Source organism: Mycetocola saprophilus (assembly GCF_000718085.1).
In the GTDB taxonomy this organism is placed as follows: Bacteria; Actinomycetota; Actinomycetes; order Actinomycetales; family Microbacteriaceae; genus Mycetocola; species Mycetocola saprophilus.
Map to the genome: position 1 here is coordinate 285161 of NZ_JOEC01000001.1, position 115343 is coordinate 400503.

The following is a 115343-nucleotide window of genomic DNA, read 5'->3' on the forward strand; positions in this document are numbered from 1 at the left end:
TGATTCGCGACGTCGGTATCCCCGGACACCTGCGCGTGAGCGCCGGAACCGAGTCCGAAACCACCGCCTTCCTCGAGGCCCTGAGCGCGCTAAGCTCAAAGGCATGACCAGCGCACCTCGGACCGCGAAGATTACGCGGGCAACCAGTGAATCCTCGATCGAGCTCGAAATCAACCTCGACGGCACCGGCCGCAGCGAGATTGAAACCTCCGTGCCCTTCTACGACCACATGCTCACCGCCTTCGCCAAGCACTCGCTGACCGATCTGCGGGTCAAGGCCACCGGCGACACCCACATCGACGTTCACCACACGGTGGAGGACATCGGCATTGCCCTGGGCCTGGCGATTCGCGAAGCCCTCGGTGACAAGGCCGGAATCGCCCGCTACGGCGATGCCCTGTGCCCGCTGGATGAGGCCCTGGCTCAGGCCGTGGTCGACATCTCGGGTCGCCCGTTCCTGGTGCACACCGGTGAGCCGGCCGGGTTTGAGTTCCACCTCATCGGTGGACACTTCACCGGATCGATGATCCGTCACGTCTTCGAGGCCATCACCTTCAACGCCGGACTCACCGTCCACATCGACGTGCGCTCGGGCCGCGATCCGCACCACATCGCCGAGGCCGAGTTCAAGGCGTTCGCCCGCGCGTTCCGCCAGGCCAAGGCCTTCGATCCGCTGGTTGAGGGCATCCCGTCCACGAAGGGCAAGCTGTGAGCGATACCAACCCGACAAGCGATACCACCCCGGCAGCACGCCGCCCCCGCGTGGTGGTCTTTGACTACGGATCGGGCAACGTCCACTCGGCGGTCAAGGCCCTGGAAAAGGCCGGTGCCGACGTCACCCTGAGCGGAGACTTCACCGAGGCGATGGCTGCCGACGGGCTGTTTGTCCCCGGTGTGGGTGCGTTTGACGCGGTCATGGCCGCACTGGAATCCTCCGGCGGTGCCCGCATCATCGATAAGCGCATCACCGGTGGCAAGCCGGTGCTCGGCGTGTGCGTGGGACTGCAGGTCATGTTTGACCGGGGGACCGAGCGCGGGGTGGAAACCGAGGGTCTGGGTCAGTGGCCCGGATCGATCACCGAGCTGCCCGCCGAGGTTGTGCCGCACATGGGCTGGAATACGGTTCGGGTTCCCAAGAACTCCCGCCTGTTCCGCGGTCTCGAGGACGAGCGCTTCTACTTTGTTCACTCCTATGCGGCGCAGGAATGGCTGCTGGATGTGATTCCTCCCTTCACGGAACCGGCCCTCACCTGGGCCGACCACGGTGTTCCCTTCCTGGCTGCGATCGAAAACGGACCGCTCACGGCCACCCAGTTCCACCCCGAAAAGTCGGGGGAGGCGGGGATCACCCTGCTGCGGAACTGGCTGGACACCCTACCCCTCCCGGAGTAGCCGCACCCCGGCGCGCGGTCGCCGAGCGGACATCCACCCGGCGCACCAACCACCTCCACCCTCGCGGGCCGAACACGACCGACACCGAACGTGTTCATCTCGCACCCTCGCGGGCCGAACACCGCCGACACCGGCATCGTTCACCCACCACCCAGCGAATCCCGTCAATCCCGGCGTGGATTCGCCCCTAGGACACAAGGACAACATGAGCGAGTTCAACAACACCCCGGCACTCGAACTGCTGCCGGCCGTGGACGTGGCCGACGGTAAGGCCGTTCGCCTGACCCAGGGCGAAGCCGGATCCGAAACCAACTACGGCGACCCCGTCGATGCGGCCCTGGACTGGGCCAAGCAGGGGGCCGAGTGGATCCACCTGGTCGACCTGGATGCAGCCTTTGGTCGCGGCAACAACCAGGCCGTCATTCGTCGGGTGATCAAGGCCGTGCACGGCGTCAAGATCGAACTCTCCGGTGGTATCCGCGATGACGAGAGCCTGGAAGCGGCCCTGGAAAGCGGCGTCACCCGGATCAACCTGGGCACCGCCGCCCTGGAAAACCCCGAGTGGGCCGCCAACGTCATCGGTCGCTACGGTGACGCGATCGCCGTGGGCCTCGACGTGCGCGGCACGACCCTCGCCGCCCGCGGCTGGACCCGCGATGGTGGCGACCTGTGGACCGTGCTGGAGCGCCTCGAAGAGGCCGGCTGCACCCGCTACGTGCTGACCGACGTGACCAAGGACGGCACCCTGCAGGGCCCGAACATCCAGCTGCTCAAGGACGTCATGGAGCGCACTAACCGTCCGGTGGTCGCCTCCGGTGGCATTTCCAGCCTCGACGACATCGCCGCCCTGCGCGAGCTGGTGCCCCTGGGCCTGGAGGGCGCGATCGTCGGCAAGGCACTGTACAACGGCAACTTCACCCTGCCCGAGGCCCTGGACGTGGCCTCCAACTAGTTCATCTGCATGGGCCCGGTACCTCGCTGAGGGGTGCCGGGCCCGTTGCATGTGCGCGCCGAATCGGAAGGCCCGATAGGCTGGATGTGGCCAATTGCGCGACCACCCGTTTGCGATGTGGCCCGCCCACCCCGGCGGCTCGTCCCCGCCGCTGCGCACCACCCATCCGGCGGCTGATCCGGCCGCACCGCACCGTCCATCCGATGGTTTCGTTCCCGCGAGGAGACAGCATGACCGAGCCCACCCCGGCCGACCCACACGCACACGGTGCCGGCTGCGATCACGGCACCCCCGGTGATCCCACCGGGATTCGTGCCCGCATTGCCGCCCTCGCCGGCAACACCGCCGACAGCGCGGACCAGTCCTGGGAGGGACGCACCTTCCAGGCCCACGACAACGCCTACGCCGAGGATGATGGCAGCGCGCCCGCCGAGCTCGCCGAGGCCCAGCGCCGGTTCACCGCGGGGGAGGGGAGCGCCGAGGCCGTCGTGGATGCGTTCCGTACCGCACGACTGCTGATTCCGCTGGTTGCCCATGCCGGGGACGTGGGACTCAACGCCCACGGTCAGGAGGTCGACAAGACCCAGGAGCTCTCGATCATCACCGTCGCCGGACCCGACGGTCGCAACGTCCTGCCGGTGTTCTCCTCGGTGGATGCGATGCGGGCGTGGAACCCCAAGGCCCGGCCCGTGCCCGCCGACGGCATCCGGGTAGCCCTGGCCGCCGCCGAGGAAAACACCGACCTGGTGGTGCTGGATGCCACCACCCCGCTGGAATTTGTGATCCGCCGTCCTGCGCTCTGGGCCGTGGCCCGCGAGGAATCCTGGATTCCCAGCTTCCAGGATCCCGAGGTGTTCGCGGCATTTGTGTCCTCGATCGGGACCGAACTCTCGGTGCTGGATGTGGCACTGTCCACCGCCGACCCGCTCTCGCGCCTGCACGGTCCCGAGCTCGTGGTGACCCTGACCCTGGTGCAGGGTCTCGACCGCGAGATGCTTGACGCCGTGCTGCAGCGCCTCGCTCAGCGCTGGGCGCAGGACGACGTGATCGCTACGCGGGCCGACTCCCTGACCGTTCGTCTCCGATCCTCGGAGTAGCAGGCCAGAATAGAACACCCCGCCGTGCACGAGCACGGCGGGGTGTTCTGTTGGACGGTCCTAGTGGTGGCGGTAGGGTGCGCCATCGGCATCCACCGGGAGGCGCTCGCCCGCGAGTACCCGCAGCGGCAGGCGGTTATCCGGCGCGGGCAGCGGGCACACGTAGTGGTCGCTGAAACCGCAGGGCGGGACAAACGCACGGTTGAAGTCGATCACCGTGTGGCCCTCGGCATCGGCGGCGGGGACCGTGAGGAAGCGGAACCTATAGGTTTCGTCCTCGGCGTCGCGGTCGGTCCCGGTCTGATCGGCGAACACCACCGAGTAGGCGTTCCCCGCGGCGGTGGCCACCAGCGCGGCCCAGTGTCCGTTGATGTTGACGTGCAGGCGGCCCGAGAGCGGCTTGTCCTGCACGAACCCGTCCACCAGTTCGATCGCCAGGGTCTCGTCCGCCGCGGCCTCGAATCGGGCCGGGAATACCCAGGCGGGATCGGGGGTGAACGCTGCAATCTCGGTGATCGCCCGGCGGGTTTCGCTGCGCGGGGTGAGGACCCGCAGCGCCAGGTCCTCGCCGCGGCCAAACGCCCGCAGGAGGACGTCGCCGTACTCGACATCGGTGCCGGGCTCGACCCGCAGCGTGGTGGCCGGGACCTCGACATTGGTGGGGAGCAGCCCCACGATCGCCTCGCCTTCACGCTGCCACGTTCCCGGAAGGCCGGGAACCTCCTGAGCCTGCTCGGTGAGCCAGTGGGTGCCCACCAGCGAGGCGATGCCGTACGGCGAGAGGGTGGTGTCGAGGCGCGCCTCATGCCAGGCCGCCCAGTCGGCGGCGAAGGCGGCGGGATCGGTCGCGGAGTCGGCGGGGGTAGTGCTGGTCTCAGACATGGGTGGAGATCCTTTCCTGTGTGGTGGGGAGTGCGGAATCGGCGGCATCCGGGGCGGAGGCCGCCGGATGCGCGGGGGCGAGCGCGGCAGCCGCGTCCGCCGAGGGTGCCGCGGCCGAGGCATCCGTGGTACCCGCAAGCACCGTGCCCGAACGCTCGTGGGCGAAGCGCTCCTGCTCGGCACGAATCTGCTCGGGGGTCAGCGGACGGATCGCCTGGGCCAGCGCCGCCTCGCGCTGCGCCGCCCAGCCCGCCTGGATCAGCGGGTAGGCCTCCTCGAGCAGGATCCGCGCCTTCTCCACCGTCTCCTCGAGCGTGTGCAGGGCCGGATGGATGCCGAGGATCAGCTCGTCGGTCAGCGCGATGGTGGGGTCGGCCAGCAGGTCGGCGGCGAGTTCCTCGGGGGTGCCCCAGATGAAGTTGTCCGAGAGTAGCTGGTCGGGGATCGAGGCGGTGAGATCCACCCGGCCGATCTTCGCGGCGAACTCGTTCCAGCGCCCCGCGCGCTCGCCGGCCTCGGCGAGTGCCGCGGCATTGGTGACGCCCGGATAGGCGGTCCGCGAGGTCACCACATAAGGCGTGCGGGTGTCGCCCCAGGTTTCGTGGAATACCCGACGGTACTCGCGTACCGAGTACGCCTGACGCTGCTGGAATCCGGCGCGCGCCTCGGCGGTGCGCTCGCCGCCGTTGCCGAATCGCTCGAGGATGAAGCCATCCCCGCGCACCGCCGCGGCCCGGATCGTGTTGATATTGGAGCTGCCGTGGACCACGCGTCCGGTCAGTCCGGCGTTTGCCGGCCAGATGTGGGCGCTGCCCTCGGGTACCTGCGATCCTTCAAGCGCCCAGTGCAGCGAGTCGATCTTGTGCTCGAAGTTGGCATCGCGATCCTTCTCCCAGGCATTGAACACGTGGAAGGAGTCCGAGGGGACCCCCTTGCCCACGCCGAGGATCAGGCGACCGCCGGAGAGGTGGTCGATGACCGCCACGTCCTCGGCGACCCGGATCGGGTCGTCCAGCACGATCGGTAGCACCGCGGTGCCCAGCCCGATCCTCGAGGTTGCCACCGCCGCGGCCCCCAGGAACGCATACGGGCTCGGCAGCGCCGCCCAGCCCGAGTGGAAGTGCCGGGTCGCGATCCACGCGCTGTCGTAGCCGAGCTTTTCCAGCTCCTGGAACAGCAGGATGTTTTCGCGGTAGATGGTCGAGGTGTCGGTGTTCTGGTCCAGGTGGGTGATGAACCCCACCCGCAGGCGCTCGCCGATCACCGTGGATCCCAGCGGCGCGGTGGTCCCGAGCCCCGCAATCTCATTGGGTTCGGGACGACGGCTGACGGGGAAATCTGCGGTGCTCATGCGGTTACCTCCACGGGGTGTTGGGATGTGCGGGCGGACTCGGCGCTTATGCTCCGGCCTCCACGGCGGACCTGGACGGACTCGGTGCTCATACCCCGACCTCCACGGCGCTCTGATACGGTGCCAGGTTCTCGCCGCTGGGGCGGAATGGGATGGGCCGTTCGACGTAGGGGACCGCGGTGGTCGGGGTGGATCCGCGCAGCCCCGGCAGCTGGGTCGCAAACAGTTCGATGGATTCGAGGATGTGTGCGGGCTTGACGTGAGGTCCCTGGAACTGGATCGCGGTCTGCTCGGTACCGTCGAACTGGTCGGTCCAGCGCCAGATCGAGTCGGCCACCTCCTCGGCCGTGCCCACCGCGAAGGAGAGCTTCTCGGCGATATCGTCGAAGTCGGCGCTGTCCGGGCCGCCGCGCCAGTCGACCTTCAGATAGATCGCCGCGTACTCGCGCAGGAACTCGACGGCGCGCTCGCGGGCGAGCTCCCGGGTGGGCGCCACCAGGCCCGAGCGCAGGTGAATGACCTCGCCCCCGGGCACCTTCTCGCGATACTCGGCGTTGAGGGCCAGGCGTGCCTCGAGCGGCATCGGGCGCGGGATCATCAGCCGGTAGCCGTGGGCGGAGGCCAGCTCGATCGCGTTGCGTCCGGCGGCGGTCCAGATCACGTCGCGGGCGGGGCGTCCGGCGGGCGGGGAGATTTCCACGTCGTCAAAGCTGTAGAAATCCCCGTGGAAGTCGACGCGTCCGTGATCGATCGCCTGGCGCAGGATCTCGTGCACCTCGCGTGAGCGGGCCGATCCCTCGCCGGGAATCAGACCGTACACCCCCAGCAGATGGTCGGTGCCGGCACCGCTGCCGACACCGAGATCGAGGCGGCCGCCGGAGAGGGCGTCCAACAGCAGGGCCGATTCGGCGAGCCGGATCGGGTGATAGAACGGCGCGCACACCACCGAGGTACCCAGCCGGATGTTGGTGGTTATGGCGCTCAGTCGGGCGAGGAACAGCAGCGGGTCGGGAACCTCGCCGCGGGCGTTCTGGTGGTGTTCGGTGACCCAGACGCCGTTGTAGCCGAGCTTGTCGCCGAGGACGACCTGCTCCTCGATATCGCGATAGAGGGCAGCGGGGTTTTGGCCGTTGGTGACGTCACCGTAGTAGAAGAGGTCGATGCGGGGCATGATTGAGTCCTTTCGGCCGGTGGGCAGCCGCGCGGCGAATGCCCACCGGAAGGGGATGGGTTACTTGGCGAGCCAGACGTCGTAGAACGCGTCGGTGTAACCCACCGCGTCAAACTTCCAGCCGTGCACCTTGGCGGTGGTACCGACGATCTTCTTCGGCACGTACAGCGGAATCGCGAAGCCCTCATCGAGGATGCGCGCCTGGACCTTCTGGGCCTCGGCGATGCGCACCTTGGGATCGGAGTTAGCGCTGATGATCTTGCCCGCCTCGTCGATCTGCGGGTCGGAGACCAGCCCGTAGTTGATGCCCGAGCCGCCGCCCTCCTTGGGAATGGCGTTGGTCTGGAAGGGCTGAATCGTGGTGCCCACATCGGCGTAGCCGCGCGAGGAGTCGGCGAGGTTGTGTTCGTTCTTGGCCAGCTGGGCGGAGAATGCGGCGGTGTCGTACGGGGTGCGGATGACCTCGAAGCCCGCCTTCTTCAGCGAGGAGGCGATGGCCTCCCCGAGCTGCTGACGCTGGTCGGTCTGCACGTAGAGCGAGTCGACGGCCCAGTTGATGGTGAGGCGCTTGCCCTCCTTGGTGCGGTAGCCGTCCTTGTCGGTTTCGGTGTAACCCGCCTGATCGAGCAGCTTGGCCGAGGCCTTGGGATCGAAGTTCCAGCTCTTCTCGAGCGACTTATCGTAGGAGCCCAGCGGCGGGGTGTCGGGCAGCGTGGTGGTCCAGGCCTTCTTATACTCGCCGGCGTAGACGCTCTTGAGGAGGCCGTCCACATCGATCGCGTCCCGGAAGGCGAGACGCACGTTCTTATCGTCGAACGGGGCGATGTTGGGGTTCAGCGCCAGGTAGTAGGGGGTTCCGGTGTTGTCCTTTTCCAGGATCTGGGCGCCGGCGGCCTTGACCTCGGGGATGTTCAGCGGCGGAACCTGATCGATGGCATCGGCCTGCTTGGAGCCGAGTGCACCGATGCGCGCCTGGGGTTCGGGCACAAACTGGATGGTGACCTCATCGAGGTAGGCGGGACCGGTGTGTCCCCAGGTGCTGGGTGCCCAGGCATAGTCGGGGTTCTTTTCCAGCACGATCTTGGAGCCCTTGACGTAGTCCTTGACCCTGAACGGTCCCGATCCCACCGACAGCTTGGGATTCGCCGACAGCTCGGCGGGGGTGTGCTCGGTGAGGACCTTGCCCGAGTAGATCGGCCAGTGCGGGGTCGAGAGCGCGTGGATGAAGGAGGCGTTGGGGCGGGAGAGGGTGACCTTCAGGGTGCTGTCATCCAGCACCTCGTTGGACACGATGCCGCTGGACACGGTGGCCAGGCCGGTCTCGTTGAGCGGCCGGTCGAAGTTCTGCTTGAGTACCCCGGCGTTGAACGGACTGCCGTCCTGGAACTTCACGTCGGTGCGCAGGGTGAAGGTGTAGGTCAGTCCGTCCTCGCTGACCTCCCACTTGGTGGCCAGGCCCGGCTTATAGGTGCCGTCCTCGGCCTGCACGGTGACCGTGTCGAAGATCGAGGAGTTGATCGAGTTGAGGTTGAGGCTCGGGACGCGCTGCCCATCCCAGGTGGGTGGTTCGGTATTGGCCAGGTAGCGCAGGGTGCCGCCGCTGACCGGGCTGGCCGAGGCACCGGCATCGCCGGAGGGCCCGGATCCCGGGGAGGCGGACGCCGAGCAGGCGCTCAGGGCGAGGGCGGTGAGCAGGGCGGTGGCGCCGAGCAGGGCCGCGTTGCGGGTGCGATTTCGCATGGAGGGTGCCTTTCGGGGGTGATTGCGGGGAACGGGGTAGTGTCGGCGATCAGATCGCGGGCAATGGGGCACTAATGGTGGGGATAGCGGCGATCAGATCGCGGGTATAGGGGTGCCGCGGATGATCGAACACTTCGCCGGTCTCGCCGAATTCGACGATCCGGCCGTGCTGCATGACCGCCACATCGTGAGCGACGTGGCGGACCACCCCCAGATCGTGGGAGATAAAGAGGAGCGAGACGTGCAGCTGATCCTGAAGGTCGCGCAGCAGGTCGAGCACCTGGGCCTGGATCGAGACGTCGAGGGCGGAGACGGGTTCGTCACACACGATGATCTCGGGGTTGGTGGCGAGGGCCTGGGCGATCGCGATGCGCTGGCGCTGCCCGCCGGAGAGCTCCAGCGGATGCCGGCCCAGGTGGATCGCCGAGAGTCCCACCTGTTCCAGCAGCGCGGTCGCGGCGTCGTCGCGCGCGCCGCGGGGAACCCCCACGGTGGACAGGGCCTCGCCGAGCAGCGTGCGCACGTTGGAGCGCGGGTCGAAGGAGCCCAGCGGATCCTGGGAGATGGTCTGGATACGGTGACGCCGCGCACGACGCTCCCTCTCTCGGAGGCTCGACCACGCCTCGCCATCCAGCAGCACCTCGCCGGAGTCGGCGGGGGTGAGACCCAGCGCGATCGCCGCGGCGGTGGACTTTCCCGAGCCGGATTCGCCCACGATGCCCAGGGTCTTGCCGCGTTCGAGGGTGAAGGACACATCGTGCAGCACGGTGGTGCGGCGTCCGCGCGAGGCCGGGTAGCTCTTCACCAGGTTGCGCGCCTCGAGGATCGGGGCGGTGGGGGCCACGGTCAACCCGGACTCGGAGGACCCGGACTCGGTTAGCTCCGATCGGGCGGGCACGGTGCCGAGTCGTGCCGAGTCTCCCACCCGCGCCGCCTCGTCCTGCCCCGCGACCCGGGGCCGGGTGAACACCGCTGGCGGCAGCGGGGAGAGGCGCTCGCCGCGGGTGTGGGCCGAGGGCACCGCATCCAGCAGCTGCCGGGTGTAGTCGGCCCGCGGATTGTGCAGGATCTGCGCGGGGGTGCCGCGTTCAATCACCGCCCCGGCGCGCAGCACGATGATCTCATCGGCCAACTCGGACACCACGGCCAGGTCGTGGCTGACCAGCAGCAGCGCGGTGCCCTCGCGCTTGAGTTCGGCGAGGAGTTCCAGCACCTGCGCCTGGACGGTGACATCCAGGGCGGTAGTGGGCTCATCGGCGATCAGCACCCGCGGCCCGGCGGCCACGGCACTGGCGATCAGCGCCCGCTGGCGCAGTCCACCGGAGAGCTGGTGGGGATACTGCGCCGCGCGCTCCTCGGGATCGCGGATACCGACGCGGCGCAGCAGGGCGTGCACGATCTCGGCGGCGGGTTTTTTCGCCAGGCCGGTGTGCAGCCGCAGCGATTCGGCCACCTCGGATCCGATGGTGTTGAGCGGATCCAGGGACACCAGCGCATCCTGCAACACCAGGCCCACCTCGCGTCCGCGCACCCCGCGCCACTGGGCGGGGGTGAGCGTGCGCAGGTCGTGGGTGCCCAGGCGCAGCTCGGAGGCCTCGACCCGGGATCCCGGACCCACCAGCCCGAGCAGTGCCCGCGCCGACACGCTCTTGCCGGATCCGGATTCGCCCACCAGGGCGACGCAGCGTCCGGGGGCCAGGTCAAAGGACAACCCGGTCACCGCGGTGTGCGGGCCAAAATTTATGGTCAGATCACGGACCGAGACCAGGGCCTCGGGATTCTCGACGGTCACAGGGAGCTCCTCTTGCTGATGAAACGCTGCTGCAGCCAGCGGCCGGTTACGGTCACGCTGATCACGGTCAGGGTGATGAAGACCCCCGGCCAGATCGCGATCCACGGGGCGATGCTCAGGTACTGTCGAGCCTCGGAGAGCATGAGGCCCCACTCGGGGGTGGGCGGCACGGCGCCGAGACCGAGGAAGCTGAGCGCCGCACCAAAGATGATGCAGACACCCACGCCGATGACCGCGTGCACAAGCACCGGGCCCAGGCTGTTGGGCACCACGTGGCGCAGCACCAGGCGGGCGGGGGAGAGCCCCAGCGCGATGCCCGAGCGGATGAATCCCGAGCCGCGGATCTGCAGCACCTGGGTGCGCACGAGCCGGGCGGCTCCGGGGATCCGGCCGAGGCCCACGGCCCAGAGCAGACTCCACTGGCCGGGGCCGAGAATCGTGATGGTCAGCAGCGCCACCAGCACCTCGGGGAACGCCAGGAGGACATCGAGGGCGCGGGTGATGACCCGATCCCAGATGCCGCGGGAGTAGCCGGCGAGAACGCCCAGGATGATGCCACCGATCAGGCCGATCAGCGAGGCCCCTACACCCAGCGAGAGCGAGTAGATGGTGCCGTGGATGATGCGGGAGAACAGGTCGCGGCCGAGCTGATCGGTGCCCAGGATGTGGGCGGCACTCGATCCGGCAAACGCGTCGGCGGGGTTGCCCTCGATCGGATCCTGACCGGTGAAGATGCCCGGCCAGATGGCGGCCACCAACAGGAGCAGCACCACGAGGGCCGAAAGGGCGACACCCGGATGCAGCGCGTGGGCCGAGCGCACCCGTTCGGAGCGGGGAAGCCGCGGGGGTCCGTCGGGGCGGGCACGCAACAGGCTCATGCGTGGCCTCCTCTCGGGTGGGGGTTCGGCGCGGGGGCGCGGAATCGGTCGGATCGGTGAGGGTTTCGGGGGTCGAGAGGCTCGCTCATGTGTGACCTCCTCGCAGGCGCGGGTCCAGGAGTGGATACAGCAGGTCCACGATGGTGTTGATCAGAATGAAGATCAGCGCGGCGAACACCACGAAGCCGAGCACCACCGGATAGTCCCGATCCTGGATCGCCACCACGGCGACCCGGCCGAGTCCGGGGCGGGCAAACAGCGTCTCGATGATCGCGGTGCCGCTCAGCAGCGATCCGAAGATCACGCTGGTGAGGGTCAGCGCGGGCAGGCTCGCGTGACGCAGCACGTGGCGCGAGCGCAGCCGGTTTTCGCCGAGTCCGCGGGCGCGGATCGTGGTGACAAACGGCTCGTGCAGCACGTGTTCCATGCGCTCGCGCAGTACCTGGGTGATCACGCCGATCAGCGGCAGGGCGAGGGTGATGACCGGCAGGACCAGCGAACCGGGTCCGTCGGTCCCGAAAGCCGGGACCCACTGCAGCGAGAAGGAAAAGACGGTCATCAGGATGATGCCGAGCCAGAACGAGGGTACCGAAACGGCAACCAGTTCAAACCCCTGGGCAAATGCGCGAGCCCCGCGGCGGCGGCCCGAGGTGGCAAGCGCCAGCAGCACGGACACGATAATCGCCACCAGGATAGCCCAACCGGTGAGCTCGGCGGTCGGCCCGATCTCGCTGAGGATAACCTCGGTGACCGGGGAGGCGCGCTGATAGCTGATCCCGAAGTCCCCGCGCAGCACCCCGGCCAGATAGGTGAAGTACTGCACAATAACCGGCTGATCGAGCCCGTAGTGAGCGGCGATCTGCGCGCGGATTTCGGGGGTGGCCTCCTGCATGCCCGAGAGCATCTTGTCCAGCGGGTTTCCGGGGATCAGTTGGAGTGCCACAAACGAGAGGGTGGCCGCGGCCCAGAGCACCAGGACGATATCGAGGATGCGGTGACCCACATAGGAGGCGATCCCGCGGATGCGTCCGAGCCGACCGATCTCCTCGGCGTGTGATGCATCGGCGAGCAGCGAGGCGACCGTTGGGACGGCGTCCTCGCGGGGCTCCGGCTCGGGAGCGGACGCCTCGGCAACACGCCCAGATGTTGCGTCGGGAGCGGACGCCTCGGCAACGGGCCCGGATGACGCCTCGGGCTCGGACGCCGCGGCAACGCGCCCGGATGATGAGCCGGAAGCAGATACGGTCGGAGCCGCCACCGGGCCGACCGCCGCCACCGCGCCGACCGCCTCCGCGGGCGGCACCGTCTGATCGAGCGTGCTCACGCTAGTCCTCCCAGCGCACGCGTCCGCCGCGCGCCACAAACTCGTCGGCCACGGCCTGGCGCAGGTCGGCATCCACCAGGTAGTCGGCGGCGGCCGAGCCCAGCGCGGTGGCGGCGTCCACGAGCGCGTTGAGCGCATCGGGCAGGATCGAGATGTCGGCAAATCCGGCGTTGTGCGGCACGATGGTGCCGTCCCCGCCGAGGCCCAGGGCCGGGTGGATCGCCGGAATGTACTGGCTCACGTTGCCCATATCGGTGGAGGGTCCACCCTGGCGCACAACCTTCGGCTTGAGCGGCACGGTACGCCCCCGGCCCGTGAGGTGGCGCGCCCAGTGCTTGGTCAGCGCGATGTTGTTGGCCAGCGGCAGGTAGGCGGGTTCGGCATCGAGGTCGATCTCGGCCCGGGTTCCCGTGGCCAGGGCGGCGGCCTCGAGGATGTCCACCACGCGCTGGGTGAGGATCTTCAGTGTGTCGATCTCGCTCGAACGCACCAGAATGTGCGCCTCGGTCAGCTCGGGCACCACGTTGGCCGCACTCCCGCCGTTGGTGATGACCCCGTGAATGCGATCGATCGGCAGGATGTGCTGGCGCAGCTGGGCGATGCCCTGGTAGGCGGTGACCACCGCATCGAGCGCGTTGAGCCCGAGGTAGGGGGTGCCGGCGGCGTGCGCGGCGCGGCCGTGATAGGCGACCCGAATCCGGCGCACCCCGGTGGTTCCCGAACCATAGATGGGGGAGACCTCGTGGCCGACGCTCGGGTGGACCATGCCCGCGGCATCCACCTCGTCAAAGCCGCCGGCGCGGATGATGAGCTCCTTGCCGCCGCCACCCTCCTCTGCCGGGGTGCCGATCAGCGAGACGCGGCCGCCGGTTTCGGCCACCACGTCGCGCAGCGCCAGGAACGCTCCGATCGCGACGCCGGCGATCACGTTGTGCCCGCAGGCGTGGCCCACACCGGGCAGCGCGTCGTATTCGGCGATGACCGCGAAGTGCGGTCCGTCGCCCGCCTCGGAACCCGCGTGCGCCACAAACGCGGTGGGTAGTCCGAACACGCCCACCTCGGTGTCCACCCCCTCCTCGGTCAGCAGCTCGGCGATCTTCTGTACGCTGCGGTGCTCCTCAAACCCCAGCTCCGGGTGGTGGTAGAGGTCCACGGCAAACGCGTGCAGCCGCGGTCGCAGGCCCTCGATTCGGGCAGCGATCCGGGTGTGGATGTCTGCCGGGGCACCGGCGAAGGCGGACTCTGCCTCCCCAATCGGGGCGGGGGTGAGCGAGCGCTGTCCGTAGGCGAGGTAGGTGTCGAGCGGATCGGTGGTCATGAGTGGGGTCCTTTGCGAGGGTGCCCGAGTGCGCGCCCTGCGGCGGATCGGAGGGGTGCGGAACTCGGACGGAGACGGAGCGGGTGGGATGGGGATGAAGCGGTGGGTCCCGGGAGCCGGTCGAGGCTCGGGCCCCGGCCGCTAGGCGGAGTGCGGGCTGTACCGGGGATTGAACACAAAGCCGTCGAGGGCCTCGGTGACCGCGGCGGAGATCGCCCCAATCTCCTCGGCACTCAGCGTGATCTCGGTGGCCGCCAGGTTGTCGCGGAGGTGTGCCGGGTTGCGGCTGCCCACTACGGCGAGGCCGTCGGGCACCGTGTGGAAGATCCAGGCGAGGGCGATGGACTGCACGCTGGTCTGATGCGCGCGGGCGGTGGGTTCGAGCGCCGCGAATACCCGGGCGTGGGTGTCGGCGGGCAGCCCGCGGCCGATCAGCGGCCAGTAGGCGATAAACGGGATGTTCCGTTCGGCCAGGCGCTCGATCACCGGGGTATTCTCCCGCGCCGCCACGTTATAGAGGCTCTGCACGGCGGCGAGGGGCTCAATCGCGAGCGCGGCATCCAGCTGATCCCGCGTGGGTTCGCTCAGCCCGATGTGGCCGATCTTGCCCTGATCGCGCAGCTCGGCCAGGGCACCCAGCTGATCGGCGAGCGGGACGTCCGGGTCGATCCGGTGCAGAAAGAGCAGGTCGATGCGCTCGCGCCTGAGCCGGTGCAGCGAGGCGTGGACGGCGTGACGCAGATAGTCGGGCCGGCCGAGAATACCCCAGCGATCCTGCGCCGGACGCAGCATCCCCACCTTGGTCGAGACCAGGATGTCGTCCCGGTTGCCGATCACGTCGCCGATGATGCCCTCGCTCACACCGGGCCCGAGTGCATCCGCGGTGTCCACGTAGCGGATCCCCGCATCCAGGGCCGCACGCAGCAGCGCCCGCGGAACCTCGGGATCGGTGGGGACACCCCACCCATCACCCGCGGTCAGCCGCGCGGCCCCGAGGCCCACCCGGGGCACCCGGTGTCCGGCCAGCAGGGTCTCTTCGGTGGAGGGCGTGGCCGTGCCGGATGCCGAAGCCCCGGGCACGGTGGCGGTGAGCACGGTGTCGGTGGGCGCGACGGCGGCGGTCTCGGTGCGGCTGGCGGCGATGGTCACGGCGAATCCCTCGAATCAAAAACACGGCTGATGGTTCGAGAAAACTAGCAATGCGCCCGGGGGAGGACCAACGGTCACGGGGACACGGGGTAACCCAGTGTCACGTGGCGAAACAGTAGGTGCGCGCATCGCGTGTCTAGGCCATAATTGCGCGCAAAAAAGCACCGACACTCCGAGGAGTGCCGGTGCCGTTAAGGGGTGGGGCGTTAGTTCACCGGACCGGTGAACTTCTCGCCCGGGCCCTTACCAATCGGGTCCTCGATGGCCGAGGCCTCGCGGAATGCGAGCTGGAGCGAACGCAGACCGTCGCGCAGGCTGCGGGCGTGCATGTCGCTCACATCCGGGGCGGCGGCGGTGATCAGGCCCGCCAGGGCGTTGATCAGCTTGCGTGCCTCATCCAGGTCGGTCTGGGTTTCCGGGTCGTCGGCAAGGCCCACCTTGACCGCCGCCGCGCTGAGCAGGTGTACGCACGCGGTCGTGATTACCTCGACCGCGGGAACCTCCGCAATATCCCGCGTGGCCTCGGCAACCGCTTCGTTTTCTTCCGGGCTGGGGGACTGGTTTTCCGTCACTGTGTTCCTCTGCTAGACTGATACGCGGCTACGGAACATCTGTTCCGTTACGAAAGAGGATATTCTCCCACCCGCGTTTGACCGTAGTACTAGGTTACCGGGTAGTTACACTCCGCCAAGACCCTCCTCGGAGGGTCTGGTAGTCAGGGTGTTGGCCGGGTAGTGACCTTTGGTCACACGTATCCGGTGTGTAATTTCTCTCTCGCCTCGGTATGAATCATTTCGGACTGAGTGGCCTCGAGTATCAATCAGAGGAGTTACGCATTAGCGATCCCCGTACCAATGACCGAATCCGGGTCCCTGAAGTTCGCCTTGTTGGCCCCGCAGGCGAGCAGGTTGGTGTTGTCAAAATTGAGGTAGCGCTGCGCCTGGCGCAGGAGGCAGATCTTGACCTGGTCGAGGTTGCCCCCAATTCGAAGCCGCCGGTTGCGAAGATCATGGACTACGGCAAGTTCAAGTACGAGGCTGCGCAGAAGGCGAAGGAAGCACGCCGTAACCAGGCGAACACCGTCCTCAAAGAGGTGCGCTTCCGTCTGAAGATTGATGACCACGACTACGAGACCAAGCGCAAGCGCGCCGAGGGCTTCCTGAAGTCCGGGGACAAGGTGAAGGCAATGATCCTTTTCCGCGGCCGCGAGCAGTCTCGTCCCGACCAGGGTGTGCGTCTGCTGCATCGTTTTGCAGAAGATGTCGCCGAGTTCGGCGTGATCGAGTCCAACCCCACCATCGATGGCCGCAACATGGTCATGGTGATTGGGCCTCTCAAGAATAAGTCCGAGGCGAAAGCCGAGGCCAATGCAAATCGGGCCGCCAATAAGAGAGCGGCAAAGCAGGAGGAAAGTAATGCCTAAGCAGAAGACCCACTCGGGCGCTAAGAAGCGCTTCAAGCTCACGGGCTCCGGCAAGATCAAGAAGCAGCAGTCGGGTATGCGACACAACCTTGAGGTGAAGTCCAGCCACCGCAAGCGTCGTCTGAACCAGGACCAGCTCGTGTCCAAGGCCGACACCAAGAACATCAAGAAGCTTCTCGGTAAGTAAGCTCGACGGACATAGAGAGATAGAAGTAGAGAAATGGCAAGAGTAAAGCGGGCCGTCAACGCCCACAAGAAGCGTCGCGTAATCCTCGAGCGTGCCTCGGGTTACCGCGGACAGCGTTCGCGTCTGTACCGTAAGGCCAAGGAGCAGGTTACCCACTCCTTCGTTTACAACTACAACGACCGTAAGAAGCGTAAGAACGACTTCCGTCGCCTGTGGATCCAGCGTATCAACGCCGCATCCCGTGCAAACGGCCTCACCTACAACCGTCTGATCCAGGGTCTGGGTCTGGCCGGTATCGAGGTTGACCGTCGTATCCTCGCCGAGCTGGCAGTCAACGAGCCGGCAACCTTCGCCGCTCTGGTTGAGTCGGCCAAGAAGGCCCTCCCGGCCGACACCTCGGCTCCCAAGGCTGCGTAAGCTTTAGCTTCATTTACATTCGGCCCCATCGCCTCGGCGGTGGGGCCGTTTGTTTTTCCGGCCGCGGAACCTTCGTCGGGCTTCGGCGGTCGGGCCGTTTGTTGTTTCCGGGTCTGTTGTCCAGCGGTCGGGGTGGGTTTTCCGCTGCGCCGCCCACGCGGGTAGAATGGCCGGGTGCTAGATAATCCCCGTGCCCCCCGTATCCGTGCCGTCGCAAGGCTTGGCCGTCGTGCCGTGCGTGAAGAGACCGGCCTCTTCCTGCTCGAGGGCCCGCAGGCGGTTGTCGAAGCGCTGACCTACCGCCCCGAGGTCATGCTTGAGCTGTACGTGACCCCCACCGCGCTGGAGCGCTACACCGATCTCGGTGAGGCCGCGGTTGCCGCCGGGATGGACGTCGAGTTTGTGAGCGAAGAGGTCATCAACGCGATGGCCGACACCGTGACCCCGCAGGGCGTCATCGCTGTCGCCCGCCAGTTCCCGACCTCCGCCAAGGACATCTTCCGCGACGAGCCCAAGCTCATCGCGATCCTCGAGGAGGTCCGCGACCCGGGCAACCTCGGGACCATCATCCGTGCCGCCGACGCCGCCGGCGCCGACGGCGTGATCCTCACCGGACGCAGCGTCGACCTCTACAACCCCAAGGTGGTGCGCTCCACCACCGGATCGCTGTTCCACCTGCCCGTCGCCGTGGGCCTGGAACTCCCCGACGTCCTGCTGCTGGCCCGCGAGGCCGGCGTGTCCGTGATTGCCGCGGACATCAAGGGTGACTCGCTCCTCGACGTCCGCAACAGCGGTGTCCTCGCAGAGCCGACCGCCTGGCTGTTTGGCAACGAGGCACGCGGCCTCACCGATGAAAACCTTGCCCGCGCCGAGCGCGCGGTGAGCGTGCCGATCTTTGGTGCCGCCGAGTCGATGAACCTGGCCACCGCGGCCTCGGTCTGCCTCTACGAGAGTGCCTTCGCGCAGCGCTCCTAGGCCTCCGCACCCTCGCGAGCCACCCCGCAGTTTTGCGGGGTGGCTCGCGGCGTTTGTGGATCCGATCAAAGGCGGACGCATGATATGCGACACGCTCTATTCCCAGTGGTGACAGGCTCGGGTACTGCCCGTACTCCGACGTAACGTGAGCGTATGGAGTCGATGTCGATACCGAGGTTTACCCGTGTCTCACGCAGTGGGTGTGAGGCGCCGCTGCTTGCGCTCTCCGCGGTCACCACGCACACCGCCGAACGTCGAGTGCTCAACGGCGTCAATCTGACCATTTCGCGTGGCGAAGCCGTTGCGGTGTTGGGCCTGGATGCGGCCGATGGATCGCAGCTGTGCCGGATCGTCAACGGCAGCGAGCACTGCGATTCCGGGCAGGTTTTGGTCGATGGCCGACCGATCCCCGGCGGGCGACATGAACGGGAGCTGCTGCGCGCAGACCTGGGTCTTATTTCTCCCCGACACGACCCGAATCCCCGGATGAGTGTGATCGAGAGTGTCACCCGCGGGCAGATTCGGACTCGGGGGATCTCGCCGATTCGTGCCTTCGAACGAGCGCGGGCACTCCTGGCCCGGGCTGGTGTCTTGGGCCATGACCGGGAGGATGTCGCTGAACTGTCGGTATCGGGGCGTCGCCGGGTGCAGCTTGCCCGCGCCCTGGCCCTCGAACCGCGCCTCCTGCTGCTAGACGATGTCACTCGGGGGCTTGATGCATACACGTATCGAGACGTAATCGATCTGGTCGACGGGGCTCGAACCGAGGGGATCGCACTCCTGGTCGTGACCGATGACCTGCGTTTTGTGCGTGCGACCGCCACGCGGATCGTGGTGCTGTGCGGGGGACTGGTTGTCGAAGACCAGGCCGCGGACGATTTTTTCCTCCATCCGGTGTCCGTCTCGGCACGAGAAATTGTGGCCGGTTTTGCCGCCCCGGGGGCGTAACGCAGTTGGCAGAAGCCCGCGAATTCCCGGGAATCTGAGCGTGTTCGGCGCACAAAACTTTTCGGACAAATGCATGCCAAAAACAGTATATATATCGGATTTCACCTCAAATATGGAAGAAGTCCGAACAAAATAAGCATCTGATCAGCCCGTTGTATAACGGTCACAAATAGGTAACAAGCGTGTTTATTCGTGTCGTTTGAGTGGGCACACTGACTAGCGTGAGGGCATGGAACCAACGTTGATACCCCAAACCACCAGCGTTCCGATCGTCGGCCGCGGAGAACCCCTCGTGGTGCTCTCCGATGTCAACAAGCACTATGGCGATCTGCACGTTCTCAAAAACATCTCCACGTCGGTTGCACGCGGTGAGGTCGTGGTCGTGATCGGGCCCTCGGGGTCCGGGAAGTCCACGTTCTGCCGGGCGATCAACCGTCTGGAAACCATCGACAGTGGCACGATCACGATCGACGGCAAGCAGTTGCCCGAGGAGGGGGCGGGGCTCGCCAAGCTCCGCGCCGATGTGGGCATGGTGTTCCAGTCCTTCAATCTCTTCGCCCATAAAACCGTGCTGGAAAACGTGACCCTGGGCCCCATCCGGGTGAAAAAGATGTCGACCAAACAGGCGAACGAGCGGGCAATGACGCTGCTGGAACGCGTGGGTGTGGCCAATCAGGCCAATAAGCTGCCCGCCCAGCTCTCCGGCGGTCAGCAGCAGCGCGTCGCGATCGCCCGATCGTTGGCGATGAGTCCGAAGCTGATCCTGATGGACGAGCCCACCTCGGCGCTCGACCCGGAAATGATCAACGAGGTCCTCGATGTCATGGTGGAGCTCGCCAAGGAGGGCATGACGATGATCGTGGTGACCCACGAGATGGGCTTTGCCCGCAAGGCTGCCGACCGCGTGCTGTTCATGGCGGACGGCGAAATCGTCGAGGACGAAACCCCGGAAACCTTCTTCACCAACCCCTCATCCGAGCGTGCGCGCGACTTCCTCGCCAAGATTCTCGACCGGTAACACCACAGCAAAGGAGCCACTCATGAAGCGTTCGAAAGTATCTCTTGTAGCCCTCGCCGCGGCCTCGGCCCTCCTCTTCACAGCCTGTTCCACCTCCGACGGCGGCAACGCCGGCGGCAGCGGGGGAGGCTCCGGGGACAACCCCACCGTGGTAGAAAACCCCACCTTCGAGGCGGGAACCACGATGGAGAAGCTCGCTAAGGCCGGCAAAATCACCGTCGGGGTGAAGTTTGATCAGCCGCTGTTCGGTGAGAAGGGCCTCAACGGGGCCGAGGGTTTCGATGTTGAAATCGCTAAGATCATCGCCGGCCAGCTGGGTATTCCCGCCGACAAGATCGAATGGAAGGAAGCGGTTTCGATCAACCGCGAGCCGTTTATCCAAAAGGGCGAGGTTGACATGGTGGTCGCCACGTACACGATCAACGACAAGCGCAAGGAAGTTATCGACTTTGCCGGTCCGTACTATATTGCCGGACAGTCGCTGCTGGTTAAGGCAGATAACAACGACATCAAGTCCGAAAAGGACATCGTGGGTAAGCCCGTGTGCTCGGTGACCGGATCCACCCCGGCCGAAAACCTCGCCAAGCTCGGCGCCGACCCGGTCCTCACCGACGCCTACAGTAACTGCCTTGAGCCGCTGCGTTCGGGGAAGGTCGTGGCGGTCTCGACCGACAACGTGATCCTCGCCGGCCTCGCGGCCAAGAACGAAGGCGAGTTCAAGCTTGCCGGTGACCTCTTCACCAAGGAGCCCTACGGCATTGGCTTGAAGAAGGGCGATACCGCGTTCAAGGACTTCATCAATAAGGCCCTGGAGGAGTCGTATAAGGACGGCGCCTATAAGAAGGCCTGGGAATCGACCGCGGGCAAGATCCTGCCGTTTGTTGAGGGACCCAAGATCACCGAATAGCCCCACAACAGCTGTTCTGCGGGGCGAACACCCCGCAGAACAGCTGTTTCCCCCTCGAAAGGAGGCGGTGAATGAACGTTATTATTGACAACCTCGATCGATACTTTTCGGGCTTTGTACTCACCCTGCAGCTGTTTGTGGTCGCGGGGATCGCGGCGTTGATTATCGGCACGGTCGTTGCGATCATGCGGATCTCGCCGGTGGGAGCGCTGCGCACCTTCGCGACGGTATACACCGAGGTGGTGCGAAACACCCCGCTGACCCTGATCCTGTTTTTCTTCGCGTTTGTGGCCCCGCAGCTGGGGCTCGGCCTGGACTATAAGTTCCTGGCGATGATCGGCCTGAGTCTCTACACCTCCCCGTTTGTGGCCGAGGCGCTGCGCTCGGGGGTCAACGGCGTGCCGATCGGGCAGGCCGAGGCTGCCCGGAGTATTGGGCTGGGATTTGGCCAGACCGTGACCCAGGTGGTGCTGCCCCAGGCGGTGCGGATGACCATTCCGCCACTGATCAACGTGATGATCGCGCTGGTCAAGAACACCTCGGTGGCCGGTGGATTCTTTGTGGCCGAGCTGGTCACCATCGGTAAGGAACTGGCCAACGCCAACGGGAACGCGGTGATCCCGGTTCTGCTGGGTGTGGCCACGTTCTACCTGTTGATTACGATTCCGCTGGGCATCCTGGCCGGATACTTGGAGAAGAAGTGGGCGGTGTCGCGATGAGTGGATCCTCTGTTCTGTTTGATGCGCCCGGTCCCAAGGCTCGGCGTCGCTCGCGCATCACCTCGGTGATCGTGACGCTCGTGGTCATCGGCGGGCTCGCCGCCATCGGGATTGTGCTTGGACAGCCTCGCGAAGCAGCCGGTGGGATTACCCTGCCCGGAGTCTGGGATGCCTCACGCTGGGATGTTGTCACGAACCCTGCCCTCTGGTCACAAATCGGCGGCGGTGTGCTGAACACGCTCAAGGCGGCGCTCGTCGCGGCAGCGCTTGCGTTGGTTCTGGGTGTCGTTTTCGCGCTGCTGCGCACGGCGCGCACTCGATGGGTGCGTGTCCCGGCGACCATTGTGCTGGAGTTCCTTCGAGGCATGCCCGTGCTGTTGATGATGCTTTTCATCTTGCTGGCATTCTCCAGTGGTTCCTATCTGGCCGTGGTTCTCGGGCTGGGTCTCTATAACGGCGCGATCATCGGGGAGGCGCTGCGCGCCGGCATCGCCTCGCTGCCCAAGGGACAGCGAGAGGCCGGGCTGAGCATCGGGCTGACACCCTTTGCTACCCGGATGCGAATCGAGTTTCCGCAGGCATTTAGGCAGATGCTCCCGATCGTCGTGGCCCAACTTGTGGTGCTGCTCAAGGACACCTCGCTGGGATTCATCGTCGGTTACCCGGAGCTGATCCGCACCACGATGAACAACCTCGGAAGCGCCCTGGGCAATAAGTACCTGTTCACGCTGTTCATCATCACCCTGGTCATCTACCTGGTAATGAACCTGCTGCTCTCGGCCTTTGCACGCTGGCTGGCCCGGCGCTCGGACCGTGCGCAGCGCGGCGGTGCCGAACCCGAAAAGCCCGGTGGCGGAGACGCCCCGGGCGCGGAGCCCGGTCCCGCGGCCGCCGTACAGGCGAGGTAGGTACAGAAGTAACTGCACATGACACGGTAAATTAGCGCCGCCAAGGTTGATTTCTTGGCGGCGCTAATGGATCTAGCTAGTAGGTTGTCCCAATCATGTAACGACCAGTGAATCGAAGCCTAAACAAATCAACCAGTCTTGTTTGATTCGACTGTCTGCGTTCACATCTCGATCCCAGACTGAGCGAGTAGCGTCCACGCCAACGTCAACGCTAATCGATCTGACCACGTCAATTCGATTTTCTCCCCAACGTGAATGTGACGATTCAAAGCTCTAAGGCCCCCTCCTTAGGCTAACTTCACAGATACAAGGAGAAGTCTGATGCATTTTGTCAAAAGACCAGGACTCGTTTTATCACTGAGTTCCGTCATCGTTATGGGGGTCATATTGGCTTCCGCAACTCCCTCGCTCGCATCTTCGCCGGAAAGCGAGGCCGTGTCCGAGTTGAAAAATATTCCCGCAGAGCTCAAACTTTCGAGCTCCGCACAGGCCTCGTTAGATTTCGCTTCCAGTGATGGGAACACGACTCTCTCATCTAGAGGTTTTGAAGGTTCTACCACCAGAGTGACAATTTCTACTGGGACGGAAAGTCAGGGCAGGGTCGTAGTTCTCGAAGGTAAAAAGACCGCAGAACACCAGGTGGAAGGCTATGAGGTTTTGAAACGAGAAGATACCGGCGTCTCGACCTTTGCTAAAGCAATTGATGGTGGAGCTCAGATTATCTTCTCGGGTAAAAACAAAGCGGCTACTGAGAAATTCACGTTGCAATTCGAGCAGCAAATTACGTCAATTGATTCGCTTGGGGAAGGCTTCCAAAGTGTGGTTTTCTCGGATGGGACTGCGCTCGTTATTCAACCGGCGTGGGCCTTTGATGCATCGGGCCGGGCACTCGAGACCAAGTACGAGTATTCGGGACAGAGCCTGCGTCAGCGCGTTGAAGTAAACGCAGACACCAAGTTTCCGGTTTCGGCAGACCCTGCCTGGAGCTATCAGCATGAGGCTGGAGTTGGAGGAACCACTCCTACTCAAGCTCGTGATGCGCTCAATCAGCCCGGGCGCTTCAACCAAATATTCCCCGTAGATGGTGCCCCTGCAAGCATCCCCTCTTCGGGACAGCTGCTGCCCCTGACAGTCACTCTTGTGGGGCCGATTACTGCAAACTTCAACTGCACATTTGGCTCTCAGTCTTATAGCAACGAAGGCAGCGACGAATTTTGGTCATTTGGACTGAACGCGACGCAAGACCATGTGGATGGTGCTGGCTCGACCATTCGCTTTTCTGTATCGAAGTCGCATGGGGACGGATCTAAGCGGCTACTCGTGTATGCGAAGATAATTCGTTCTGACCCTCTGGGCATCGGACGACAGGCATACAAAGACGGCGCGGTGCAAAAATGGAATCAGTTTGCCTCGAACCTCAGTGCAATTTAGCTACTTTCAGTAGCCACTTGCACTGGTGAGAGCCGACCGAAATTATCACTTTGCCGCCTGGCACGAGATGAAGCCCAGGAATCACATCGTGACGAACGCGAACGGCCCGCCCGGATGGATCCCCTCCGCGCGGGCCGTTCCGGAGTTCTGGCCCCCGGCGGGCGGGAGAACCCGGGTAGAATGTGTTTTTGTGTCTGACCCTCAACTGATTACCGAAGAAAGCGTCGCCGCCGCGGTCGATGCGGCGCTCGCCGCCATTGCCGCCGCCGCCGACTCCACCGCACTCAAGCAGGCGCGTTCGGCCCACATGGCCGAGGGCTCGCCGCTGGCGAACCTCAACGCCGCCCTGCGCTCTGTGCCCAACGACCAGAAGGCCGCCTTTGGCAAGCTCGTGGGCCAGGCCCGCGGGCGTGTGAACGGTGCCTATGCCGCCGCCGAGGAGCGCATCGTCGCCGCCGAGGATGCCGCCCGCCTGGCCGCCGAGACCGTGGATGTCACCGCGCTGCCCAGCCGCTACCGTGCCGGTGCCCGTCACCCGCTGGAGCTGCTGCGCGAGCGCGTGGAGGACATCTTCACCGGTATGGGGTGGGAGATCGCCGAGGGGCCCGAGGTCGAGAGCGAGTGGTTCAACTTTGACGCGCTGAACTTCGACGCCGATCACCCCGCCCGCGCGATGCAGGACACCTTCTTTGTGGAGCCTCCCGAGGCTCACCTGGTCATGCGTACCCACACCTCTCCGGTGCAGGTGCGCACGATGCTCGACCGTGAGGTGCCGATCTACGTGCTGGCCCCGGGCCGCGTGTACCGCACCGATGAGCTGGATGCCACCCACACTCCCGTGTTCACCCAGTTCGAAGGCCTTGCCGTGGACAAGGGTCTGACCATGGCCGACCTGCGTGGCACCCTGGACCACTTCGTGAAGTCGGTCTTCGGCGACGAGGCGAAGATCCGTCTGCGTCCGAGCTTCTTCCCGTTCACCGAGCCCAGCGCCGAGCTCGACTTCTGGCACCCCACCTTCAAGGGCGGCGCACGCTGGATCGAGTGGGGCGGCTGCGGCATGATCCACCCCAACGTGCTGCGTGCGGCCGGAATCGACCCGGAAATCTACTCCGGTTTCGCCTTCGGTATGGGTGTGGAGCGCGGCCTGATGCTGCGCGACGGTGTACAGGACATGCGTGAAATGGTGGAGGGCGACGTGCGCTTCTCCCAGCAATTCGGAATGGTGGTGTAGTCGTGCGGGTTCCCCTGAACTGGCTGGCTGAATACGTAGATCTCGAGCCCGGAGCGACCCCCGAGTCGGTCCAGGAGGCCCTGGTCAAGGTGGGTCTGGAAGAGGAGGACGTGCACACGTTCGACCTCACCGGACCGATCGTGGTCGGCGAGGTGCTGGAGTTCACCCCCGAGGAGCAGTCCAACGGTAAAACCATCAACTGGTGCCGCGTGCGCGTGGCCGCCGACGGCGAAATCGCCGCCGATGGTGGCGACGCGATTCACGGCATCGTCTGTGGTGCGCACAACTTCCGCGTGGGTGACAAGGTAGTTGTCACCCTGCCCGGTGCCGTGCTGCCCGGAAACTTCGTGATCGCCCCGCGCAAGACCTACGGTCACGTGTCCGAGGGCATGATGGCCTCGGCCCGCGAGCTGGGCCTGGGCGACGAGCACGATGGCATCATCGTGCTCTCGACCTACGGCATCGACGCCCCCGTGGGCACCCCGGCCCTGCCGCTGCTGGGCCTGGATGACTCCGCGGTGGAGATCAACGTGACCCCGGACCGCGGCTACGCGTTCTCGGTGCGCGGTGTGGCCCGCGAGTATTCGCACGCCACCGGTGCGGCCTTCCGCGACCCGGCGCTCGCGCCCGCCGCGCTGGAGGCCACCGGCTTCTCGGTCGAGATTAAGGATGACGCCCCCATTCGCGGCGTGGTGGGGGCCGACGCCTTCACGACCCGCGTGGTGCGCGGCGTGGACGCCACCCGCCCGACCCCGCCGTGGCTGGTTGCGCGCCTCTCCCTCGCGGGGGTGCGCTCGATCTCGCTGCTGGTGGATATCACAAACTATGTGATGTTCGAGCTGGGTCAGCCGATCCACGGATACGACCTGGACAAGGTTGCCGGCGGACTGGTGGTGCGTCGCGCCGAGAAGGGGGAGACCCTGGTCACCCTCGACGGGACCGAGCGTAAGCTGCACCCCGAAGACCTGGTGATCGCCGATGACTCCGGGGCGATCGGCCTGGCCGGTGTCATGGGTGGCGCAACCACCGAGATCAGCGACACCACCACCGATGTGCTGATCGAGGCCGCGCACTTCTCGCCGGTGTCGATCGCGCGTACCGCTCGTCGTCACAAGCTGCCCTCCGAGGCGTCCAAGCGCTTCGAGCGCGGGGTCGACCCGCGCCTGGGCCGTGCCGCCGCCGCGCGTGTGGCCGAGCTGCTGGTGGAGCTGGCCGGTGGAACGATCGACTCGCTCGGTCAGACCATCGCCGCCGATGAGGCCCCCGAGGCGATCCTGCTGCCCGCGGGCTACGTGAGCGGCCTGATCGGTACCGAGTACACCGTGGCCGAGGAAACCTCGGCCCTGGTAGAGATCGGTGCCGAGGTGACCGCCGTGGAGGGCGGCCTGAGCGTGGTGCGTCCCACCTGGCGTTCGGACATCACCGGCCCCTGCGACCTCGCCGAGGAAATCGCGCGGATCATCGGCTATGACCGCATCCCCTCGCGCCTGCCCGTCGCCCCGCCCGGACGCGGCCTGACCCGCACCCAGCGTGCGCGTCGCCGCGTGGCTCAGACCCTGGCCGCGGCCGGATCGACCGAGGTGCAGTCCTACCCGTTCGTGTCCGCCGAGACCAATAACATGTTTGGGTCGGCGACCCCGGCCGATGTTCCGGCAATCAAGCTGGCCAACGCCCTGGACGCGCGCGAGCCGTTCCTGCGCACCTCGGTGCTGCCGGGCCTGATCGGTGTGGCCAAGCGCAACCTGGCACGCGGACTCGTGGATCTCTCGATCTATGAGACCGGTCTGGTGTTCCGCCCCGAGGCCGGCGTCGCGCTGGGCTACGCGGGTGAGCTGCCGAACGGGACCGTGCGTCCGAGCGAGGCCGAACTGGCCGCGCTCAAGGCCGGAATCCCGCCGCAGCCGCACCACGTGGGTGTGCTCATTGTGGGCAACGTGACCCCCAAGCAGCCGGGTCTGGACGCCGTACCCAGCGGCCTGACCGACGCCCTGGATGCGGTGCGTCAGGTGGCGCTGGCCGCCGGCGTGGAGATCCGGATCGAGCAGGGATCGCACCAGATCCTGCACCCGGGACGCACCGCCGCGCTGTATGTGGGGGAGACCCTCGTGGGCTACGCGGGGGAGCTCCTGCCGAGCTTCGCCGCCGAGTCGGACCTGCCGCGCACCGTGGCCGTCGCCGAGATCAACCTCGACGCCGTCCTTGCCGGAGGCACCGACATCGTCGAGGCGCAGTCCATCTTCACCTTCATGGCCGCCACCCAGGATCTCTCGCTGACCGTTCCGGTCGAGGTTCCGGCAGCCGAGGTACAGGCGGCGGTTCTCGAGGGCGCGGGGGAGCTCCTGGAGCACATCCGCCTCGTTGATGATTACCGCGGCCAGGGCTTGGCCGAGGGCCACAAGTCGCTGAGCTTCGCGCTGCGCTTCCGCGCCGCCGATCGCACGCTCACCGCGGCCGAGGCCTCCGAGGCCAAGCTGGCCGGCGCCGCCCTCGCGGGCGAGCGCTTCGGCGCGGCGATCCGCGACTAGCCACGTAAAGCAAAACGCCCGTTGTCTCCGCGAGGAGGCAACGGGCGTTTTGTGTGCCGGATGCTAGCCGTTGGGCTTGTCCCAGCCGAGCTGCTGGGCGGTCCACACCAGGCCGTAGGGCATCATGGTGCGGGCCGCGGTCCAGTTGTGTTCGAGGCCCGGATAGGTGCGCAGCGTGGTCGTGAGGCCGTGCTCGCGCAGGTCGCGGTTGATGATCTCGGCCGCGCGCAGCGACTCCCCATCATCCTGACCGATGAAGAATGTTTGGCCGGTTCCGCGTGGCAACTCACGTAGGAGGTGCGTGGGGGTGTTGATCCGCATGGCCTCGGGGTTACCCACGATGCCCTTGGAATACGGCTTAGCGTAGGGAAGTAGCGAGATAGCCGACCCAAATTCCTCGGGGTAGCGCAGCGCAAACACCAACGAGGTGAACCCGCCGGAGGACATCCCGGCAATGATGCGCTTTTTGGCCTCGGGCTCGGTGCGCAGGGTCTTATCGGCCCAGCCCACCACGTCCTTGACCATGTAGTCCTCGATCTGCGGGCCGCCGGGGAAGTTCAGCGGTTCGGTGGTGCGGCGCTCGGGACCGGCATTGAGATCGGGGGCAACCACGATGGCGTGCGGGAACTGCCCCGACTTCATCAGCTCTTCCAGGGTCACATCGATCCGGCCGCCGGCAAACCAGTCGGCGGCGCTGCCGGGAGAGCCATGCATCGCGTAGATCACCGGGTAGCGGCGGTCGTTGCCGGGCTTGTCATAGTCCGGCGGGAGGTACACCCAGGCACCGGAGCTCGGGACGTCCTTGGCGGTGGAGGGGATGGTGGCCAGGAAAGAGTATCCGGTGGTGGAGGTGGTGACCCGACGCTCGGAGGTGGGCAGCGTGGTGGTGCCGGATCCCTGCACGGGCTTCTTATCGGAGACGACGTGGGGTTTCTGTGGGGTATCGCTCAGCCAGCGCTGCACCGAGGACACCGAGGGCAGATAGCCGACCCAGGTGTTGACCCCCAGTGCCAGGGAGCCGATCAGCACGATGGTGATCGGGGTCCACCAGAGGAATCCACGACGCACACGGCGGGTACGACGCTCGGGGTCACGGCGGGCGCGCCAAATCCACAGACCGATCAGGACAACCGCGATCGCCAGCCCGATGATGCTCGGCCAGTAGGTGGCGAGCAGGTCGGTGCCGGCGGCGCCGTTCTCGAGCGACGGGGGGATGTCGATGGGTTTGTCGGGATTCATTGTGGCCTCCAGGTGCGCGATCTCGTTCCGGGGAACGGAACCGCCGCTGCCGGCGACAACCGGCAAAGTGCTGTGTATACGTCAGCCTTGATTTTAGGTCCCAGCGGGGGAGGGGGAATCGTCTCAGAGGCTGATATTTACCGTGGATGGCGTATTCTCGCGGGACTCCTCAGGGATTCGCGGGTGTTTTTCAGGAATTCACCGGCTGTTCTGCGGCGGGACACCCACAAAAGGGCGGATCACGGCGCGCAAATAACCGTCGTCATGTGGGGAAATCGGGGGTGCATACCATCCGTCAACGTGACAAGCTGGAGGGGTGTCCGGTCCTGTGAACTCCCATCCCGATCCCTCCGACAGCGGCGACGCCTGGGTCTATGCGCCCGATGGCCGTCAATTCTGGGGAACCTACGGTGCCTCGGGCCTGCTGGCCTTCGACCGCGTCCGCGGGGTCCTCCTGCAGCACCGGGTCGAGTGGAGCCACTTCGGTGGCACCTGGGCGCTGCCCGGGGGTGCGCGTCACCGCGGGGAGAGCGCCGTGGATGGGGCCTTCCGCGAGGCCGCCGAGGAGGCCGGGGTGCCCGATGGCGCCGTCCGCCCGCGCTTCAGTGCGGTCCTGGATCTGGGCTTCTGGTCGTATACCACCGTGGTGGGGGACGTGATCATCCCCTTCGAGCCGGAGATTACCGATCCCGAGAGCCTCGAGCTGCGCTGGGTCCCACTGGACGAGGTTGACACCCTGCCGCTGCACCCCGGATTCGAGCAGTCCTGGCCGGCGCTGCGGGCGGAGCTGGAGCGTTCGGAGACGATCGTGGTGGATGCCGCCAATGTGATCGGTGCGCGCCCGGATGGCTGGTGGAACGATCGCGCCGGGGCTGCCGACCGCCTGCTGCTGGCGCTGGAACGCCTGGCCGAGGAGGGGATCCCCGCCGACGCGCTGGGCCTCGGGCACTCGCACTGGTGGCCGCGTTTCCGCGTTGTCCTCGAGGGCGCGGCCCGGGGTGCCGAGATCCGCGACGCCCAGGTTCCCGAACTCACCGTCGTGCGGGCTCCGGGCGAGGGCGACGAGACGATTGTGCACGTGGTGCGCGAACTGGCCCAGCGCACCCCGCCGCATACGGTGTGGACGATCACCAGCGATCGCGGCCTGCGGGAGCGGGTCGAGGCCAAGGGATCGCGGATCCTCGGATCCCGCTGGCTCTGGGACCGAATCGACGCGCTCTCGGACTAGCCTCGGGTCTTTTATCGCCGACCCGTGAGAGGATCATCGCGAAGTGTCTCGACCCCGGGGAAAGGATAATCTCGCATGTTTGGTAGCTATGTCGCGCTGGGCGATTCCTTTACCGAGGGCATGGGGGATGAGCTACCGGGCGGGCTGATTCGCGGCTGGGCCGATCTGGTTGCCCTGGGGCTCGGACAGGCCGCGGGGGCTCCGATTCGCTATGCGAACCTGGCGATCCGTGGCAAGAAGGTGGGCGGCATTCTCACCGAACAGGTCGAGCCCACCGTGCGGATGCGTCCCGAGCTGGTGAGCATGAACGGTGGCGGCAACGACATCATGCGGGTGCGGGTGTCGATTGCGCGCACGGCGAAGCTGATGATCGACGCGGCCGAACGCCTGCGCGATGCCGGATCCCACGTGCTGCTGGTGTGTCAGCCGAACCCCGGCCAGCATCTACCGTTGGGGGCGCTGCTCTCGTCGCGGGGTCATGCGGTGGCGGCCGAGATTCGCTCGCGGGTGCCCGAGGGCGTGACCCTGATCGATAACTGGTCCGATCCGGCCCTCAGCGAGGGCCGATACTGGGCCGACGATAACCTGCACCTGAACACCCTGGGGCACACCCGGGTCGCAGCCACGGTACTCTCGGCGCTGAACGTCCCGGTCCCGGTGGAGTGGGCGGTGGATGAGGTGGCTCGCTGGCCCGACCGGGGTGCGCGCAGGCGCGACCGTGCTTACTATCTTGAGCACGTGCTGCCCTGGGTGGTGCGCCGGGTGACCGGGCGGAGCGCCGGGGATGGCAAGAGCGCCAAGCTGCCGCTGCTGGAGACGGTGCAGATTCCCGGGCCCGAGCGGCCCACGCGGCTGGCACCGTCCCAAGGGTTCTAGGGATCTCCGAGTTCCCGTGATTCGCTGACCACCGGTCTGAGTCCGGGAGGTTTTCCGTCGCGTTACCGCGGCATGTGAGAGTATTTTTCTGAGGTGCCGTAGGGGCTCGAGGAGAAGTCTGCGACGTTCTTGACGGTTGTGATCCCTGACCCTGTTTTTGCCCCCTGACCGTTTTTGATGTCTCGCACTGTGACGCGGGACGTCGCGGCCGATCGTTTCCCCCGATACGATCGGCGAGGAATCCCCCAATGAAACGAGGAATGCATGCTGGTTGAGCCGGATATCGAGTGGGTACGCGGGTACCAGGGGGCTGCCACGGCACCCGCCGATCTGGAGGCCTTTTGGGCTCAGACGCTCGCGGAGTCGGGCGAGTATCCGCTGAACGCCCGGTTTGTTCGGGTGGCGGAGCGTCTGCGTCTGGTGGATGTGTATGACGTCACCTATGCCGGTTTTGGCGGCCAGGAGGTGCGCGCCTGGCTGCGTGTGCCGGCCGGGACCGATCTGGACGCCGCGGGTGATCTGCCCGCGATCGTCACGTATGTGGGCTACGGCGGTGGTCGGGGTGAGCCCGAGGCCGATCTGCTGTGGGCGAGCGCGGGCTTCGCGCACCTGCACATGGACACCCGTGCGCAGGGTTCGGGCTGGACGCGCGGTGACACCGGTGACACCGCAACCCAGGGTCCCAGCATCTCGGGTCACATGACCCGCGGTATCGAGGACCCGGTCAACTACTACTACCGTCGTCTGATCACCGACGCGGTGCGTGCTGTGGACGTGGTGCGCGGTGTTGCGGCCATTGATAACGGACGAATTGCCGTGCAGGGCCACAGCCAGGGCGGCGGACTGGCGCTCGCCGTGTCGGGTCTGCGGTCGGATCTGGCCGCGGTAATCGCGCAGGAGCCGTTCCTGTCGGACTTCCCTCGTTCGGTGCGTGCAGCGTCGCAGCGCCCGTACACGGAGATCACCGAGTACCTCGCGGGTCACCGTGGTGCCGCCGAGAACGTGTTCCGCACGCTGTCCTACTTCGACGTCACAAACCTGGTGCGCAGCTCGAGTGCGCCGGCGCTGGTGTCGGTGTCCTTTATGGATGCGATCTGCCTGCCCTCGACCGTGTATGCGGCCTATAACCGCTACGCGGGGGAGAAGCGCATCATCGAGTGGGAGTTCAACGGACACGAGGGTGGCCAGATGCTGACCACCCGTGCCTCCCTGGACTTCCTCGACGAGGTGTTTGCCACGAGGTAGCGTCGATGCTGGGCGCGCACCGTCATGCTGTGGCGGGTGCCCCTCCTTATAAACGCGGTGTGCGGCCGGGCCAAGGGTGCCCGGCCGCACACTTTTGCAATCCGCGAACGCGCCCGTCCATCGCTCTCCGGATAGGGCTAGCATTGGGCGACGAGACCGCCGGTGTGCTCACGTGCGGGTGTCTTCGGGCGGCTGCGGTGGGCGGGTGCGCGTGACCCCGTGGGGGAGCGTGGGCCGAGGTGCCGGCGGGGGTTGTTGAGAGAGGGTGGGATCGGTGACGGTTCTGCCGCTGATGGTTGCTGGGCCGGAGACGGTTTCGCCGATCACGGGTGGTGGAGCTCATGCTGGTTTTCCCGAGGACGAATGGTGGGGCCGGTGACGGTTCTGTCGCAGACGATGGCGGGCCGGTGACGGTCTGCTGCACGATGATGGCGGACCGGTGACGGTCCTGTTGGAAACGGGGAGAGATCGGTGAGTGCAGAAGAGTTCGAGGGTGCCGTGGGCGGAGCGGCCGCGCTCGCCGAGGGGCCTGAACGGATCGAGGCGGGTCTTGCCGAGCTGGTGGAGCGCGCGCGTGCGTTGATCGTGCCGGGGCAGCGTCGTCTGCTGGGGATGGCCGGCGCTCCGGGGGCGGGGAAGTCCACGCTCGCGGCTCGCATCGTGGCCGAGCTGGGGGAGGAGGCGACGCTGGTCCCGATGGACGGATATCACCTCTCCCGCGCCGTGCTCGCCGACCTGGGCCGCACCGACCGCAAGGGTGCTCCGGACACGTTTGATGCCGCGGGCTTCGTGGCCCTCCTGGGCCGCCTGCAGGACGCCCGGGAGACCGTATACGTTCCGAGCTACGATCGTGACCTCCACGAGTCCGTGGCCGCAGCGCTGGCGGTATCTCCGGTCACGCCGTTGCTGATCGTGGAGGGCAACTACCTGCTGCTGGATGATCCCGAGTGGGCACCCGCGCGCGAGTTCCTCGATGCCGCCTGGTACGTGGAGATCCCCACCGGCCTCCGCACCGAACGTCTGGTCGCCCGCCACGAAGCCCACGGCAAATCCCCGGAGCACGCCCGCGAGTGGGTCTTCCGCAGCGACGAGGCCAACGCCCGCATCATCGAGGCATCTGCGGTCAACGCGGACCTGATCGTGACGCCGGTGCAGGACTAACTGGGCCGTCGGGTGTGGCTTCGCTGCGCCTTCGCTGGTGGCTCCGCCGCGGCGACACGCGCACCCCGCGACCCGTTTTCCCTTTCACCCCGGGTTCGCGCTACTATAAATGAGTTGCCGGAAACGACAACGGGCTGTGGCGCAGCTTGGTAGCGCACTTGACTGGGGGTCAAGGGGTCGCAGGTTCAAATCCTGTCAGCCCGACCAAAGAAACCCTCCCAGAACCGCAAGATGTTGCGGGGCTGGGAGGGTTTTATTTTCTTCGAAATCGCGCAGTTCCGCCCTGAGGCGACAGATTAGGGCCGTTTTAGAAAATCAATGACGACGTAGTTTAGATGGACGCTCTATCGATGAGGTCAACCCTACGACGTGCCAGAACCCACAGTGCATCGCGGCCGAATGCTTTTTAGTTCGGGCGGCATAGATAGCCACTTCGTGCTGTGTGACGATCGCAGCTCGCTTTGTAATACAACGTATGCCCGTCATCCCCGCTTCTCCTTGCCCTAGATTCTCTTGTAGCGAATCGTATGGGCGAGCATCGACATCAGTGTGGTGGGGATTTCAGAAGTCTGTCGCTAGAAACGAGGCAGCGAAAGCAGATTGTCGGATTCTCGTCCGTTTGCAATGGTCGTGAGGTACCTGATTCCATTGCTACGCGTGATCACCTCTGCCTGCGCGCCGGTGTGTTCATTGTGTGTGCGAACACTATTTCCATTGTCTATGTATGTCACCATTGAAGCGCGGGTAGCAGCGTGAGGGGTGCCGTAAGTGCCCTCGGAGTATTGGACCTCGGTGATGTGTTCATTTCTGGTGCCTGGATGGGCGACCCGTACGCGGCGGATGTAGATCATGTTTCTCCAATCAATTAGCTTGGCGTGGGTCAAGTTCCCCACACCAACGGCGATGTTATTGGAAACCATGAACGTTGGGTATCACTGCTAGTGGGCCTTATCAAGACTGCAGAAATCTGTTATGACAGCGTAAAAGTGCATCGGTTGGAGCTTAATCTTGCAGCTGAACGTGCGAAGGTATCGCACGAGTGAACGCGAGGATTTTCGGAATATGGCGACACCTCGGTGTTGTCGTGAATGCCCCAAAACAGGTAGGTGCCGTGTCAGGCCGAGTACCGTCGGTACACCCTGACAGAATGGGGGTTAGTAGTCGATGTTTGTCGTGCGTCGCAAAATATTTTGGAGCAGCAGTGAGCAGTCTGGGCAATTTCATCTGGGGCATCGCCGACCAGTTGCGCGGTGTGTATAAACCACATCAGTACGGTGACGTTATCCTACCGATGACCATTCTGCGCCGGCTTGATTCGGTCCTTGAGCCATCTAAGGGTAGGGTACTTGAGCTGGCAAAAACCACCCCTCCGGCGATGCTGCCGGTCCGAGTAAAAAAACAGCTGAACCTGAGCTACTTCAATACGTCACCGTGGACGTTTACCAAGCTGCTGGGGGATCCGGAGGGTCTCGCGGCAAACCTGATTGATTACATCGCGGGTTTCTCCGACAACATCGACATGTTCACCCGTTTCAAATTTGAGGCCGAGGTTCAGAACCTGGCCGAGAAAAACCGGCTGTTTATTATTGTGCAGGCGTTTGCCAGGGTGGATCTGCATCCGTCGCAGGTGTCCAATGCCGAGATGGGTGATCTGTACGAGCATCTGATCCGCAAGTTTGCTGAGTCTTCAAACGAAACAGCCGGTGAGCACTTCACTCCGCGTGATGCTATTCGTCTGCTGGTTGAGCTGCTCTTCGCACCGGATGACGAAGTGCTGGGGGGCAACGGCGTTGTTCGTACCGTGTATGACCCGACTGCCGGCACCGGGGGCATGCTCTCCATCGCCGATGAGCACGTGGTGGGAACCCCGGAGCATCGTGGTTTGAACCCGAACGCGCGCCTCCAGCTGTTTGGTCAGGAGCTCAACGATTTCACGTATGCCGTGGCAAAGTCCGACATGCTGGGCAAGGGACAGGATGTGATGAACATCCAGCTCGGCGATACGCTCGCCGATGATAGGTTTGCGGGCCGGACCTTCGATTACTGTCTCTCTAACCCGCCGTATGGTTTTGACTGGAAGGCGTCGTCTGAGGCCGTGACCGCTGAGCGACAGGCAATGGGCGAGGCATCGCGTTTTGCCGCGGGTGTGCCCTCGATCTCCGATGGGCAGATGCTGTTTCTGCAGCACCTCGCGGCAAAGCTGCGTCCGGTTAAGGACGGTGGTGGTCGTGCGGGCATCGTCCTGAATGGTTCGCCGCTGTTTACCGGGGCCGCGGGTTCTGGCGAGTCTGAGATCCGCCGGTTTCTGCTGGAGCGTGACCTGGTGGATGCGATTGTGGCGCTGCCCACCAACATGTTTTACAACACCGGCATTGCCACCTACCTGTGGATCCTCGACAACAACAAGCCCGCGGCGCGCGTGGGCAAGGTGCAGCTGATTGATGCCACCGACCAATACACCAAGATGCGCAAAAATCTCGGCGATAAGTCTCGGGAGATTTCGAAGGAGCAGCGCAGCGAGATCGTGCGGGCCTATGATGCCTTTGCCGAGTCGGAGATTTCAAAGATTTTTACGGCCGATGACTTTGGCTACTGGACGATCACCGTGGACCGTCCGATGCGGCGCAACTATTCGGCAACCCGCATTGCAGCGGTGGACGATAAGAAGTTTGGTAAGGACGTTGACTCGGCGCCGTTCCGTGCCGCGATCAGCGGCATGAGCCCGCGCACGTATAAAAACCGTGATGAGTTTATCGCGGCCCTGCGGATCGCGTTTGTGGCGGCGGGGCTGACCCGTACCCCGGCACAGTTCCGTTCGCTCGCCCTCGAGCTCAGCGAGATTGATGAGACCGCCGAGCTGGTTCGGGATGCCAAGGGAAACGTTGAGGTGGATGCCAAGCTGCGCGACACCGAGAACATCCCCTTCACCTACGCTGGGAATACTCGCGGCCAGGCGGCTCGTGACGAGATCATCGCCGCCTATCTGGAGGCGGAGGTACTGCCGTACGTCCCCGACGCGTGCTTGGATACCACCAAGACAAAGGTGGGGTATGAGATCCCCTTCACCCGCCACTTCTACAAGTATGTTCCGCCGCGCCCACTCGCCGAAATCGACGCCGAACTGAACGAACTCGCAAGCGAGATCATGGTTCTACTTGAAGGGCTTGAACGATGAGGTCAGAAGTGTACCCGTCGTTGGCGTTGCGTCGTGTGGGAAAATTAGTTGGAGGTGGAACTCCATCATCTGAAGAGAGCAACTGGGACGGAACCATCCCATTTGTAACACCTCCAGACCTTCGCCCGGTCTCGGGAAGTTCCATTTTTTCGACTCAGAGAACGCTCACAGAGCGTGGCGCTATCTCCGGATCCGCAGTTGTCAACGCGGGTGCTGTTCTCTTGTCTATCCGTGCACCAATTGGATACGTTGCCCAGGTTGGGATGCGATCAGCGTTCAACCAGGGATGCCGTGCGATTATTCCATCCGAAATAGTTGACGGCCGCTTTTTGACATATACCCTTCTTGCTTCAAAACCAGAATTAGAAGCACTTGGCAGGGGCACGACGTTCATGGAGCTGTCTACTGTGCAGATGGCATCCTTTAAGGTTCCGGTACCCTCAGTTAAAACACAAGTTCTAATTGCGGATTACCTTGATCGCGAGACCGCCCGCATTGATGCTCTCATCGCCAAGCAAGAGCAGCTGATCGAAAAACTCACCGAACGTCGTCATGCTGTCATTGATTCGGTCCTAACAGTTGGTTTGTCAGCCGACGTCGATTTCAAAGATTCGGGTGTTAAGTGGCTTGGGCGTATCCCTGAGGGATGGCGAACAAAGCCGCTATGGTCGATGTATAAACGTCTCAAAGATACTGAACATCCTGATGAAAAAATGCTTTCAGTCTTCCGAGATTATGGTGTGGTTCTAAAAAACTCTCGCCAAAATATCAATAAAACCGCTGAAAATCGGAATATTTACCAGCTTGTACACCCCGGATGGCTTGTAACGAATCGTATGAAAGCTTGGCAAGGTTCCGTCGGAATTTCTCCACATCGTGGAATAGTTTCGGGACACTACCTTTGTTTTTCACCATTGCATCAAGAAAGTAATGAGTATCTTAATTGGCTTTTTAGATCGCCCCGATATGCAGTTGGATACAGCCTTATATCCCGTGGAGTGCGGATCGGGCAGGCGGAGATTGATAATGATGACTACCGAGTCGTGCCCGTGCTTTTGCCACCAATTGCTGAACAAGTGCAAATCTCGCAGTTTCTTGAAAAACAGACGTCAAAAATCGACACCCTAATCGACAAGACGCGGGCCTTTATCGCGCTCTCAAAGGAGCGGCGTGCCGCGCTTATTGCGGCTGCGGTGACCGGTCAGATCAACGTGAGGGAGGTCGGGTGAGTGTTCAAGGGAATTCAATTCGGCTGTTTCTTGTTGACGGGACCTCGGGCGGGCTCACCGTCGCTGAAATTGTGAACTGGACCGGGCAGATAGGTTCCACACCTCGCGCAGACCTCACCAAGGGACACATGTGCTATCCGGAGGCACGCCTGATCCCAATTGCACAGTCCGCCAGGCGGATACGGCTCGGCGACGTGTATTCGACAACTCAGACCGGACTCAAAGGAGACATCTGATGCCAATCGAAAACGAGAAGGCCTACCAGTCGGAGATTCTTGCCGAACTACACGGGGACGGTTGGATCTATACTTCTGAGGCCGAACGCGGCGGGTATGACAAAAAGCATGCGCTGTTCGTCCCGGATGTCTTTGGATGGCTCGAAGAGACCCAGCCCGAGGCCCTGGCAAAGGTAGTTAAACCGGGGATGAGTGACAGCGAGCGGGAACGAGCGAAGGCCGCCATCCTGGACCGTCTTGTGTCCGTGCTGAACAAGCCGCTGGATCAGGGCGGCGGCACGCTCAACGTGCTCCGCGGTGGTTTTGATAAGACTCCGGCCAAGTTTGCAATGGCCGAGTGGGAGCCCGCAACCACACATAACGAGACCACCCTGCATCGTTATGACGCCGTGCGCGTGCGTGTGATGGATGAGGTCGTCTACTCAACGAGGAACGGTGAGGCAAACCGGATCGACCTGGTGTTTTTTATCAACGGATTACCCGTGGCAACGGTTGAATTGAAGACCGATAATACCCAATCCCTGGACGCCGCGGTGAAACAGTATCGTGAAGACCGCAACCCAGCCGGGGAACCACTGCTCGGATTTGCTAACCGCTGCCTCGTGCACTTTGCCGTTTCCTCAACCGAGGCCGCGATGACTACGAAGCTTGCGGGCAAGGACACGTTTTTTCTGCCCTTCAACATGGGAGATCAGGGTGCCTCCGGGAATCCGGTGAACCCCGAGGGCGCATCTGTGTCCTACCTATGGGAGCGGGTATGGCGGCGCGATAACTGGCTCAACATTATCGGCCGGCTGATTCACCTGGAAACCCGGCGGGAGATCAATCCGATCACCGGCGAAGTCACGAAAAAATCGACCCTGCTGTTTCCCCGATTCCATCAGTGGGAGCTGGTGACCAACCTGCTTGCCGAGGTACGGGTGGAGGGCGCCGGTCACAATTATCTGGTGCAGCATTCGGCCGGATCGGGGAAGACCAATTCCATCTCCTGGGCGGCCCACGGGCTCTCCAAACTACATAATTCCGCGGGGGAGAAGATCTTTGACTCTGTGATCGTGGTCACCGATCGCACGGTCCTCGACGATCAGCTCCAGAAAGCAATATCACAGATTGAGCGGGTTGAGGGAACGGTCGCGAAAATTAATGCCACCGAGGTGAGGAACGCCGGAAACGACGATATCCGATCAAAATCCGCCCTGCTGGCGCATGAACTACTCGCGGGTCGCCCGATTGTTATCGTGACGATGCAAACCTTCCCATTTGCCCTCGACGCAATTCGCAAACACAGGGGCCTCGCCGAGAAGCGTTTTGCGATTATTGCCGATGAGGCGCACTCCTCCCAAACCGGTGAAACCTCGAAAAGGCTGCGGAAAGTGCTTACCGAGGACGAACAATCCGAACTCGCAGACGGTGGCGAGATTGATACCGAAACGATCCTCGCCGCCGAGATGACCGATCGAGCGGACTCGTCAAATCTCTCCTACTTCGCCTTCACCGCGACGCCAAAACCCAAAACCCTTGAGTTATTTGGGCGTAAGGACGATGAGGGTAGGCCTCGGCCGTTCCATGAGTACACCATGCGGCAGGCGATTGAGGAGGGCTATATCCTCGACGTGCTGCGCAACTACACCACCTATGAGAGAGCATTCCAAATTCATCAGCGGGCGGTTGCCGCCGGTGAGAGTGATCGCCTAGTCGATGAGTCGAAGGCATCCAAAGAATTGATGAGGTGGGTCTCCCTGCACCCCACCAATATCGCGCAGAAGGTCCAAATCATCGTGGAACACTACCGTGCAAATGTGCGATACCTGCTGGATGGACATGCCAAAGCGATGGTCATCACAGAGTCCCGCCAGCACGCGGCACTCTATAAGGAGGCGATCGACGCGTACATCGCAAAGCAACGCTATCGCGATATCGCCACGCTTGTTGCGTTCTCCGGCGGGCTCAACGAAAAGCAAATGAACGGGCATCGCATCGGTGCGCTGAGTTATGACTATACCGAAAGTAACCTGAACACGGGGCTGCGCGGCCGCGATATTCCGACGGCCCTTGCGAGCGACGATTTTCAAATTCTTTTGGTTGCAAACAAGTTTCAAACCGGGTTTGATCAGCCGCTCCTCAGCGCGATGTACGTGGACAAACTGCTGACCAATCCGGTGGCCGTGGTTCAAACACTTTCTCGGCTAAATCGTACTTTGCCGTCCGCAGGGAAGGACAAGACCTTCGTCCTTGACTTCAAGAATGAGTCGGAGGACATCCTTAAGGCATTCCGGACCTACTATGAGACCGCCGAACTGGTCGGGGAGACGGATGTTGATCTCATCCATGATGTCCGAGACTCGTGTGATGCGATGGGGATCTATACCGAGGGCGAGATCGAAGCTTTTGTACAGGCGTTCCTCACCGGCGCAAAAAACTCCGCGCTGGAACCTCCGCTGGAATCCGCGTCGCGTCGTTTTAGGGATCGGTATCTCTCCGTGATCGCCCCCGATGGTTCGGTGCTGGACGCCGACGAGTTGGGACAGCTTGAAAAATTCCGCAAGGACATCGGCTCATTTGTGAGGCTTTACGACTTCCTTTCCCAGATGGTGGACTATGGCGACACCGGCCTGGAAAAGCGAGCGATGTTCTTCCGACTGTTGCGAAAGCGGCTCTATAAGCCAGATGGCACCGACTACATCGACCTCACTAACGTTGAGTTGAGGGCGATGAAGCACTCTCGTATCGCTGAGGAAACACTCAACCTCAACGTGGGCGAATCTACCCAGCTGAAACCAGCTTCCGCGGTAGGGTCCGGGCAGATAAGAGATCCCAAGAAGGTCCTCCTAGATGAGATCCTTAACCGACTGAATCAGCTTTTCGAGGACGAGGTTTTTTCTCCTGGTATGGCGCAGACCTGGTTCGAATCAATCGTCACGGTGTTGGAAGAAAACCCCACCATCCAGGATCAGGCTGCAGCCAACCGAGTTGCTCACTTTATTGAATCTCCGGACCTTTTGAGCGCGGCGGCAGATGCGGCAATTTCGGCTGGTGATGCTCACCAGAAAATGACCGAGCGGTTCCTCACGGATACCACCTTGCAAGCGGAAATAACCCGCGCCGCAGGTCGAATCGTTCACCATGATCTGACAAGCTGAACTAATAGAAATGCAATTCAGCTGCCTTGGATACACGTGCTTTCACCGAAGCGTCCGGATTGTGAGAACGAGTACTTAGTCTGCTCTCGCTTTTGAGTCATTATGACAGGGCCGTTGCTCTTCACGGTGGTGCTCACCTTTAAAGCAGCTGATGCCGGTTTTTCTGTGACATCGGAGGATCATTTTTCCACCGGGTATAGCCTCAGCGACATGGGGCTGAGGCGACTCGCGTTCGAGCGAGGTGAGCCAGCGGAATTACGCAATGAATGTCTGCCGGTGTGTGGGCTGCCGAGCTCCACTGCATCGCGAGGACGACATATCGTTTTTGTATCCAAAACCGCATACGGGCGGGCAACGGTGCCGCTGTTTAGCTCGCAGGTATGCGAATTGTTGGCCTTGATCTCAGTCCACGTCCCGAAGTCCTGACGGCAGGCGGGACGCCGCGGCTGTTGTGGCCCGATGTGGCCAAGGGGCTGCTCATTATTCTGGTGGTGTTTTGGCACACGGTGGTGAAGTCCTATCTGCAGGTGGACTGGCGGCTTCCGGTGCCGATTGCCGGGGCCTGGGGGATTGCGGCCGACATTACCTATCCGGTGCGCATGCCGTTGTTTTTCCTGATTTCTGGATGTTTCGCCGCGAGTGCACTCGCGCGACCCTGGGGTGCGGTGTTCCGCGGCCGCGTGGTGCGGTTCCTGTACCTCTACCTGCTCTGGACGCTGATCCACATGGCGACCATGTGGGCGTTTCCCGACTTTCCCACCCTGGTGCCGCGTTCGGTTGCCGAGTTTATCGAGGCGATCACGATCAGCCCGCCCAACACCTGGTACCTCTATGCGCTCGCGCTGTACTTCGTCATCGCCAAGTCCCTGCGACGTCTGCCCCGCTGGATTCCGCTCGGCGTCGCCGCCCTGCTCTCGATCGCCGTGGGCGCGGGGCTGATCGACATCGTCAGCAACCGCGGATCCCTGATCGCCAACCTGCTCTTTTTCCTGATCGGAGCCTACGCCTCGCGCAAAGTCCTCCGGTTCACCTCGCGGCCTCGTCCCATCCTTGCCGCCGGCCTTCTCCTCGGCTATCTGGGGGCGTTTGCGCTTGTGCGGATGGGCGCCGTCGAATCGGTTCCCGGCGTCCTGCCCGGCCTGGCGCTGATCGGGGTCCTGATGGGGCTCGCGATCGCGCCCCTGCTCGCAAACCTCCCTCGCCTGGGCCGTGGACTGGCCTTTCTCGGGGCACGCACCCTCCCGATTTACGTGATCCACATGCCGATCCTCGCCCTCATCGATGCGCTGATTATCGGGCTGCTCTCGGACGCGGCCACCGGCGTCCAACTCGTGGCGGCGACCTGCCTGCCGGTGGTGATCACCGCGGTGGTCATCGCGGTGAGCCTCGGAATTGCGCGACTCATCGCCCGGGATCGTATTGCCTGGCTGCTGGATCTTCCGGTCCGCCGCGGAGCAACGTCTGCCGCCGCCCTCCCCGGAGACTCGCCTCGGCGAAGCTCGTCCCAGCACCCGCCCCTCGCGGCTCGGACCTCCGCGGCACCTCACCGAGAGGTTCGGCCAGACGCCTCAATCACCGCTTCGTGGGTCGCCGCATCCCGGCGACGCGTGCCCTGGCGCAACCCCGACACCGCCCGCGGCCGTACCCCGGCGCGGTGCCGTGTGCCCTGGCGCACGCCCGTTGCCGTGCTCGTGCTCGTGGCACTCGGTCTCACGGCGTCTGCGGCATCGGCGATCCCCGTCCCGTCCCGATCCGAGATGCCGCACCGGCCCGCACACCGCACCGGCGAGGTGAGTATCGGTGCGGTCGGTGACATCCTGCTCTATGACGCATCGCGCGGGATTCCCGCCGACCAGGGAGCCGGTTACCTTGACCGCGTGCGTCCCTGGTTCACCGAGGACCTCGTGACCGGCAACCTGGAACAGGCGCTCACCCCCGACAACGGCACCACCAAGTGCGCGGGGCTGGGCGACTGCTTCGCCTTTCGCAGCGATCCCGCAGCTGCCGCGAGCCTGCACGGCTTCACCGACCTCAACCTCGCCAATAACCACAGCCGCGACTTCGGACAGCGCGGCTACGATGCGACCCGTGCGGCACTGGAGAGCGTGGGCATCCGGCCGGTCGGGGATCGAGACGAGATCGGTTTTTTGCGGGTCGGCGATCTGGCCGTGGCCATGATCGGGTTTGCGCCCTACTCCACGTTCAATCGGGTGACAGATCTTCGGCACCTGCGTGCCATCGTCCGCAAAGCGGCCGAGCGGGCAGACGTCGTGATCGTGCAGGCCCACATGGGGGCCGAGGGGCCGACGGCGGACGCGGTCACGCCCGGCACCGAAACGATGTTTGGGGAGAACCGCGGCGACCCGATCGCCTTCGCCCATGCGGCAATCGACGCCGGAGCCGACCTGGTTCTGGGACACGGACCGCACATCCTACGCGGGATGGAGTGGTATCGCGGGCGGCTCATCGCCTACAGTCTGGGGAATTTCGGCGGTGGGGGAGTCTTCGGGACCGACCCATCCACCCGGTTCGGCGCATATCTCTCGGTACGACTGAACGCAGACGGCACCGTGTTGGGGGCACGGGTGCGCTCGGTGCGCTTCGAGCAGGAGGACGGCATCCCGACGCCCGATCCCAGCGGTCGGGCCGCGCACCTCATGACCGAACGGGGACTGCGTGACTTCCCCGATTCTCACGTTTCAATCGGCACCGACGGAGCGATCACCCTGCCATTGGCCCCGCGGATATAGGCGAGGCCCGCAGCGTACCCATCCGTCCTGTCACTCACGAATGTGCCGGATCACACGTTTGGGGGATAGGCGCCGCCGCCCTGCACGCTATAGCCTGTGGGCGTGATCTTGCCACATGCCATCGGGGGATGATTCCGGATGCGCCGACCTCCATAGATGGGGTCACGGGATGGCGTCACCGCGGTGCTGACGGGCACCGTGATCGAACATGATGCGTGGGCGCGTGGGGTAGCGGGTGCGCGTCTCCGTGTGGACGTCCAGGGCAGGGGCGTTTCCGAACTGTGTGATCCGAAGGGCTTTGACATCGATGTTCGCGCCGGAGAGGTTGTCGCCGCCTCGGCGATGATGGCTACCTGGCAGCGTCAGGATGGAAAGTGAAGATTGTTCCCTAACCCGCGTCAAGACGGAGCCGGAGTGCGCATGCCGCGGAATGCGCCCCGCACACGTCCCGCCCAACGCTGGTTCGCGCTCGCGCTTCTGCTGGGAGTAGGGGCGCTGGGAGGGTGCGCGTCGGACGACGTCACCGTGAGTGGAGATCCCTCGGATGATGTGACCTCAATCGTTGTGGTGCGTCCCGTATACCGTGACGTGGTCCCCTCCTGCCTCGAAAACGACCCGGCGGTTGAGCCGGGGATACGGAGCGCGGACCAGCCCGCGTCACGAATCTCCTATGGGCTCACCGCGGGTGCGGGCGCGGATGATGTTGCGCGGCTTGTTGACTGCCTCAGATCCTCGCTGCGTTCGGAGACAATCGAGCTTCACCCGAATTGATAGCCGACAACGATCGGGCCGCAGCGTGTGGCGGCACGACTATTGGTTTCCGCGCCCGACGTGACCTGATCTGAGGCCGGCCTGCTTGGGGCGCTCCGCGGTGACCCCTGGTTATGGTGCGGCTATGCTCGCCCCATTGCTCGCTTGGTGCGCGCCGTCGCGACCGCGGTCCATGGGTCCTCGGGCCAGGGATGCTTGGGGTAGCGGCCGCGCATCTCCTTGCGGACGTCCTGGTAGGGGCCGTTCCAGAAGGAGGCGAGATCGCCGGTGATCGCCAGAGGTTTCTGGGCGGGGGAGAGCAGATGAAAGAGGATCGGGACGCGGCCACCGACTAGACGAGGGGTCTCGGCCAGGCCGAAGAGCTCCTGCAGCTTCACCGCGACTACCGGGAGCGGGGCGGTGTTCGTGCCAGTGCCCGCACTCGTGCCGGAGCCGGTGCTTTGCGCGGACCCGAACTTGGTACCAGCGGCCCCGGCCCTTCGCTCGGAGCCGGCCTCTGCCCCCGCAGCCCCGGCTCCTGCACCGGTGTACTCGGCGTCAGCATCAGCATCGGCTTCGGCTTCGACACCGACGGCTCCGATACCGACGACTCCGGCACCAGCTGCTCCACCACCGGGGTTCCCGGCTCCACCCTCGTTGACATCCGGGTAGCGGATTCGCACCCGGTTGCCCGAGGGCACCTCCAGATGCTCGGGCACAAGCGTGTCGAGCTGTGCGGCCTCGGGCCAGGGGAGGAGGCGGCGCAGCGCCTGGGCGAGGTCGATGCCGTGGAGGGAGGACTGGGCGGTGAGGCGTTCGAGGTCGTGGCCGAGCCAGGCGTCGATGTTCGCAAGGAGTGCCGCATCGTCCATGGCGGGCCAGGGACCCCCGAGCTCGCGGTGAAGAAGGCCCAGTCGGGCACGCAGGGATGCCGCGCCCTCGCTCCAGCGCAGCCCGTCGAGTCCCGTCTCGCGCAGGTGCGCGGCAAACGCGGGAGCGGTGTCGGCCGCGGTGGGGGCGACCGGAGTAGAGGACAACCGGATTGCGCCGAGGGTGCGCCGCTCCTCCACCCGAACCCGTCCGTCGGCAACCCGCGCCGCGCGCTCGGATGCACGCAGGGGAGCGCCGAGACGGAGTGCGTCGGCCTCTCCGAGGGCTGCGGCAAGCCGGATCACCGCACCGGTCCCATCGGCCACGCGCCCCTCGGCACGCTGAACCTCGCGCACCGCGATCCACTCGCTGGACACCAGCTCGCTGCCCTCGGGCAGGGCAGCCCGGGTGCCGCTGGCCAGCAGGTAGCTGCGGGAGTGTTCGCCCGTGCGGCGGGCGATCCATTCGGGCCGGGCGATCGCCGTGACGATGCCGGGCAGGTCGGCGGGGTGCGTGGCAGCGTTGGCGGGCGGGTTTGCGGAATGCGCGGCAAAGTCGCCCGGCAGGTCGGCGGGGTGCGCGGCTTTGTTAGCCGGCACGTGTGCGGGTTGCGTGCGTGCGCCGGAATCCGAGCGTCCGTCTTCGGCGATCCTCGCCAGCCGCCGTGCCTCCGCCTTCCAGCGCTGAGCGCCGTGCGCGCGGCCCGAGCGCAGGTCCTGGAGCAGGCGGGATAGGTCCGCCCCGGGATCGCGGAAGTCACCCGACAGCGCCGCCACAACCTCGGCCACGGCATTCGGATCCCCGATCTCGGCGGTCCCCGACAGCAGAGCCCGCGCCTCGCGCACCCCCACCGGGAGTCGGGACACCCGGCGACCCAGCTCGGAGAGACCGCCCTCCTCGGACACCAGCCCCAGCGCAAACAGCTCGCGCTGAGCCTGCTCCATCGAGGCGGCCGGGGGCGGCGTCAGCAGGCGCAACCCGGTGCCGCCCGGGGTTCCCCAGGCGGCGAGCAGCAGGGCGGCATCGAGCAGGTCGGCTGACTGGATCTCGGGTGCCGAGGCGGCAGGCATCCGCGCAAACTCGGTCTCCGTATAGGCACGCACTGCCTTTCCCGGCCCCTGACGGGCGGCCCGACCGGCACGCTGTTCGACGCTCGCCCGCGACGCACTCACGGTCACCAGGCCCGACATATCGCGGCCACGGTCCCGGCGAACCTCACGGGTCAGGCCCGATTCGATCACCAGGCGCACGCCGGGAACCGTCAGTGAACTCTCGGCGAGCGACGTGCTGACCACGATCCGCGCCGCCCCGCCCGCCGCGGCCCCGGAAACCGCCAGGTCTTGCTCCGCGGGGGAGAGCCGGCCGTGGAGGGGGAGCACGTCGACGCCAGTCGGATTCAGATCACGAATGCCGCGCACCACCTCATCCACCTCGCGTGCGCCGGGGACAAAAACCAGCGCATCGTGACCGGCCTCTCGCTGCTCGGTCACGGCAACAGCGGCCAGGTGCCGCAGGAATTCCCGGGTCACGCCGCGCTCGTCCAGGCGCGGGTGGCTGCCGGGGCGGTGCACGAGTGTCAGCGGATGCAGCGGCGAGGGGACGTTGACCACCGGAGCATCCAGGAGCGCGGCGATTCCGGCGGCATCCAGGGTCGCGGACATCGCGATGACCGTGAGATCCTCGCGGAGTTCGCGGACCTCGGCGAGGAAGCCGAGCAGCAGGTCACCATCCACGGAGCGCTCGTGTACCTCGTCGAGGATGACCGCGTCCACGCCCTCGAGTTCGGGATCCGACAGTAGCCGCCGCAGCAGCACACCCGGGGTGAGAACCTCGATCCGGGTCTCGGGACCGACCCGACGCTCGCCGCGGACGGTGAAGCCGACCGGGCCGCCCACCGGGGAGCCGTCGAGGGCCGCGAGTCGCCGGGCGGCCGCGCGCACGGCAACCCGGCGCGGCTGGCTGAGCAGGATGCGCCCGGGAACGGAGCCGGTAGCGGAACCGGGAGTCGCGCCTGGAACCGGTCCTCGCTCCGCCAGCAGGTTCGCCACCAGCGGCGGCACAAACGTGGTTTTTCCGGTGCCGGGCGGGGCCGTGATCACCGCGGTGCCGGTGGAAATCGCGTCCGCGAGCTCATCCCGCGCGGCCGAAACCGGCAGGCCGGTGCCAATGCTGGCCAGATCAAAAAGGTGTGCGCTCACCTCCCCATCCTAGGGAGCGGGCGGATACGGAGCGAATGGGACCCGATCGTCTCGGGCATTCGCGTGCGGGCCCGATAGGCTGACGAGTCATGACGCCGCACACACATCTTGCCGGACCCGCCCTCATCGTGATCGATGTTCAGCGAGGGTTTGCGGATCTCGCCTTCTGGGGGCCGCGAAACAACCCGCACTGCGAGAAGAACATCGCGGCACTCATCGCCCGATGGCGTGAGCGCGAGTGGCCGGTCGTGTTTGTCCAGCATGATTCGGATGACCCGGCATCGCCACTGCACCCGAACAATCCCGGGCACGCATTTGCTGACGTGATCGAGGGCGAGCCCGATCTGCTCGTGCGCAAGAGAGTGAACTCGAGCTTCCACGGCACCCCCGATCTGCACGCATGGCTCACCGAGAATAGCTCTTCGGAAGTGGTGATTTGCGGCATCACGACCAACCACTGCTGCGAAACCACGGCGCGTCTGGCCGGAAACCTCGGCTATGAGACCACGTTTGTCCTCGATGCCACGCACACGTTTGATCGTGCGGCACCGGATGGAACGGTTGTGACCGCCGATGAACTGGCCCGTATTACCGCGACCAATCTGCACGGGGAGTTTGCAACCGTGCTCGGTACCCGCGAGGTGTTGGAACGCACCGCGCGCTGACGCGGATTTCGAAACTAGACGTCCGCGCCGCTCGGCGGCGCCAGCGTGCACACGTAGCGGCGGCGATCGGGCCAGCGGGCATCCGTGTGCCCATCGGCAATGGTGAATCCGAGGCGACGGTAGAAATCCACGGCATCATCGTCGGTTTCCGCCAGGATTCTCCTGTTCGGGGCCGCGTCCTTGATGCCCTGCACGAGTCGCCGCCCCAGCCCGAGGCCACGCGCACGTTCATGCACCGCAATGTACATGATCTCCACGGGATTCGAGCGGAGATCGCAGGCGATGAAGGCGACCAGGCCGTCTCGATCCGACATACCGCGCACCCAAAGGTGTGGGAGCTCATCGTGTGTGATTCGATCAAGCTCCGCGCTCTCCACCTCGGCAGCCAGCCACAGCAGGTGTCGAAACTCGTCGCTCGCGACATCGGAGGGGCGGTTCAGGGGGATCATGACTCCCATTATTCGCGATGTGAACGATGCCCGGGGTGACAATTTGGGTGTGCCGCGGTAGCCGGCAGGCTGTCCGCACCCACCGGCATCCGAAAGAGCGCGCATCCGCCGACTTCCATGCCGGAGAGGCGAATGACGATCCGTCGGGAATCTACAAACCTCCGTGCCGGAGAGGCGAATGACGATTCGTCGGGAATCCAAAAACCGCCGTGGCGGCGCGCAGTTTGCGGGCCGACACGGCGGGTTGAGGGGCGCGGGCCCCGTCGAGCAGGGTTAATCCTGCTCGCTGCGTCCGCGGATCTTAAGCACGGCGAGGGTGCCGCCGATCAGCAGCAGCGCGAGTGCGCCGTAGATCAGGGGAGTGGGGGTGCCGCCGGTGACGGCCAGGGCGGTGGTGCCGGTCGCGGCGGGGACCGTGGACGGGTCAACCGTGGAGGTGGCCGGCTTGGTGTCCAGCACGAAGGAGGTGATGTCCGTTGGGTCCGTGGGGTTTACCGGATTGGTCGGATCTACCGGGTTGGTCGGGTCCACGGGATCCACCGGGTCCACCGGGTCTACCGGGTCCACCGGGTCCACCGGGTCCACCGGGTCGACGGGGTCCACGCCATCCGCGACCGCATAGGTGTAGGTCACGCAGGCGCTCGGGCCCACGCCGCCGTCCACGCTCGCCGCCATCATCTGCTGGCCGAAGCCGACCCGGTTTTGATAGTCGAGGCCGAGGCCCGAGTAGGTGCCTCCACCCTGGTTCTTTACGCCCTCCGGGGCCAGCAGGGTGAGGGTTCCGGTGCCCACAAACGCGCTTGCCGTGGCGTCGCCGGCAGCGTAGGTTGCCCCAAACGTTAGGGTCTCGGGGGAGAGGATGCGCCCGCTGGTGCCGGCGTAGTCGAGGGTGCCGTCGAACGGGGTGAGCGTGGTGACCTCGTCCTTACGATCGAAGGTCTTGTCGAAGATGCCGTCATAGGTGGCGTCGAGTGCAAAGGTGCCGCCGAGCGCGGATTCCAGCTCCACGTTGAATCCGTAGCCGAATTCCCCCTGGAGCGGGGTGGTTCCGGTGTTTTCGATGCTGACATATCCACCATCGGTGAACTTTCCGGCCACCTCGACCGAGATCAGTTCACCCAGGCTCGGATCAAACTGTTCCACCTGAAGCGGGTGGGTCCAGGGGTTCTGCACCAGGTCGATGGGGTCGCCGGCGTTGTACATCCAGCCGCAGGTAGTGGTGGTGGCGATCTTCTGGGGAGCGGCCTCGGCGCTCGCCATCAGAGGTGCGCCGAGGATGGTCGCGGGGACCAGGGCGGCGGCGACAAGCGCCCCGCGCCGCAGCGCGCGTGAGGATGAACGGGGGACTGAGTGAGTTACGACCATGAGGTCTCCTGAGTTAGGGATGAGCGCCGGGAGCATCGAGTGCTCCGGGGCGCGGTGGCGACCGGGTGTCGCAGATGATCGTTTCGGGCGATCAGTAACCGTGTACCATTCTAGTATTTTAGATTCTTAAACATCAAGTCTGTCATGTTATTTTTTCCGAACGTCGATTTTTGACCTCGGGCGGCCCATGTCTGGGGCTACGGTTCCGCCCCCTCACTCCCCGGTAGGGGGTGCAATCCCTCCCGGGCGTGATGCCCGCCCACGCACCCGCCTTTTATGCTTCACGGGCTGCCGAGGAATCGGCGGCGGGAAAGAGGATGTGGGAATGTTTGACTGGTTGAATGATGCGATTCTGGCCACGGCGGGATCGCCCTGGATCTACCTCATCGTCCTGTTCGGGGTCTGCGCCGATGCGTTCTTCCCGCCGATTCCCTCGGAGACCGTCGTGGTGGCCGCCGCGGCCCTGGGGTTTGCCACCGGCGCTCCGAACCCGTGGATCATCATGGCGCTGACCGGCGGTTTCGCGCTGGTGGCCCTGTTCCTGCTGAGCGTGCCGGGGCCGTATTCGCCGGACATGTACGAGAACCTCAATCCGCCCACGATCTGCCTGATCCTGCTGGGGATCGACCAGCTGATGCTGTTTACCCTGCTGCGCAATCGGCTGCGTGCGGTGGCCGAGCGCCCGCGGATCGGCGCGTTGGTGGATCGGGTTGGGGCTCGGTCCATGACCATCTACCTGTGGCATATGCCGGTCATCATCCTGCTGGCCGCCGGGCTGCTGATTCTTCACCTGACGGTTGCGGTGCCCCTGCCCGATCCGCTGAGTGCGGGCTGGTGGCTGACCCGACCATTCTGGCTGCTGGCCGGGCGGCGCGCTCCTCGCGGTGGGCATGCTGATCGCCGCGCTCGCGCTCGGCTCCTCGAAGGGCATTCCGGCCAGGGTGTAGACGGTACCGAGGCCTAGTCCGGTGCCGCGATCCCGGCGTCGCGCAGGCGTCGGATGTACTCGAGGTCGGCCCGGGCCCGGGGGCCGTGGGAATCGGCGACCAGCACCACATCCTCCGCCTCGTAGTGTGCCAACTCGGAGATGGACACCCAGAGCGCGGACCCACCTCGATCGATGCTCTCCCAGGCCCCGTTCGCCGTCGCCTCGGCGCTGACGACCGCATGCAGGGCCGGGTTGCGCCGGATGAACCGGGAGGGAAATCCGCGCAGGGAGATGCTACCGGAGGCCTCGGTGATGTCCAGCATCCACTCGGGGTCCGCGAATCTGGCACGCCGAAAGCCCTCGTAGGCAGCTTCGATTTCCGGATCGCCCCCTCTCATTGTGGTATTCAGAATGAGCCCCTGGATGCGCCCACGCAGGGTGACCCGGGTGAACTCGACGCCAAACACGAAGCCGTCATCGCGCCCGCAGTTCAGGCCATCGATCACCACATCCTCCAGCACCGCACCGTCGAGCGAGGATCTGCGCAACTCCACGTCGCCGAGTGTCGCCCGCAGCAGGCGTGGGCGCCGGGAGGCATCGGTGCTCCGGTCGCTCCAGCAGTTTTCGAGGGTGAAGTGCGAGGCATGCAGATCGCTGAGCACGGTGCCCTCCTCGATCCGTCGGTCGCGGATCATCAGGCGCGGAGGATTCTTGCGGGCGGCTGTGGCGAGCAATTCGCGGGCCGAGACTTCCGCCGCCCGGGCGAGTTCGGTCAGGGTGTGGACGCCCGGCTCGGGCGCGATACTCAGTTCGCCGGGGGAGGGCAGGGTCGAGACATCACCCGGCACGGGGATTTCGCCCCAGGAGGGTGCGGCCGGTTCGATGTGCCAGGGGGACTCCGCCGGGAGCCCCGGGATCGCCAGCAGGTTGTGGGCTCGGCCCAGATCGGTGGGCGCGATGATCACCCCGTCCAGGGCTCGAAATGCGGAGGCCACCCCGAAGGGAATATCCATCGAAAACAGTTCGCGCTGATCACCCGCCGCCAGGATGACCACCCGCTCGGCTCCCACATGAAAGCTCTCCCCGGTGGCTCCGATGAAGAGTTCGGCATCGGAGTGCAGCACGCGCCGAACCCCGCGGCGCGCGGCGGCCTCGGGGATAGTTGGAGCCGGTTCGGTGCCGCGGCGACGCCGCCGCAGCGCGGTGAGGGTATCGAGGGACACCAGCGTTTCCATGACGCCCTTGCTGCCCACGGCAACCGTGTTCTCATCGATGCGTGTGAGCCTGAAGTTGTACTTGCCGATTTTCGCGGTGAGTTTCCGCGCGATCTTCACAGTCGGCAGGTCTATTTCATAGAGGCCGAAATAGGTGATCACGAGCGCGCGTTCGGGGGAGAGGGCAAAACCCGCCGCAATCGGCGCGCGCAATCCGGTGAGGATGCGCCACTCACCGCTGCGTAGATCCAGCAGCCCGGCCCGCGTGGTTTCTCGGCCCTCACCCCAGGAGGTCAGCAGGTGCGTGTCGCCGAGCATGATCGTGGCCGAATGGACCAGTTGCTGGGCGTCGCTGGGCACGGGAACGGGTATTTTCAGCGGTGCCGGGACGGCTTCTGGGGCCGTCATGCCCCGAGCCTAGCCCGGGACCTCGGACTCTGCCAGGGTGAGGGCGGATATCGTCTGTCCGCCGAAAGGCCCAGCGCTCCTAACTGACGTGCGAGCCCCCTTGACCTCAACCGCGCTTGAGGTTTTACGGTGGGTGTTATCGGCCCAATCGGGTCGTCCCGTCGAATCGAGGACCACATGAACTCCGCCGCCCTGCGTCAAGAACAACCCCGGCTTGCCGCGTTGCCTCCGCCGTCCCAAAGCAATGCGGGGCCGTCTGCCCATTCGAGCAGACGGCCCCGCACCGTCAGCTAGACCATGCCGCCGTTGACGTACACGGTCTGACCGTTGATCCATCTACCGGGGCCCGCCAGCAGCGAAACCATTTCGGCGATGTCTTCGGGGGTTCCCAGACGTTCCAGCGGGTTCATTTTGGACATCCGCTCGATGGTTTCCGGATCCTTCCCCTCGAGGAAGAGTGCGGTGGCGGTCGGGCCGGGAGCGACCGCGTTGACCGTAATGTCGCGTCCGCGCAGCTCCTTAGCCAGGACGGAGCTGATCGCATCCACCGCCCCCTTGGAGGCGGCATAGGCGGCGTAACCGGGCAGACCCAGCTTCTTCACCGACGTGGAGAAGTTGATGATCGCGCCGCCGTTACGGACACGCTTGGCTGCCTCCTGATCCATCACGAAGGTGCCGCGAATGTTGGTGCGGTGCATCCGGTCCAGATCGTCCAGATCGAACTCGGCAATCGGCCCCAGGATCATGATGCCCGCGGCGTTGACCACCACATCGACCCCACCAAATTCGCGTTCCACCTGGTCATATGCCGCCCGAACCTGGGTTTCATCGGCGATGTCGGTCTGAATCCCGATGGCCGTACCACCGGCCGCCTCGATTGCGTTCAGCGTTTCGGTGGCGGCCGCGGAGTTCCCCGCATAGAGAATTGCAACCGACTGTCCGTCGGCGGCGAGCCGTTCGGCCACCGCCCGACCAATACCTCGGGAGCCGCCGGTAACGATAGCCGTGCGTTGTGATGTCATAACCACTCCTCTTTCTTGTGATGTAAAACAGTGTGAACCTGCGAACAGGCCGCACCACCCTGTGCCCAGACTACGTGAGTCCGGGCACAGGACGGATGAACTACTGGTTGATTCCGGACAGATCGTTCTCGCCGTAGCGGTTTCCCGCGGCGGGAATGAGATCGTTTAGCGCGGTGAGCTGGGTGTCACTCAGCACCAGGGCATCGGCACCGGCGTTCTCCTCGATTCGAGACACACGCTTGGTACCGGGGATGACCGCCAGGTTGGGGTGCCGGGTCAGCAGCCAGGCCAGGGCAACCTGCGCGGGAGTGGCGTTGGCATCGGCGGCGATTCGCTCCACCTCGGTCACCAGCGCCAGGTTCGCGGCGAAGTTCTCCTCGCTGAAACGCGGGGTGGTGAGGCGGAAGTCATCCGGTGCGAAGTCGTCGCGCGAGCGGAACTGTCCGGTCAGGAAGCCTCGGCCCAGCGGAGAATAGGCAACAAAACCAATGCCCAGCTCGGTCATCAGCGGCAGCACCTCCTCCTCGACGTCGCGGGTCCACAGCGAGTACTCGGTCTGCAGCGCGGCAATCGGGTGAATCGCGTGGGCGCGGCGGATGGTGTCCAGGCCGGCCTCGGACAGACCGATGTTGCGGATCTTGCCCTCGCTGACCAGCTCGGAAAGCACACCCATCACGTCCTCAATCGGGGTGGTGGGGTCGACACGGTGCTGGTAGTACAGGTCGATGTAGTCGGTCTGCAGTCGACGAAGCGAACCCTCAACGGCAATGCGAATGTTCTCCGGACGCGAGTCCAGGCCGCGCTCGGCCGGGCCCAGGTGGGAAACAAAACCGAACTTTGTGGCGAGTACCACCTCGTCCCGACGTCCGCGAATCGCCCGACCCACGAGCTCCTCGTTGGTGTACGGGCCGTAGATTTCGGCCGTGTCGATGAAATCGACACCGAGGTCCAGGGCGCGCTGGATGGTGCGCTCGGCCTCATCGTTGAACTCGCCGGCACCGGTGTAGTAGGCCGACATGGTCATGGCACCGAGTCCAACTCGGCTGACCTCAAGGTTTCCCAGGGTGGTTTTTTTCATGGTTTTCTCCTGTGTGAGGGGTGATTAGTTGTCCAGCAGGGTGCCGGCGATGTCGATCACCGCGCGATAGCGCACGGTGCTGTTAGCGACGCGCTCATAGGCGGCGGCGATTTCGCCGGCATCCACCAGCTCGATCTCCGCGGCAATGTTGTGTTCGGCGCAGAAGTTGAGCATCTCCTGGGTCGCGGCCGGGCCGCCGAAGTTGGAACCGACGATTGCACGCTGATGCATCACAATCGATCCGGCGTGGAACTGATACGGCTTGGCCGGGAACCCCACGTTGATGAACGCGCCGTCGATCTTGAGGGTTTCCAGGTAGGCGTCCAGTTCGATATCCGCCGAAACGGTGTTGAGGACAAAATCGAACGTGCCGTTCAGCGCACGCAGGTTCTCCGGGTCGCTGGTGACCACATAGTGGTCGGCACCGAAGGCCAGGGCGTCCTGCTCCTTGCGCGGGGAGTGGCTGAGCAGGGTCACCGTGGCACCCATCGCGTGGGCGATCTTCACGGCCACGTGTCCCAGGCCTCCGAGCCCAATGATCGCGATGTTTTTGCCCGCGGCGGCACCGAACCGTACCAGCGGTGCGTAGACGGTCATTCCCGCGCACAGCAGCGGGGAAGCGGCGGCGAGGTCCATGCCGTCGGGGATGGACATCACAAAGTGGTCCTTGACCACGATGCTCTTGCTGTATCCGCCGGCGGTGGGGGTCCCGTCGTATTCGCGACCGTTGTAGGTGGCCACGGGGCCGTTGAGACACATCTGCTCGTCGCCGCGGAGGCAGATCTCGCAGGTGCCGCAGGAGTCGACATAGCAGCCCACTCCCACACGGTCACCGACCGCGAAGGTGGTCACCTCGGATCCCACCGCACTGACCACGCCGGTGATCTCGTGTCCGGGAACCATCGGGAAGATCGCGGGCCCCCAGTCTTCGTTTACCTGGTGGATATCGGAGTGGCAGATTCCCGCGTACTTCACCTCGATTTGGACATCGTCGGGGCGCAGATCACGTCGTTGAATCGTGACCTTTTCAAAGGCCGCGCCGGGGGTCGCGGCGCTCAGAGCAAGGGTGGAAGTCATAGGACACCTTTCAAAAGGGAAGGGGATACCGTGTGGGTGTGCGGTGTTTTAGGCGGCTTCGGGCAGGTCGCTCAGCCGGCGCAGGGCAAAGGGAACCGCCAGGATCTCGTTGAGAACCTTCGCAACCTCGATGAAGTGCGGGGTCTGGAAGTGGAACTCCAGCGCCGCGGCGTCGGTCCACTCCTCGAGGCAGATCATTGCGCCGGGGACGGCCGGGTCCGAGAGTGGCCGGTAGCCGAGGCAGCCGGCCTCGGCCAGGGAGGGCTCAACCATGTTGGTCAGAGCCTCCCTGAGCCGATCCTCATATCCGGCCTTGGCTTGGAACGCGGCCACCAGTACCAGCGAATTGTGTTGTGTCATTCGGGGTCCTTCGTGTTAAGCCGAGGCTGACTGGGGTTAGGCTTCGACGCGGTTGCCGCGCAGCAGCCAGGTCGGACCCTCAACGTAGGAACCGATCTCGGCGAAGAACTCGGCGAAATACTGGCCGTTGGCGTGAATGTCGAATGCTTCGGCACTCTCATAGCCCTCGTTGAGGTAGAAACGGTTTTCGTTGTTCTCGTCCTGGATCAGTTCGAAGCGCAGGGTTCCGGGCTCGTTGGCACCGGAATCGCGGCCATCCTTGATGGCTGCGTTGATGAAGTCCTGGCGGCGCTCGGGCTGAACATCGAAGTAGACGGCGACGTGGTACATGGGATCTCCTTGTGGGAATGTGTCTGTTGTGTGTCCGGCCGAATCGGCCAGCAATCAGAGTCAACACCGTGCGCAGGCTGTGGTGAGCGTCCAAACAGGCAGGGTTCTGCCTAGGAAAAACCGTCCTACCCAGACCGGGAGATCTCGGTTGATACTTGAAGGATGCAACCCTCAACCAATCTCGCCGAGTTTCTTCGGGCCGCCCGTGCCCGGGTGCAGCCTCAGGACGTGGGCCTCGGGTCCGGCGGCACCATTGCCCGCCGTGTGCCCGGACTACGCCGTGATGAGGTCGCGCTGTTGGCGGGCATGAGCGTGGACTACTACACCCGGATGGAGCAGGGGCGCATCAAGCACGCCTCCGATGCGATCGTTAACGGGTTGTGTAAGGCGCTGCTGCTCAACGCCACCGAACGCTCCTACCTGTTCTCGTTGTTCTCCCCGGCCACCGGACGCCAGCCTCAGCCCGTCCGCGCCACCAAGGTACGTCCGATCGTGCGCCAGATGCTGGACCAGATGGAAAACACGGCGGCGTTTGTGCTGGGGGTAGGCATGGAGGTGCTGGCGATGAACGATCTGGCGAAAAAACTGATGCCCGACTTCACCGCGGAAACGGGCCTGGCCCGGAGCCTGGCGCGCTGGACCTTCCTGGCTCCGGAAGCGCGCACCTACTATCGGGAGTGGGATGTGGTGGCGGCCGATATGACCGCGATTCTGCGCCGAGATTCCAGTCGTCATCCCAACGATCGCGCACTCAATGAGCTCATCGGAGAGCTCACCGTCAAGAGTGAGGCATTCCAGCAGTGGTGGCCTCAGCACATGGTGTACGAGTGTTCCTTTGGAACCAAGAAACTCGCCCATCCACTGGTGGGCCCGATCGACATCGAATACGAGACCTTCCCGGTGCCCGAGGACCCCGATCAGCAGCTCTTTATTTACATGGCGAAGAAGGGCTCACCCTCCGACGATGCACTGCGGATTCTGGACACCTGGGACTCCGAGAGTGCGCTTGCCTTCACCCCTCACGAACGGTAATCACCCAGCTGCGCCGCTACGCCATCGTCTCGGACGGGTTCTCCCACGCATTGGCGCGGCCACACGAGATGCATCGCTAGAGCCGCACTAGACTTTTTTTCTCATCCGCCGTCACTTTTTCCCCGTATCGGGTACTTCATATCGACGGCCCACCTCGCGCCAGTAAAAACCTGTCTGTTGTTCACTCAATAAATGACAGCGAGTTTTTCTGCGGGGAGGGACCGTGAAGACTCAGGCCAGAACCATTTGGGGGATCTGGCAATGCACGGGGGGAAGCTGTGGAACTGTCAAACACGCTGGGTAAGGCGTCGCCTTGGGGCCGGCACAAGCGAAAACTGAGGTCATCGCTGGCCGGGATGCTCTCGATCGTCCTGGTGGGAAGCGGGCTGGGCCTGCTCCCAACCGGGGCGATGGCGGCGACCACAACCGACAACATCGTGCCGTTCGATGACACCCTCATCGACCGCTACACCGAGGTAGCTCAGTTCGGCGGCGATATCGCCGGCACCGACCCCAACCGTACCGCCTACGATGTAAAGCTCGACGCCAACACCGTGGTGTACACCAGTAAGCGTGGTGACCGCGCCCCGGGCAGCGGCAGCGTGATCGTTCGGACCTGGGTAGGACCCGCGGCCGGAGACTTCTCCACCACCACTCTGACAGCTCCGGCCTCCGCAGCGGGATTCGGATTCTCGGTCGACGTGGATGACGCGGCCGGAATCGTGGTTGTGGGTGCCCGCTTCTCCAACACCGTTTACGTTTACACACGCAGCGGCGACACCTGGTCCACCACCCCGACCACGATCACCGCGGCCGACAATCCGCGGATTGCCCGGGTTGGTTCCTTCGGGGAATCGGTAAGCCTGAGTGATTCGCACCTGGTGATCGGTGCCCCAAACTCCCAGGTTGATGGGAAGGTCAACGCCGGTTCCGCCTTTGTGGTCCCGATCGCCGAGGCAATCTCCGGGGACGCCCGGGCTCAGGCCCTCCTACTCCCCGCGGGCCGGGTCAACCGCGACGACGTCTACGGACAGATCGTTGCCGCACGGGACGCTACCGCCGTGGTATCCGCACCCCAGCACCGCGAGACCGCGGCCGATGGGCAGGACTATCAGGTGGGTCAGATTTCCGCCTGGAACCTGAGCGATGCGTCGAATACCTTCACCGTGACCCCCGATGTTAATCAGGAAAAAACCGATTTCCCACCCAACGATGAGGGTGGATCTTGGGCCGGCCTCGGGCGATCAATTGTGATCACCGCGGACGGACGGGTGATCGCCGGTTCGCCCTCCGAGGTGCACTACACCGGTGAAAAAGCCGGAGATATCGCCACCGATTCCGCCACCACACAGGGAGCGGTCTACATTTTCACGCCCAATGGCACCCTCGCCGGACAGCGCCTCTCGGCGCTCCCTGGGCAGTACTACTTTGGGTCGAACCTGGATTTTAACGAGGAAACCCGAGAACTCTTTATCGGGTCGCTGAACCTCGATGCCGTTCCCGACCGCGGCAATGTTCAGGTATTTGACCTGACTGATCCCGCCTCCACCACACCCGCCAAGCCGCTTGAAACCCGCGAGGGCGGGGAGACGAAGTTTGGTTCCTTTGGTCTGCTGGGCGGTTCGGTTCAGGCCAGCACCGGTCGCGATAAAAACGGTGCCCAGCACCACCGCGTGGCCGTGAGCGCAAGCGGTGGGGTCTACGTGTTTGAGAGCCTCAACGCGGTGACCCTCACCAAAACCACCTCGCTTGCGCCGGGGAATGCCTCACCGAGTGCCAACGAGGGAAAAAACGTCGCGACCTATACGGTCTCGGTAACCAACACCACCGGCGTAGACCTCAACGACTTTGTGGTCACGGATGACCTCCGCAACGTGTTGGATGACGCAGAAATCAGTGCGATTAGGGCGAGCATCGGCAGCGCCTCGCTGAGCGGAAATGCCCTCACCTGGACCGGTAACCTTGCCGTGGGTGAGACCCTCACCATTACCTATGTCGCCACCGTTATGCCGGTGGTAACCGCCGATGACACCGGTGTGCAGAACTACACCGAGCCGGTCGCCGCGCTCGTCAACAGCGTCAGCACCAGCCGCATCATCGCCGGGGAACCCGCCGCCGTGCCCAGCGTTCGGGTCGCCGAAGACGCGCCCGACCGCAGCAAGTGGACCGACGGTGTCACCGTGACCACCCCGATTGATGGGGCGCTCAAGCTGAGTAAGACCGTGACCGATGCCGATGGCAACGGCCGTGCCTCCGCGGGTGAGCGGGTAAGCTATTCCCTCACCGCGACCAACGTGGGTGGCCTGCCGCTGGATGCCGCGACCGTGACCGACGATCTGAGCTCGGTCCTGGCCTACGCGTCCGCGCCCGAAAACATCGTGGTCACCCTGGTGGATCGCGAAGGCAAGGAAATCACGGCACCCGCCGCCCGTTTCGACACCCCCATCCTGAGCTGGACCGGGGATATCCCCGCGGGGGCGAAACTCACCATCGGATACGACGTTGTGATGAAGAGCGCGGGAGAGCTCTATCCGCTGACCGGCGGAGAGGCCCTGGTCAACGGCGTGGACTCCCCGGAAAAGGTGGATCCCGAGGGCCCCACCACCACACTGCCGGTGGAGGACGAACTGATCCTGCAGAAGTCCGCGGCCCCTGCCTCGGGTAGCGAGGTACGTCCGGGCGACCAGATTGTCTACACCCTGACCCTGACCAATAAGGATGCGGCGGTGGCCAAGACCGGCGTCACCCTGACCGATGACCTCTCCGAGGTACTCGCCTACTCAAGCCTCGTGGGCGACCCGAGTAACGGAGCCACAATCGAGGGCAACACCCTCACCTGGACTGGTGACGTGGCCGCCGGAGCGAGTGTCACGATCACCTACACCGTGACGGTGAGCGATTCCGCTCCCGACGGCCAAAAGATTGGCAACCACGTAACGAGTGCACAGGTACGGGAAAACCCGCCGGGCACCGAACACGAGGTGGTCAACCCGCGCGGCACGGTTTCGCTGTCCAAGGCTTCGATGCCCTTCACCGGAACACAGGTGAAACCCGGTGACACGATCACCTATACGGTGACCGCAACCAACGACACGGGCCTGCCGATCACCGACGTGGTCATCGAGGACGTTGTGTCCGGACCGGTGACCGTGATCGAATCCTCACTGCCCGCCGGGGCCGTCCTCGAGGGCAACACGATCCGCTGGACCGGGACCGTTCCCGCACAAAACTCGGTGGTGCTGAGCTACCGGGTCACCGTGGATGCGACCGCGACCGCGCCCGCCGTGGTGGGCAACGTGGTCACCAGCGATGACATGTCCAATAATCCGGACGAGCCGCCGAGCACGCAGCACCCCGTTCGCACGATCGAGCTCACCAAAACCTCCGAGCCCGCGAGCGGTCAGGTGGTGAAGTCCGGCGACGTCATCACCTATACGCTGAGCGCCACCAACCCCTCGGCCGTTGACTTTGCCAACGTGGAAATCGTTGACAACCTGGCCGACGTGCTGAACAACGCCACCCTGGTGACCCCGCTGACAGGCGGGCTGACCCTGGACTCCAACGCAAAAACCCTCACCTGGACCGGCGACATTGCCGCCGGTGCCACGATTACCCTCAGCTATCAGGTGACCGTTAACGGTGTGATTGAGCCCGAGGGCGCGATCCTGCGCAACGTGGTGTCCAGCCCGGATTCGCCGCGCTCGCCGGAAACGACGCACCCCACCAAGAATGATCGTGGGCAGATTACCCTGGCGAAGTCCTCGGTTCCCACAAGCGGCAGCATTGTGCGTCCGGGTGAGAGTGTTACCTACTCGGTCACCGCAACGAATGCGACCCCGCGGATCATCCGCGACGTGCGCATCGTTGATGATGTGAGTGGGCTACTTGGTAACGCGAGAATCGAGACCGAAAGCCTGCCCGCGGGCATGACACTGAACGGAAACGAGCTCGTCTGGACCGGAGACATCCCCGGCAACACCACGGTGACCCTGACGTATCGGGTGACGGTCAACGCCGACGCAACGGCACCGGCCGTGCTGAAAAACGTGGTGACCAGCGATGATATGACCAATGTCCCCACCGATCCGCCCACAACCGAACACCCCGTGGGCACGGTCACCCTGGAAAAGCGGGTGACGCCCGCGAGCGGAACCGCGGTGAAGGCGGGGGATCGGGTGACCTATGCAGTCACCGTGACCAACCCGGCCGCAACCACAATCACCGGGGTCTCGATCACGGATAACCTCGCTCAGATTCTGGATCAGGCCACACTCGTGGACGGCCCCACCGGTGGTGCCAGTATTACCGGCCAGACCCTCACCTGGAGCGGCGACCTGGCCGCCGGCGAAACCAAGACCTTCACCTACACCGTGCAGGTCAACGCCGAGGTCACCTCGGGGGCGCTGCGCAACGTTGTGGTGAGCCCCGATGCCCCCACCGAGCCTGAAACGGAGAACCCGATCGGGAGCGTCACGCTGGCCAAAACCGTCTCCGTTCCCGCGGGGACCGCGGCCAAGCGCGGCGAAGACGTCACCTACACGGTGACGATTGCCAACACCTCCGGTGTTGACGTGCTGGGGGCCACCGTCTCCGATGACCTGCGTGATGTGTTGGATAACGCGACCCTCCTTGCGGATTCCCTGAACGTCACCGGCGGCCCCGCCGCCACCATCACCGACGGTGTGCTGTCCTGGACCGGCGACGTCGCACACGGTGCCACCGTCGTGATCACCTACACGGTGACCGTGAACGACGATGCCCCCGCGGGCGCGGTGCTGCGAAACGCCGTCACGAGCCCGGTCTCGCCCGAAACCCCCGAGACCATCACCGAGATCGGCCTCGTTTCACTCGCAAAAACCTCGAGTGTCTCACCCGCGGGAGCCGTGAAGCCCGGTAGCGAGGTGACCTATACGGTCACGGTGAAAAACTCGGGTTCGGCGGCCATGAAAAACGTGTCCGTGGTTGATGACCTCACCGACGTCCTCGCCCACAGCACGGTCACGACCGAGCCCACCGCAACGGCCGGACGTGTCACGCGCACCGGAAACCAGCTGAACTGGACCGGTGACGTGGCCGCGGGCGCGGAGATCCGCATCACCTATGCTGTCACCGTGAACGCCGACGTGGTCTCACCCGCGACCCTGCGCAACGTGGTCACCAGCCCCGACTCAACCGACGTCCCCGAGACGATCAACCCGATTGGCACCCTCGAACTGGCGAAGTCCACGAGCGTGCCCGCTGGATCGACCGTGCGCATTGGTGACGAGGTCACCTACACGGTGACGATCACCAATAACAGTGATGCCAACATGTCCGGAGTACAGGTGGTTGATGACCTCTCCGACGTGCTGGACAACGCAGACCTTGTGGGTAGCCCCGCAATCGTCTCCGGAGGTGGAACGCTCACACGCGATGACACCCGGCTGATCTGGACCGGTGATGTGGCTGTCGGTGCCACCGTGACCCTGAGCTACACGGTTGCCGTGCGTGATGACGTGTCCGGCGTGCAGACGCTGCGCAACGTGGTCACCAGCCCCGATTCGCCCAGCAAACCGGAAACCGAAAACCCCATCGGTTCGGTCGGCCTGGAAAAAACCTCGCAGCCGGCTTCCGGATCCGCCGTCAAGCGCGGCGACACCGTGACCTATACGGTGACCGTGAACAACAACTCCGGGGTTGATCTGGCCGGCGTGAGCGCCGTCGACGACCTCTCCGGTGTGCTCGGCACCGCCACCCCGGTGGGGGAGCCCGAGATCATCTCCGGCGGGGGAACCGCGGTCCTCGACCAGGCAACCGCCACGCTGACCTGGACCGGCGATCTGGCCGCGTCCCAGTCCGCGGTGATTCGCTACTCGGTGATCGTGATGGACACCGCGGAGAGCGGGGACGTGCTGCGTAACCTCGTATCCAGCCCGGATTCGCCCAGCGAACCGGGAACCGAGAATCCCGTGGCCACGATCGGACTCACCAAGTCCGTTGTGCCCAAGAGTGGAACGGCAGTTCGGCCCGGGGAGCGTGTGACCTACACGGTCACCGCGCACAACACCACGGGCTTTGACGTCACGAACGTGAGCATCGCCGATGACCTCTCCGATGTGCTGGACGATGCAACCCTGACCCCTCAAGACATCGCGGTATCCGATGGTTCCACCGCGACGCTCAGCGGAACCACGCTCATCTGGGCGGGAACCGTGCCCGCACGGGGAGCAATCACCATCACCTACACGGTGACCGTCAACGCGGACGCCGTGGCACCCTCGACGCTGCGCAACGTGGTGACGAGCCCGCACTCCACCGATAAACCGGAAACACAAAACCCGGTTGGGACGGTTCTGCTCTCCAAGATCAACGACCGCGGTGACGGCACCGTTGTGCTGCCCGGCGAAAAGGTGACCTATACGGTGACCATCGCCAACCCGGGCGCTGGCGACCTTGCCGATGTTTCCGCCTACGACGATCTCGCCGATGTGCTGAACAACGCGACCTGGAACAACGATGCGCGCGCCTCCGCGGGTACCGTTGCCCTGGACGGGAACGTGATGCGCTGGGATGGCTCGATCCCCGCGGGCGGTGTGGTCACCGTGACCTACTCCGTGACGGTCGATAAGGATGCCGCGGCCCCCGATACGATCCGTAACCGGGTAACCAGTCGGGACTCCACCCACGTACCGAGTGTGGAAAACCCCGTGGGCACCGTCGGATTGAAAAAGACCGCCGACCCGGCCAGCGGCACCGCCGTCAAGCCGGGGCAGACCGTCGGCTACACACTCAGTGTGAGCAATCCGGCGCAGGTTGATCAGGAGAACGTGCGGGTCACCGATAACCTCTCGGACGTTCTTACTGCCGCCGACCTCGTGGGAACCCCGGTGGTATCCGACGGCTCCTCCGCCGCGGTTGACGGAAATATCCTGAACTGGATCGGCACCGTTCCGGCAAAAACCACCCTGACCATCACCTACCAGGTGCGGGTTAGGGACACTGCGGTTGCCCCGGCAACACTGCGCAACCTGGTGACCAGCCCCAACTCAACCGATAAGCCCGAAACCGAACACCCGGTGGGCACCGTGACACTGGCCAAGGCCGCGAACCCCGCCAGCGGCAGCTCCGTTGCGCCGGGCGAAAAGGTGACCTATACGGTGACCATCACGAACCCCGTGGATGCTCCGGTTTCCGGTGTGCGGGTGGTTGATGACCTCAGCGACGTGCTGAACGCGGCGACCCTCACCACCGATCCGCGCGCCGACGGGGGAACGGTCACCTACGATCCGGCAACCCGGCAGGTTGTGTGGACCGGTGATCTGACCGCAAAGCAGAGCGTCACGCTCACCTACGTGGTCACCGTCAACAAGGGTGTTCCCGAGGGAACCATCCTGCGTAACCACGTGACGAGCCCGGATTCCCCGGACACCCCGGAGACCGTGAACCCTGTGGGCGAGGTGACCACGGCCAAGCGCCTGCTGGACGCCAACGGGACGGTGATCCCCTCGGGGACCGTCGTTGCTCCGGGCCAGAGCCTCACCTACGAGCTCTCGGTTGTCAACGGGTCCGCCTCCGCCGAGCAGCGCGCACTGCGTGACGACCTGGCCGGAATCCTGGGGACCGCGACACTGACCGCGCCTCCCATCGCAACCTGGACCGATTCCAGCCCGGTTCCGGCCCTCTCATTTGTGAACAACGTGATTCAGTGGACCGGGGCGGTGCCGGCCGGTGCGACACTGACCATCCGCTACACCGTGCAGACCAATCCCCGCGCCGACGGCACCACCGTGTTGAACAACACGCTCTGGGTGGATGGCACCGAGGGACCGGGTACCACAAACCCGGTGGGCACGCTCACGCTGGACAAGTCGGTCTCGCCCGCCAGCGGCACCGCCGTGGCGCCGGGAGAACTGGTGACCTACACGATCACCGCCGGCAACCAGAGTGATGCGCCGATTACCGGCGCACGGATCACCGATGACCTCAGCGGTGTGCTGACCAGCGCGACCGTTGTGGGTAAACCCGTGGTATCCGATGGGTCCTCCGCGATGATCGGTCCGGATGCGACACTGACCTGGACCGGGGATATTCCCGCCCGAGGCGAGCTCACCATCACCTATACGGTGCGGGTCAACGCAGATGCTGCGGCTCCCGCGATCCTGCGAAACCTCGTGCTCAGCCCGAACTCGCCGCAGGAACCGGAGACTGTCAACCCGGTGGGAACCGTCAGCCTGTTCAAGGACAGCGTGCCCGCCGCGGGCACGGCCGTAAAGCCCGGCTCCACGGTGGACTATTCGGTGACGATCCGTAATACCACCGCCGTCCCGATCTTCGAGGTCAGCGTCACCGACGACCTCAGTGATGTGCTTGATGATGCGACCCTCGTGGATGGCAGCGTGCGCGTTTCGGACGGTACCACCGCTACCGTGGTGGATGGAAAAATCGTCTGGAACGGAACGGTTCCCGCCGGCTCCGACATCACGATCACCTACTCGGTGACGGTGAACGCGGATGCCGAGGCCCCCGCGGTCCTACGCAACGTGGTGACCAGTCCGGACTCAACCGATGTGCCCGAAACCGTGAACCCCGTGGGGACCCTGCGCCTGGTGAAAACCTCGGTGCCGGGCAGCGGCATCGCGGTCAAGCCCGGAGACGCCGTGGACTACACGGTGCAGATCATCAACGACTCGACGGCCCCGATCCTCGGGACCAGCGTGAGTGATGACCTCACCACCGTGCTCAACAACGCCACGCTTGTGGGTACCCCGGCCGCCACCACCGGCAGCATCGAACTGAGTGGTAACACGATGCTCTGGAGCGGGGATGTCCCGGCCCAGACCACGATCACCCTTACCTACCGGGTACTTGTGAACGACGATGCGGTGGCCCCCGCGGTCCTGCGCAACGTGGTCACCAGCCCGGACTCGCCCAGCGTTCCCGAAACGGTGAACCCGGTGGCGACGGTGAAGCTCAATAAGAGCAGCAACCCCACCTCGGGTATCGCGGTCAAACCGGGGGACACGGTGACCTACACGGTCACCGCAACGAACGAGGGACTCGTGGATCTGCCCGGTGTGTACATCGAGGACAACCTCTCCAACGTGTTGAACCATGCGTCCCTGGTGGGAACCCCCGAGGTTTCCGACGGGTCCCAGACCCAGCTCAACGGTGCCTCGCTCACCTGGACGGGTACGGTGCCCGCGGGTAAGACGATCGCGATTACCTATCGGGTGTTGATCGCCGCAAATGCCGTACCGCCCGCGGTGCTGCGCAACGTGGTCTCCAGCCCGCAGTCGCCGGAGGTCCCCGAAACCATGAACCCCGTGGGCACGGTGAACCTCACCAAGACCTCGGACCCAGCCTCGGGAACAACGGTGGGTCGCGGCCAGACGGTGAACTACACCATCACCGTCACGAACCCGACACCGAACGAGATCCGCGGCATCGTCATCTCCGATGACCTCTCGGGGGTCCTGGAAAGCGCGAACCTGGTGGAGGGATCACTCAGCCCTTCCGATGGCTCGGTCACCGTGATCAACGGCACGCTCGGTTGGGAGGGCACGGTCCCCGCCGGCGCAACCGTTGAAATCCGTTACGCGGTCAAGGTCAAGGCGACTGCGGTGGCCCCGGCCACCCTGAAAAACGTGGTGGTGAGTCCGCACTCGATCGACAAACCCGGCACCGAAAACCCGGTGAGTCCGCCCGATCCCGGGGAGAAAATCCCCACCACCGGAAGCGAGCTGATTGCTCAGCTGGCACCGATCACGCTCATCCTGTTGGTCGCCGGAGCCGTGGCGATGCTGATTCGGCAGCGCTCACGCCGGAAGGGGAACGACGTTGCATAACCATTCCGAAAGTGGGAACCCCATGGACACACCAGATGACACCACCGGTGCCGTGCCGTCTCCGGAAGCGGGGGCCGAGCACCGTGCTGACCCCACCCCGACCGCGGCACCACTCACCCGGAACCGTTCACGAGGGCGGACAGGCGCGCGCCGTCGGCGCGGACTGATCTTCGGATCGGCCGCCGCCGCGGTCCTAATTGCCGGCGGGATTGCCGCCTGGGCCGGAGGACTCTTCGGCCCGGGGGCGGCCACCCAGGTCTCCTCATCGCTCACCAAATACGACATCAAGGTGTCCGATGGCAGCGGAGCATTTGTTGATGCAACTCGGGAGAAGCCGCTCCCGTTGACGTCTCCGGGCCTCGCCTCCGATCTGATCGGTGAGGGCCTGGAGTGGACGGTCACCGTAAAAAACGAGGGTGCCGCCACCGGACAGCTGTTTTTTGTGGTCTGTGATCCGATGTCCGCCAAGGTGAAGTACCGGGTGGCCCCGGGCAAGGATGTGATCTACCCGGATCTGTTTACCCAGCTCCGGTTCACCATCACCGATGACGCCGGCACCGTGGTGCTTAACAATCAGATGCTTGGTGCGGATGAAAACAACGATCCGAACGGTGACGGTACGCTGCGTGCCGACATTTCCCGGATCCTTGAGGCCGGCGGGGGAGAGGCTACGTTTACCATTCGCGCGGTCTTTGACTATGACCGGGAAGATGCCAGCAAAACAAAACTGGCCGCGTATAACGGCGTGGATACCGACTTTGGTGTTCGCATTGAGGGGGAGAGCGACTAATGGCCAGAGTGAATAACACCGCGGGGCGTGCGGGGACTGCGCCGGTACGCACCCGTCGTCTGCGCATGGCCGGAGCCGCGCTGCTGGTGGCCGGGTTGGCCGCCGGTGCCACGGTACCGCTCATTGGTGAAACCACCGCGGGATACACCGACTCGGCCTTTGCCCTCGCCGAGGGGGTAGCCGTTCCTCCCACCACGGCGCTCGCTTCGGTGGTTCCCTCCTACGCGCTGGACACCATGCAGGTGGTTGACGTGGCCGGAAACCTGTGGATTTGGGGGTACTACGGAAACTCCGGTCCCAGCACCTCCTCCGCGGGTCAGGGAGGCGGAAGTAACGGCATCGACTACTCCACGGGCACGGCGTTTAACAACCACAAACCGAACCAGTTCAAAGCCCTCACCAACATTCGTGCCATGGCCTCCTCGGCCTATGCAAACTATGCAATCGATGAGCACGGCAACCTGTTTGGCTGGGGTCAGAACAACGGTGGCCTGTACATGTTTGGCAACAACTTCAACGGAAGTGGCCGGATCGTCCCGCCCGGGACCACCCCGGAGAACGTGGTCACCAACTGGGCCGATGCGATCATCGACACCGACGTGGTCAGCGTCTCCTCGGTGGAGTACGGGGCCGCCTATGCGAAGGCCGATGGCACCGTTTGGACCGTGGGGGACAATGCGCTCTCCCAGCGCGGTCAGGGCTTTAGCGGCAACGGGAATGCGGCACTGCGGGTGGCCACGCAGGTGACCGACTGGCCCGGTGGCGCACACCCGGACATCGTCTCGGTTTCCTCGGGCTACGAGGGATATTACGCGATAGCCGCCGACAACACGGTCTATTTCTGGGGCCGCTCGTTCCGAGACGGTGCCGGGTCGCTCAACACCAACCTCACCGCGGCGGGCTGCCAGACGGTCAGCGCCACCTACCGCGACTATCGCTGTAGTAAGCCCGTCGAGATTCCCGAACTCACCGCGGTCGCCCAAAACGAGGGTATTAAAGAGCTCGGTGGGGGATACTCCCACGGTCACATGGTCACCGAGCGGGGAAACCTGTATGCATGGGGCAGCGAGGAAAACAACTACTCGGGCAATGACGAGCTCGCCTCCTCGTCGACCAACGGCACCCTGCCCCGGCTGAAGGCCGCCGATGTGGTGGCCTCCTCCTCCCGGTTCGGATCCACCCAGTACATCACCAAGGATGGCGCCGCATGGGCGTACGGCAACCGTCTCTGGGGCGGGGCGTTCAGCCTCGACAACACCCAGGCGAAACCGACGAATGGGGACGACCTGACGGGAAAGGTCTGGGACCCCCAGGCCGATCCGAAAAAGCGTAAGGCGGTTCAGGTGGGTGGCAATAAGGACTCAGCAACGATCCTGTTGGACGATGGCACCGTGCTTTCCTGGGGGGAAAACGGCGGTGGTGCCGCCTGTGGCGGGTTCACATATGCGAACTGTAAGACAGCCGATGGAAGCGTCGCCACGGTCACCGCAACCGGAGGAACCAGCGGTCTGTACGTCTGGCCACTCACCCTCGTGACGGGTATCCAGAATGTGGGACGCTACCAGACCATCACGCTGAACTCCTCGCCGTTCACCGGCAGTGCGGTGATGTCCGGGCAGCGGATCGGATACCGGGCTCTCGCCCGAAACCCGCTGACCGAGGAGGCCACCTATACGGTTTCGGTTGATCTCAGTGGTCTGGGTTCGGACGCCGAGGTGGACCCCGAGACCATCCGCATCACCGTGGGTGATGACGATCCGATTCGCGGGGTGCAGACCGATGGTGTGGTCACGTGGACGGGGAAGGTGCCGGCGAACAGCCAGATCCTGATCACCCTGGACGCCGTGGTGAAGCCGGGCGTGCCCGGGGGTGCCACCCTCAACGTCTCCGCGAACCTGCGGGTGAAGGATAGCACCAACGCGGATTCCGATACGGTGGCCCACATCACCACCACCAACCCCGCCGACCTGGAGGGGTGTGATTCCTGTGTCATCCCCTAATTGCCGGATGTCCGCGTGAAAGTCGACGGCCACCTCGGGTCAAAAATACCGGTATCACGCGTACTACGGGCGGTTTCCGCTGGCGGTGTGCTGGTCGTGGCGGCAACAATCCTCACGGCATACCTGCTGGGGATCCGTGGATACGCGGTGACGGGCGCATCGATGGAACCCGACCTTAGGGCGGGCCAGTTCATCCTGACTCGGAGCGTGCCGGCCCAGGAAATACGGCCCGGAGAAATCGTGACCGTTCGCCGTCCCGGACGTGGAGACATGGTCACCCACCGTGTAATCACCGTCTCACAGGTGAATGGACTCGTGCACCTCAAACTACGCGGCGATGCCAATGCGACAGCGGACCCGTCAGATTATGTCGTGACCCGAGCGCAGCGGTACCTGTTCGCGGTTTTCTAAGGGAACGGGTGGCGGTTCTGGCGGCTCTCTCCCGCGACACGGTGCCATCAGACACCGTCGTGGTGCACGGAACGGCTCGGCAGGACTATCGATTCGCAGAGGACGCGGAGGACTACTGATGGATGACCGGGGGACCCGGATCACGGAAACCACCCGTGACGCCGACTTGATCACACGTTCCCGTACCGGTGAGCAGCGTGCGTACGCCGCGCTGTGGGAAAAATATCACGACCTCGCACAGGCCATCGCCCGGCCACTTGCTCATGCCGACGCCGAAGACATCGTGTCCGACGCCTTCACCATGATCTGGACCCAGCTGCAGCAGGGTGCCGGGCCGCAGACAAATTTTCGTGCGTATCTGCTGGCGACCGTGCGTAATATCGCGTTCAAATCGCATCGAAAGCTCGGCCGAGTTGTCACCGGGATAGATCTTGATCTCGGGGTGGTAGACGATGGGCCGCAGATCATCGAAAATGCCGAGGCCAACCGAGATATCCTGCTGGCATTCGAACATCTCCCCGAGCGGTGGCAGCGAGTGCTGTGGATGATCGAGGTGGAGCAGCGGCCTCGCGCCGAGGTTTCGGCGGCGCTGTCCCTCAGCCCCAACTCGACCACCCAGCTGCTGCGACGTGCCAAGGAGGGGCTGCGCGAAGCGTGGCTAGCCGAACGATTCACCGCCGACGGGGTGGCGCGCACCCATCGCGGATTTGTCCGTGACATGCCGCGATACGTGCGCGGTGGGTGGGCCACTCGCCGCCGACAGGAACTTCGTGAACACATCGGAGACTGTGGAACGTGTCGTGCCCGCGAAATCGAGCTGAAACGAGAGAGTGCGCTGCTGGGGCCCGCACTGGCGCTGCTGCCGCTGATCGGTGGCGGGGCACTGTTTGCCGGGCAACGTGGTGATTCCGCGCAGGCGGTTCCATCCGGTCTGCTCGCCCGGTTCGAGGCGCGATCGTCCGAAACCCTATTCACGCTGGGAAACCAGATGGCGATGCTGTCGCTACCGGCCGCGGTAAGCACCGTGGCCGTGGCCGTCGCCGCCGGAACCGTGTTGCTGGTTCCGCTAATGGTTCCCGGCGTCGGGGAAACTCCCACCGCACGGCCCGCTGACATCATCCCATCGTTCGGTGCGCCCACACTCCCGCCGGATACCGCATGGCCCGAGCCCTCGGCTAACCCGGTGATCGTATCGGGAGACAGCGCCCCCGTGGACCCGTCGCCGAGTGCCCCGACATCCTCCAACGAGTGGTTCCCCTCACCGGATGATCCCGGGGAAACCTCGGCCCCGGCCCCGCTCACCCTCGCATTCGATATGGACCCGCGCGGAGATCTCGCCCCCGAGGCTTCGGGGGTTGCCGAACCCGGGGCAACCATCGAGGTGCGCGCCTCCGGGACGACCGCAACCACGATCGCCGGTGACGATGGGCGGTGGCACCTGGACCTCTCGGCGCTTGGGCTGGGGGTTGGCACACACTCGGTCAGCGCGCGTCGAATCGACGCGGTTCCCGCCCAGGTGGCCGGACCGTTAACCTTCACCCTCGCGCTTGCTCGCCTGACCGCGGAGGAAAACCCCACAATGACCTCGGGAAGCGCTTTTGTTGTCACCGGGATTCCCAATTCCGTGGTCTGTGTTGTGCCGCAGGGGACAGCCCCGCAGGAGATCCGGTTGGGACCCGCGGGTACTGCCCCCACGCAGATTGACGCGTCCACTCCGACCCGGTTTCGCTACTGTGCGGGTACCCGGCTGGGACCCGAGGGAAACGTAGCGCTGGCCGGGAGGTAGGCACTTCTATCTGCTTCCTCAGGTACCGCTTCCGGAGGGAAACGCGCCCCGCGCCACCATTATGTTCCGGATGGGGCTACTCGGCGACGATGCTCAGCGCCTCGATGAGCCCCGCCGCATTTACCGCAAACGTGTACACCAGCTGGACACGCCCGCCGGGGAAGTTGCCCTCCAGGAGCTGCGTCACCGCGGTGGTGGTGCCCGTTTCGCGACTGGAAATCCAGGTCGAGGTGACCTCATATTCGCTGGCATCTCCGCCGAGCCAGCTGAGGATCTCGGCGGAACCGCGATGGGTATGGCCATCGTCGGTGACCACCGCATCCGGGGAAAACACCTCGGCTACCAGCCGCTTATCCTTGCCCTCCATCAGGTCAAAGAACCGCTGGATGATGGGGGAGTGTGGTGATGAATTCATGGTGTGTGCCCCTGTCCTAGATGGTTTTGATGGTGCCGCCATCAACGGTGATCTCCTGCGCCACGACCGAGGCCGCCGCATCTGACACCACAAACCCGATGACCTCGGCGATCTCCTCGGGCGGGGCAAAGCGGCCATCGGGCACGCCGCCCAGCGAGTCGAGGATGAGCTTCATCCCCGCCTCCTCGTCCACGCCGTGCGCCTCGGCGAGGCGGGCTGCCAGCGCGAAGGCACCGGGGCTCTGGATTCCGCCGGGGGAGACGGCGTTCACTCGAATGTGCTGCGCCGCAAGCTCATTGGCGAGACCCTTACTGTAGGCGCGCAGCGCCGCCTTGGCCGCCGCATATCCGAGGGTCCCGTCATAGAGCGGCATCTTGCCCTGGATCGAGGTGACGTGCACGATTGATCCCGAGCCACGCTCCTGCAGCAGCGGAATCAGGGCCCGGTCGAGGCGGACTGCGGCCAGCAGGTTCAGCGCCAGTTCCTCATCCCAGTGGGCGTCGGTCATCGAGGCGTGGCCGCCGCCGGGGGTGTTGGAGCCGCCGGTCACGTGCACCAGGATGTCCAGGCCCCCGGACTCGCGAACGGCCTCGGCGATTCGGGCGGGGGAGTCGGGCGCGGTCACGTCGAACTGCAGGAACGATTCGGCCGCGGTGTGTTCGGGGCGTGATCGGCCCACGGTGGTCACGCGGGCGCCGGCATCGGCGAGGCGCTGCACGGTCGCGGCGCCGAGGCCCTTGGTGCCGCCCACCACGAGTGCGTGACGGCCGGCGAGGGAGAGCAGAGGGGGATACGAAATTGTCATATCCCCAGGCTCGGCATTCCCCTAGGGGGAAGGTCAAGCCCGGCTAGCGCCCGGTGCGAAAAATGGGCCAGCCGATTTCGGTCACCAGCTCCGGAGACTCATCGGTGGCCGCCCGCAGATAGCGTTCGCGCAGCGGACCGGGCACTCCCAGCTCGTGCTCGGCCACATAGACGCCGAGCGCCGAATAGGTTTCGGCAATCGTCTCATCGGGCCCCCGGTGCACGGCAACGGCAAGCTCGACCGCGGGCAGCACCTCCACGTGGAGGCGTCCCGGATACTCGCGCGCGGCGGCTTCCGCGCGCAGCGGGAGGAAGAGGACGGCCTCGCCGCGTCCGTCGAGGAAGAGCTCGGCAGCCCATTCGCCCCCGAGCGGCCCCGCGATGTCTGTCGGATCGACCGCCAACAGCTCGTCTCGGGCGGCGGTGTACCAGTCTCCGAGATCGTCGCGGTTGATTCGCTCACGAATCACCAGGGCCGGTAGCGCGGCAATGCTGTGGTGCTCGATATGGGGCGGGGTTGAGCCCGGATCCACCAGCCCGCGCAGCGAGGCCACCGCGTGCTGGGTGACCCGAAGACGCTCCTCGAGCCGGTTCAGGTGCTCGGTGATCAGGGCGTTGCGGCCGGCCACATCCGCGGTCGCCAGAATCTCACGGATGCTATCCAGCGGCAGATCCAGCGCGCGAAACTCACGGATCACCCGCGCATCGGCCACCTGTCCGGAGGCGTAGAGCCGGTAGCCGTTGTGTGGATCGATCTCGGCCGGTTCCAGGATGCCCACCCGGTGATAAAACCGCAGCGACTTGGCGCTCAGCCGGGTGGCCTGCGAGAAATCGCCGATTGTCATGAGGGAAGCCATAGGGTCATTCTCTCCCATCCGCGGGCGCGCTCCCAACGGACAGGGAGCGTTCGGAAACATTCGTGTAATCCGGGCCGGTTACCCTCATTTGGGGGTCGAGTGTGCGGGCCCAATCTTTGGTTTACCGTTGATCAATTTCTCCGGGATTGATTGAATCGGCAGTGAACCACGATGCGAAACGAAGTCGGGTGCGTGGGTGCCCGTCGGGTCCGGTTCGTATCCCCTGTGAGGAGTTCAATATGACCACGGAACCACTGAGGATCGCGCTGGCACAGCGTCGCCCGTATCCAATTGACGGATCACCGGAGGGGTTTGCCCGGGAGGTCGCCGAGACGCTCGCCGCCCACCCCGGTACCGAGCTGCTGGTCTACCCGGAGATGCACCTGTGCGGGACCGAACACCTGCCCGAGGAGGCTCGCCCCGCGGCCCTGCGCGCCGCCGCGGTCGCGTTGGACGATGAGTATGTCACCCGGTTAGGAGCGATTGCCGCCGAGCACGGCATCTGGTTCTGCCCCGGCAGCATCGGCGAAATTGGTGAGGACGGCGAGTTTTACAACACCCAGCTGATCTTCGATCCCAGCGGCACCCTGCGTGCCAGCTACCGCAAGATGTTCCCCTGGCGTCCGTTCGAGCCGCACCGTCCGGGCGACAGGTTCATCGTCGAGGGGCTGAACCATGCGGGGACTTCGCACGGAACCGTGGGCCTCTCGATCTGCTACGACGCCTGGTTCCCCGAGCATGCCCGCCAGCTGGGCTGGCTGGGGGCGGATCTTGTCCTCAACATCGTCAAGACCACCTCGCCGGATCGCGAGCAGGAGCTTGTGCTTGCCCGCGCCAATGCGATCGTCAACCAGTACGTGGTCGCGAGCCTGAACGCCGCCGAACCGGTGGGTCGCGGCCGCAGCATCGTGGTGGGTCCCGAGGGCTTTGTGATCGCCGAGGGTGGCCTCGGCGAAGAGACCCTGACGTTCACGTTTGATCCGGCCACGGTGGCCGCGGTTCGCGAGCACGGCACGATGGGCAGCAACCGGATGTGGGCACAGTTCCACGAGGGCGATCCCACCATCGAGCTTCCCATGTATCGGGGCCGTATCGACCCGCTGCACTGGTCCCCCCAAACCCCCAACGCAGGCGCCCAGTAGACCGTTTACGGCCCCTGAACGACGCGGCACATCATCCGAACGAGGAGTTCACTGTGTCAAATTCATCCCCCGCTCCCACGCTTGCTCGCACGCTGAAGCTGCCCTCGCTGGTCCTGTTTGGGCTGGCCTATCTGACCCCGCTGATCGTGCTGGGCATCTTCGGCGTGATCGCCTCGCAGACCGGCGGTGCCAGCGCCAGCGCCTATCTGATCGCGCTGATCGCGATGCTGTTTACGGCGAGTAGCTACGGCCGGATGGCCAAGGCGTATCCGGTGGCCGGATCCGCCTACACGTACGTGCGACGCACGATCGGCGGTCGAATCGGCTTCCTGGTGGGTTGGTCGGTCATCCTCGACTACATGTTCCTGCCGATGGTCATCTGGCTGATCGGGGGCTCCTACCTCCAGGCGCAGTTCCCCGGGGTACCGATGCCGGTGTGGATCCTCGGATTCATCGTGATCACCAGCGTCCTCAACGTGATCGGGCTCAAGGTGGCCGACCGCGCGAACCTGATCCTGATGTCCTTCCAGATCCTTGTCATCGTGATCTTTGTGGCCCTCTCGATCGCCTCGGTGGTGAACACCAACGGGCCCTCGGGCCTGTTCAGCGCCGGACCCTTCACCGGGATCAACGCCGGATTCGCGGGGATCGCCGGGGGCGCGGCGGTGGCCGCCTACTCCTTCCTCGGGTTCGATGCGGTGACCACGCTGACCGAGGAAACCATCGAACCGCGCCGCACGGTTCCCAAGGCGATCATGCTGGTCGCGCTGATCGGCGGCGGCATCTTCGTGATCGTGGCCTATGTGGCCCAGCTGGTGCACCCGGGCGGAACCTTCACCGACTCGGACACCGCGGCCTTCCAGATCGCCACCAAGATCGGTGGCAACCTCTTCGGCGCGGTGTTCCTGGCCGCGCTGGTGGTGGCCCAGTTCACTTCGGGACTGGCTGCCCAGGCCTCGGGGAGCCGCCTGCTCTATGCGATGGGGCGTGACGGCGTGCTGCCCAAGCGCATCTTCGGCGCGTTGAGTCCGCGGTTCCGGACCCCGATGCTGAGCATCCTGGTGATCGCGATCGTGGGCCTGATCGCGATGTTCATGGACGTGTCCACCTCGACCTCGTTTATCAACTTCGGGGCGTTTGTGGCGTTCATCATGGTGAACCTGTCGGTGATCGTGTACTGGTTCAAGCAGCGCCGCGAGGGCGTGCCCCACAATCCGCTGGTGTACGTGGTGCTGCCGATTATCGGCATGATCGTGATCGCCTACCTGCTGACCCAGCTGGACGTGCACGCGATCACCCTGGGCGCGATCTGGTTTGTGCTGGGAGTGATCGTGCTGGGGATCACCACGCGCGGCTTCCGTCGCCAGCCGCCGGAGCTCAGCGTCGACAACGTTTAGCCCATAAGCAACGGCGCCGCGTTCCTCGGGAGGGAACGCGGCGCCGTTTTATGCGGGGGCGACTACCACTGCGGGTGCACGGTGGCGCGAAAGTAGCGGTCGTAGATCTCGTGCACGCGGGCATCCAGCTCGGGGGAGGTGTGGGGCAGATCGGCGGCCCCGGCGTTGGCGAGGGCCTGACGGACGTTGCGGGCACCGGGGATGGCGGCGGTCACGCCCGGCTGATCGATCAGCCAGCGCAGCGCCGCCTGCGGAACCGAAACACCCTCGGGCAGGGCCGCGGCAAACTCCTGGGCGGCGGCCAGGCCGTCGGTAAAGTCCACCCCGCTGAAGGTTTCGCCGCGGTCGAAGGCTTCGCCGTTGCGGTTGTAGGTGCGGTGGTCGTTCTCGGGGAACACCGTGTCCGCGGTGTACTTGCCCGAGAGCAGTCCGCTGGCCAGCGGCACCCGGGCGATGATCCCCACATCGTGGGCACGAGCCGCGGGCAGAACCTCATCCAGGGGCTTGAGCCGGAACGGGTTGAGGATGATCTGCACCGAGGACAGCCCCGGACGGTCGATCGCGGTGAGGGCCTGCGCACTCTCCTCGACGCTCACCCCGTAGGCGGCAATGGCCTGCTTTTCCACTAGCTCATCCAGCGCATCAAACACGCGCTGATCGGTGTAGACGGCGGAGGGCGGGCAGTGCAGCTGCACGAGGTCGAGGGTGTCCACGCCGAGGTTGGTGCGCGAGCGGTCCACCCACGCGATGAAGTTCTCGCGCGAGTAATTTTCGGGGAGCTGCTCCAGGCGGCGGCCGATCTTGGTGGCCACAAACACGTTCTGCTCGGGGTTGCGCTCGCGGAAGGCGCGGATGAAGCGTTCGCTGCGTCCGTCTCCGTACACGTCGGCGGTGTCAAAGAAGGTGACGCCGGCGGCGACCGATTCCTCCAACACGGCCAGCGCATCGGCCTCGCTGACCTCGCCCCAGTCGGCACCCAGTTGCCAGGTTCCTAGCCCGATCGCCGAGACGGATCGTCCGGTTTTTCCTAGACTGCGCTGTTCCATGGGTGTGCTCCTTCTGCCGAACTCGGTGGCATCGCCGGAATCCCGGGGTGCGGGTTCAATGGTAGCGAAACCTAGTGCGCCAAAGCCTGTACTTACCGTTTTCTCGGTGCCTATTCTGCTGGGGAATCGGCGGTCGTTGACATCCACCGTGCCGTGGCGAGAAGCCTCGCTAGTGGTGAAACAAAACGTAATCAGATAAATTTACTTGTAAGCATTATGTTCCAGATGGAGGAGTGAACATGAGCATTATTAGATCGGGTCGGGCGGAGATCGAGAACTTCAGTCGGAGTACCCTTTACCGCCGCTATCACGGTGGGGAACTTGAACGTATTGGGCGGGGCCTGTACATTCCGGCGGGCGCCGAGGCTGCCGATTGGGACCAGGCAGAGGCCGCCTTGTTACGGCCCGAATCGACGCTCAGTTTAGTTTCGGCCCTGAACTATTACGGGCTCACCGATCAGATCCCGGACGCACTCGACGTGGCGATTCCGCGAGGAACCCGACCTCCGGTCACGAGCGGAGCAATTCGATGGCGTCAATTTGATCACGCAACGTTCCTCCTTGAACGATCCGAGATACCCATCGCGGGAACGAGCGAAAGGATCGGTATTTACAGTGCTGAGCGCACGATCGCCGACTGTTTTCGGATGCGGTCATCCATCGGGTACGAGGTTCCTCGTGATGCCTTAAAGGAATGGCTGCGCCGCGGCGGTAAGCCCGCCGATCTGATGCGTATAGCGTCCTCTCTTCCTCGTTCGAAGGCTCCGGTGCTTCAGGCGCTGGATATCCTGTCATGAGCTCGGAGCTGGTGTACCGAAGAGTCCAAGCCCTCGCACGATCGACCGGCGCGAAAAACGGTACGCGTGCACCCACCCAGGAATACCTGATTCGGCATGCTCTTGAGTCGTTCGTCGACCGCCTGAACCGATCCCGGCATTCAAAGGATTTTGTGTTGAAGGGCGGAATCCTTCTGGGAGCTTATGGTGTGAGACGACCAACCCAGGATGTTGACTCCAACGCGATCGGGTTAGCCGTTTCTCCGGAAAACCTGGCGGGGATAGTTCGAGAGATTGCCGGTCTCGATATTGATGATGGGCTGGACTTCAACCTGGATAGTCTAACCATTCGCGAAATTCGAGAGGACGCGGAGTACCCGGCATTGCGGTTGAGAATTGGCGTCAGGATAGCGAGTTGGCGCGGCACTATTTCTTGGGATGTGTCGACCGGAGACCCAATTGTTCCTCCACCACGGATAATCAAAATCGATCGAATTCTGGGAGAGCCCATCGTAATGCTGGGATTTGCGGCCGAATCGACGGTGGCCGAAAAGGCATCACCATTCTTGAGCGGGGCCTCGCAAATACCCGGTGGCGCGACTATGTGGATATTGTTGCTCTCGGCGGCCGAGGCCTGGACAGCGATGCGCTGCTTCTGGCCGTGCGTGCAGTTGCGCAGTATCGACGTGTGAAGCTGGAAACGGTGTCGGCGACTCTTCGCGGCTATGGTGCGCTTCACCAGGCTCGTTGGTCCGCGTGGCGACGCAAGGAGGGCCTGGAGTCGGCATGCGAACCGGGCCTGGACGCGCAGGTCGCACGAGTGGCCGCGATACTCGACCCCATTTTTGCTCGAGGAGGTGAGGGTTTAGCCGTAAATAGTTAGGCGGAAGCTGCTATGACGGCGCCGTAATCTCTTCGATGTTGCTCGCGCTGCCGGTGGGAATGATCGTGATCGCGTGGGGCGGGACCGTCTGGTCCATCGAGCGTGGAGTCTCGGTGGTGCGCGCATCCCGATGCTAGCGACCTGTGGACTGACTAGTCGCGTTCCTCGGCCTGGAGGCGCGCGAGTTCGGCGGCGCTTACAGGGTACTGATGGCCCTCATCGTCCACCCACATGTGGGTGCGTCCGGCCTCGGTTGTGAAGGGCCGTTCAAACAGAATGAGGAGCGCCCCGGTCTCCGGGTGCACTTTATGAGGAGTCACCATAGGGAGACACTAGACCCCCACGGCAGACACGGCAAGACCTTTTGTAGAGATCCCGCACAATCGCTAAATCTTGGACGTCACCGCCGGTAACATGGGGCCTCATGAACGCGTATCGGCAGGACGAGTGGGAGGCCTTTCGGGAATACGCCTCCACGGTGGTTTCGCCGTACCTGATGGGCACCGGGGTGGTCACTCCGGAGGACGGGCATTCCCGGCCGGTTTCTCCGCCACACACCCATCCCGATGCGATGCTCGCCTGGTGTTATCGGGGGACCGTCTGGGTGTACCTGCAGGACGCGATGTGGCGTCTGGCCCCGGGGCAGGGGGTCTGGATTCCCGCGGGTACCCCGCACACCTCCCGTCACGATCGTGATTCAACCGGCTGCTACACCTACATCCCCGACCATGCCCTGGTGGCCCCGGTCGAGGAAACTGCCCGCGTGCTCGTGCCCCGGGCTGTTCAGGAGATGCTGCTGCATCTGGGCATCAACGATATGCCCGATGACCTGCGCATCCGCATCCAGTCCGTCCTGATCGAGATGGTGCAGCAGCCGGCCGCCGAGGTCGCCGAGGGATGGGGAGAGGTTCCGCTTCCGGTGGATGAGCGGGTCCAGGCTCTCGCCCAGGCGGTGCTGTCCGATCCCGGCGATTCACGCACGGCCGCGCAGCTGTGTGCGCTGCACGGCCTGCATGAGCGGATGGTGGCCCGGGTCTTCGCGCACGACGTCGGAATGACCTTCGGGCAGTGGCGCACCGGGGTGCGGATGACCCTGGCCGCGCGCCTGATCGTGGACGGCACCCCCGTGGGGGTTGCCGCCCACCGCTGCGGATACGCGAGTACCAGCGCGTTTTCGGCGGCATTCAGGGACCGGTTCGGGATGACCCCGCGGCAGCACATCGCCCGGGTGGAGGCCGATTCGGCCCACCATCTCTACTGGCGCTAGGCCCCGTCGCTCCCGGTGATGCCGACGAGTCATTATGGCGGTGTGCCTGCGCCTCACCCGGTGATGGCCAGCCGGGTCTCCGCTGTGCTCTCGCAACCTTCGTCGGCGCAGGGAGCGTTCGGGGGTATGCCCGCGCAATCCTGCGGGTTTCCGACCGGCTGTCGGAGCCCCGGCGTGTTGCTCGATTTTCCCTGAATTGTCGAAATAAAGACATAAATCGTCGGTTTGGCGACACTGTGCGGTGGGGATCCGTCCTAGCATCGACGTATTAGGTTAGCGTTACCTAATCAAGCTGCGTCGACGCGGCCACACTTTCCCCAACACTCTCAAGGAGAACCATGCCGCACGCCCTCGCGCGCCCCAAGGCCCGCCGCGTAACCACGCTGGCCGCCGTCGCGCTGGCCGCCGTCCTTGCCCTGGCCGGATGCGCCAGCGCCGATGCCAAGCCGGGTGCATCCGATGTCCCCGCCGCCACCTCCGGCGTGGTCATCAAGCACGCCCACGGCGAAACCAAGATCCCCCAGAAGCCCAAGCGCGTGGTCGCCCTGAGCTGGATGACCCCCGATATCGTTGCCGCCCTCGGTGTGAACCCCGTGGGCGTGGAAAAGGTGTGGGGTGCCGGTGACAGCGGGTTTACCCCGTGGTTCGAGGACTACACCAAGAAGGAATTTGGCAAGACCCCCGAGATCATCCCCGCCGGGGACGAGGGTCCCAACTATGAGGCGATCAAGGCACTCAAGCCCGATCTGATCCTGGGCCTGTACTCGGGCATCAGCGACATCGAATACAAGCGCCTGTCCGAAATCGCCCCGACCGTGCCCTATATCGACGGCCCGTGGAACCCGGGAACCTGGGAGAGCATGACCCGCGTGGTGGGCAAGGCCATGTGGGAGGACCAGAAGGCCGAGGACCTGATCAAGGAAACCGAGACTCAGGTCTCGACCCTGGCCGGTAAGCACCCCGAGTTCAAGGGCAAGTCCTTCGTCTGGGGCCTGACCCTGAACGAGGGCGGCACCGACCTTGGCGTCTACCTCAAGTACGACGGCCGCGTGCGCATCACCGAGGCGCTGGGCTTCACCTCGACCTCGGCCATGGACTCGTTCCTGAAGAGCGCCGAGGGTGACAACTGGTACACCGGCGTCAGCCTGGAAAAGCTCTACGACGTGCCCGCCGACCTCTTCGTGGCCTGGGGCAGCAGCCACAACGACGGCGTCTACACGGTGGACAACAAGATTGTTTCGCGATGGGAGCCCATCGCGAATAAGCACTATGTGATCTACAACGAGGACGCCGAGGCTGCCGCGATCAGCGCGCCCACCGTGCTCTCTCTGAAGTACATCCTCCCCAAGTACGTCGACGATCTCGCCGCCGCGCTTGAGGGCAAGCCCACCAACACGGGCAAGTGACAGCCGAAGTAACCACCGCCCGCCCGCTCCCGGAACCTTCGGGGGCGGGCGACCGCGCGCCCGGCACGGACGCTCCCCGGCGGACCGGGCTCAAGGTCATTGGGCTGGTTGTGGTCGCCGGGATCCTGGTGTGTGCGGTGATCGCCTCGCTGATGGTGGGAAACCGGGCGATCGATCCCGCAACCGTGCTGTCCGCATTGACCGCCTACGATGAGGACAATCCGCTGCACCTCATGGTCCAGCAGCTGCGCCTGCCGCGCACGATCCTGGCGATCTTTATCGGGGCCGCCCTAGCCGTCTGTGGCGCGCTGATCCAGGCGTTCACCCGCAACCCGCTGGCCGATCCGGGGATCCTCGGGGTCAACGCCGGGGCGTCCTTCGCGGTAACCTTTGCCGTGGGTGTGCTGGGCTTCACGACCCCCGGCAGCTACGTGCCCTTCGCCCTGGGCGGTGCGCTGCTGCTCACCCTGATGGTGTACGCGCTGGGATCGTTTGGATCCTCGGGGGCCACCCCGATGAAGCTAACCCTCGCCGGAGTCGCCCTCGGTGCCGCCTTCACCGGATTTACCACCGCGATCGTGCTGCAAAACCGCAGCGCGCTGGATGTGACCCGGTTCTGGGGCGTGGGCTCGGTGGGTGGGCGCACGATGGATCAGCTCACCTGGGCGATCCCGCTGATCGTCGCCGGCCTGGTGCTGGGCATGATCTGTGCCCGCTCGCTCAATGCGCTGGCCCTCGGCGACGACCTGGCCCAGTCCCTCGGTGCCCGCGTCGCGACCACCCGGGTGCTGGTCATCATCGCGGTGACCCTGCTGGCGGGCACGGCCGTGGCCGCCGCCGGACCGATTGCCTTTGTGGGCATCATGATCCCGCATATGGTCCGCTGGTTTACCGGCCCGGATCAGCGCTGGGTGCTGTCCTATTCGATGCTGGTGGGGCCGATCTTCCTGATCCTTGCCGACATCCTGGGCCGCGTGGTGCTGCCCAACGGCGAGCTGCGGGTGGGCATCGTGACCGGACTGCTGGGTGCGCCCGTGCTGATCGCGCTGGTGCGTCGTAAGCGGGTGAGCACGCTGTGAGCGTCGACAATCTGTCCCGCGCCTCCCGGCGTGAGCTTCCTCCGGTGGACTTTGGCCGTCGCCACTTCCGCATCGAGACCAGACGAATTGCCGCTCAGATTCCGGCGCGCTCGGTGGTCATCTCGCTGATTCTGCTGGCGGTCATCCTGTTTGGCGGTCTCTACTCGATGACCATCGGTGCCTATGAGGTTTCCTTCGGCGAGGTCATGAACGCGCTGGTCAACCCCGCCGCCGACCCCGACATTCGACAGGTTGTGTTCGAATGGCGGCTGCCGCGGGTGCTGTTTGCGGTGCTGTGTGGGGCGGCCCTGGCGATGTCCGGCGGTATCTTCCAGTCGCTGACGCGCAATCCGCTGGGATCCCCGGACATCATCGGGTTTGGTATCGGCGCCCAGTTCGGAGTGACCCTGCTGATGCTTGTGTTCAACCTCAACACCTACGCGTTTAAGGCCGTGGGGGCGCTCGCCGGTGGTCTGTTCACCGCGCTGCTGGTCTACGTGCTGGCAAATAAGAACACGATGTCCTCGTTCCGACTCATCATCGTGGGCATCGGGGTTTCGGCGGGCCTGGGATCGCTGACCTCCTGGATCCTGATCACCGTGAGCGTGGAAAAGGCCATGATGGCGGCGACCTGGGGTGCCGGATCGATCGCCTCGCTCGGCTTCGATCAGCTGGTGCCCGCGGCCATCGTGTTTGTGTTGGTGGCCGTGGTAGCGCTCCCGCTGAACCGAACCCTCCCGGTCCTGGAAATGGGGGACGACGCGGCCACCGCGCTCGGCATCAATCCCGCCCGCACGCGGCTTTCGGCCATGATCATCGGCGTCGCCCTGGTGGCCCTGGTCACCGCGGCCGCCGGACCCATCTCATTCATCGCGCTGGCGGCCCCGCAGATTGCCCAGCGTCTGATCCGCTCAAACACCCCGATGGGGACCATCCCGGTCATGCTGACCGGCGCCGCCCTGGTCGTGGTTTCGGATGCCGCGGCCCAGCTGCTGGAGGTTCCGGTGGGCGTGGTCACGGTCTCGGTGGGTGGACTCTATCTGGCCTGGCTGCTCGCCCGGCAATACTCACGACGCTCGTGAAAGGAATACCCATGACCGCCTCCCTGCTCGCCCGGGATATCACCCTCGGGTACACCGGCGACCCGATCATTTCGGGACTCTCCCTCGAGGTGCCCGACAACTCGTTCACGATCATCATCGGTCCCAACGCGTGTGGAAAGTCGACGCTGCTGCGCGGGTTCGCGCGGCTGTTGAAGCCCACCACCGGGGCGGTGCTGCTGGACGGTGCCGAGCTGCGCTCGCTCAAACCCAAGGAGGCGGCGCGTAAGTTGGGGCTGCTGCCGCAGTCCTCGATCGCGCCGGATGGGATCACCGTGGCCGATCTGGTGGGCCGCGGACGCTTCCCGCATCAGAATGCGATGCGCACCTGGAGCCGCGAGGACGAGCGGGCGGTGGCCGAGGCGCTGGACGCGACCGGCACCACCGAGCTTTCGCGCCGCCTGGTGGATGAGCTCTCCGGTGGCCAGCGGCAGCGAGTGTGGGTCGCGATGGCGCTCGCCCAGCAGACCGGACACCTGCTGTTGGATGAGCCCACCACGTTCCTCGACATCGCACACCAGATCGACCTGATGGAGCTCTTCGCCGAGCTGCATCAGGGCGGGACCACGCTGGTCGCGGTGCTGCACGATCTCAACCACGCTGCACGCTACGCGACCCACCTGGTGGCGATGCGCGACGGGGCAATCGTGGCGCAGGGGGATCCGCGCGAGATCATCACCGCCGAGCTGGTGGAGGCGGTATACGACCTGCCCTGCAGCGTGATCACCGATCCGATCTCGGGCACCCCGCTGGTGCTGCCGCTGGGTGGGCGTCGGGCGGCTGTACGCTGAGGGGAATATGGATCTTGAGGTTTCCCGTTCGCTCACCATTCCGGCCGCCGAGTTGGAGTGGAGTTTCTCGCGCTCCTCGGGTCCCGGCGGCCAGCACGTGAACACGTCGGATTCGCAGGCGCAGCTGCGCTGGAACGTGGCCGAATCACGGGTGCTCACCGAGCAGCAGCGCGAACGACTGCTGGAGCGTTTGCCGGGAATCCTGGTGAATGGGGTCATCCAGATCACCGTCTCCGAACAGCGCTCCCAGCTGCGCAATCGCGAGCGGGCCCTGGTCAAACTCGGTGAGCGGGTGCGGACGGCCCTGCGCCCCGACGGTCCGCGCCGCCGCGCGACCAAGCCCACCCGCGGATCCCAGCAGCGCCGCCTGCAGGCCAAGGGGCAGCGTTCCCAAACCAAACAGAACCGCCGCCGGCCCGCCGCCGACTAATTTGTGAGTTCTATCGCCTCGCGAGTCGTTTGTGCATATACTGGCCAGTTGCCCATCGATGGACGGTGGGTCCTTCCGCCGAGTATGGCGACCATGTGAAGGGATAACGGCATGGAAAAGATTTCGAAGACGCTGATGAGCTGGGCGTCGATTTTGGAACCCAAGACGCGAGAGCAGGCGCTTACCGCGTCTCGTCTGCCGTTTATCTATCCACACATTGCGTTGATGCCCGATGCTCACCTCGGCATGGGGGCAACCGTGGGCAGTGTGCTGCCCACCCTGAACGCGATCATTCCCGCGGCGGTGGGGGTGGATATCGGGTGCGGCATGATCGCCGTGCGCACCCAGCACACCGCCGAATCCATCGCGCACCTGGATCGGGCGCTCCTGCGGGAGGCCATCGAGGCGGCGATTCCGCTGTCGGCCGGTCAGTACAACACCGAGGAAACCGAGACGGCGAAGGCTCGTAACGACGCCCTGGAGGAGTCGGCCAGACGCGCCGATTTTGATCCCGCCACATACGCCCCGAACTGGCGGCTGCAGCTGGGATCGCTCGGCTCCGGCAACCACTTCATCGAAATCTCGCTGGATGAGGAGGATCGCGTCTGGCTGTTCCTGCACTCGGGTTCGCGCGGGGTGGGGAACAAGATCGCGCAGCACCACATTCGGGTCGCCCAGGAGCTGGCTACCCTCTGGTGGATTTCGCTTCCCGATCCCGCGCTCGCCTACCTGCCCCAGGGAACCACGCAGTTCACGCGCTACATTAAGGAGCTGCACTGGGCTCAGGACTTCGCCCTGGCCAACCGCGAGGAGATGATGGACCGGGTGGTGGCCCGGTTCGCCGAGTGGACGGGGGACGGAGTCACCGAGCACGAGCGGATCAACTGTCACCACAACTACACCGCGCGCGAGAAGCACTTCGGCAAGGAGGTGTGGGTGTCTCGGAAGGGCGCGATCAACGCCGAGGCCGGTGTGCTGGGGCTCGTGCCGGGGTCGATGGGTACCCGCTCCTACGTGGTGGAGGGACTCGGGAACCCCGTCGCGCTCAAGTCCTCGCCGCACGGAGCGGGGCGCGAGTACTCGCGCAGCGCCGCCCGGAAGGCGTTCACCCGGGAGCAGCTGCGGGAGGCGATGGCGGGGATCGAATACCGCGATACCGACGCCTTCATCGATGAGATTCCCGCCGCGTACAAGAACATTGACGTGGTGATGGAGGACTCGAAGGACCTGGTGAAGATCCTGCACACCCTGCGGCAGATCGTCAACGTCAAGGGCGATTAGCCGCTTCCATGCTTCGGCGCACCCGATATGTGTGCGCCGAAGCATGAGACTCTCCTGTGCATACCGAGCCGCGTATACCGTTGCACCTAGACTGGGGACAGCAATCGGCAACCGCCCTTCGCTTCATTGCAGCCACGTCTCTCCCCGAAGCGCTGCTAGCCAGAAGAACGGTGCCGATTATGGAATCGACGTACGCCGAACCCGCAACCTCCACCCTCGGTCCGGTCCGCCGCACCACGGCGAAGACCAGCGACTTCCCGCCGATTGCCCACGCCTATAAGCAGGTCTCCGCCGAGGTGCGTGCGGCCGGTCTGCTCAAGCGCGCGCCACTGTTCTACGCGCTCGTGGGTGCGGGATTAGCGGTGGCGTTTGCCGGAGCGATTGCCGGATCGATTCTGCTGGGGCACAGCTGGTTCCAGCTGATCCTCGCCGGGGTGTTTGGCATCCTGTTCACCCAGGTTGCCTTCCTCGCTCACGAGGCCGCACACCGTCAGATCCTCGCCTCGGGTCCGGCGAACGACCGCCTGGCCCGGGTGCTCACCTCGGTGGTGGGAATGAGCTATTCCTGGTGGGATTCCAAGCACAGCCGTCACCACGCGAACCCCAATAAGGTGGGCAAGGACCCGGACATCGAGCTGGACACCATCTCGTTTATCGAGGAGGACGCGGCCACCGCAACGGGAGTGCGTCGCTTCATCACCCAGCGTCAGGGCTGGCTGTTCTTCCCGCTGCTCACGCTGGAGGGCCTGAACCTGCATTTCCTGGGCTTCAAGCACCTGGCAAGCCCCGGTAAGGTCCGCGGTCGCTGGATCGAGATCGGCATGATCTCGGCGCGCTTCGCCCTGGTCCTGACCCCGCTGTTCCTGTTCCTGCCGCTGGGCATGGCCTTCGCCTTCTTCGGCGTGATGATGGCCGTGTTTGGGGTGTACATGGGTGCCTCCTTCGCCCCCAACCACAAGGGCATGCCGATCATCGATCCCTCGGCCCGTCTCGACTTCTTCTCCAAGCAGGTGCGCACCTCCCGCAACATCCACGGTGGACCGTGGGTCGCCTGGTTCATGGGCGGCCTGAACTACCAGATCGAGCACCACCTGTTCCCGAGCATGGCGCGCCCGCACCTGGCCGCCACCCGCAAGATTGTCCGCGAACACTGCAAGACCCTCGAGGTTCCCTACACCGAAACCTCGGTGCTGCGCTCCTACGCGATCGTGATCGCCTACCTCAACCGGGTCGGCCTCGCCGCCCGAGACCCGTTCGACTGCCCGGCCGCCGCGCAGATGCGTCGCGGCGGGGGACAGCTGGGGGTGTAACACCCGTTACCGCATGTGACGGGCACGGGTTGTGCCCGCGGGATCCTGAGCCTACGCTCGCACCATGATTACTCCCACGCCCTCCGCCTCGCACGTGCGCCGTGCCCCGGCGCGGATCGGGCGGTAACGATGTCTCCGCTGACGGGGCTGGCCTTCCTGGCCGGCCTCGTTGTGCTTTCCCTGGTGATCGGGCTGGTGCTGCGCGCCCGCGGCGGCCGGGTTTCCCATCCCGCCGTGGATGATCGCCTGGACCCGGGTCTATTTGGTGTGGACGCCCTGGGGTCCGCGGCCACCGTCGTGCAGTTCAGCACCGAGGTGTGCGCGCGCTGCCCGGGTACCAAACGCCTCCTGACAGCGCTCGCCGATGAGCGCGAGGGTGTTGGTTTTGTCCACGTGGATGTGACCCACAACCCCGCCCTCGCGAGTCGATTCAACCTCCTGCAGACCCCGACCGTGCTGGTCCTCGATGGTGCCGGACGGACCGCCGCCCGGTTGTCGGGAGTGATCGCGCGGGAGAGCGTGATCGCCGAGCTTGATGTGGTGGGGGAGGGAACCCGTGCGCGGGGGTGAGTCTGCGTTGTCGGCGCGGCTGGACGCATTCAGCGCATCCTGGCGACCATCCGACATCGAGAGCGAACCAGCAGCCGTCCCCGTCAGCGAACCCGATCCTGGAGAATCCCATGTCCGCAGCTGAAAACCACGTTCGCCCCGGGCCTCCGCCCAGCACCGTCGACCCGCGTGCGCCGCGCGTGGGGGCGGCCATCACCTCCGTGCTGCTGATTATCGGGGTGTTTCTCTCCCTCATCGGGACCTCGACCGGGGGCAACCTCGGCGGGCTCTCGCTGGGGCAGCGGGTTGCCGACCCGGGATTCCTCGTGCAGCTGTTGGTGGCGGTCCTGTTTGCTTGGTCGCTGATCGCCCCGGCCAGCCAGCCGCTGACCGTAATCTTCCGACGCCTGGTGCGCCCGCGCCTCGCGCCGCCCACCGAGTGGGAGGATGCCCGGCCGCCGCGCTTTGCCCAGGCCGTGGGCCTCACCGTCGTCGGGATCGGGCTGCTGCTGCACCTGATCGGGGTGCCCTGGGCGCTGGTGATCGCCGGATCCGCCGCCTTCATCGCCGCCTTCCTCAACGCGGCAATCGGGTTCTGCCTCGGCTGCGAGATTTACCTGCTGCTGGTGCGGGTGGGGCTGATCGGACGCGGGCAACGCGCCGCGGTCTAGGCTCGTTGCCGAGAGCAGGCGCGTTTGGGGATCGGCGGCCGCCCCGACTAGAGTGAACATTGTTCAGGAGAACGCCGTTCAGGTCGGGAGGTTGTGGTGAGTCACGCGTGTACGGAACGCCTGGGAGCCCCGGCGCTCCCCGAGGGGACCGAGGTCTCGTGAGTCCACGAATCGTCCCGTTTCGTGGGGACACGGATGCGGTGCTGCGCCGCCTGGAGGAGGTCCGTGAGGCCGGAGACATCCCGCTGATCGGGGATTCCCGCTGGTCCTCGACCCGGTGGGACGCGGTGCGCGCGCTGGCGGCGGACGCGACCCCGCCCGTCGGCGCGGCATGGGCTAGCGTCACCTCCGGAACCAGCGGTACCCCGCGCATCCTGCTGCGCTCGGAGGAATCCTGGGCCGCGTCCTTCCCGACAATTACCGAGGTGCTCGGCGATGCTGCAACGGTCGTTCTACCCGCGCCCCCGGTATCCTCGCTCACCCTGTTTTCGCTTGCCCATGCGCGCTCGGGACTGGGACCGCGTCCGGTTTTTGACCCCGAGTCGATCCGGGAGGCCGAGGCCTTCCACGGAACCCCGCAGGGGCTTCAGCTGATGCTGGACGCGGAGGCGATCCCGTCGGTCCGCACGGCGCTCGTCGGCGGCTCGCATCTGGATCCGCGCCTGCGAGCCCGCGCCGAGGAGCGCGGCATTCGAGTGATCACCTACTACGGTGCCGCCGAACTCTCGTTTGTGGCGCTCGACCGCGGCGACGGGCTGCGGGCCTTTCCCGGCGTCGAACTGGAGGTGCGCGCGGGAGTCCTTTGGGTACGCTCGCCCTTCACCGCGCTGGGGTACGTGGGTGCGGCAGGGCCGCTGCGGCGAGACGGGGACTGGATCACCGTAGGAGATCTGGCCACACTTGACCACGGCGTGCTGCGCCTGCGTGGGCGAGCGGACGGTGCCATCCAGACGGCCTCTGCCACGGTCATCCCCGAGGAGGTGGAGGCCGGACTACGGCGCATCCCGGGGGTTCGCGACGCGGTGGTCTTCGGCTATCCGGCCGGAAACATCGGGTCGCTGGTCGCGGCGATGGTCGAGACCGAGAGTGCGCCCGGGGATCCGGGGGAGGTGCTCACACTCGACGCTCTGCGCGATGCGGCATCCGATCGGCTTGCCCCCACCCAGCGCCCGCGGCTCTGGTTTGCCGGGAGTCTGCCCCGAACCGCGGCGGGCAAACCCGCCCGCGCCGAGATTGTGCGGCGAGTTCTCGCCGGAGAGGTGGATCGTGTCCCACACTGAACCCGTCATCATCGCCGCCCGGCGCACCCCGATCGGCACCCGTGGACGTGCCCTCTCTCACCTCCGGGTGGAGGAGCTGGCGGCACCGGTGATCGTCGCGGCGCTCGGAGACGCGCGCGCCGCGGTGTCCGCGGCCTCGTTATCCACCGCCTCGTTATCCACCGCCTCGTCGTCCCCGGCCGAGTTGCCTCCGGCCGCGTTGTCCGCGGATGGGGTATCCACTCGGATCGCATCCGATCGCGGGGCGGCCGGGCCGACCGAGCAGCCGCACCGTGCGCGGCCCGACGAGCTGTACATTGCCGATGTGATCCTCGGGAACTGTATGGGCCCCGGCGGCAACCCGGCGCGGGTCGCCGCCCTGGCCGCGGGCCTCGGCGTCCACACCCCCGGCGAGACCGTCGACCGTCAGTGTGGCAGTGGGCTGGCGGCAATCCTCGACGCGGTGAGCGCGATCCGGGCGGGCGATTCGCGTCCCCGCATCGCCGGGGGTGTCGAGAGCGCGTCGACCGCCCCCGTGCGCTCGATGGCCGGGATCGCCTATGACCGCGCCCCGTTTGCACCCGTGGGATTCCCTGACCCCGATATGGTCCGCGCCGCCGAAGACCTTGCCGCCGCCAACGGGATTTCCCGGGCACGGCAGGACGCCCACGCCGCCCGGAGCCACGCCCGAGCCCTGGCCGCCCGGGACGCGGGACGCTTCCGAGACGAGCTGGTGAGTCTGGCCGGCCTTGAGGCCGACGACGCCATCGGTGGAGCGGCGGCGATCCTGGGTCGCCTTCCCTCCCTGTTTCCCGGGGGGAGCCTGACCGCCGGCACCTCCACCCGCATCGGCGACGGTGCCGCCGCGACCGTGGTGGTGCCGCGGGCGCTGGCCGGGGGAGCGCCGGGCCTGATTTTGCGGGGGCACGCGGTGGTGGGCTGTGACCCCGCCCTCCCGGGCATCGGCGCGGCTCCGGCAATCCTGGCGGCCCTGGAGCATGCCGACGTGCCCCTCGCGCGCATCACCGGCATCGAGATTGTCGAGGCGTTTGCCGCCCAGTCCCTCGCCGTCCTGGATCGGATCGGTGTGGATGAGGACGACCCCCGGGTCTGCGCCGACGGTGGCGCGCTCGCCCTGGGGCATCCGTGGGGTGCCAGCGGTGCCGTGGGCATCGTGCGGCTGTTCAGCCGTCTGGTGCGTGGGGGCGCGCCGTCCGGCACGCTGGGGATCGCCGCCGCATCGATCGGCGGAGGCATGGGCGTGGCCGCGGTTGTGGAGGTGGTTCGATGAGCGTGCGCGTATACGGTCCCACCGTGGATGAGCACACCCGCTGCATCCACTACGCCACCGAGCTGGATGTGATCGCGATCCGTTTCATCTGCTGCGATCGCTACTATCCCTGCCACCTGTGCCACCAGGAAACCGCCGATCACCCCGCCACGCCCTGGCCGGCGGACGCCCGAGATCGGCTCGCGGTCCTGTGCGGGATGTGCGGGGTCGAACTCAGTGTCATCGAATACATGGCCGCGGATGCGTGCCCGCACTGTGCGGCACCGTTCAACCCCGGGTGCGCGCTGCACTACCCGCTGTACTTCGCCTCATAGGGACCGGGCATTCAGTTTCCAGTGGAACCGAGCGGCACGCCGACGCAAATGCCACCGCGTGCCAAAAATGCTACTGTGTGGTCATGGTAACGGTGTCATCGAGTCCCCGAGTGGGTGGCCTGCGCGATCGCAAGAAGGCCGAGACTCGGCGCACTCTCACGGATGCGGCCCAGCTGTCCTTCGCCGTGGGCGGTCCAACGCTGGAGCGCATGTGCACCGATGTGGGAGTGTCAAAGCGCACCTTTTTCCGCTATTTTGCGGGGCGTGAAGACGCGGCGATGATGCCGCTGCAGGATCAGTGGAACGCGTTTAGGACGATCCTGGATGAGCGGCTGCGCGACGTGAGATCCGGGGCTTCGGTGTTCGCGGTGGTTCAGGAGGCGTTTGCCGAGGCCACGCGAGTGTGCGCCGAGCGAGATCCCGAGTGGATCATCTCCATGCGGCGGGCCCTGGTCTTGGAGGGTGAGCATGCGTCGATCGTCGCGCACAATCTCGGATTTTGTGCGGCCCTCACCCCCGCGATAGCCGCGGCAATTGCCGCTCACGCGGGGGCCCAGGCGCTGCGTGCTCGCCTGCTCTTCGAGGTGTTCGTGGTGGCCGTGCGGGCGGCCCAACACTCGTGGTTGAATGCTCCGCTCGGCTCCGAAAACGTCGAGGTGCTCCTCGATCAGCTGGATCGCGCCGTGGCGACGCTGGCACCGAGTCTTGGCCTGCGGGTGCGCGTCGCTCGTTAGTAACGCGCGGAGATTCCGCCGTCGGCGTGCAGGAGCTGACCCGAGATCCAGTGCCCCGCCGGGGATACCAGAAACGTGACATAGGAACCAATATCGGCCGGGGTTCCCAGCCGCCCACGCTCCGAGGGCCTACGGCCCGGCGGTGAGCTCGGCGAGCAGCGCCTCGACCCGGGCGCGGATCTCGTCGCGGATGCCGCGGACGGTTTCGATGCCCTGCCCGGCGGGATCGGTGAGCTCCCAATCCTCATAACGCTTGCCGGGGAAGATTGGGCAGGTGTCGCCGCAGCCCATCGTGATCACCACATCGGCCTCGCGGACTGCATCGGTGGTGAGGATCTTGGGGGAGTAGGCGGCGATATCGATGCCCACCTCGGCCATCGCCTCGACCGCGACCGGATTCAGGGCATCTCGGGGTTCGGACCCGGCCGAACGCACATCGACGCGGCCCCCGGCCAGGTGCTCCAGGAAGCCGGCGGCCATCTGGGAACGGCCGGCGTTGTGGACGCAGACAAAGAGAACGGTGGCGATGGGGGACATGAGACTCCTCGGGTGGATATTGACGGGGATCAATGTATAGGATGACTATACATTGATGCTCATCAATATGAAATGGAGACCTCGTGTCGCGCACCCCATCCCTCACCCTGGCGCTCACCGATATCTCGGGACGCGCCGAAACCTGTGAGCCCGGGGGCGCGGCGGCCGCGCTCGATCGCACCGAGGCCGAAAAATTCGCCTCCCGACTCCGGGTGATCGCCGATCCCACCCGCCTGCGGCTCATCTCCCTGGTGTCCGCCCAGGCCAACCGCGAGGCGTGCGTGTGTGACCTGACCGAGCCGCTGGGACTCACCCAGGGCACCGTCTCCCACCACCTGAAGATCCTGGTGGAGGCGGGCATCTTCACCCGCGAGCAGCGCGGAACCTGGGCCTACTTTGGTCTGGTTCCCGGCGCGCTGCCCGCGCTGGGTGCCGAGGTGCAGGCGCTCTAGGAGCCGCTCGGCCCTCGCCGTCACCCCTTGTGATCGGACCCGGCCCGGCCCACCCGACTCGAAATTATTGCGCCGCGCCGGGCCCGAGGCCCCATCGGGGCGCATAATCTATTCATCCCCGCAGGCCAAGGAGCCCCCACGTGACCGTTGTTGCCATCGCCATCTTTGTGATCACCCTGGTGCTGGTGATCTGGCAACCCCGAGGACTCGGCATCGGCTGGAGCGCGCTGGGCGGTGCCGCGCTGGCGCTGCTCACCACCGTTGTGAGCCTGAGTGATATCCCCACCGTCTGGGACATCGTGGGCAACGCGACGTTCGCGTTTGTGGGGATCGTGCTGATCTCGCTCATCCTGGACGAGTCCGGACTCTTTGAGTGGGCGGCCCTGCACGTGACCCGCTGGGGACGCGGTAACGGTCGCGCGCTGTTTGTCCTGGTGATCCTGCTGGGGGCGGTGATCTCGGCGCTGTTTGCCAACGACGGGGCGGCGCTGATCCTCACCCCGATCGTGATCCAGATCCTGCTCGCCCTGAAATTCTCGGCCCGCGCCTCGCTGGGGTTTGTGCTCGCCTGCGGTTTTATTGCCGACGCCGGCAGCCTGCCCCTGGTCATCTCCAACCTGGTCAACATCGTCAGCGCCGACTACTTCGGGGTGGATTTTGCCCGCTATGCGCTGGTCATGGTTCCGGTGGGGATCGTGACCGTGGCGGCAAGCCTCGGCGTCCTCTACCTGGCGTTCAGACGCTCGATTCCCCGGCGCTACGATCCGGCCTCGGCAGCCGACCCGCGCTCGGCGATTCGCGATCCGCTGACCTTCACCGCCGGTTTTGTGGTGCTCGGGGTGCTGCTGGTGGGCTATTTTGTGGCCGATCCGCTGCACATCCCGCTCTCGATCGTGACCGCCGTGGGCGCGCTTGCGCTGATCCTGGTGGCCGCCCGGCAGCCCGCGTTCCTCTTTAGCCGGGCGAAGTCCCTCGAAGCGGGTGAGGGGGCGGGCACGGCACCCGATGGGAGCGTGCGGCTGCGGCGCATCTCGGTCACCAAGGTCGTCCGCGAGGCACCCTGGCAGATCGTGATCTTCTCGGTGGGGATGTACCTGGTGGTGTACGGCCTGCGAAATCAGGGCCTGACCGATCACCTGGCCGGGGTGTTTGCCGAGCTGGGCAACCACGGCGTGTGGATCACCGCCCTGGGTGTCGGCGTGATCGTCGCGATCCTCGCCTCGATCATGAACAACCTGCCCACCGTGCTGATCGCGGCCCTGGCCATCGGCGCCGCCGGGGCCACCGGGCTGACCCACGAGGCGATGATCTACGCCAACGTGATCGGTTCGGACCTCGGCCCCAAGATTACCCCGATCGGCAGCCTGGCCACGCTGCTGTGGCTGCACGTGCTGGATCGCCGCGGCATCCACATCGGCTGGGGGCGCTACTTCAAGACCGGCATCGTGCTGACCCTGCCGGTGCTGGTGATCTCGCTGGCGAGCCTGGCCGGCTGGCTGCTGATCGTCGGATAGCGCACCCGCGCGCGACCGCGGTGTCCGCCCGGCTCCCTGGGGAACCGGACGGATGCGAGGGGTGTGGTGGGGTACTAGCTCACCGCGCGGCGGCGACGGGCGCCGATGAACAGCACCGCGCCCAGGGCGATCAGGGCACCGATCGGCAGGGCAAACCCGGCGGCGTTTTCACCCGTGTGGGCGAGGATTCCGCCCGCAACCGCGGCGGCGTGTGCCGACGGGGAGGCGGTCCCGGGCGGAGCGGCCGGCGCCGAGGCGGTCGGGGTGCTCGAAGCCGGGGTCGAGGCGGTTGGGCTCGGGGTTGGCGTGGGATTCACGGCCCGGGCCTTGACGGTGATCGTCACCGAGGTGTCGAGCGGGTTGGTGCCCGGCTGGTCTTCATCGTTGACCGCGGGGACCGCGCGCAGTGCTTGGAGGTCCATCGGTGCCTGCGGGTCGCGCTCGATCAGGTACACGGTCACCGGGACCGTGTAGACACCGGGGGTGGTCGCGGTGCCGGACAGGGTGAAGGTCATCGGGGCGACGGGCTGGTCACCCGCGGCGCGGGCCGCCAGCGCGGGGAACTCGGGTTCGAGGTTATCCGTGGCCGTCAGCTGCAGACCCGCGGGCAGGGTGCCCACGTGGATCACCGGCTTATAGGTGGGGTGGGCGAAATAGTGGAAGTCGATCAGTCGCTGGTCGAAGGAGGCTTCGACATCCTGCGAAATCGCGACGTTCGCGTCCACGGTGGTGCCGGTGAGCGGGATCAGCGAGTCCCGAACCCCCCGTGGTCTCACCAAAGTGCCGCTTAAGTGCCGGGAGGGTGCCGCGCACGAAGTCGAGGGCCGCCTGCTGGGAGGACTCGAATCCGGCCACATAGTCCTGCACGAGCACCGTGGTGGTGAAGGTGCTGGCACCGGTGGTGGCGATGCTGATGTTGCTGGGGAAGGTGGCATCCGGGGTGAAGGTCGGCGCGCTACCGTTGGTGTCCACCGCGAAGCCCAGGACCGGGCCGAAGAGCTCCGGGCCATCCCAGGCGAGGAGGGTGTTGCCCTTCTGTTCGGTCTGCGTGCTCTGATCCGAGCCCAGGTTGGCGAACAGGGTCGAGGTGACGTTGGCGGTGTTGCCCCCGGTGATCGAGTACGACCAGCGCCCATAGTTACCCTGGAAGGTGAGCACGAGCTTCACGGTGAAGTTGCCGTACAGCTCGGTGCCGGTGTTGCCGGTCAGGGTCAGGGTCGAGGTTCCGCCCTCGTTCAGGTCGAGATCGGTGGTGCTGGCGGAGAATTCCCAGGAGCGATCGCCCTCGGTCAGTGCCAGACCGACGCCGACGCCGGTGGCGGTGGCGCGGCGGGTTCGGGTGCCCGCGCGGAGGGGGGGAGGGGTTCACAGGATCCAATCGGGGTGGATTCGCAGCGTCATGGGTCGACAGCAGGGTGTCGGTGTGATGCGAATAATCGCTTGACACCGTAGTGGAAAATCCCAGGAGACGTGAAGCAGTGTAGCGAATATTTCGCCCGTGTTACCCGAGTGGACCCGGGATGCCCAAACGCCCCGCCCCCGAGCCGAACGATCGGCGCGGAGGCGGGGCACGGTGCGGGGCGCCGTTAGCGCTGGCTGGCCACAAACGCCACCATCTCGCGCACCCGCTCCAGGGTCAGGCCCATCTTCCAGGACACCAGCTTGATGATCGGCACCTGCTCCACCATCCGCAGCAGCTCGGGGGCACCGCCGGCGGCAAACGCCTCCATTCGATCCCGAACGCTCTGCAGCAGCCGGCCACCCACCGGGTGCGCAAACCACTCACCCACGGTGGAGTACTCGCTGAGCTCGGGCACCCAGCCGTCTCCGGGCACCTCGATGGTCTCGCTCAGATGAATGCGCCGGGAGGAGGAGCCGACCTGCACGGTGTAGGCCCCGGCATCCACGCGCCAGCGGTGCTGACCCGAGTCCCAGGTGGCGAAGTCGCGGGCGCTCAGGTTCAGGGTTACCCGCTCGCTTTCCCCGGGGGCCAGGTGCACCTTGGCGAATCCGCGCAGCTCGTGCGCGGGACGGGTCGGAGTGCCCTCGGTGGTGCCCACATAGAGCTGAACCACCTCGGATCCGGCGCGCTTGCCGACGTTGGTGATGGTGGCCGACACCACCCAGGTGTGGGGATCGGTGCCCGGCACCACGGCGAGATCGGCAAAGTCGAAGCGGGTATAGCCCAGGCCGAAGCCGAACTCATAGGCGACCGGCACATCCAGCGTGTTGTAGTGGCGGTAGCCCACATAGACGCCCTCGCCGTACCCCACGTGTCCGTCGCGTCCGGGGAAGTGCAGGAATGACGGGGTGTCCGAGAGGCGCAGCGGGATGGTTTCGGTTAGGCGGCCGCCGGGGGAGGACAGGCCAAACAGGACCTCGGCGGTGGCCAGGCCGCCGCCCTGGCCCAGCAGCCAGGTTTCCAGGATCGCCTCCACCGAGGATGCCCACTCCGCCACCTCGACCGTGGCCCCATTGGAGAGCACCACGACGATCGGGATGTTCAGGGTGGTCAGGCGTTCAAGCAGCGCGAGCTGCCCGGCGGGCAGCGCCAGGGTGTCGCGGTCAAAGCCCTCGGATTCGAAGCCGTCGGGCAGGCCCAGGAACAGCAGGATCTGCTCGGCGCCGGTCGCCGCGTTCACGGCCTCCTCGGCCAGGGACGCGGCGGTGTCCGGGGTATCGGTGAGCGAGAATCCGGGCGCAAAGGCGACGTTTTTGGCGCCGATCAGCGCGGTAATCTCCTCGAGGGCGCCGGATAGGCGGGTGGGAACTACGCGGCTGGATCCGCCACCCTGATAGCGCGGGGTGCGGGCGAACTCGCCGATCACCGCGATCCGCGCGCCGGCGGCGGGATCCAGCGGCAGCAGGTCGCCCTCGTTGCGCAGCAGGACCATCGCCTCGGCGGCGGCATCGGCGGCCAGGCGGTGGTGGGCGTCCACATCCACCGGATCGGTCGCGAGTGCCGGGTCGGTGGTGCGCGCGCCCAGCAGGCGCAGGCGCTCCGCCACGGTGTCCAGCACGGCCTCGTCGAGGGTGCCATTGTTGACCGCGTCCACAATTTCGGCATCCGTCTCCGACGGCGGCATCTCCAGATCGAGGCCCGCGGCTACCGAGGCGACCCGGTCATTCACCGCGCCCCAGTCGGACATGAGCACGCCGTCAAAGCCCCACTCGCCGCGCAGCAGGTCCGTGAGCAGCGCCGGATCCTCGCTGGCGAAGGTGCCGTTGATGCGGTTGTAGGCCGACATCAGCGCCCAGGGCTGCGCCTCGGTCACCACGTGCTCAAACGCCGGGAGATAGATTTCGCGCAGGGTGCGCTCATCCACATCGGCGCTCACCCGCATCCGGTCGGTCTCCTGGTTGTTGACCGCAAAGTGCTTGGGGGTTGCGGCCACGCCCCGGGACTGGATGCCGCGCACCAGGGCGGCGGCGATCCGTCCGGTGATGTGCGGGTCCTCGGACACGTACTCAAAGTTGCGCCCACCCAGCGGGGAGCGCTTGATGTTCATGCCCGGACCCAGCAGCACGTGCACCCCCTGCGCGCGGGCCTCGCGGCCCAGCGCCTCGCCGATGCGGTGGGCGAGGTCCACGTTCCAGGAGGATCCGAGGCCCACGGCGGGCGGGAAGCAGGTGGCCGGGACGCTGTCGCCGATGCCGAGGTTGTCGCCGCCCTCCTGCTGGCGACGCAGGCCGTGCGGCCCGTCGGTGAGCATCAGGCGCGGGATGTCCCCGGCGGCAGTGGAGTACCAGGTGGCGCTGCCCGAGGTGAGCGAGGCCTTTTCTTCGAGGGTCAGCTCGGCGGGGGAGTCGGGGGAAGGGGATGTCATCGAATCGGTGTCCTTTCGGGGTGGCCCGCGGTAACGCCGGGGCGATACTCGGGAAAACTGGGAGCCGGCCGCGGGGTGATCCCCAGGGTGCGCAGAAAGACCACGAGTGAATCGTAGGTCGTGACGCGGTCCGGCGCGAGCATCCACTGCAGCTGCAGGCCGTCGGCGAGGGCGACAAACTGGCGTGCGGCATCCAGCGGGGAGATGTCCACCGGGGGCGGCGACTCGGCAAAGAGCTCGGCGAAGGCGCGTCCGGCCACCGTGCACAGCAGCTCGTAGCGGTCGGCGAAGAAAACGTGCGCCGGATGCTCGGGGTCGGTGGCCTCGCTGGACACCTTCACAAACAGCGAGACGATGCCCGGGCGATAGACGTTGTCGTGGATCACATGCAGCGCCCATTCAAGCACCTCGAGCCCGTGGGCACCGTCGCGCAGCTCGGCGATATCCGAGCTGTCTCGGCGGCGCAGCACCTCGAGTAGCAGCTCGTCCTTGCTGCCGAAGTGGTGCAGGAGACCTACGTGACTGATGTGGGCGTTGGCCGCGATCTCGCGGATCGAGACGCCCTTGAAGCCCGATTCGGCAAACAGCTCAAACGCCGAGTCGATGATGCGGGTGCGGGTTTGCCCGCCCTTGCGAGTCGGGGGCGTGGGGGTCACAGGGTCTCATCTCCTCGCTGAAATTCGGTGTGCGGCGGCGCGAATGCCCCGCTGAAAATAAAAAGTACCACATGGTAGAAAAATGTGTATAGGATGACGTACACCCCAACTGGGGACCCCCAACCCGATCCCGATTTCGATCAGTGATCTAAGCAACGAGGTTTAGAACTATGAAACTTGGAAAGTGGAGTGGCTTTGCCGCACTCACCCTCGCCACGGGTGTTTTGCTGTCCGGATGTGCGGGCGCAGCTCAATCTCCGGCGGCATCCGACACCCTCAACATCGCCACGCTAAGTATCCCGCAGAGCCTGGACCCCACCGCCGCCACCGGCAGCAACGTGCCGTTCTTCCAGGCGGTCTATGACACACTGATTCGACGTCAGGCCAACGGGGACTTCACCCCGATGCTCGCCACCAAGTGGGAGTACAACGCCGACAACACCCAGCTCACCCTCACCCTGCGTGACGACGTGAAGTTCCACGACGGTACACCCTTCAATGCCGAAGCGGTCAAGGCCAACATGGACCGGTTCCGAACCAGCACCGGTGGCGATTCCAAGGGGCTCAAAAACATCTCCGAAATCACCGTCGTAGACCCCACCCACGTCACCATCACGCTGAGTGCCCCGGACCCCAGCCTGCTGTTCCGCCTGAGTGACTCGGCGGGTCTGATGGCCAACCCGGCCGCGTTTGCCAACCCGGACGCCCTGAAAACCACCCCGGACGGTACCGGCCCCTATCAGCTGGACAAAAGTAAAACCGTGATCGGCACCAAGTGGGTTTACGACCGTGATCCCAAGTACTGGGGCGACAAGCTGCCCTATCAGACGCTGACCCTGAGCGTCTTCGACAACGAAAACGCGATTGTTAACGGCCTGAAGACCGGTCAGATCGACACCGCGCTGCTGCAGAGTGCCGATCAGCGCGCCGCCGCCAAGCAGGACGCACAGCTGAAGATCCAGGACTCCAACGTCGACGTGCAGAGCATCATCCTGTTTGACCGCGCCGGTGCGATGGTCCCCGCGCTCGGCGACGCCCGCGTGCGTCAGGCGCTGAACTACGCCATCGACCGCGACACCATGCTCAAGCAGATCCGTCAGGGACTGGGCACCACCACCAGCCAGATGTTTGGCACCGACACCCTGGGCTATGACAAGTCGCTGGACAACTACTACACCCACGACCCCAAGAAGGCCAAGGAACTCCTGGCCGAGGCAGGCTACGCCAACGGGTTCGACCTGACCCTGCCGCGGATGGCGGCCATCGTGGACGACGCGCTCGCCGCCTCGCTCAAGGCCGACTTCGCCGCCGTGGGTGTGAAGCTCACCTGGCAGGACGTCGACCAGGCCACCGCACTCAAGCAGATCTTCACCGATAAGGGCTTCCCCGGCCTCGTGCTGAGCCTCGGTCAGCCGGCAAACGACTGGCTGATGATCTCCAGCCAGCTGCTGCCGGGCTCGTTCAACATCTTCGGATACACCGATCCCGAGGCCACCGAACTGGTGAACAAGATTCAGCACGAGTCCGTCGCCGATTCGAAGGCCGACGCCCAGGCGCTCAACAAGCACATTGTTGAGCAGGGGTGGTTTGTTCCCTTCTATCGCCAGACCTATGCCCTGGTCACCGACGGCAGCGTTAACGTGACCCAGCAGTCGGGTATGGCCGTGCCGTCGATCTACAACTACACCCCGGCCAAGTAACAGGTAAGGCTCGTCCCCACGACCATGATTTCCTTTCTCATTCGACGGCTCCTGGCGAGTATCGTCCTGCTGTTTGTCATCTCGGCAATAACATTCCTTCTGCTCTCCGCCCCGCACACCGATGTGGGACGTGTCCTGCTCGGTCAGGCGGCGGAGCAGAGCCTCGTTGACGCAAAAAACGCGGAGCTCGGGCTCAATCAGCCGGTACTCGTGCAGTATCTCACCTGGTTGGGTAACGCACTCCGCGGTGACCTGGGTTCGTCCTGGTTTACCAGCGAGAATGTGCTCAGCGCGATTGGCAACCGGATCCCGGTCACCCTCTCCCTGATGGTGGGTGTGACCCTGATCACCGCGGTTGTCTCGTTTGCGCTGGGGATCTGGGCCGGTGTGCGCCGCGGCGCCGCCGACCGGTTTGTCCAGATCATCGGGGTCGTGGGGTACGCCCTGCCCGGCTTCCTGGTCACCCTGATCATGGTGCTGGTGTTTGCGGTACAGCTGCGCTGGTTCCCAGCGATCGGCTACGTGGACTTCTTCACCTCCCCGGCGGGCTGGCTCTCCACCGTGACGCTGCCGATCCTGGCGCTCTCGGTCGGATCGATCGCCGGGGTCTCCCAGCAGGTGCGCGCCTCGGTTATCGAGGTCATGCGTAAGGACTACGTGCGCACGCTGCGCTCGCGGGGGCTCAGCCCGCGCCGGATCATCTTCCGGCACGTGCTGCGAAACGCCTCGGCCCCCGCCCTCACGGTGCTCGGCATGCAGTTTGTGGGCATGCTGGGCGGCGCGGTCATCGTCGAGCAGATCTTCGGTCTGCCGGGTATTGGCAGCATGACCGTCTCCTATACAACCCGGGGTGATATCCCCATCATCATGGGCCTGGTGATGTTCACGGTGATCGGCGTGGTGGTTATTAACCTCCTCGTGGACGTCGTGGTGAGCTGGCTCAACCCGAAAGCGAGACTCGCATGAGTGATCCCATTCCGGACTCGACCGCCGCGATTGCGCTGGCCCCCACGGCCCGCCCGGTCACCGCGTTCCGCCGCTTCCTGAGCAAGCCCCTGGCCGTGGCCGCGGCGATTGTGCTGGCCCTCGTGGTGCTGGTGGCGATCTTCGCGCCGCTGCTTGCCCCGTTTGATCCCGGTGCCTCCTCGCTCAAGGATGCCTTCGGTCCCGCCGACGGAACCCACCTGCTGGGCTTCGACTCGGCCGGGCGCGACGTCTTCAGCCGCCTGATCTGGGGTGCCCAGAACACCATGAGCGGTGCGGGCATCGCGCTGATCGTGGCGCTGGTCCTGGGCATCCCGACCGGTCTGATCGCCGGTTACTACGGGCGCTGGTTCGATTCGGCCTCGAGCTGGATCGTGAACCTGGTGATGTCCCTCCCGGCGATGGTGGTGCTGCTGGCTTCGCGGGCGATCCTCGGCCCGACCGTCTGGGTCCTGATGATCGTGATGGGTGTCCTGGTGGCCCCGAGCTTCTTCCGCCTGGTGCGCGGCATCGTGGGCAATGTCCGCAACGAGCTGTATGTGGACGCCGCCCGGGTGTCGGGTCTGCGGGACTGGCGCATCATCGGTCGCCACGTGTTCATCGTGGTACGCGCGCCGATCATCATTCAGGTGGCTCTGGTGGCCGGCGTGGCCATCGGGCTGCAGGCGGGTCTGGAGTTTCTGGGAATCTCCAGCGGCGACACCCCGACCTGGGGTGCGATGCTCAACGAGGCGTTCCAGAACATTCAGCGCGCGCCACTGCTGCTGCTCTGGCCCGGTCTGGCTCTGGGCCTCACGAGTGCCTCGCTGGTGCTGCTAGCCAGCGGTCTCTCCGACGTGCTGGGCGAGCGCGGTGCCCCCGCGGCCCGCCGCCGCAAGAACAAGAACGCCGCCCCCGCGGACGTGGTTCCCAGCACCTCGGTGCCGGCCCCGGAAACCCGCGGTGCGCTGCTCTCGATCCGCGACCTGGCCGTGAGCTACGAGCTGGCCGACGGGAGCGACCGAGAGGTTGTGCACGGCATCAATCTGGACATCGAGCCCGGGGAAATCCTCGGCCTGGTGGGGGAGTCAGGTTCGGGAAAGAGCCAGACGGCGTTCTCGATCCTGGGCATCCTGCCCGAGGGCGGATCGGTCTCCCGCGGCAGCGTGACCATTCAGGGCACCGAGGTCATCGGCCTGGCCGAGAAGAAGCACCGCGAGCTGCGCGGCACCGTGGTGGCCTATGTGCCGCAGGAGCCGATGAGTAACCTCGATCCGTCCTTCACGATCGGCGATCAGCTCGCCGAACCGCTGCGCGTGCGCCTGGGACTCTCCAAGCAGGCGGCCAAGGCGCGAGTGCTGGAGCTGCTGCAGATGGTGGAGATCGCCGATCCCGCCCGCACCTTCGCCGCCTACCCGCATGAAATCTCCGGTGGCATGGCGCAGCGCGTGCTGATCGCCGGGGCCATGTCCTGCGACCCCGACCTGCTGGTGGCCGATGAGCCCACCACCGCGCTGGATGTGACCGTTCAGGCCGAGGTGCTCAGCCTGCTGCGTCGCCTGCGCGCGGACCGCGGCATCGGCGTGCTGATCGTGACCCACAACCTCGGCGTGGTTGCCGACCTCTGCGATCGCGTGGCGGTCATGCAGCAGGGTCGGATCGTCGAGCAGGGCACCACCGAACAGATCCTGGTTACCCCCGAACACCCCTATACCCGCCAGCTGCTGGGGGCCGCACTCGACGGTGTCGACGCGCGTCCCGAATGGCAGCCCCGATCCACGGAGGTCTCCGCATGACCCGGGAAAACTCGCTCCTTGAGGTCAACGACGTGCGCGTCGCGTTTGGCAGCAAGGGCTTCCGGAAGTCCCCCAACGAGGTACTGCACGGCGTCTCCCTCGACGTCCGTGAGGGCGAGACGATGGGGCTGGTGGGGGAGTCGGGCTCCGGCAAAACCACCATCGGCCGGGCGATCCTCGGGCTGGCCCCGGTCTCCGGGGGCGAGATCCTCTTCCAGGGGAAGCGGATCGACAACCTCTCGGCCCGGCACCGCCGCTCGCTCAGCCGAGACATTCAGGTGGTGTTCCAGGATCCCTACACCTCGCTGAACCCGGCCATCTCGATCGGGGACACCCTCTCCGAGCCGCTGCTCGCCCAGGGCTACACCTCGCGCGACGCCAGGCGCCGGGTGGGCCAGCTCCTGGATCGGGTGTCCCTGCCCGCGGATGCGCTGGAGCGGCTGCCGCGGGAATTCTCCGGCGGTCAGCGACAGCGGGTCGCGATCGCCCGGGCGCTGGCGATCAGCCCCAAGCTGATCGTGTGCGACGAGGCCGTGTCGGCGCTCGACCTGACGACCCAGCGCACGGTGCTGGAATTGCTGCTGGAGATCCAGGAGCAGACCGGGGTGTCCTACCTCTTTATCTCGCACGACCTGGCGGTGGTGCGCTATATGAGCCACCGCATCTCGGTGATCTACCGCGGCGACATCGTCGAGACCGGCACCGCGCGGGGGGTCACCGACAACCCGCAGAACCCCTACACCCGCAAGCTCCTGCTCTCGGCCCCGATCGCGCAGCCCGCCGAGCAGGCAGCGCGCCGGGCCGCCTATGAGCGCGAGTTTGCGTCCACCCCGCGATAATCCAGACGGTAAGGAAGCCCTCCCCTGATGACACACACAACCCCCTCACCCCTGGTTCCACTGCCCGCTTCGGTGCACCTGGGCGACCCGATTGCGCTGGGTGAGACCCTGCGGATCGAGGCCGCGCCCGGGCTCGATGCGGTCCTGGACACGTTTGCCACGCTGGCCCGGCGCACCCGCGGGGTGGAGGTCGAGCCCGTTGCCGTGGGGATCGACGCCCGGATCCGGGTCGAGCTGGGCCTCGACCCGGAGTCCACCGGGATCGCCCCGGCCGCGGGTTTTGACCCGCGGCCGGTCCCCGCCGACGAGCGCTTCACCATCGACACCCACGAGGGCCTTGTTCTGCTGCGCGCGGCCTCTTCCGAGGGGGCGTTCCGTGGCCTGGTCACGATCCTGCAGGCGCTGGACACCTCGGGTTCCGAGCTCGTGCTGCCCGCGCTCACGATCGTGGACGGCCCCGCCTTTGCCTGGCGGGGACTCTCCTTCGACACGGTGCGGCACCTCTACCCGACCGCCGAGATCGAGGCGGTGATCGACCTGCTGGCCTATCACCGCATCAGCGTTCTGCACCTGCACCTGAGCGACACCCAGGGTTGGCGGCTGGAATCCACGGCCTATCCGCGGGTCGCCTCGGTCTCGGCCACGGGGGAGCGTGAACACTGGACCCGGGAGGAGTTCCGGGCACTGATCACCTTCGCCGCCGAGCGGTTTATTACGATCATTCCCGAGCTGGATCTGCCCGGACACACGGCCGCGGCGATCGCCGCCTATCCCGAGCTGGATACCCCCGGTACCTTCGATCACCCGCAGGTGAAGTTCCTCTCGCCCGAGAACCCGGAGGCCGTGACCTTCGCGACCACGGTCCTGAGCGAGCTGGCCGAGATCAGCCCCGGTCCCTACCTCCACATCGGTGGGGATGAGGCCTTCGGGATGCCGGATGAGCAGTACGCGGACTTCGTCGGTCTGCTGCACGCCCACGTGCGCGGCCTCGGCAAGCGGGTCATTGGCTGGCAGGAGGCTGCGCGGGCCGAGGTCTTCGAGCCGAGCGACGTGCTGCAATTCTGGATCGCCGAGAAGGACGCCTTCGACGCCGACGCCATGCGTGCCAGCGTCCCCGAGGAGTACCTGCCGCTGGTCGAGCTGGCCGCAAAGACCTTCGCCCATGCCCCCGGGGATATCGGCCTGGCGACCGCGCGGGAGACCCCGATCCTGGTGTCCTCCTCCTCGCCGCTGTACCTGGATCGCCGGCACGCCGAGGGCCGGGTGGATGCCGATGGCACCCCGCTCGCCGTGGCCGCGGGTGAGCCCGGGTTCCCGCACTATGCGGCCGAACCGACCTCGGGCCTGAACGATTGGGATCCCGTCGCCCACGCCCGCACCGCGCTGAACGATGCCCGGGTGGTTGGGGTCGAGGCGGCGATCTGGGCCGAGACGATCGAGTCGATCGACGACCTGGCCTTCCTGCTTCTGCCGCGCCTCCCGCTGGTAGCCGAGCGGATGTGGCGGGCCGAGCCCCGAGAGTGGGCCGACACCGCCGCGCGACTGCGCGCGCAGACCCCGGTGTGGGACGCGCTCGGATTCGGTGGCTACTATCGCTCGGCCGAGGTCTTCGGCACCGCCGAGGCTCGGGCATGAGCACCCCGGCCGCCGCGCGCCTGGCCGCGACCCCCGAGCAGATCGCGCTGGCGATCGATATCGGCGGGACGACCATCAAGGGCGCCGCGCTCACGCGATCCGGTGAGGTGTGTGCGGAGATCACGGTCCCCACCCGGGAACAGCAGCGCGGCCCGCTGGACGGCGTCCGCCTGGTCCTCACCGAGCTGCAACGAGAGCTGGGGGAGGGCGGGCGCGAGGCACACCGGGTGGGCCTCGCTTCGCCGGGGCTGATCGACACCCCCACCGGCACCGTCGGCTATTCGGCAAACCTCGGCTGGCGCGACCTCGCCCTCACCGACATCATCGCCGCGGAGTTCGGGCTGCCCGCGGTCCTGCTGCACGATGCCCGCGCGGGTGCGGTGGCCGAGCGTTCGGCGCTGGCGGCGGCCGGGGAGCCCGATGCCTCGCTGGCCTTCGTGCCGATCGGCACCGGTATCGCCGCCGCCCTCGTGGACGGCGACCGGTTTGTGACCGGCGGTGCCGGCGGCGCGGGGGAGTTTGGGCACATCGTGGTGGTGCCCGGCGGCGAGGCCTGCCCGTGCGGTCTGGCCGGATGCGTGGAAATTTACGCGTCGGCCGCCAACATCGTCCGCCGGTACCGGGAACGCGGCGGCGTGGCCTCCGGTGCCGACCAGGTGGCCGCGCGGATCCCCACCGATCCCCGGGCCGCCGAGGTGTGGAGCGACGCGGTGGACGCGCTGGCACGTGGACTCGCCGCGCTGACCGCGATCCTCGATCCCGCCCGCATCGTCATCGGCGGCGGGCTGGGCCTGGCAGGGGATACCCTGCTGATCCCGCTGCGCGCGCGCACCCGCACCCTGCTGCCGTGGCGGCCGGTCCCGCCGATCGGAGCGTCGGCCACCGGGGCACGAGCCGGTCTGGTTGGGGCGGGTGTGGCCGCCTGGGGCGAGGAGGGTCCCGATGCGGGCTTTGTCGCCGCGGCGATCCGCCACCTGGAGGAGGCTTCCGGGGCCGCCGGAAATCACGGTCAGCGCGCCAGCTAGCGTGTTGTGGTCTCCACCGGCAGCCCGATCGCACCCAAATAGGTGAGGATCGAGCGCTCCAGATTCACCGTCTCGGGGGCATACTCCCACTGAATCTGCAGGCCGTCGGAGAGGGCCACCATATGCTGGGCCGCCTGATCGGCGGGAACCAGCGGCGTGGTCATGCCCAGGCGCGCATAGGTGCGGGCAATCGAGTCGCTGATCAGCTCCTGCGCGGTCTGATAGCGCGTCACGAAGTGCTGGTGGGCGGGGTGGGCGGGATCGGTGGCCTCGCTGGAAATCTTCACGTACAGCGGGATCATGTGCGGCTGGGTGGTGATGCGGTGTAGGTGATCCAGGTACCAGCGCAGGTCGATCAGCGGATCCTCGGAGCTCTTCTGCGCCTCGTGCAGCGCGGTGAGCTGCTCGCGCAGGCTGTGCTCATCGGTGATGTCTCGGGACACCATGATCCGCATCAGGATCTCGTCCTTATTGGCAAAGTGATGCAGCAGTCCCACGTGGGTGATCTCGGCGCGGGCGGCGATCTCCCGCAGCGACACCGCGTTGAATCCCGACTCGGCAAACAGCTCAAGGGCCGCATCGAGAATGCGCTGCTGGGTGCGAGCCCCCTTGGAGCCCTTTTTGGGGATCCGGGCGCGCGATTGTGCCATCGTCAGAACGGCCGGGGCGGTGCCGGGTTCGGGTCGTTCCGAGGTGCTCATGACCCCCAAGCTTACGGGCATTCGGTCGCCGCGAGCGTCTATTACAGGCGTGTGTCCGAGCGATCCGCCCACGCACAATCGGCCGATTTCTCGCGGGGAGAAATCGACCGATTGAGGTGACGGATCAGGCGGTGCCTACTCCGCCGCCCGGCGGCGTCGCGCGCCCAGCAGGAGGACCGCTCCCACGGCCGCGAGCAGGCCAATCGGCAGGGCCAGCGCACCGAAGTCGCCACCGGTGGTGGGCAGGGCGGAGCCTCCGCGGGCGCTGCCCGGGGTGGTACCCGGGGGCGTGCCCACCGGGGGAGCCGCGGCACCGGTCGGGGTGGCGGTGCTTCCCGGGGTCTCGGCGGGTGCGGTCGGGGTGGGCGACTCGTTACTCACCCGCGGGGCCACGGTGACCGTGAGTGTGGTGTCCAGCGGGTAGACGCCGATGGGCTGGGGGAAGGGTAACTCCTGGCCGTCGGTGGTCCCGGGGAAAGCGTCCTTGGGGATCGCGAGATAGATGGTGACCGGGACCGTGTAGACACCGGGGGTGGTCGCGGTCCCGCTCAGGCGGAAGGAGATCGGTGCCTCCGCGGGCGCATCGGCCGCGACGCGGGCGTCGAGGGCCGGTCGCGGAACCGGGAGGATTTCCTCCCCCTCTTCCGGCCAGATTACCTCGGGCTCGGCATCCTCTTCGGCGGTGGGCTTGTCTCCGATGATCGTGGTGAGGGTGAGTCCGGCGGGCAGCCCCGTTGCCCGGGCGGTGGCGTCGAGCCCGGGGAGTAGGAAGTACCCCATGTCGATCAGTTCCTCACCGATTGTGGTGGTGAGCTCGGTGTCGACGGGGGTGCCCTGAATCACCGAGGCGTTCTGGAAACTCAGCGGTGCGCCGGGGGCCAGGTGGGTCTCGCCAAAGTGCGCATCGATGTTGGCCAGCAGCGGGCGAGTGAATGCCAGCGCGGCGTTCAGCGAACTGGGCGCTCCGACCGGATAGTCAACCAGCAGGGCGGTCACCTCAAACGAGCCCGCCCCCGTGGTGGAAGCCGAAAACTCGCCGGAGTCCGAATCCGAAGTCAGGGTCGGGGCCAAGCCGTCGGTTTTGACCGAGATTCCGGTGATCGGGGCGGGCGGTCCGGAGGCGTCCACGTTGTGGGCGAGCAGGGTGGTGGCGGTGGCTTCGATCACCGACGTGTGTCGGGCGGCAAAGGCTCCGGCGAAGGTCGCGGTCAGGGTATCCGCGTTGTCGCCCGCAATCGAATACGACCAGCGGGCGTAGTTGCCCTCGATGGTCAGGGTCAGGGTCACCGTGTAGGCCTCGGCGAAGGTCTCACCCGTGTTTCCGGTGAGGGTGATGACGCTCTTCCCGCCCACGCGGGTGTTCACCGAGTGCGTGTCCGCCGCAAAGTCCCAGCCGACTCCATCCCGGCTGAGGCTCAGCGCGCCGATCTCCTGAAATGCCGAGAAGGTCCAGCCCACCAGTCCGGGATCGGCGCGGAAGCCGAAACCGTTGTGGAGGGTTCCGGTGACGATGTTGGCCGGGCCCCAGACGATGGAGGATGAGTTGATGGTTTGCACGGTGTTCACGTCCGCCTGGGCGGGCTGGGTAGCCGAGGCTCCGAGCAGGGAACCGGCCACCAGGGCGAGGCCGATGCCGGCGGCGCCGAGGCGTCGAGACGGAGAATGATGACGCAGGATTGAGGCTCTCACGGGGTCCAATCGGGTGTGCGCATGGGTTTCGCCTGGCCGAGTGCACGCGGCGATGCGGCTTTAGCTAGGAATCGTAGTGGAATGGGGGCGTTAAGGCGAGGGTTCGGGACGCCCTGATCGCGTTTGTGCCGAGGACTGGGGGTATCGAGACTCATGCGGCACCGGTCGTCACGGAGCGGGTGCCGTCCTCGTGCCTGGCGGCCACCCCGGGTAGGCTGAGTGCAGCGTCGGGCGAGGGCCCGCGCCTGGCGAGGGGATACTCATGACCGCAGCTGAATCCGTCAATAACGGCCCGGAAGACGCCGATGGGCCCGGCGGCCTGCGCGATTATGGCTCCACCTCGCTGACCGAGCTGGACCTCGACATCACCGGCGTGGAGCGCCTGGTCCTGCCCGAATCCCTGACCCATCTCACCGTTCGCGGATTCTCCTCGGGGTCCGCCTATGTCTCGGTCGAGGATCTGGTGGAGGGCCTGAGCGGACTGGGCGCCGTGGGGATCCCGGTCACCGAGGTGTCGGCGGCGCATTCCGGACGCGATCTGAGTGTTCGTGTGGTGGGCGGGATGCCCGCGCTGGACGGCCTGGAAAACGTGAGAACCCTCCGCGTCGAGGAGATTGCCCTGCTCGACCTCGACGACGTGGTCGACTCGTTCCCCGCGCTCACCTCGCTTGAGCTCTCGGGGGATCCCGGACGCCTGGTCGAGGTGCCCTCCCTCGCCGAGCTGACGGCGCTCGAGCACCTCACGCTGCGCGGATTCCCGGATCTTGACGCGCGCACCCTCCCCGATCCCGCATTCCTGCCGGTGCTCGGGACGCTCACGCTGGCGGGCTTTCCCGATGGCACCGTCGCCGAGCTGCGTGCCCGCTACCCGCGGGTGCGGATCGTGATCGGTGCGGAGGAGACCCGATGAGTGGGCGCGAGTCGCTGCACATCGAGGTGCGCGGCGGCCGCGTGCACAACCTCAAAAACGTGGACGTGGACGTGCCGCTGGGCGAAATGGTGGCGATCGCCGGGGTGTCGGGTTCGGGGAAGTCCTCGCTGGCAATGGGGATCCTCTACGCCGAGGGATCCCGCCGCTACGTGGAGGCCCTGTCCACCTATACCCGCCGGCGCATGTCACATGCGACCCGGGCGGCGGTGGATTCGGTCCGCCATATCCCCGCGGCCCTGGCGCTGCGCCAGCGTCCCGGCGTGCCCGGGGTGCGCTCGACCTTCGGCACCTCGACCGAGTTGCTCAACGTACTGCGGGTGATGTTCTCGCGTCTCGCCTCACACTCGTGCCCCAACGGCCACCGCCACGTGCCCACGATCGACGTGGCCGCCGACCTGCCGCTCACCTGTGCGACCTGCTCGGCCGTGTTTCGCGCCCCCGGGGCCGAATCCCTCGCGTTCAATGCCGACGGTGCCTGTCCCACCTGCTCGGGCACCGGCATCGTGCGCGACGTGGATGATGCCTCCCTGGTTCCCGACCCCTCCAAAACCATCGCCGAGGGTGCGGTGACCCCGTGGGGGATGGCCGGCCTGTCGGTCATGCCGCAGGTGGTGGCCGAGTTTGGGGTGCGGATCGACGTGCCCTACTCCGAGCTGAGTGAGCGGGAACGCCAGATCGTGTTGGATGGTCCCGATGAGAAGCGGCACATCACCGTCGCCTCAAAAAACGGCAAGGTGTTCTCGATGGACTTCACCTTCCGCAGCGCCCGGCGGGCGGTCCGCGAGGCCCTGAATAATGCGACCAGCGAGAAGGGGCTGGCCCGGGTGAACCGCTACATCACCGCGGGAACCTGCCGCGACTGCGAGGGTACTCGGCTCAGCGTGGCCGCCCGGGATCCACGAATCGAGGGGATGAACCTCGCCGAGGCGACCGCGCTCTCCCTGGACCGGATCACCGAGTGGGCACCCTCCGTGGAGGCGACCCTGCCACCCGAGATGCGGGCGATGGCGCGCCTGCTCGTCGATCAGCTCACCGACATGGGGCGTCGCCTGCGTGAGCTGGGCCTCGGCTACCTGACCCTGGATCGTGCCGGATCCACCCTGTCCACGGGGGAGCGGCAGCGCGTGCAGCTGGCCCGCGCGGTCCGCAACCAGACCACCGGAGTCCTCTACGTGCTGGACGAACCCTCGATCGGGCTGCATCCCGCGAACCTCGACGGGCTGATCGGCGTGATCCGGGACCTGCTGGCCGAGGGGAACTCGGTGGTCCTGGTGGATCACGACGTGCAGGTCCTACGCGAGGCCGACCGGATCATCGAGATCGGCCCGGGCTCGGGGGTGGATGGTGGCACCGTGGTCGCCAATGACACCCTCGCCGAAATCGTAAACAACCCCGACTCGGTGATCGGCGGCTTCATCGCCGGAACCGAACCGGTGGTGGTGCGCCCGCGCGTGGGCACCGAGGAGGTGTTTGCGCACGGCGGCATCGAAATCGAGACCGCCCCGCTGCACACCGTACACGCGCTCCGGGCGCGGTTCCCCCGGGGTCGCCTGACCGCGGTCACCGGGATGTCGGGCTCGGGCAAAACCACCCTGGTGCTGGAAAGCCTGGTTCCCGCGCTCGCCGCCGAGGGGAAGATTCCAGCACACGTGACCCGCATCGAGGCCGACGGCATCAGCCGCGCCGACGTGGTGGATGCCACCCCGATCGGCACCAATATCCGCTCCACCGTGGCCACCTACAGCGGGGTTCTCGACGTGCTGCGGCGCGAGTTTGGCGGCCTGCCCGCGGCGACCTCGCGTGGGCTCGGGGCCGCCGACTTCTCCTATAACACCGGCTCGCTGCGCTGCCCGCGCTGCGAGGGGACCGGACAGATCGTACTGGACGTGCAGTTCCTCCCCGACGTGGATATCGACTGCCCCGACTGCGCGGGTACCCGCTTCGCGCCGCTGGCCCAGGAGATTCGCCGCACCGGTCCCGACGGCACCGAGTATTCCCTACCGGATCTGCTGGCCCTCACCGTCACCCAGGCCGTGGACGCGCTCGCCGACCTGCCCCGGGTGCGCAAGAAGCTCGCCACCCTGGTTGACCTGGGGCTCGGCTACCTGACCCTAGGGGAGGACACCCCGGCCCTTTCCGGCGGCGAGGCGCAGCGCCTCAAGCTCGCCTCCGAGCTGGGCCGGGATCAGCACAGCGCGGTATTTGTGCTGGATGAGCCGAGCGTGGGCCTGCATCCGCGCGATATTCGGGTGCTGCTGCGGGTGCTGGACGGGCTGCTGGAGCGCGGGGCCACGGTCATCGTGATCGAGCATGATCTCGACATGATCGCCAACGCCGACTATGTGATCGACCTGGGTCCCGGTGGCGGAAGCGATGGGGGACGCATCGTCGCGACCGGAACGCCGGAGGAGGTTGCAGCCCGACCCGAGAGCGTCACCGGCACGCACCTGCGGGACTATCTCGCGCACACCGTCTAAACATTTTTCTCGATTGCCGGAATACCCTCTGGGGGTATATCGTTGGCTCAGATGTGATACCCAGGAGGGGTATCCCTCGAGAGGAGAAAATCATGGCAACCACCGAGTACCGCGTCACCGGAATGACCTGCGGACACTGTGAGTCTTCGGTTCGCGAAGAGATTGAGCAGATCGCCGGTGTCGAGGACATTCGCGTGAGTGTGCAGACCGGCGAACTGGTCATCACCTCCGCCGCCGAGCTCGACGATGCCGCCGTGCTGGCAGCCGTCACCGAGGCGGGCTACTCCGCCGTCCGGGCCTAGGCCCCACCCCACCTCACGCCGTTGCATGCCGGTCCCTCCCACAGGAGGGACCGGAAAAAGGAAGAGAAGATGAGTACCTCAACACCCGTGGCCGGTGGCCCCCACATCGAACTGGAAATCGGCGGGATGACCTGCGCATCCTGTGCGATGCGGATCGAGAAAAAACTCAATAAACTCGACGGCGTCGATGCCACGGTGAACTACGCCACCGAGAAGGCCCGGGTCGCGATCCCCGAGGGATACGATCCCGCCCTGCTGATCGCCGAGGTCGAGAAGGCTGGCTATGCGGCCACCCTGCCCGCGCCGGTGAAGCCCAGGGATGTCGCGGACCCGAACGCCGAGGACGCCGATCCCGAACTGATTGCGCTGCGTCAGCGCCTGATCGGGTCGATCGTGCTGAGCGTCCCGGTCATCCTGATGGCGATGATCCCCGCCCTCCAATTCACCTACTGGCAGTGGGCGTCCCTCGCGCTCGCCGCTCCGGTGATTATCTGGGGTGCCTGGCCCTTCCACCGTGCCGCCTGGGTCAACCTCAAGCACGGCGCGGCCACGATGGACACCCTGATTTCGATGGGCACCGGTGCCGCCCTGCTGTGGTCGATCTATGCGCTGTTCTGGGGCACCGCGGGCATGCCTGGGATGACCCACCCGTTCGAATTCACCATCGGCCCCTCCGATGGGGCCTCCAATATCTACCTCGAGGTGGGTGCCGGGGTCACGATGTTCATCCTGGCCGGGCGCTACTTTGAGAAGCGCTCCAAGCGTCAGGCCGGTGCCGCACTGCGCGCGCTGATGGAACTCGGTGCCAAGGACGTGTCGGTGCTGCGCGGCGGCATCGAAACCAAGATCGACGTGGCCGAGCTGCGCGTCGGGGACGAATTCATCGTGCGTCCGGGGGAGAAGATCGCCACCGACGGCGTGGTGAC

98 protein-coding genes and 1 tRNA gene (2 of these 99 running past the window's edge) are annotated in these 115343 nt (G+C 65.5%); 65 read left to right on the forward strand and 34 right to left on the reverse strand.

The annotated features are described in order from the left end of the window. The 5 genes from IE92_RS0101260 to IE92_RS0101280 all read left to right on the forward strand — a co-directional run. Positions 1 to 107 carry the end of a histidinol-phosphate transaminase gene (locus IE92_RS0101260; protein WP_030143066.1) on the forward strand. Its footprint begins 976 nt before the window's first position, so the window shows 107 of its 1083 coding nt (coding positions 977-1083); its start codon lies beyond the left edge, outside the window; it ends in the stop codon at positions 105 to 107. Next, on the forward strand, positions 104 to 712 hold the full coding sequence (gene hisB, locus IE92_RS0101265) for an imidazoleglycerol-phosphate dehydratase HisB (protein WP_030143067.1): 609 nt from the start codon (positions 104 to 106) through the stop codon (positions 710 to 712). The genes IE92_RS0101260 and hisB overlap by 4 nt, the downstream gene beginning before the upstream one ends. Next, the gene (gene hisH / locus IE92_RS0101270) at positions 709 to 1392 is read left to right on the forward strand and encodes an imidazole glycerol phosphate synthase subunit HisH (protein WP_051701459.1); all 684 of its coding nucleotides are present in this window, start codon (positions 709 to 711) and stop codon (positions 1390 to 1392) included. The genes hisB and hisH overlap by 4 nt, the downstream gene beginning before the upstream one ends. Before the next feature lie 205 nt (positions 1393 to 1597). Next, positions 1598 to 2344, forward strand: a complete 747-nt coding sequence (gene priA, locus IE92_RS0101275) for a bifunctional 1-(5-phosphoribosyl)-5-((5-phosphoribosylamino)methylideneamino)imidazole-4-carboxamide isomerase/phosphoribosylanthranilate isomerase PriA (protein WP_030143069.1) — start codon at positions 1598 to 1600, stop codon at positions 2342 to 2344. Positions 2345 to 2574: 230 nt separating this feature from the next. Then, positions 2575 to 3441, forward strand: a complete 867-nt coding sequence (locus IE92_RS0101280) for an SseB family protein (protein WP_081863785.1) — start codon at positions 2575 to 2577, stop codon at positions 3439 to 3441. Positions 3442 to 3501: 60 nt separating this feature from the next. Here IE92_RS0101280 and IE92_RS0101285 read toward each other — a convergent pair whose 3' ends face one another. The 10 genes from IE92_RS0101285 to IE92_RS0101330 form a co-directional block, all read right to left on the reverse strand. Then, the gene (locus IE92_RS0101285) at positions 3502 to 4323 is read right to left on the reverse strand and encodes a DUF1684 domain-containing protein (protein WP_051701460.1); all 822 of its coding nucleotides are present in this window, start codon (positions 4321 to 4323) and stop codon (positions 3502 to 3504) included. Beyond that, entirely contained in the window at positions 4316 to 5674 is a 1359-nt protein-coding gene (locus tag IE92_RS17045; protein ID WP_051701461.1) for an LLM class flavin-dependent oxidoreductase, read from the reverse strand. The genes IE92_RS0101285 and IE92_RS17045 overlap by 8 nt, the downstream gene beginning before the upstream one ends. An 88-nt stretch (positions 5675 to 5762) precedes the next feature. Continuing rightward, a complete protein-coding gene (locus IE92_RS17050; protein ID WP_051701462.1) occupies positions 5763 to 6845 on the reverse strand; it encodes an LLM class flavin-dependent oxidoreductase in 1083 nt (360 codons plus the stop codon). A 60-nt stretch (positions 6846 to 6905) separates the two neighbouring features. Beyond that, positions 6906 to 8585 carry an ABC transporter substrate-binding protein gene (locus IE92_RS0101300; RefSeq protein WP_051701463.1) on the reverse strand — a complete coding sequence of 560 codons (1680 nt, stop codon included), beginning with the start codon at positions 8583 to 8585 and terminating at the stop codon, positions 6906 to 6908. A 49-nt stretch (positions 8586 to 8634) separates the two neighbouring features. Then, positions 8635 to 10377, reverse strand: a complete 1743-nt coding sequence (locus IE92_RS0101305; RefSeq protein ID WP_030143075.1) for a dipeptide ABC transporter ATP-binding protein — start codon at positions 10375 to 10377, stop codon at positions 8635 to 8637. Beyond that, positions 10374 to 11255, reverse strand: a complete 882-nt coding sequence (locus IE92_RS0101310; protein ID WP_030143076.1) for an ABC transporter permease — start codon at positions 11253 to 11255, stop codon at positions 10374 to 10376. The genes IE92_RS0101305 and IE92_RS0101310 overlap by 4 nt, the downstream gene beginning before the upstream one ends. 85 nt (positions 11256 to 11340) lie before the next feature. Beyond that, positions 11341 to 12579: an ABC transporter permease gene (locus IE92_RS0101315; protein WP_245601195.1), complete on the reverse strand. Its 1239-nt coding sequence runs from the start codon at positions 12577 to 12579 to the stop codon at positions 11341 to 11343. 1 nt (position 12580) lies between these two features. After that, a complete protein-coding gene (locus IE92_RS0101320) occupies positions 12581 to 13897 on the reverse strand; it encodes an amidohydrolase (RefSeq protein WP_081863787.1) in 1317 nt (438 codons plus the stop codon). 141 nt (positions 13898 to 14038) lie between these two features. After that, complete coding sequence (locus tag IE92_RS0101325; RefSeq protein ID WP_051701464.1) at positions 14039 to 15046, reverse strand: aldo/keto reductase; 1008 nt, start codon at positions 15044 to 15046, stop codon at positions 14039 to 14041. 206 nt (positions 15047 to 15252) lie between these two features. Next, positions 15253 to 15618, reverse strand: a complete 366-nt coding sequence (locus IE92_RS0101330; RefSeq protein WP_030143080.1) for a DUF1844 domain-containing protein — start codon at positions 15616 to 15618, stop codon at positions 15253 to 15255. Positions 15619 to 15830: 212 nt separating this feature from the next. Here IE92_RS0101330 and infC point away from each other — a divergent pair, with 212 nt between their 5' ends. The 12 genes from infC (at position 15831) to pheT (ending at position 27735) form a co-directional block, all read left to right on the forward strand. Beyond that, positions 15831 to 16469, forward strand: a complete 639-nt coding sequence (gene infC, locus IE92_RS0101335) for a translation initiation factor IF-3 (RefSeq protein WP_081863788.1) — start codon at positions 15831 to 15833, stop codon at positions 16467 to 16469. Then, the gene (rpmI, locus tag IE92_RS0101340; protein WP_030143082.1) at positions 16462 to 16656 is read left to right on the forward strand and encodes a 50S ribosomal protein L35; all 195 of its coding nucleotides are present in this window, start codon (positions 16462 to 16464) and stop codon (positions 16654 to 16656) included. The genes infC and rpmI overlap by 8 nt, the downstream gene beginning before the upstream one ends. 33 nt (positions 16657 to 16689) lie before the next feature. Next, a complete protein-coding gene (gene rplT, locus IE92_RS0101345; RefSeq protein WP_030143083.1) occupies positions 16690 to 17073 on the forward strand; it encodes a 50S ribosomal protein L20 in 384 nt (127 codons plus the stop codon). 174 nt (positions 17074 to 17247) lie between these two features. Further along, positions 17248 to 18048, forward strand: coding sequence for a TrmH family RNA methyltransferase (locus tag IE92_RS0101350; protein ID WP_030143084.1), 801 nt, complete (start codon positions 17248 to 17250; stop codon positions 18046 to 18048). A gap of 162 nt (positions 18049 to 18210) precedes the next feature. Beyond that, the gene (locus IE92_RS17660) at positions 18211 to 18996 is read left to right on the forward strand and encodes an ATP-binding cassette domain-containing protein (RefSeq protein WP_162178473.1); all 786 of its coding nucleotides are present in this window, start codon (positions 18211 to 18213) and stop codon (positions 18994 to 18996) included. Positions 18997 to 19225: 229 nt separating this feature from the next. Then, positions 19226 to 20014, forward strand: a complete 789-nt coding sequence (locus IE92_RS0101365) for an amino acid ABC transporter ATP-binding protein (protein WP_030143087.1) — start codon at positions 19226 to 19228, stop codon at positions 20012 to 20014. A gap of 22 nt (positions 20015 to 20036) precedes the next feature. After that, entirely contained in the window at positions 20037 to 20921 is an 885-nt protein-coding gene (locus IE92_RS0101370; protein ID WP_030143088.1) for a glutamate ABC transporter substrate-binding protein, read from the forward strand. 71 nt (positions 20922 to 20992) lie between these two features. Further along, on the forward strand, positions 20993 to 21640 hold the full coding sequence (locus IE92_RS0101375) for an amino acid ABC transporter permease (protein ID WP_030143089.1): 648 nt from the start codon (positions 20993 to 20995) through the stop codon (positions 21638 to 21640). Further along, positions 21637 to 22548, forward strand: coding sequence for an amino acid ABC transporter permease (locus IE92_RS0101380; RefSeq protein WP_081863838.1), 912 nt, complete (start codon positions 21637 to 21639; stop codon positions 22546 to 22548). The genes IE92_RS0101375 and IE92_RS0101380 overlap by 4 nt, the downstream gene beginning before the upstream one ends. A gap of 321 nt (positions 22549 to 22869) precedes the next feature. Continuing rightward, entirely contained in the window at positions 22870 to 23979 is a 1110-nt protein-coding gene (locus IE92_RS18060) for a hypothetical protein (RefSeq protein ID WP_156027352.1), read from the forward strand. Between the two features lie 190 nt (positions 23980 to 24169). Next, positions 24170 to 25210, forward strand: a complete 1041-nt coding sequence (pheS, locus tag IE92_RS0101385; protein ID WP_030143091.1) for a phenylalanine--tRNA ligase subunit alpha — start codon at positions 24170 to 24172, stop codon at positions 25208 to 25210. A 2-nt stretch (positions 25211 to 25212) separates the two neighbouring features. Beyond that, positions 25213 to 27735: a phenylalanine--tRNA ligase subunit beta gene (gene pheT, locus IE92_RS0101390; protein ID WP_030143092.1), complete on the forward strand. Its 2523-nt coding sequence runs from the start codon at positions 25213 to 25215 to the stop codon at positions 27733 to 27735. 63 nt (positions 27736 to 27798) lie between these two features. On the opposite strand, the gene IE92_RS0101395 is transcribed toward pheT, so the two are convergent. After that, complete coding sequence (locus IE92_RS0101395; RefSeq protein WP_030143911.1) at positions 27799 to 28974, reverse strand: alpha/beta hydrolase; 1176 nt, start codon at positions 28972 to 28974, stop codon at positions 27799 to 27801. Between the two features lie 316 nt (positions 28975 to 29290). On the opposite strand from IE92_RS0101395, the gene IE92_RS0101400 reads away from it, so the two are divergent. The 5 genes from IE92_RS0101400 to IE92_RS0101420 all read left to right on the forward strand — a co-directional run bounded on the left by IE92_RS0101400 (position 29291) and on the right by IE92_RS0101420 (position 33691). Next, positions 29291 to 30202 (forward strand): NUDIX domain-containing protein, encoded by a 912-nt coding sequence (locus IE92_RS0101400; protein WP_051701466.1) that lies wholly within the window; start codon positions 29291 to 29293, stop codon positions 30200 to 30202. A gap of 75 nt (positions 30203 to 30277) precedes the next feature. Further along, positions 30278 to 31078, forward strand: coding sequence for an SGNH/GDSL hydrolase family protein (locus IE92_RS0101405; protein ID WP_043321275.1), 801 nt, complete (start codon positions 30278 to 30280; stop codon positions 31076 to 31078). A 264-nt stretch (positions 31079 to 31342) separates the two neighbouring features. Then, on the forward strand, positions 31343 to 32323 hold the full coding sequence (locus IE92_RS0101410) for an acetylxylan esterase (protein ID WP_030143096.1): 981 nt from the start codon (positions 31343 to 31345) through the stop codon (positions 32321 to 32323). A 471-nt stretch (positions 32324 to 32794) separates the two neighbouring features. Next, a complete protein-coding gene (locus IE92_RS0101415) occupies positions 32795 to 33484 on the forward strand; it encodes a nucleoside/nucleotide kinase family protein (protein WP_245601196.1) in 690 nt (229 codons plus the stop codon). 130 nt (positions 33485 to 33614) lie between these two features. After that, positions 33615 to 33691, forward strand: a tRNA-Pro gene (locus IE92_RS0101420). 368 nt (positions 33692 to 34059) lie between these two features. On the opposite strand, the gene IE92_RS17665 is transcribed toward IE92_RS0101420, so the two are convergent. Further along, positions 34060 to 34404, reverse strand: coding sequence for a DUF3892 domain-containing protein (locus IE92_RS17665; protein ID WP_081863790.1), 345 nt, complete (start codon positions 34402 to 34404; stop codon positions 34060 to 34062). 227 nt (positions 34405 to 34631) lie between these two features. Here IE92_RS17665 and IE92_RS0101425 point away from each other — a divergent pair, with 227 nt between their 5' ends. The 5 genes from IE92_RS0101425 (at position 34632) to IE92_RS0101455 (ending at position 44392) form a co-directional block, all read left to right on the forward strand. Continuing rightward, positions 34632 to 36659 carry a type I restriction-modification system subunit M gene (locus IE92_RS0101425; RefSeq protein WP_211250739.1) on the forward strand — a complete coding sequence of 676 codons (2028 nt, stop codon included), beginning with the start codon at positions 34632 to 34634 and terminating at the stop codon, positions 36657 to 36659. Continuing rightward, positions 36656 to 37888 (forward strand): restriction endonuclease subunit S, encoded by a 1233-nt coding sequence (locus IE92_RS17670; RefSeq protein ID WP_081863791.1) that lies wholly within the window; start codon positions 36656 to 36658, stop codon positions 37886 to 37888. The genes IE92_RS0101425 and IE92_RS17670 overlap by 4 nt, the downstream gene beginning before the upstream one ends. A gap of 235 nt (positions 37889 to 38123) precedes the next feature. Then, a complete protein-coding gene (locus tag IE92_RS0101440; protein ID WP_043321277.1) occupies positions 38124 to 41264 on the forward strand; it encodes a type I restriction endonuclease subunit R in 3141 nt (1046 codons plus the stop codon). Positions 41265 to 41644: 380 nt separating this feature from the next. Continuing rightward, entirely contained in the window at positions 41645 to 44014 is a 2370-nt protein-coding gene (locus IE92_RS17055; protein ID WP_081863792.1) for a CapA family protein, read from the forward strand. A gap of 156 nt (positions 44015 to 44170) precedes the next feature. Further along, positions 44171 to 44392 (forward strand): hypothetical protein, encoded by a 222-nt coding sequence (locus IE92_RS0101455; protein WP_030143101.1) that lies wholly within the window; start codon positions 44171 to 44173, stop codon positions 44390 to 44392. Positions 44393 to 44907: 515 nt separating this feature from the next. Here the strand turns inward: IE92_RS0101455 and IE92_RS0101460 are convergent. Then, positions 44908 to 47832: an ATP-dependent RNA helicase gene (locus tag IE92_RS0101460; RefSeq protein WP_051701468.1), complete on the reverse strand. Its 2925-nt coding sequence runs from the start codon at positions 47830 to 47832 to the stop codon at positions 44908 to 44910. 89 nt (positions 47833 to 47921) lie between these two features. On the opposite strand from IE92_RS0101460, the gene IE92_RS0101465 reads away from it, so the two are divergent. Then, on the forward strand, positions 47922 to 48497 hold the full coding sequence (locus IE92_RS0101465) for a cysteine hydrolase family protein (RefSeq protein WP_030143103.1): 576 nt from the start codon (positions 47922 to 47924) through the stop codon (positions 48495 to 48497). 14 nt (positions 48498 to 48511) lie between these two features. On the opposite strand, the gene IE92_RS0101470 is transcribed toward IE92_RS0101465, so the two are convergent. Both IE92_RS0101470 and IE92_RS18680 read right to left on the reverse strand, forming a co-directional pair. Further along, the gene (locus IE92_RS0101470) at positions 48512 to 48946 is read right to left on the reverse strand and encodes a GNAT family N-acetyltransferase (protein ID WP_051701469.1); all 435 of its coding nucleotides are present in this window, start codon (positions 48944 to 48946) and stop codon (positions 48512 to 48514) included. Positions 48947 to 49219: 273 nt separating this feature from the next. Next, positions 49220 to 50311 (reverse strand): choice-of-anchor E domain-containing protein, encoded by a 1092-nt coding sequence (locus tag IE92_RS18680; RefSeq protein ID WP_030143105.1) that lies wholly within the window; start codon positions 50309 to 50311, stop codon positions 49220 to 49222. 325 nt (positions 50312 to 50636) lie between these two features. Between IE92_RS18680 and IE92_RS0101480 the strand changes: the two genes are divergently transcribed. Beyond that, a complete protein-coding gene (locus tag IE92_RS0101480) occupies positions 50637 to 51275 on the forward strand; it encodes an acyltransferase family protein (protein ID WP_030143106.1) in 639 nt (212 codons plus the stop codon). Here IE92_RS0101480 and IE92_RS0101485 read toward each other — a convergent pair. The 6 genes from IE92_RS0101485 to IE92_RS0101510 all read right to left on the reverse strand — a co-directional run bounded on the left by IE92_RS0101485 (position 51272) and on the right by IE92_RS0101510 (position 56728). Beyond that, positions 51272 to 52861 carry a hypothetical protein gene (locus tag IE92_RS0101485; RefSeq protein ID WP_156027354.1) on the reverse strand — a complete coding sequence of 530 codons (1590 nt, stop codon included), beginning with the start codon at positions 52859 to 52861 and terminating at the stop codon, positions 51272 to 51274. The two genes, IE92_RS0101480 and IE92_RS0101485, sit on opposite strands and share 4 nt — an antisense overlap. 290 nt (positions 52862 to 53151) lie before the next feature. Next, positions 53152 to 53883 (reverse strand): SDR family oxidoreductase, encoded by a 732-nt coding sequence (locus IE92_RS0101490; RefSeq protein WP_030143108.1) that lies wholly within the window; start codon positions 53881 to 53883, stop codon positions 53152 to 53154. Between the two features lie 100 nt (positions 53884 to 53983). Beyond that, positions 53984 to 54961 (reverse strand): aldo/keto reductase, encoded by a 978-nt coding sequence (locus IE92_RS0101495; protein ID WP_030143109.1) that lies wholly within the window; start codon positions 54959 to 54961, stop codon positions 53984 to 53986. Positions 54962 to 54985: 24 nt separating this feature from the next. After that, positions 54986 to 56038: an NAD(P)-dependent alcohol dehydrogenase gene (locus IE92_RS0101500; protein ID WP_030143110.1), complete on the reverse strand. Its 1053-nt coding sequence runs from the start codon at positions 56036 to 56038 to the stop codon at positions 54986 to 54988. 48 nt (positions 56039 to 56086) lie between these two features. Further along, entirely contained in the window at positions 56087 to 56398 is a 312-nt protein-coding gene (locus tag IE92_RS0101505) for a putative quinol monooxygenase (protein ID WP_030143111.1), read from the reverse strand. A gap of 36 nt (positions 56399 to 56434) precedes the next feature. Then, positions 56435 to 56728: a putative quinol monooxygenase gene (locus tag IE92_RS0101510; protein WP_030143112.1), complete on the reverse strand. Its 294-nt coding sequence runs from the start codon at positions 56726 to 56728 to the stop codon at positions 56435 to 56437. Between the two features lie 162 nt (positions 56729 to 56890). Here IE92_RS0101510 and IE92_RS0101515 point away from each other — a divergent pair, with 162 nt between their 5' ends. From IE92_RS0101515 to IE92_RS0101545, 6 genes are all read left to right on the forward strand, one after another. Then, positions 56891 to 57760: a helix-turn-helix transcriptional regulator gene (locus IE92_RS0101515; protein ID WP_030143113.1), complete on the forward strand. Its 870-nt coding sequence runs from the start codon at positions 56891 to 56893 to the stop codon at positions 57758 to 57760. Positions 57761 to 58116: 356 nt separating this feature from the next. After that, on the forward strand, positions 58117 to 67584 hold the full coding sequence (locus IE92_RS0101520) for a DUF7927 domain-containing protein (RefSeq protein WP_030143114.1): 9468 nt from the start codon (positions 58117 to 58119) through the stop codon (positions 67582 to 67584). A gap of 22 nt (positions 67585 to 67606) precedes the next feature. Continuing rightward, positions 67607 to 68374: a hypothetical protein gene (locus IE92_RS0101525; RefSeq protein WP_030143115.1), complete on the forward strand. Its 768-nt coding sequence runs from the start codon at positions 67607 to 67609 to the stop codon at positions 68372 to 68374. Beyond that, the gene (locus tag IE92_RS0101530; RefSeq protein WP_156027356.1) at positions 68374 to 70374 is read left to right on the forward strand and encodes a DUF7927 domain-containing protein; all 2001 of its coding nucleotides are present in this window, start codon (positions 68374 to 68376) and stop codon (positions 70372 to 70374) included. The genes IE92_RS0101525 and IE92_RS0101530 overlap by 1 nt, the downstream gene beginning before the upstream one ends. An 87-nt stretch (positions 70375 to 70461) precedes the next feature. Beyond that, positions 70462 to 70785, forward strand: a complete 324-nt coding sequence (locus IE92_RS19130) for a signal peptidase I (RefSeq protein ID WP_051701470.1) — start codon at positions 70462 to 70464, stop codon at positions 70783 to 70785. Between the two features lie 166 nt (positions 70786 to 70951). Further along, on the forward strand, positions 70952 to 72571 hold the full coding sequence (locus tag IE92_RS0101545) for a sigma-70 family RNA polymerase sigma factor (protein ID WP_162178474.1): 1620 nt from the start codon (positions 70952 to 70954) through the stop codon (positions 72569 to 72571). A gap of 76 nt (positions 72572 to 72647) precedes the next feature. Here the strand turns inward: IE92_RS0101545 and IE92_RS0101550 are convergent, their stop codons facing one another. Genes IE92_RS0101550 through IE92_RS0101560 form a run of 3 tightly spaced genes read right to left on the reverse strand, consistent with a single transcriptional unit; the run spans position 72648 to position 74647 of the window. After that, positions 72648 to 72986 carry a nuclear transport factor 2 family protein gene (locus tag IE92_RS0101550; RefSeq protein ID WP_051701471.1) on the reverse strand — a complete coding sequence of 113 codons (339 nt, stop codon included), beginning with the start codon at positions 72984 to 72986 and terminating at the stop codon, positions 72648 to 72650. Positions 72987 to 73002: 16 nt separating this feature from the next. Next, entirely contained in the window at positions 73003 to 73791 is a 789-nt protein-coding gene (locus IE92_RS0101555; RefSeq protein ID WP_030143120.1) for an SDR family oxidoreductase, read from the reverse strand. 43 nt (positions 73792 to 73834) lie between these two features. Next, positions 73835 to 74647 carry a MerR family transcriptional regulator gene (locus tag IE92_RS0101560; protein WP_030143121.1) on the reverse strand — a complete coding sequence of 271 codons (813 nt, stop codon included), beginning with the start codon at positions 74645 to 74647 and terminating at the stop codon, positions 73835 to 73837. A gap of 239 nt (positions 74648 to 74886) precedes the next feature. Here IE92_RS0101560 and IE92_RS0101565 point away from each other — a divergent pair, with 239 nt between their 5' ends. Together IE92_RS0101565 and IE92_RS0101570 are read left to right on the forward strand one after the other, a co-directional pair. Next, on the forward strand, positions 74887 to 75789 hold the full coding sequence (locus IE92_RS0101565) for a carbon-nitrogen hydrolase family protein (RefSeq protein WP_030143122.1): 903 nt from the start codon (positions 74887 to 74889) through the stop codon (positions 75787 to 75789). A gap of 53 nt (positions 75790 to 75842) precedes the next feature. Then, on the forward strand, positions 75843 to 77186 hold the full coding sequence (locus IE92_RS0101570; RefSeq protein WP_030143123.1) for an APC family permease: 1344 nt from the start codon (positions 75843 to 75845) through the stop codon (positions 77184 to 77186). Positions 77187 to 77248: 62 nt separating this feature from the next. Here the strand turns inward: IE92_RS0101570 and IE92_RS0101575 are convergent, their stop codons facing one another. Then, a complete protein-coding gene (locus IE92_RS0101575; RefSeq protein ID WP_030143124.1) occupies positions 77249 to 78232 on the reverse strand; it encodes an aldo/keto reductase in 984 nt (327 codons plus the stop codon). A gap of 239 nt (positions 78233 to 78471) precedes the next feature. Here IE92_RS0101575 and IE92_RS0101580 point away from each other — a divergent pair, with 239 nt between their 5' ends. Next, entirely contained in the window at positions 78472 to 79029 is a 558-nt protein-coding gene (locus IE92_RS0101580) for a type IV toxin-antitoxin system AbiEi family antitoxin domain-containing protein (RefSeq protein WP_030143125.1), read from the forward strand. Beyond that, entirely contained in the window at positions 79026 to 79700 is a 675-nt protein-coding gene (locus IE92_RS16320; protein WP_211250741.1) for a nucleotidyl transferase AbiEii/AbiGii toxin family protein, read from the forward strand. Before IE92_RS0101580 ends, IE92_RS16320 begins: the two co-directional genes overlap by 4 nt. A 343-nt stretch (positions 79701 to 80043) precedes the next feature. Here IE92_RS16320 and IE92_RS18070 read toward each other — a convergent pair whose 3' ends face one another. Continuing rightward, positions 80044 to 80196 (reverse strand): hypothetical protein, encoded by a 153-nt coding sequence (locus IE92_RS18070; RefSeq protein WP_211250742.1) that lies wholly within the window; start codon positions 80194 to 80196, stop codon positions 80044 to 80046. Between the two features lie 119 nt (positions 80197 to 80315). Here IE92_RS18070 and IE92_RS0101595 point away from each other — a divergent pair, with 119 nt between their 5' ends. From IE92_RS0101595 to IE92_RS17060, 14 genes are all read left to right on the forward strand, one after another. Then, on the forward strand, positions 80316 to 81158 hold the full coding sequence (locus tag IE92_RS0101595) for a helix-turn-helix transcriptional regulator (protein WP_030143126.1): 843 nt from the start codon (positions 80316 to 80318) through the stop codon (positions 81156 to 81158). A 338-nt stretch (positions 81159 to 81496) separates the two neighbouring features. Next, entirely contained in the window at positions 81497 to 82564 is a 1068-nt protein-coding gene (locus IE92_RS0101600) for an ABC transporter substrate-binding protein (RefSeq protein ID WP_030143127.1), read from the forward strand. Beyond that, positions 82561 to 83643 (forward strand): FecCD family ABC transporter permease, encoded by a 1083-nt coding sequence (locus IE92_RS0101605; RefSeq protein WP_030143128.1) that lies wholly within the window; start codon positions 82561 to 82563, stop codon positions 83641 to 83643. Before IE92_RS0101600 ends, IE92_RS0101605 begins: the two co-directional genes overlap by 4 nt. Continuing rightward, positions 83640 to 84725, forward strand: coding sequence for a FecCD family ABC transporter permease (locus tag IE92_RS0101610; RefSeq protein ID WP_156027358.1), 1086 nt, complete (start codon positions 83640 to 83642; stop codon positions 84723 to 84725). The genes IE92_RS0101605 and IE92_RS0101610 overlap by 4 nt, the downstream gene beginning before the upstream one ends. Positions 84726 to 84736: 11 nt before the next feature. Continuing rightward, positions 84737 to 85534, forward strand: coding sequence for an ABC transporter ATP-binding protein (locus tag IE92_RS0101615; protein ID WP_043321281.1), 798 nt, complete (start codon positions 84737 to 84739; stop codon positions 85532 to 85534). 7 nt (positions 85535 to 85541) lie between these two features. Then, the gene (gene arfB, locus IE92_RS0101620) at positions 85542 to 85964 is read left to right on the forward strand and encodes an alternative ribosome rescue aminoacyl-tRNA hydrolase ArfB (protein WP_030143131.1); all 423 of its coding nucleotides are present in this window, start codon (positions 85542 to 85544) and stop codon (positions 85962 to 85964) included. Positions 85965 to 86075: 111 nt separating this feature from the next. Continuing rightward, on the forward strand, positions 86076 to 87245 hold the full coding sequence (locus IE92_RS0101625; RefSeq protein ID WP_030143132.1) for an RtcB family protein: 1170 nt from the start codon (positions 86076 to 86078) through the stop codon (positions 87243 to 87245). Positions 87246 to 87424: 179 nt separating this feature from the next. Continuing rightward, positions 87425 to 88555: a fatty acid desaturase family protein gene (locus IE92_RS0101630; RefSeq protein ID WP_030143133.1), complete on the forward strand. Its 1131-nt coding sequence runs from the start codon at positions 87425 to 87427 to the stop codon at positions 88553 to 88555. 129 nt (positions 88556 to 88684) lie between these two features. After that, positions 88685 to 89125 carry a thioredoxin family protein gene (locus tag IE92_RS0101635; protein ID WP_030143134.1) on the forward strand — a complete coding sequence of 147 codons (441 nt, stop codon included), beginning with the start codon at positions 88685 to 88687 and terminating at the stop codon, positions 89123 to 89125. 110 nt (positions 89126 to 89235) lie between these two features. Continuing rightward, on the forward strand, positions 89236 to 89775 hold the full coding sequence (locus IE92_RS0101640; protein WP_030143135.1) for a DUF4395 domain-containing protein: 540 nt from the start codon (positions 89236 to 89238) through the stop codon (positions 89773 to 89775). Positions 89776 to 89933: 158 nt separating this feature from the next. Further along, positions 89934 to 91055 (forward strand): class I adenylate-forming enzyme family protein, encoded by a 1122-nt coding sequence (locus IE92_RS0101645; protein ID WP_043321282.1) that lies wholly within the window; start codon positions 89934 to 89936, stop codon positions 91053 to 91055. Beyond that, positions 91039 to 92325, forward strand: coding sequence for a thiolase family protein (locus IE92_RS0101650; protein WP_030143137.1), 1287 nt, complete (start codon positions 91039 to 91041; stop codon positions 92323 to 92325). The genes IE92_RS0101645 and IE92_RS0101650 overlap by 17 nt, the downstream gene beginning before the upstream one ends. Continuing rightward, positions 92322 to 92639, forward strand: coding sequence for a CHY zinc finger protein (locus IE92_RS0101655; RefSeq protein WP_030143138.1), 318 nt, complete (start codon positions 92322 to 92324; stop codon positions 92637 to 92639). Before IE92_RS0101650 ends, IE92_RS0101655 begins: the two co-directional genes overlap by 4 nt. An 83-nt stretch (positions 92640 to 92722) precedes the next feature. Continuing rightward, on the forward strand, positions 92723 to 93373 hold the full coding sequence (locus IE92_RS17060; protein ID WP_156027359.1) for a TetR/AcrR family transcriptional regulator: 651 nt from the start codon (positions 92723 to 92725) through the stop codon (positions 93371 to 93373). On the opposite strand, the gene IE92_RS19135 is transcribed toward IE92_RS17060, so the two are convergent. Then, the gene (locus IE92_RS19135; protein ID WP_156027360.1) at positions 93370 to 93621 is read right to left on the reverse strand and encodes an SDR family oxidoreductase; all 252 of its coding nucleotides are present in this window, start codon (positions 93619 to 93621) and stop codon (positions 93370 to 93372) included. The two genes, IE92_RS17060 and IE92_RS19135, sit on opposite strands and share 4 nt — an antisense overlap. Continuing rightward, complete coding sequence (locus tag IE92_RS0101665; RefSeq protein ID WP_030143140.1) at positions 93503 to 93910, reverse strand: arsenate reductase ArsC; 408 nt, start codon at positions 93908 to 93910, stop codon at positions 93503 to 93505. The genes IE92_RS19135 and IE92_RS0101665 overlap by 119 nt, the downstream gene beginning before the upstream one ends. An 83-nt stretch (positions 93911 to 93993) precedes the next feature. On the opposite strand from IE92_RS0101665, the gene IE92_RS0101670 reads away from it, so the two are divergent. Together IE92_RS0101670 and IE92_RS0101675 are read left to right on the forward strand one after the other, a co-directional pair. Further along, the gene (locus tag IE92_RS0101670) at positions 93994 to 94362 is read left to right on the forward strand and encodes an ArsR/SmtB family transcription factor (RefSeq protein WP_051701473.1); all 369 of its coding nucleotides are present in this window, start codon (positions 93994 to 93996) and stop codon (positions 94360 to 94362) included. Positions 94363 to 94502: 140 nt separating this feature from the next. Then, positions 94503 to 95876 (forward strand): arsenic transporter, encoded by a 1374-nt coding sequence (locus IE92_RS0101675; RefSeq protein WP_030143142.1) that lies wholly within the window; start codon positions 94503 to 94505, stop codon positions 95874 to 95876. A gap of 74 nt (positions 95877 to 95950) precedes the next feature. Here the strand turns inward: IE92_RS0101675 and IE92_RS17065 are convergent, their stop codons facing one another. The 4 genes from IE92_RS17065 to IE92_RS0101700 all read right to left on the reverse strand — a co-directional run bounded on the left by IE92_RS17065 (position 95951) and on the right by IE92_RS0101700 (position 100359). After that, entirely contained in the window at positions 95951 to 96601 is a 651-nt protein-coding gene (locus IE92_RS17065; protein WP_156027361.1) for an LPXTG cell wall anchor domain-containing protein, read from the reverse strand. After that, on the reverse strand, positions 96510 to 97043 hold the full coding sequence (locus IE92_RS0101685) for a hypothetical protein (protein ID WP_030143913.1): 534 nt from the start codon (positions 97041 to 97043) through the stop codon (positions 96510 to 96512). The genes IE92_RS17065 and IE92_RS0101685 overlap by 92 nt, the downstream gene beginning before the upstream one ends. Positions 97044 to 97462: 419 nt before the next feature. Next, positions 97463 to 99703, reverse strand: coding sequence for a glycoside hydrolase family 3 C-terminal domain-containing protein (locus IE92_RS0101695; RefSeq protein WP_030143146.1), 2241 nt, complete (start codon positions 99701 to 99703; stop codon positions 97463 to 97465). Then, positions 99700 to 100359 carry a TetR/AcrR family transcriptional regulator gene (locus tag IE92_RS0101700; protein WP_081863796.1) on the reverse strand — a complete coding sequence of 220 codons (660 nt, stop codon included), beginning with the start codon at positions 100357 to 100359 and terminating at the stop codon, positions 99700 to 99702. The genes IE92_RS0101695 and IE92_RS0101700 overlap by 4 nt, the downstream gene beginning before the upstream one ends. A 170-nt stretch (positions 100360 to 100529) precedes the next feature. Here IE92_RS0101700 and IE92_RS0101705 point away from each other — a divergent pair, with 170 nt between their 5' ends. Genes IE92_RS0101705 through IE92_RS0101730 form a run of 6 tightly spaced genes read left to right on the forward strand, consistent with a single transcriptional unit; the run spans position 100530 to position 108317 of the window. Then, positions 100530 to 102059: an ABC transporter substrate-binding protein gene (locus IE92_RS0101705; protein WP_051701474.1), complete on the forward strand. Its 1530-nt coding sequence runs from the start codon at positions 100530 to 100532 to the stop codon at positions 102057 to 102059. Positions 102060 to 102083: 24 nt separating this feature from the next. After that, positions 102084 to 103025 (forward strand): ABC transporter permease, encoded by a 942-nt coding sequence (locus tag IE92_RS0101710; protein ID WP_030143149.1) that lies wholly within the window; start codon positions 102084 to 102086, stop codon positions 103023 to 103025. Further along, positions 103022 to 104818, forward strand: a complete 1797-nt coding sequence (locus IE92_RS0101715; protein WP_081863797.1) for a dipeptide/oligopeptide/nickel ABC transporter permease/ATP-binding protein — start codon at positions 103022 to 103024, stop codon at positions 104816 to 104818. The genes IE92_RS0101710 and IE92_RS0101715 overlap by 4 nt, the downstream gene beginning before the upstream one ends. Beyond that, positions 104815 to 105657, forward strand: coding sequence for an ABC transporter ATP-binding protein (locus tag IE92_RS0101720; RefSeq protein WP_030143151.1), 843 nt, complete (start codon positions 104815 to 104817; stop codon positions 105655 to 105657). Before IE92_RS0101715 ends, IE92_RS0101720 begins: the two co-directional genes overlap by 4 nt. 27 nt (positions 105658 to 105684) lie before the next feature. Continuing rightward, positions 105685 to 107292, forward strand: a complete 1608-nt coding sequence (locus IE92_RS0101725) for a family 20 glycosylhydrolase (protein ID WP_051701476.1) — start codon at positions 105685 to 105687, stop codon at positions 107290 to 107292. Further along, a complete protein-coding gene (locus IE92_RS0101730) occupies positions 107289 to 108317 on the forward strand; it encodes an ROK family protein (protein WP_051701477.1) in 1029 nt (342 codons plus the stop codon). Before IE92_RS0101725 ends, IE92_RS0101730 begins: the two co-directional genes overlap by 4 nt. Here IE92_RS0101730 and IE92_RS0101735 read toward each other — a convergent pair. Together IE92_RS0101735 and IE92_RS0101740 are read right to left on the reverse strand one after the other, a co-directional pair. Then, entirely contained in the window at positions 108314 to 109018 is a 705-nt protein-coding gene (locus IE92_RS0101735) for a TetR/AcrR family transcriptional regulator (RefSeq protein WP_051701478.1), read from the reverse strand. The two genes, IE92_RS0101730 and IE92_RS0101735, sit on opposite strands and share 4 nt — an antisense overlap. A 135-nt stretch (positions 109019 to 109153) precedes the next feature. Further along, complete coding sequence (locus IE92_RS0101740) at positions 109154 to 110707, reverse strand: hypothetical protein (protein ID WP_156027362.1); 1554 nt, start codon at positions 110705 to 110707, stop codon at positions 109154 to 109156. Positions 110708 to 110969: 262 nt separating this feature from the next. On the opposite strand from IE92_RS0101740, the gene IE92_RS0101745 reads away from it, so the two are divergent. The 4 genes from IE92_RS0101745 to IE92_RS0101760 all read left to right on the forward strand — a co-directional run. Next, on the forward strand, positions 110970 to 111617 hold the full coding sequence (locus IE92_RS0101745) for a leucine-rich repeat domain-containing protein (protein ID WP_030143156.1): 648 nt from the start codon (positions 110970 to 110972) through the stop codon (positions 111615 to 111617). After that, positions 111614 to 114115, forward strand: a complete 2502-nt coding sequence (locus IE92_RS0101750; RefSeq protein ID WP_030143157.1) for an excinuclease ABC subunit UvrA — start codon at positions 111614 to 111616, stop codon at positions 114113 to 114115. Before IE92_RS0101745 ends, IE92_RS0101750 begins: the two co-directional genes overlap by 4 nt. A 92-nt stretch (positions 114116 to 114207) precedes the next feature. Continuing rightward, complete coding sequence (locus IE92_RS0101755; protein WP_030143158.1) at positions 114208 to 114417, forward strand: heavy-metal-associated domain-containing protein; 210 nt, start codon at positions 114208 to 114210, stop codon at positions 114415 to 114417. 69 nt (positions 114418 to 114486) lie between these two features. Beyond that, positions 114487 to 115343, forward strand: the start of a protein-coding gene (locus tag IE92_RS0101760) for a heavy metal translocating P-type ATPase (protein WP_030143159.1). 1408 nt of this gene lie beyond the right edge of the window; the window shows 857 of its 2265 coding nt (coding positions 1-857); its start codon is at positions 114487 to 114489; its stop codon lies beyond the right edge, outside the window.

Coding starts and splice junctions, on each gene's coding strand:
- infC (WP_081863788.1), top strand. CDS start 15,831: ATGAATCATTTCGGACTGAGTGGCCTCGAGTATCAATCAGAGGAGTTA.
- IE92_RS0101375 (WP_030143089.1), top strand. CDS start 20,993: ATGAACGTTATTATTGACAACCTCGATCGATACTTTTCGGGCTTTGTA.
- IE92_RS0101380 (WP_081863838.1), top strand. CDS start 21,637: ATGAGTGGATCCTCTGTTCTGTTTGATGCGCCCGGTCCCAAGGCTCGG.
- IE92_RS0101600 (WP_030143127.1), top strand. CDS start 81,497: ATGCCGCACGCCCTCGCGCGCCCCAAGGCCCGCCGCGTAACCACGCTG.
- IE92_RS0101395 (WP_030143911.1), bottom strand. CDS start 28,974: ATGAATCCCGACAAACCCATCGACATCCCCCCGTCGCTCGAGAACGGC.
- arfB (WP_030143131.1), top strand. CDS start 85,542: ATGGATCTTGAGGTTTCCCGTTCGCTCACCATTCCGGCCGCCGAGTTG.
- IE92_RS0101560 (WP_030143121.1), bottom strand. CDS start 74,647: ATGGCTTCCCTCATGACAATCGGCGATTTCTCGCAGGCCACCCGGCTG.
- IE92_RS0101470 (WP_051701469.1), bottom strand. CDS start 48,946: ATGATCCCCCTGAACCGCCCCTCCGATGTCGCGAGCGACGAGTTTCGA.
- hisB (WP_030143067.1), top strand. CDS start 104: ATGACCAGCGCACCTCGGACCGCGAAGATTACGCGGGCAACCAGTGAA.
- IE92_RS0101495 (WP_030143109.1), bottom strand. CDS start 54,961: ATGAAAAAAACCACCCTGGGAAACCTTGAGGTCAGCCGAGTTGGACTC.
- IE92_RS17060 (WP_156027359.1), top strand. CDS start 92,723: ATGGTAACGGTGTCATCGAGTCCCCGAGTGGGTGGCCTGCGCGATCGC.
- priA (WP_030143069.1), top strand. CDS start 1,598: ATGAGCGAGTTCAACAACACCCCGGCACTCGAACTGCTGCCGGCCGTG.
- IE92_RS0101530 (WP_156027356.1), top strand. CDS start 68,374: ATGGCCAGAGTGAATAACACCGCGGGGCGTGCGGGGACTGCGCCGGTA.
- IE92_RS0101640 (WP_030143135.1), top strand. CDS start 89,236: ATGTCCGCAGCTGAAAACCACGTTCGCCCCGGGCCTCCGCCCAGCACC.
- IE92_RS0101755 (WP_030143158.1), top strand. CDS start 114,208: ATGGCAACCACCGAGTACCGCGTCACCGGAATGACCTGCGGACACTGT.
- IE92_RS17665 (WP_081863790.1), bottom strand. CDS start 34,404: ATGGTTTCCAATAACATCGCCGTTGGTGTGGGGAACTTGACCCACGCC.
- IE92_RS0101580 (WP_030143125.1), top strand. CDS start 78,472: ATGAGCATTATTAGATCGGGTCGGGCGGAGATCGAGAACTTCAGTCGG.
- IE92_RS0101730 (WP_051701477.1), top strand. CDS start 107,289: ATGAGCACCCCGGCCGCCGCGCGCCTGGCCGCGACCCCCGAGCAGATC.
- IE92_RS0101365 (WP_030143087.1), top strand. CDS start 19,226: ATGGAACCAACGTTGATACCCCAAACCACCAGCGTTCCGATCGTCGGC.
- IE92_RS0101595 (WP_030143126.1), top strand. CDS start 80,316: ATGAACGCGTATCGGCAGGACGAGTGGGAGGCCTTTCGGGAATACGCC.
- IE92_RS18680 (WP_030143105.1), bottom strand. CDS start 50,311: ATGGTCGTAACTCACTCAGTCCCCCGTTCATCCTCACGCGCGCTGCGG.
- IE92_RS0101720 (WP_030143151.1), top strand. CDS start 104,815: ATGACCCGGGAAAACTCGCTCCTTGAGGTCAACGACGTGCGCGTCGCG.
- IE92_RS0101555 (WP_030143120.1), bottom strand. CDS start 73,791: ATGACAATTTCGTATCCCCCTCTGCTCTCCCTCGCCGGCCGTCACGCA.
- IE92_RS0101525 (WP_030143115.1), top strand. CDS start 67,607: ATGGACACACCAGATGACACCACCGGTGCCGTGCCGTCTCCGGAAGCG.
- IE92_RS0101615 (WP_043321281.1), top strand. CDS start 84,737: ATGACCGCCTCCCTGCTCGCCCGGGATATCACCCTCGGGTACACCGGC.
- IE92_RS16320 (WP_211250741.1), top strand. CDS start 79,026: ATGAGCTCGGAGCTGGTGTACCGAAGAGTCCAAGCCCTCGCACGATCG.
- IE92_RS0101465 (WP_030143103.1), top strand. CDS start 47,922: ATGACGCCGCACACACATCTTGCCGGACCCGCCCTCATCGTGATCGAT.
- IE92_RS0101405 (WP_043321275.1), top strand. CDS start 30,278: ATGTTTGGTAGCTATGTCGCGCTGGGCGATTCCTTTACCGAGGGCATG.
- IE92_RS0101625 (WP_030143132.1), top strand. CDS start 86,076: ATGGAAAAGATTTCGAAGACGCTGATGAGCTGGGCGTCGATTTTGGAA.
- IE92_RS17045 (WP_051701461.1), bottom strand. CDS start 5,674: ATGAGCACCGCAGATTTCCCCGTCAGCCGTCGTCCCGAACCCAATGAG.
- IE92_RS0101655 (WP_030143138.1), top strand. CDS start 92,322: ATGAGCGTGCGCGTATACGGTCCCACCGTGGATGAGCACACCCGCTGC.
- IE92_RS0101565 (WP_030143122.1), top strand. CDS start 74,887: ATGACCACGGAACCACTGAGGATCGCGCTGGCACAGCGTCGCCCGTAT.
- IE92_RS0101300 (WP_051701463.1), bottom strand. CDS start 8,585: ATGCGAAATCGCACCCGCAACGCGGCCCTGCTCGGCGCCACCGCCCTG.
- IE92_RS17055 (WP_081863792.1), top strand. CDS start 41,645: ATGCGAATTGTTGGCCTTGATCTCAGTCCACGTCCCGAAGTCCTGACG.
- IE92_RS0101710 (WP_030143149.1), top strand. CDS start 102,084: ATGATTTCCTTTCTCATTCGACGGCTCCTGGCGAGTATCGTCCTGCTG.
- IE92_RS17660 (WP_162178473.1), top strand. CDS start 18,211: ATGTCGATACCGAGGTTTACCCGTGTCTCACGCAGTGGGTGTGAGGCG.
- IE92_RS0101320 (WP_081863787.1), bottom strand. CDS start 13,897: ATGACCACCGATCCGCTCGACACCTACCTCGCCTACGGACAGCGCTCG.
- IE92_RS0101630 (WP_030143133.1), top strand. CDS start 87,425: ATGGAATCGACGTACGCCGAACCCGCAACCTCCACCCTCGGTCCGGTC.
- IE92_RS18060 (WP_156027352.1), top strand. CDS start 22,870: ATGCATTTTGTCAAAAGACCAGGACTCGTTTTATCACTGAGTTCCGTC.
- IE92_RS0101410 (WP_030143096.1), top strand. CDS start 31,343: ATGCTGGTTGAGCCGGATATCGAGTGGGTACGCGGGTACCAGGGGGCT.
- IE92_RS0101425 (WP_211250739.1), top strand. CDS start 34,632: ATGGGGGTTAGTAGTCGATGTTTGTCGTGCGTCGCAAAATATTTTGGA.
- rpmI (WP_030143082.1), top strand. CDS start 16,462: ATGCCTAAGCAGAAGACCCACTCGGGCGCTAAGAAGCGCTTCAAGCTC.
- rplT (WP_030143083.1), top strand. CDS start 16,690: ATGGCAAGAGTAAAGCGGGCCGTCAACGCCCACAAGAAGCGTCGCGTA.
- IE92_RS0101745 (WP_030143156.1), top strand. CDS start 110,970: ATGACCGCAGCTGAATCCGTCAATAACGGCCCGGAAGACGCCGATGGG.
- IE92_RS0101490 (WP_030143108.1), bottom strand. CDS start 53,883: ATGACATCACAACGCACGGCTATCGTTACCGGCGGCTCCCGAGGTATT.
- IE92_RS0101370 (WP_030143088.1), top strand. CDS start 20,037: ATGAAGCGTTCGAAAGTATCTCTTGTAGCCCTCGCCGCGGCCTCGGCC.
- IE92_RS0101480 (WP_030143106.1), top strand. CDS start 50,637: ATGTTTGACTGGTTGAATGATGCGATTCTGGCCACGGCGGGATCGCCC.
- IE92_RS0101515 (WP_030143113.1), top strand. CDS start 56,891: ATGCAACCCTCAACCAATCTCGCCGAGTTTCTTCGGGCCGCCCGTGCC.
- IE92_RS0101725 (WP_051701476.1), top strand. CDS start 105,685: ATGACACACACAACCCCCTCACCCCTGGTTCCACTGCCCGCTTCGGTG.
- IE92_RS19135 (WP_156027360.1), bottom strand. CDS start 93,621: ATGAGGATTGGGAGCTCACCGATCCCGCCGGGCAGGGCATCGAAACCG.
- IE92_RS0101715 (WP_081863797.1), top strand. CDS start 103,022: ATGAGTGATCCCATTCCGGACTCGACCGCCGCGATTGCGCTGGCCCCC.
- IE92_RS0101500 (WP_030143110.1), bottom strand. CDS start 56,038: ATGACTTCCACCCTTGCTCTGAGCGCCGCGACCCCCGGCGCGGCCTTT.
- IE92_RS17670 (WP_081863791.1), top strand. CDS start 36,656: ATGAGGTCAGAAGTGTACCCGTCGTTGGCGTTGCGTCGTGTGGGAAAA.
- IE92_RS0101695 (WP_030143146.1), bottom strand. CDS start 99,703: ATGACATCCCCTTCCCCCGACTCCCCCGCCGAGCTGACCCTCGAAGAA.
- IE92_RS0101705 (WP_051701474.1), top strand. CDS start 100,530: ATGAAACTTGGAAAGTGGAGTGGCTTTGCCGCACTCACCCTCGCCACG.
- IE92_RS0101505 (WP_030143111.1), bottom strand. CDS start 56,398: ATGACACAACACAATTCGCTGGTACTGGTGGCCGCGTTCCAAGCCAAG.
- IE92_RS0101635 (WP_030143134.1), top strand. CDS start 88,685: ATGTCTCCGCTGACGGGGCTGGCCTTCCTGGCCGGCCTCGTTGTGCTT.
- IE92_RS0101510 (WP_030143112.1), bottom strand. CDS start 56,728: ATGTACCACGTCGCCGTCTACTTCGATGTTCAGCCCGAGCGCCGCCAG.
- IE92_RS0101310 (WP_030143076.1), bottom strand. CDS start 11,255: ATGAGCCTGTTGCGTGCCCGCCCCGACGGACCCCCGCGGCTTCCCCGC.
- IE92_RS0101665 (WP_030143140.1), bottom strand. CDS start 93,910: ATGTCCCCCATCGCCACCGTTCTCTTTGTCTGCGTCCACAACGCCGGC.
- IE92_RS0101575 (WP_030143124.1), bottom strand. CDS start 78,232: ATGGAACAGCGCAGTCTAGGAAAAACCGGACGATCCGTCTCGGCGATC.
- IE92_RS0101285 (WP_051701460.1), bottom strand. CDS start 4,323: ATGTCTGAGACCAGCACTACCCCCGCCGACTCCGCGACCGATCCCGCC.
- IE92_RS0101440 (WP_043321277.1), top strand. CDS start 38,124: ATGCCAATCGAAAACGAGAAGGCCTACCAGTCGGAGATTCTTGCCGAA.
- IE92_RS0101550 (WP_051701471.1), bottom strand. CDS start 72,986: ATGAATTCATCACCACACTCCCCCATCATCCAGCGGTTCTTTGACCTG.
- IE92_RS0101455 (WP_030143101.1), top strand. CDS start 44,171: ATGGGGTCACGGGATGGCGTCACCGCGGTGCTGACGGGCACCGTGATC.
- IE92_RS0101520 (WP_030143114.1), top strand. CDS start 58,117: ATGCTCTCGATCGTCCTGGTGGGAAGCGGGCTGGGCCTGCTCCCAACC.
- IE92_RS0101485 (WP_156027354.1), bottom strand. CDS start 52,861: ATGACGGCCCCAGAAGCCGTCCCGGCACCGCTGAAAATACCCGTTCCC.
- IE92_RS0101280 (WP_081863785.1), top strand. CDS start 2,575: ATGACCGAGCCCACCCCGGCCGACCCACACGCACACGGTGCCGGCTGC.
- IE92_RS17050 (WP_051701462.1), bottom strand. CDS start 6,845: ATGCCCCGCATCGACCTCTTCTACTACGGTGACGTCACCAACGGCCAA.
- IE92_RS0101750 (WP_030143157.1), top strand. CDS start 111,614: ATGAGTGGGCGCGAGTCGCTGCACATCGAGGTGCGCGGCGGCCGCGTG.
- IE92_RS0101735 (WP_051701478.1), bottom strand. CDS start 109,018: ATGAGCACCTCGGAACGACCCGAACCCGGCACCGCCCCGGCCGTTCTG.